The following is a 115343-nucleotide window of genomic DNA, read 5'->3' as shown; positions in this document are numbered from 1 at the left end:
TATATCGCACCGAATGATCCTGCAACTGATATTTTCGATGTGATTTCTCCTGTATGTATGGAGGGAAGCCTCATGTTCCTTTTCTCTGAAAAGGAAGTAAACGAAAATGAATTAGAGAGTATTATAAAACATATAAAATTTGATCGGACAAGAGTATATTTCAATAAAGAAACAATTGAACTGGCGGGGGGAATGGGTTATATAGTAGGGCATTTTGAAGATGAGTATTATATAGTATCTTTACGTTCGGAAAAGCAAGTATTTGTTTGCTATGCAGAAGAATGTATCATAGGCTAGAATACAAGCAATAAAACATGAAATAAAAAAAGCACAGTCTTATCTTTTTAAATAAGACCGTGCTTTTTTTAGTTTCCCCGCTCAAATATAAGAGAAAATGTATCGTTTAATTCACTATCATTTATTTTAATATTTGCCTTTTTTAATTCGTCTTGTAATAGTTTTTGACTGAATGTAGGGTCAGCGATACGTTCTTCTTCTAAGTTTTTACGAATGGAGTCTTTCACTTCATCGTAAGGCTTTAAATCCTTTTTATCAGTTAATTTAATAATGTGATAGCCGTTCGTTGATTTGACGGGATTGCTAATTTCGCCAACTTTTAGTTTGTAGGCAGCTGTTTCAAATTCAGGCGCCATTGTACCTGAATTAAAGTATCCGAGGTCTCCGCCTTTTTCTTTTGATAGTAGATCTTGTGATTCTTGTTTTGCTAATTCTTCAAATGAAGCACCAGCGTCTAGTTTTTTCTTTATTTCTTTCGCTGCATTTTCATCGCTTACTAAAATGTGACTCGCTTTAATTTCTGGTTTATAGTGGTCTTTCACGTCTTTTTCTGTAACGCTTTTCTTAACCGCTTCATGCAGAGCGAGTTTGAACTTCATTTGATTTTTGAAATCAGCCTCATCTTTTAAACGATTATTTTCTAAAAATCCTTTGAATTGGTCTCCAAATTGATTTTTTACTTTTTGGACCTCGTTATCTACATCATCGTCAGATACTTTATATTTTTTCGTAATAACGTCGTATGCCATCATTTCGTATAGCATGTCTTTTCCGTAACGATCTTTCAATTGTTTTTCGAAGTCGCTCTTCGTAATGGTTGAGTCTGTTGCTGTAGCGACTGTAGCTGAGCCATTCTTTTGTCCGCAAGCAGAAAGCATTAATATACTTATTAGTGCAGTAATAATGAAAATATGTTTCCCTCTCATGCTAACACCTCATCCGAATATGTTATCGCTATTGTAGAATATAGAAGTGAACATGAAGTGAATTTTTAATGTTTTTTCCTGTGAAATGTAAAAAAAGTACATCAACAATTATGTTGATGTACGATGGGATCAAAGGTGATCAGTCTTCTTGGAATATGCGCGCTTGCCCTGTTGAATATTTTTTTGCTCTTGCTCATTTTTTTGCGTGCGTTTTGCATTATTATCGCGAGCTTTTTTGTCGTTATCACTCGTATGTGGCATATGTATCAACTCCATTTCTAAACGTTGTACGTTTATCATTTCCTTTTTCGTAAAGACTATGTATAGCGGTGCATTTATGAAGGGTAAAGGTGGATTAGAGATGGATTTGAAGTTGAATTATACCGAACTTATTAAGAAATTAATCGTTGTAATTATCGCAGGCTTATTAAATGCGATTGGAATGAATTTGTTTTTAACACCAGCGAAAGTGTACGCGAGTGGCTTTGCTGGATTGTCTCAATTATTATCACAAATATTAGGTGATTTTTTATCTATTCATATATCTACAGGAGTATTGTTTAGTTTATTTAATATTCCTGTCGTTATTTTAGCGTGGAAAAAGGTTGGGAAGGCTTTTACGTTTTTTAGTTTTCTATGCGTTATATTTATGACCTTGTTTTTAGAAATTATCCCAGTTCGAGCGGTTTCGAACGATATTATACTAAATGCAATTTTTGGCGGCATTATTTCAGCGATTGGGGTAGGGATTGCGTTAAAATGGGGTGCTTCTACAGGTGGTTTAGATATCATAGCGATGATTTTATCTAAGATAAAAGATAAACCTGTCGGTACATACTTTTTCTTTTTTAATGCAATTATTATTATCGCTGCGGGTTATGTATATGGGTGGGAGAAAGCGTTATATACGTTAGTAACTTTATATGTATCAACGAGAATTATTGATGCCATCCATACTCGCCATGTGAAAATCACAGCGTTAATCGTTACGAAAAATGGTGCAGACGTACGAAAGGCGATTCACTCACGATTAGTGAGAGGGATTACAACTATACCTGCAACAGGTGCTTACACAAATGAAAATAAGGAAATGTTAATGATGGTTATTACTCGTTACGAGTTGTACGAATTAGAAAGGGTTATTAAACAAGTAGACCCAGGTGCGTTCACAAATATACTGCAAACGGTCGGGGTATTCGGATTGTTTCGAAAAGATTAAAGAGGACCAAAGCTGGTCCTCTTTTTTAATGCAAATTCGTAATGTTGTGCAACTGCTCCTGCATCTCGCGTAGCTGAACTTTCTCAGCAGTTGAAGAGTTTGCATAAGCGGATTGCAAAGCGTTTTTTGCTGTATATACGAGATCTTGTTGTTCAGCGCCGCTTGAACAAGATACGGCATTTGCAACAGCATCTCTAGCTTGTTGGAATAGTAAGTTCCCCATTTAAACCCCTCCAAAAGAAGAGTTACTTCTCGCTTTTTCTGCCTCAGCTAATGTACCTCTGTACGGGAATCTTGCATCATGCTTCATAACAGCATCGGCTCCTTGTTGGATAAAACGTTTTGATTTGTTCTTTTTACCCATTCGAAAAACCCCCTTTATTTAGCTGAAAACAATCGACGCGTTAACTCGGCGTCTAATTATAGTATGAGCGTTTGGCGAGAAACTATAAGCAGGGAATTTTTAGATTACAATCCAAGAACCTCTTCTAAATATAGAGCGATGCCATCTTCTTCATTTGTTAATGTCGTATGATTGGCGAGTGATTTTAATTCAGGTATTGCATTACCCATTGCGATACCGTGACCAGCAAATTCAATCATTTCAAAATCATTATCTTCATCACCGAAAGCGATAATGCGCTCTTTTGGAATGTTGTAATGACTAGAAATTTTTTGCAATCCGACCGCTTTATTTAATCCACTTTTTACAATTTCAATAATTGGCCAAGGTGCGCCCCATTTTCTATGATCAATCACTTCAGCGTGCATATCAGTTAAATGTTGACGAATTGCAACGGAATGATCATCGTGTGCGTCAATTAATAAACAAGTCGGATGGTCGTTTAAAATATTTAATAAATCTCCTGTGAAAATCTTTGGAGAACCAAATTCGAAAATGTGTTTTTTATCTTCATCAATTTCACGAACGTACACATCATCCATCACTTCAGCGTATATATTTTTTACGCCGAAATCAAAGCAAGCTCGGACAATTTCTTGGGCTGTTGCTAGCTCAAGTGGAGAGTGATGTGTGCCCCAATTTGAATCAAGAGGGTGATGCACGTAAGCACCATTAAAGTTTACGATCGGTGTATTAAGATTAAGTTCTTTATAATAATCAAAACTAGCACGGAATGGACGTCCTGTTGAAATGACGACGATATGCCCTTGTTCCTTTGCTTTTGTAATTGTCTGTTTCGTTCGAGTGGAAATTATTTTGTTGTCTGTTAATAAAGTGCCGTCTAAGTCTAATGCGATTAAATGTTGTTTACTCATAATTTCACCTCTTATAATAATTTTTTTGTATCTATCTGTATTTCCGTTTTTAATATGCAGAAATAAGAGGTTAGACTGGGTGAGACCACCATAGATGGAAAGTTCACTATATATTCATCTTACGTCGCAAAGTACTGTGGTGTCTACTATTTCTCGTTGGAAATCAAGAAAAGTCAATAACTTTTTAGAAAGTTCAAACAATGTTTCTTTCATTATGTACAAATTGTGAAAAGGGTTACATTGCCCGTATGAGGAGGCTTATAATAAACATGTAATCTTCTCGTATATGTTTGACTCTCCTTTGAAGCTAGCCTACAGGTAGGTTGGTTTCTTTTTTTTCTACAAGTAAGGAAGTAATCCCTGCTTAAGCTTGTGTAATTATATATATTGTAAATCGGTGAACTGTAGTACTTGTTTCCTAAACATGACAGAAAAGCTTTCTTTTAAAATGGATATACTAATGAGGCAAGACGTCATGGAAGGAGAATGAAGATGGGACAAAATCGCAGGTTTCGTTCTGGACAAAAAGCGCCAAATGATGGCGTTTACGTAGAAATTGGTGAAACGGGAAGTATGGTAAAAAATCCGCAAATGGTACAATTAACTGCCGGTGAAAAGTTTCCAGATAACACGAATCATAACCGTCAGTGGACATATAAAAGAAAACCGTAACAGAAGCCGCAATCTTTACTGCGGCTTTTTTTTGTTACATAATATAATTTCATTTACTGTACTTTTTTAAGTAGCATAATGAATGCTCCCTTTTTCTTTTTCCAATAATAAGTTTGAAAATACATAGGCAAATTTATTGTATAAAAAAGTAAGTTGGCGTATAATCAAATCAAAGGTCAAAGAAAGTCAAACTTTTGGAGGGCTGTAAAGATGGACTTAAATCAAATGACAACGAAAACACAAGAGGCGATTATGAGTGCCCAATCTTTAGCGGTATCTCATCATCACCAAGAGGTGGATACTGTTCATCTATTACTTGCATTATTAGAGGAGCAAGATGGATTAGCAGTACGTATATTTCAAAAAATGAATGTTGATATAGAAGCATTGAAGCAAGATGTAGAAAATGTAATTAAAAAGAAACCTTCTGTAACGGGAAGCGGAGCAGAAGCTGGGAAATTGTATGTAACAAGCAATCTGCAGCAACTGCTTGTAAGAGCAAGGAAAGAAGCAGAAAAACTGCAGGATGATTACATTTCAGTAGAACATGTATTGCTTGCTTTTTCTGAAGAAAAAGGCGATATCAATCATTTATTTACAAGATTGCATATTACGAAAGATAACTTATTACAGTCTTTAATGACAGTTCGGGGGAATCAAAGAGTGACTAGTCAAAATCCAGAAGCAACTTATGAAGCATTAGAAAAATATGGCCGTGATTTAGTGGCGGAAGTGAGAGCAGGGAAAATTGATCCTGTTATCGGACGAGATAGTGAAATTCGCCGCGTTATTCGCATTCTTTCACGTAAAACGAAAAACAACCCTGTTTTAATTGGTGAGCCAGGTGTTGGTAAAACAGCAATTGTTGAAGGATTAGCACAGCGTATCGTGAAAAAAGATGTACCAGAAGGGTTAAAAGATAGAACAATCTTTGCATTAGATATGAGTGCACTTGTAGCCGGAGCAAAATTCCGTGGTGAATTTGAAGAGCGCCTGCAAGCTGTATTAAATGAAATTAAAAAGAGTGAAGGCCGTATTTTATTATTCATTGATGAACTTCATACAATCGTCGGCGCTGGTAAAACAGAAGGTGCGATGGACGCAGGAAATATGTTAAAACCGATGCTTGCTCGTGGTGAACTGCATTGTATCGGGGCAACGACATTAGATGAATATCGTAAATATATTGAGAAAGACCCAGCGTTAGAAAGACGTTTCCAACAAGTATTAGCAGAGGAACCGACTGTTGAAGATACAATCTCCATTTTACGTGGTTTAAAAGAGCGTTTTGAAATTTATCACGGTGTAAATATTCATGACCGCGCGATTGTAGCAGCATCTGTTTTATCAGATCGATATATTTCAGATCGCTTCTTACCGGATAAAGCAATTGACCTTGTTGACGAAGCATGCGCAACAATTCGTACAGAAATTGATTCTATGCCAACAGAATTAGATGAAGTAACGCGCCGTATTATGCAGCTGGAAATTGAAGAAGCCGCTCTTGGAAAAGAGAAGGACTTTGGTAGCCAAGAACGTCTAAAAACATTGCAACGTGAATTATCGGATTTAAAAGAAGTTGCAAGTAGCATGAGAGCGAAATGGGAGAAAGAAAAAGAAGATATTCACAAAGTTCGTGACTTACGTGAACATTTAGAGCGTCTACGCCGTGAATTAGAAGAAGCAGAAGGTAATTACGATTTAAATAAAGCAGCTGAACTTCGTCACGGAAAAATTCCTGCAATTGAAAAAGAATTAAAAGAAGCGGAAGAAATGAGCGCACATAATAAACAAGAAAATCGTTTATTACGCGAGGAAGTCAGTGAAGAAGAAATTGCTGATATCGTTTCACGCTGGACTGGTATTCCTGTCGCAAAACTAGTTGAAGGTGAACGTGAGAAATTACTACGCTTAGAGCAAATTTTATCAGAGCGTGTTATCGGACAAGAGGAAGCAGTAAGCTTAGTATCAGATGCAGTTCTTCGTGCTCGCGCTGGTATTAAAGATCCGAACCGTCCAATTGGTTCCTTCATTTTCTTAGGCCCTACAGGTGTTGGTAAAACTGAGCTTGCAAAAACGTTAGCGCAAACGTTATTTGATAGTGAAGAGCAAATGATTCGTATCGATATGTCTGAGTACATGGAGAAACATGCGGTGTCACGCTTAATTGGTGCTCCTCCTGGATATGTAGGATATGAAGAGGGTGGTCAATTAACAGAAGCGGTAAGACGTAAACCGTATTCCGTTATTTTGTTAGATGAAATCGAAAAAGCACATCCAGAAGTATTCAACATTTTATTACAAATGTTAGATGATGGGCGCATTACAGATTCACAAGGCCGTACAGTAGATTTTAAAAACACAGTTATTATTATGACTTCAAATATTGGATCTGCTCACTTGTTAGATGGATTAGAAGAAGATGGTTCCATTAAAGAAGAATCAAGACAACTTGTAATGGGACAATTAAGAGGACATTTCCGACCAGAGTTTTTAAACCGTGTCGATGAAATTATTTTATTCAAACCTCTTACAACGAATGAAATTAAAGGTATTGTTGATAAAATTGTAAAAGAGTTACAAGGTCGTTTAGCTGACCGTCACATTACAGTGGAATTAACGGATTCTGCAAAAGAATTTGTTGTAGAAGCTGGCTTTGATCCGATGTACGGAGCTCGTCCATTAAAACGATACGTACAGCGTCAAGTGGAAACAAAATTAGCGAGAGAATTAATTGCAGGCACAATTACGGATAATAGTCACGTAGTTGTTGATGTAGAAAATAACGAATTAGTTGTTCATGTGAAATGAAAATAAAAAAGAGTTCGGATAAAATCCGGACTCTTTTTAGTGTTGTTCTACTGGCTCGTTTGGAATTGCAGCTGAAATCGCTAATACTAATACCGCAAGAACAACTGAGAAAATAGACGCTTGGTTAAAATCGTATGTACCGCCAGTCATAGAGCCGATTACGTAGCTCATCATATGTACAAGCGCGAACGACCAAATTAATGCCCAAATGAAACGCATATTTTACACCTCTATTCGTTCAATCTGTCCTTATTGTAACACAATTGAAAAAAGAATATAGAAAAATATTTGTAGATTTTTCAACGCAAATTTGCATTCCGTTCATACATTATAAAAGAGTGGTTTTATACGTTTAGAAAATAAGGCGGGGGAAAAATGAGTATTACGGAACGTTTTTTTTACTTAGAAAAAGAACCATGTGTCATTTATTTACCGGAGAAGCCAAATGGGTTTTCAGTTATGCTCCTCGGTGATTACAACTACTTTATTGAGAATGGTACAAGTTTATGGACACAGCATGCGGGAAGATCTTATTTTTTACATGGCCTTATTGAGGAAGGCTACACGGTCTTTTCTTCTAATTTATATGGAAGACACTGGGGGAATGACCAATCTGTTCGTCTAGCGAAACGTTTATATGATGTTGTTTTGAGAAAAGAGACATTAAATACGAAAATGCACATTATGGCAGATGGTATGGGTGCGCTTGTAGCGCTTGAAATGATGAACAAATACCCTGAAAGTATACGTTCTGTCATTATGTTAAATCCGTGTTTAGATTTGCCAGAATATGTGGAGTTCGAAAAAGAGCATAAGTTTTTTTACAAAAGATTAGTGAAGGAATTAAGTTTGGCGTACGATTCCAAAGAAGAAGAATTAGAATCAAAAATAAATAAGAAATCATTTACGCTTCTTCCGTCTTGTGTACCTGTTAAAATTTTCGTATCAACACAAGAAAAAAGAGGAAGAAAACAGTTGTTACGTAAATACGAGAAAATGAGGCAATTCAATCAATGTGATACTTCTGTCTTATTCCATCTCCAAGATGTGAAATATAAAATGGTTAGACAAACAACGGATTTCTTTAAAAAATATGAAGAAGAATTGTGAGGCTCCCATATACATAAATGAGGAGCTATTTGTTTCAAGGGGAAAGGGTTGGTGGTATGGAACGCGTGCTGATTATAGGTGCACTTACGTTTGTAGGTTATCACCTTGTGAATAAAATGATTGCAGAAGAAGTGGAAGTGTATGGTCTTGATTTTGATGAATATGATAGTATGACAAAAATTAATGAAGAGAAGTTATTGTTAATTGGGCGAAACGCTTTATTTACGTACTATCCAATAAGAGATGAAGATGGATGGAGATCAGTAGAGGAAGAGAATTTCGATGCAGTTTACTTTTGTTTGTGTGAACCAAACCAGCAAAGTGGCTTTCGGAATGAAAGAGTCATATTACAATATTTAAAGCGGATTATAAAAATGTGTGAAGAAAATAAAGTAAAGCTAAATCTAATTTCTTCTATTGAGGTAGGATGCACAGGGGAATCCGAAAATAAACGCCTATTTTCGAAAGTAGAAGAAGGGTTAAAAAAAGGGGAATTACAATATAGTGTATTTCGAGTTCCTACATTATATGGTCCGTGGCAACCATCCTTTATGATGTATCATCAGCTCATTTTATCAGAACTGGATGAGAAAGAGTGCCATTGTACGAGTGAGGAAAAAGGAAGCGATTTACTTTACATTGAAGATGTATGCGAATACTTATGGGGAAATGGAACGAACGGAGAGCATCTTGGTATATACAATTTACTTAGTGGTAAACGGTCGTTATGGGAAAAAGGGATGAATCTTTTACGTGCAGATGATAAAGTGAATAAAAATAATAAGGAAGAAAGAGATGAAGCGGCCGAGGATATTCCGATAAAAAGAAATACCCCGTTAGAATACGGTTTAAATAAACAATTGGCACATATGAAAAAATATAAAGAGTTATACGAAGGATAGTGCACGTGTTACACTATTGTATGGATTATGAATTGAAAGTTTTAATGGAGAGGAAGAGTATAATATGAACGAAAAAAGCATGCAATTTTTACAAATCGCAATGAAGCATTTACCAGAAGCAAAGGCAATTTTAGATTCGAATGGAATTGAGCTTGATATGGAGAAGGCACAACCAGTGTTAGAGTTATTAATGAAAGTTATGAATGAAGCATATGAGCTTGGGAAAGCAGACAAAGAATAAAACCCTTCTTTTTGAGGGGAGAGAGGCTCGAACCGTGAGTAGAAGCGGTTCGGGTCTTTTTATATTTCGAGCGAAGTAAGGGGAAGAATAGGGGAAGGTATGTTTTCGTTGTTTTTACTGAAAAATAAAGAGAATAAAACGCTAGCTTTCTGTTTTAGCTGAAATATATTCTAGACAAAAGTAAATTTATGTTTTAAAATTAGTACCAAGTCATAATAATTGATATAAAACGGAGGGCTGCGATGTGAACGTGGGCATTTTAGGGATCGGAAGATATGTGCCAGAAAAAGTAGTCACAAATCAAGATTTAGAGAAAGTAATGGATACATCCGATGAATGGATTCGTACGAGAACGGGAATTGCAGAAAGACGCATTGCCGATGAGACAATAGATACTTCATATATGGCCGTAGAGGCTTCTAAAAAAGCACTTGAAGATGCAGGGATTAGCGGAGAGGATATCGATCTTATTTTAGTGGCAACAGTAACGCCAGATCGTGCTTTTCCAGCAGTAGCTTGTGTGATTCAAGAGGCAATTGGAGCGAAACACGCAGCGGCAATGGATTTAAGTGCAGCGTGTGCTGGTTTTATGTACGGAATGATTACAGCACAGCAATTTATTCAAACTGGAACTTATAAAAATGTATTAGTAGTTGGTAGTGATAAACTATCTAAAATTGTAGACTGGAATGATCGAAACACAGCAGTACTATTTGGAGACGGAGCTGGCGCTATCGTAATGGGAGCTGTTTCAGAAGGAAGAGGCGTTTTATCTTTCGAATTAGGAGCAGACGGAAGTGGCGGCAAGCATCTTTATCAAGACGAGTATGTTATGATGAATGGCAGAGAAGTCTTTAAATTTGCTGTTCGTCAACTTGGAGATTCTTGTCTTCGTGTGTTAGATAAAGCTGGTCTTACGAAAGAGGATGTGGATTTCTTAGTACCACATCAAGCGAATATTCGTATTATGGAATCTGCGAGAGAGAGATTAAATTTACCACAAGAAAAAATGAGTATGACAATTGAAAAGTTCGGTAATACATCAGCTTCTTCCATTCCAATTGCAATGGTAGAGGAATTGCAAAATGGACGTATTCAAAACGGTGATTTAATTATACTTGTTGGTTTCGGCGGTGGATTAACATGGGGAGCGGTAGCTCTTCGTTGGGGTAAATAAGGATTGAGAGAAAAAAGGAGTGTATTTTGTATGGAAAAAAAGAGGGTCGTAATTACAGGACTAGGAGCTGTTACACCGATCGGAACAGATGTTGAAACAGCTTGGGAAAACATAAAAAAGGGTGTATCTGGAATCGGGCGACTTACAAGAATTGATCCGGAACTATTTCCAGCAAAAGTAGCAGCAGAAATTAACGACTTTGAAGTCGAGAAATATATTGATAAAAAAGAAGCGCGCCGTATGGATCGCTTTACACAATATGCAGTAGCAGCAGCGAAAATGGCAGTTGCGGATGCAAAGCTTGAAATTACAGAAGAAAACGGACCTCGAATTGGTGTATGGATTGGTTCTGGTATTGGTGGTATGGAAACATACGAAGAACAATTTAAGATTTTTACTGAGAAAGGTCCACGCCGCGTGAGTCCATTCTTCGTACCGATGATGATTCCAGACATGGCAGCAGGTCAAGTATCTATTGCGACTGGAGCGAAAGGAATTAACACTTGTTCTGTAACGGCTTGTGCATCTGGTGCAAACTCAATTGGTGATGCATTTAAAGCAATTCAGCGCGGTGATGCGGATGCAATGATTACAGGTGGAGCAGAAGCACCGTTAACAAGTATGGCATTCGCAGGATTTAGTTCAGCGAAAGCATTAACATTTAATGAAGATCCAGCAACTGCTTGCCGCCCATTTGATAAAAATCGTAGCGGTTTTGTAATGGGTGAAGGTTCAGGGATTCTAATTCTTGAAGAATTAGAGCATGCATTAGCACGTGGTGCTCACATTTATGCGGAAATCGCTGGTTATGGCGCAACTGGAGATGCATTCCATATTACAATGCCTGCTCCTGGCGGTGAAGGCGGAGTGCGTGCAATGCGTCAAGCTTTAGCGGATGCAGGTCTAGAGCCAGAAGATATCGATTACATTAATGCACATGGTACAAGTACAGATGCAAATGAAAAATACGAAACGATGGCAATTAAAGAAACTTTCGGTGAGCATGCATATAAAGTAGCCATTAGCTCAACGAAATCTATGACAGGTCACTTACTAGGTGCAGCTGGTGCTGTTGAAGCGATTTTCTCTATTAAATCAATTACGGACGGAGTAATTCCTCCAACAATTAACTATGAAACACCAGATCCAGAATGTGACTTAGATTACGTACCGAATAAAGCGAGACAGCAAGAAGTAAAAGCTGTATTAAGTAACTCACTAGGGTTCGGTGGTCATAACGCAGTATTAGTATTTAAATCGTATAAATAATAGATGAAATAAGGTGTTTTTTCGTAATAAACTACGAAAAAACACCTTATTTATTTTTACGCCTTTTTCTTCTTTTGCATATACATAAGAAAAAGGGGGGATAAAGATGGGGGTTGTTGAAACAGCCGAGTGGTTACATCTATATTATGGACGGCCAGAAAAGCTTTGTGAGAAATTTACGAAGTATATTCCACTACCAAAAGAAAGGTTGTATCGTTTTTTAATTTCTAAAGGTATGTATCGCCCAGTAATGCGAGGAGAACGTGAAATTAAAGAATTAGAGAAAAAAGAAATTTGGAAAGAGTTACGTATGGAGTATGATAAATTGAAAAATTGGTTAAAAGGTCCGGATGTCCCTATCTTTATTTTATTATCAGATTCGTATAATCGAACTGTACAAGAAGAGTATAACGGAAAAGCTGGATTATCTATGCGTCACGTTATTTTCTTATTCGTATGTGGACGGAATTCGGTGGAAGAATTAAAAGTGTTATTGGCACATGAATATCACCACATATGCAGGTTACATCAAATTGAGACGAAAGAAACAGAGTATACGTTACTTGATACGATGATTATGGAAGGGTTAGCTGAGCAAGCAGTAACGGAAAGATATACAGAAAAAAATAATGCACCGTGGACGAAATATCTTTCAAAAGAAGAGGCGATTTATTATTGGCAAAACGTTGTTCAAGAAAGAATAAGTATAAAACGAGGAACGAGGGAGCATGACGTATTATTAAACGGACTTCATTCTTATCCGAAAATGCTTGGTTATGCGCTTGGATTTCACATTGTAAAAGATTGTGTAGCGTTTGAAGGGGAAGATACACTGTCTTTATTACCTATAGATGCGAAAGAAATATTGAGTAAAGCAAATACATTTCGTATTCCATGAAAAACAGGAGGTCTATCTCCTGTTTTTTTAGATATTATAGAAGGAAAAATAATAATTAGAATATATTTCCTTAAGTGGAATAAAGTTAAGCGAAAATGAACATAATGATTGGTACAAACAGTAGTGAAGTGAGGGATAGAGAATGTTATATCTACATGATGTATGGGTAAATTGGTTTGAAGGTGAAGAAAATGGGTATAACGTTTGTCATTTTTACGAATGGCGGAAAGATGATACGATTGAACTATTAGATCAAGTGCCATTATTAAAAGTAGATGCCACATTATATCATTACATCGAGAACGAATTGTTAGAGCTTCCGCAAAAGTTGTTGGAAGACGTACATCATAAGGCTTATATTCGTAAAAATCATGAACGTTTGCAGCAAGAGTATTGCTTTGTTGTTACAGATGGAAAAGGAATTATTGCGATTGATACAATTGGTTACAATGTACCAATTAGAAAAAGTAGACTTATACCTCGCCAAGAGCAGATGGTATATGAGATGGTGGAAAACGTACAAGCAGAAAAGTATGAGTTCCAAGTAGAGGAAACAGAAAAGGAACATCATATTTTATCACCATCGCCTTTCATTATGAATGGCTTAACTCGTAAAGAGAGACAGCTAAAACAATTATTATTTATGGCGTTAGATCAATTACATACAACGAAAAACACAGCGGAAATTCGCTATTGGTACACAGAATGGGATCCGTCAGCATATGGAACGGTCCAACATATGGAATTTGAAGATATTTGGGCAAGACTATATGATGAAGCGAAATCAGGCTGGTCTGAGAAGCACGAACAATTATGCGAGCGCCTTGTAAAAGGACAGCCGTTTTTTGAAAAGTTATGGGAAATGGAAAATGAGCAAAAGGTAAATTAAAAAACCGCCAATTGGCGGTTTTTTAATTTGATGGAATCTAGCTTCAGCGGCAAGAATGTTCGGTGGCTTCGCGCCTTCCTGCGAGGCAAAAAGCGCCTCTACGTCAGGAGCTCCATCCCCCTCACATTCTAAACGAGCCACCTCCGCTTTATATAGAAATCCAGCTCCGGCTCCTAGCCCTTCGCTTTATATATTATCTACGCTTTCTGCTTAGTCCCATTGCGTTTTCTACTTTGCGTAGTTGTTTGAATGCAACGCGGTTTGCTTTTTCGGCACCTTTGTCTAGAATTTCGTCTAGTTCTGGGGAGCTGATTAGTTCGTTATATTTGTCTTGGATTGGGCGAATTGCTTCTACGACTACTTGTGCTAGGTCGCCTTTGAAGTCGCCATATCCTTTTCCTTCGTACATTGCTTCTATTTCTTCAACTGTTTTTCCTGAGAATGAAGAGTAAATTGTTAATAGGTTAGAGATTCCAGGTTTATTTTCTTTATCGAATTTCACGATACCTTCTGAATCTGTTACAGCACTTTTAATTTTCTTTTCAATTGTTTTTGGTTCATCAAGCATACTGATCATTGATTTTGGATTCGGATCAGATTTACTCATTTTTTTCGTAGGTTCTGTTAATGACATAACGCGAGCTCCTACTTTTGGAATACGAATTTCAGGAACTATGAACACTTCACGGAAGCGTTTGTTGAAACGCTCTGCTAGATCACGTGTTAATTCCATATGTTGTTTTTGGTCATCACCAACAGGTACGATTTCTGTGTTATAAAGTAAAATATCAGCAGCCATTAATGGTGGATACGTAAGTAATCCAGCTGGAACTGAATCTCTACCTGAAGCTTTATCTTTATATTGTGTCATACGCTCTAATTCTCCAACGTAAGCAACAGATTGCATGATCCATCCTAGTTGAGCGTGTGCAGGTACTTCTGATTGTACAAATAAAGTAGCTTTTTCAGGATCGATGCCGCATGCTACATAAAGTGCAGCAAGACTACGAATGTTTTTGCGAAGTTGTATAGGATCTTGAGGTACTGTAATGGCATGTTGGTTTACAATACAGAAATAGCAATCGTGTTCGTTTTGAAGCTCTGTAAATTGCTTCATAGCCCCTAAATAGTTTCCAAGTGTAATCGTTCCGCTTGGCTGAATACCAGAAAAGATAACTGACATAATTATTTCCTCCTAAATTTGAATGCGTGATAGGGAAGAGAAGGCAAACAAAAAAGCCCATTCATCCCAAAAAACTATAGGGACGAATGGACCGCGGTACCACCCTAATTATTTCACTACTGTGAAATCTCTCTAATCCATAGTAACGTCTGGATATAACGCCAAGGCCTACTACTTTCGGTTCGGTTTGGTGCTCAAAAGCCCATTCCACATTGTACAATTACTTGTTCACACCAGCCACAAGCTCTCTGAAATTGTTTCAATATGTACTCTTCTTTATCATCGCATACATATAAATTTATTTATTGTTAACTGAGCTCTTTTAATATGAAAGAACTAAAGTTTTATAACAAAATGTTTTGCTGATAATTATATCATATGGGATAGTGTTTGCAAACTACATCAAAATAGTAAAGCTAATGAGAGTCGAGAACGCTCCGAGTATGATACCTGTAATACAAATAGGATATGTCCATTTGAATGAATATGTTTTATAAATACGTTCTTTCTTATTCACCGGTTCCTCGGATTCTTCAATTAACGAGTCTATTTTTTTGTTCGTGCCAAATACTCTCTGGAAAGCGTAAAGAGTTACATTGAAAAATCCATTTTGAAATATGAATAAAAAACCACCTATCAGAATAAAAAATAGCGCGATATAAAACGAGATGTTGACAAAGTTCAACAAAAATTGAGATGAAATGAGGAATGCACCAATACTAGAAGCAATCATCGCTATAAAAATTAGTATACAAGTATGAAAAAAAACTTTATTCAAAATATTCCCCTCCGTCAAAATATTACTAGAATTATTATACTATAAAAGCTATAATAAGTACTAGAAATAATTTTTTGAAAATTATACGCAATTAAAGGTCTGATTTTAAGATGATGGTAGCAATGTTAACGTATCCCTTTACGAAAAATTAAAAATATAAACATTTTATTAAAAATTTTAACAAAAAAACAAAAAACTATATTCACAATCGTCGTATTATATGTATAATGAAAATTGTAGAAACTTGGAGATTATTCTTTCAATTCTACTTTTTAACAAGTGAGGGTACAGGAAGTGCAATTAGGGGAGGCAACACAACATGAAGAAAAAGATACCGTTATTACTTGCATCAACTTTAACTGCAAGTATGTTGCTTGGCGCGTGTAGCTACCAAAAAGATGACGCAAAAGCAAAAGGGAAAGAGAACGCTACGAGTAGTAGTAACGGAAAACAGATTCTTAATTTAACAGAGTTATCTGAAATTCCGTCAATGGATGCATCATTAGCATCTGACTCTTCATCTTCTACAGCATTAAATAATACGATGGAAGGTTTATATCGTATTGGCAAAGATCAAAAGAGAATGCCTGGCGTTGCAGAAGATGTCGAAAAGCTAGATGATGGGAAGAAATACATATTTAAATTAAGAAAAGATGCGAAATGGTCAAATGGGGAACCTGTAACAGCTAAAGACTTTGTGTATTCATGGAAAAGAGCCGTAAATCCAGATACAAAAGCAACGTATTCGTACATTATGTTCGATATTAAAAATGCAGAGAAAATTCATAAAAAAGAATTACCTGCTGACCAATTAGGTGTAAAAGCGATTGATGATTATACATTAGAAGTGGAATTAGACAATCCCGTTCCTTACTTTATCGATTTAACAGTTTATCCAGTATTTTACCCGCTAAATGAAAACTTTGTAAAAGCACAAGGTGATAAGTTTGGTTTAGAGGCAAATACAACATTATATAACGGTCCATTCGTTATGAGTGATTGGAAACATGAACAAAGTTTCCAATTCAAGAAGAATCCTTCATATTGGGATAATAAAACGGTTAAAATCGAAGAAATCAACTTTAATATTGTAAAAAATACAGCAACTGATGTAAATTTATATGAGACAAACGCGATTGATCGTGCGGCTTTAACGTCTGAATTTGTTGATAAGTTTAGACAAAGCCCAGAGTTCCAAACAAGAAAAGAAGCAGGGGTTGCTTACTTAAGATTTAATCAAAGTAATCAGTACTTAAGTAATAAAAACTTAAGAAAAGCAATTTCAATGTCCTTTGACCGTGATAACATTGCGAAAGTTATTTTAAATAACGGTGCAATTGGAGCTTACGGATTTGTTGGAAAAGATTTCGCTGAAGGTCCGAATAAAAAAGATTTCCGAGCTGAAAATGGAAAGCTAGTTGAAACAAATCCAAAAGAAGCGAAAAAGCTTTGGGAAACAGCGAAGAAAGAGCTTGGAACTGATAAAATCGAACTAGAATTCTTAAACTTTGATAATGAAGATGCTAAAAAAGTTGGTGAATTCTTAAAAGGTGAGATAGAAAAGAACTTACCAGGTTTATCAATTAAAATTAAACAGCAACCATTCGCACAAAAAAATAAATTAGAAGATTCTCAGCAATATGATATTGCGTTTGGTATTTGGGGACCAGATTTCCCAGATCCAATCTCATATTTAGATATGTTTGTTACGAATGGTTCTCAAAATAAAACAGGGTATTCTAATCAAAAATATGATGAGTTAATCCTAAAAGCTAAAACAGATACAAAAGATTTACAAGCTCGCTGGAACAACCTTCTAGAAGTAGAGAAGATGTTAATTAAAGAGGATGCAGTTATCACTCCAATCTTCCAAAAAGGTTCAGCGTATGTAGTAAAAGGTGCCGTAAAAGATATTATCCCAATTAACTATGGTGGTAAATTAACTTACAAATGGGCATCTGTTGAACAAAAATAATCTTTTTTTCCATCGTTTACAAGGGTATATGCCTATGATGGGCATATGCTCTTATTTTAAAAAAATAAAAGTAAGAATATTTTAAACTATCTTATTGCTTTTGAGAAAAACGGGGAGGTGCTTGACTATGGGACGTTATGTATTAAAACGTTTCGTGTACATGGCTTTGACATTATTTTTAATTACTACACTGACTTTCTTTTTGATGAAATTACTTCCGGGTTCTCCGCTTAAAAACCAGGAGAAGCTATCACCGGCACAAAAAGAAATCATTCTTGAAAAATACGGATTAAATGATCCGGTACCAGTTCAATACGCACGTTACTTAGGTAACTTAGCAAAAGGTGATTTAGGGGTATCATTCCAATATGATAACCGCCCAGTAACAGACATGATTGTGGATCGTATTGGACCATCCGCACAACTTGGTTTACAAGCGATTATATTAGGGACATTTATCGGTTTAATTTTAGGTATTGTTGCCGCACTTCGTAATAATACGTGGGTGGATTATAGTGCAACAGTTATTTCGGTACTCGGAATGTCGGTACCATCATTCGTATTCGCCGCATTACTACAATATTTCGTAGGGGTAAAACTTGGTTGGTTCCCGGTAGCATTCTGGAAAGGACCAGAGTTTACTGTAATGCCTACAATTGCATTATCGATGGGAGTTATCGCAACAATCGCACGTTTCTCTCGTGCAGAATTAATTGAAGTTATGCAGTCAGACTATATTTTAACAGCAAAAGCAAAAGGAATTAGTCAAGGCGTTATCATTGTAAAACACGCACTTCGTAACGCGTTAATTCCAGTTGTAACAATTTTAGGACCAATGGTTGCGGCATTAATTACAGGAACACTTGTTATCGAGCAAATTTATGCTGTACCAGGACTTGGGGAACAATTCGTTAAATCGATTACTTTAAATGACTATACAGTTATTATGGGAACTACGATTTTCTATAGTGCAATCTTCATTTTAGTTATTTTCATTGTCGATATTTTATACGGAATTATTGATCCTCGTATTCGTTTAGCGGGAGGGAAAAAATGATGAAAGATGTACAAAAATTATCTCCAGATTTATTTCAACAAGCCAATCAAAATAATGTTGATAATGAAGTCATTGCCCGTCCAAGCTTAACGTTTTGGCAAGATGTAAGAAGACGTTTGTTCCAACATAAAGGTGCAATGCTTGGCCTTGTATTATTAGTAATCATTGCGCTATTAGCGATTTTTGGACCGATGGTAAGTAAACACTCGTATAAAGAGCAAGATTTAGGTCGTGCGAAATTACCACCAAAAATTCCAGTTATTGAAAATGTTCATTGGTTACCATTTGACGGTACAGATCAATATGGTGTTGACCAATATGAAAAACGTGATATTAAAGAGTACTTCTGGTTTGGTACAGATGATCTTGGCCGTGACTTATGGACAAGAACATGGGAAGGTACACGCGTATCATTATATATCGCTCTTTTAGCAGCAGCAATTGACTTAGTAATTGGGGTTGCATACGGAGGTATTTCAGCATTCTACGGCGGTAGAGTAGATAATATTATGCAACGTATTATGGAGATTATTAACGGTATTCCATACTTAATCATCGTTATTTTAATGGTAATCATTATGGGATCTGGTATTTGGTCAATCACACTCGCGATGGCGATTACGGGTTGGATAGGGATGTCGCGGATTGTTCGTGGACAAATCCTAAAGTTAAAAAACCAAGAATATGTATTAGCATCTCGTACATTAGGTGCAACAAATACACAATTAATTGTGAAACATTTAATTCCAAACGTAATGGGACCTATTATCGTAATGACAATGTTCACAATTCCATCAGCGGTGTTTGGTGAAGCGTTCTTAAGTTTCATTGGTTTAGGAATTCAGCCACCATTCGCGTCACTTGGTTCTCTTGTAAATGATGGTTATAAATCTATTCAAACGTATCCACACATGATGTTCATCCCTGCGGTTGTCATCAGTATGTTAATTCTAGCATTCAACTTAATGGCAGATGGATTACGCGATGCGTTAGATCCAAAAATGCGTAAGTAAACGAGGAGGGAGAAGTAAAAATGAAAACATTGTTAGAGGTAAAAGATTTACAAGTCTCCTTTGATACACATGCAGGTGAAGTACAAGCAGTGCGCGGAGTTACTTTTGATTTGAAAAAAGGGGAAACATTAGCGATTGTAGGAGAGTCTGGTTCTGGGAAATCAGTTACTTCTAAAGCGCTAATGGGGTTAATCCCAAATCCTCCAGGCCGTATTAAAAATGGAGAGATTGTATTTGACGGTCGTGATTTAACGAAATTAACGGAAAAAGAAATGCAGCAAGTTCGTGGTAAAGATATCGCAATGATTTTCCAAGATCCAATGACATCATTAAATCCAACGATGACAATTGGGAATCAAATTATGGAAGGTCTTATTAAACACCAAGGGATGAGTAGAGGAGACGCACGTAAAGTTGCGTTAGAATTAATCGACCTTGTAGGTATTCCAAATCCAGAAGCACGTTTAAAACAATATCCTCACCAATTCTCAGGTGGTATGAGACAGCGTGTAGTTATTGCGATGGCGTTAGCTTGTAACCCGAAATTATTAATTGCCGATGAGCCGACAACAGCGCTAGACGTTACGATTCAGGCGCAAATTTTAGAGCTTATGAAAGACATTCAGCAAAAGACAGAAGCAGCAATCATTTTCATTACGCATGACTTAGGTGTAGTAGCAAACGTTGCTGACCGAGTTGCGGTTATGTATGCTGGTAAAGTTGTTGAAATTGGAACTGTAGATGAAATTTTCTACAACCCAAAACATCCGTACACATGGGGCTTAATCGCATCTATGCCAAGCTTAGATGGATCAGAGGAAGAGCTATATGCGATTCCAGGAACGCCTCCTGACTTATTAAAACCGCCAAAGGGTGATGCTTTTGCACCACGTAACCCACAGGCGCTGAAAATTGATTTTGAAATGGAACCACCTTTATTTAAAGTAAGTGATACACACTATGCGGCAACTTGGTTACTTCACGAGCAAGCACCAGAAGTAAAACCGCCGGCAGTTGTTGAAAAACGTATTCTTCAAATGAAAGCAGGTGAACAACATGACTAAACAACGTGAGAAATTAATTGAAGTAAAAAATGTAAAACAACACTTCGACGTGAGTGGTGGTGTTGTCAAAGCGGTTAATGATATTTCATTTGATATTTTCCGCGGAGAAACATTCGGGCTTGTAGGAGAATCTGGTTGTGGTAAATCAACAACTGGAAGAACGATTATTCGTTTATATGATGCAACTGCTGGTGAAGTGTTGTTCGATGGTGAAAACGTACATGGTAAGAAATCACGCGCAGAACTGAAGAAGTTCAACCGTAAAATGCAAATGATTTTCCAAGATCCATATGCATCATTAAACCCTCGTATGACAGTAGGGGATATTATTGCAGAAGGTATTGATATTCACGGATTAGCAAAAAGCAAAAAAGAACGTATGGACCGTGTTCATGAACTGTTAAACACAGTTGGTTTAAATAAAGAACACGCAAACCGTTTCCCGCACGAATTCTCGGGTGGACAACGTCAACGTATCGGTATCGCTCGTGCGCTTGCTGTAGAACCTGAATTTATCATTGCCGATGAGCCAATCTCAGCACTTGACGTATCGATCCAGGCGCAAGTTGTAAACTTACTGAAACAGTTACAAAAAGAAAAAGGTTTAACATACTTATTCATTGCCCATGATTTATCAATGGTAAAATACATTAGTGACCGCATCGGCGTAATGTATCGTGGTCAAATCGTTGAGTTAACAACAAGTGATGAGTTATATGCGAATCCAATTCATCCATATACAAAATCACTATTATCAGCGATTCCGCTTCCAGATCCAGATTATGAGCGCAATCGTAAACGTATCGTATACGATCCATCGCAGCATGATTATGGTAATGAAGCACCAACAATGCGTGAAATTCGCCCAGGACATTTCGTATTATGTTCTGAAGCAGAGTATAAGAAATATAAAGAGATTTATCAATAAAAAAAGGTCATTCTTCCGTTACGGAAGAATGACCTTTTTTACTATATTTGTCGATAAGTCGATATATTTAAAGAATCACCGATATAAGGTACATTTATCAATAAATGCACCTTAATCAAAGAAGTGTTACTGCGCCTGAACAGAAACATTCTCTTCTTGCTCATTCGGCTTAACAAGTGCGTAACTTTCCCATGCTCTACTTCTCCAGCGGAAGAACATAATAATTGCCCGCGTCCATTCATCGATAGCAATCGCTAGCCAAATACCAACGAGTCCCATATCTAAATGGAAGGCGAATAAGTAACCGAGTGGCAAACTCATTAACACCATAGAGAACGCACCAATTAAAACTGGATATTTTGCATCACCGGCTGCACGAAGGGAATTAATGATGACGATGTTCATCGTACGTCCTGTTTCGAGTAGTACACTTAGTAAAAGAACGCTTGCCCCTAGAGCGATAATATGAGGATTATCAGTAAATACCCCCATTAATTGTGTGCGGAATGTAATAACAAGAGCGACCATAAATAAAGTCACGCCAATTGCCCATTGTACACTTTTCCATACACGTGTGTATGCTTCATCTTTTTCATTTCCGCCAACTAGGCGTCCCACGATAATAGCTGTTCCCATACCGATAGCAATCGCAAATAAATAAGTAAACATGGAAATGTTAGTAGCATATTGTCTAGCAGCTAACGATTCTGTTCCTAAGTAAGTTGCGTAGTACAGGAAGACAATTTGGCAAGCTTGATACATGACTTGTTCAAAAGCAGATGGAATGCCAATTTTTAAAATTTTCCCCACGTATTCTTTTGATAAGGTGAAGTAATATTGTAATTTTACACGGTATTCCATAACGCGGTATAGTAACCAGAAGAACACAATCAGTGCCAGTAGTCGACTGACAGCAGAAGAAATCGCGGCCCCTTGTACACCAAGTTCAGGGAAACCGAACTTCCCGAAAATAAGTACGTAGTTTCCGACGATATGAATAATATTCATTCCAAGCGAAACAAACATTGCTTGCTTTGTAAAGCCGTGAACGCGGATAATTGCGGCTAACGAGTTAATAATAGCTTGAAGGAAAATGGCTCCTCCGACGATGGATAAATAGCTTTGTGCATACGTTAGTACATCGCCTTGTAAATTCATTGCCATCATCATATGTTTTGAAAATAAAAGAAAACCAGCACTTATAACGAGTCCGACCACTAAATTTAATGTGACGGCTAATGCTGATATTTTAGATGCTTCCATAAAACGTTTGGAACCGAGGTATTGAGATACGACGATCGCAGCGCCATTCCCGATTACTTCTAGTACCAAAATAGCGATATGAAGATATTGATTCGCTGCACCAACCCCAGATACAGCATCGTCTGATAATGCACTTAACATGAAAGTATCAGCGATCCCCATCAACATAAAAAGAAAAACTTCTAGAAAAATAGGCCATGTTAATAAGAATAAACTTAATTTTTCTGTCGGCCCGTTTTTTGAGTGAATTGCTGTCATGTCCGTCCCCTCTTTACCGATATCTATTTTTAGCAAAGTGTATCGTAACATACTTTCTTATCCTTTGCACTCATTTTAACCTACATATTTTTAATATGAAGAGACCTTCATTTTATGCTGAAAAGAGAAGGATAATTATACAAAAAATATTATAAAATATAAAATTTGTTTTTCTCTGATAATTTAGAAAAGTTTAAAATTTGTTATTTCCGACACTTCAGTCGGGTAAACTGGTAATATGAAACGTTTTCAAAGATTTATTTTTTCACAGAAAATTTTAATAAGATAGAAATATAAATATACAAAAAATATATTTGTGTGTATAATATGAATTATTAGAACATATATATATTTCTTTTTGTTTGAAAATGAAAGGGCTAACATTTTTATGGAGGGTGGAAATATGAAAAAAAAGATGCCGGTTTTTGTATTATCAACGGTAGCAATGAGCATGATTTTAGGGGCATGTAGTTATCAAAAAGATGAACAATCGCAAGCGAACGCAAAAGGGGATAGCGGGAAGAGCGGTGCGAAGCAAGTTATTAACTTAATTGAAACGCAAGAAATTCCAACGATGGATCCAGCATTATCAGCTGATGCAGTTTCTTCAAGAGTAATGACTAATACGATGGAAGGCTTATACAGTTTAGGAAAAGATGATAAGCTAGTTCCAGGTGTAGCGAAGGAATTCAAAAAGTCAGAAGACGGTAAAAAATATACATTTAAATTACGTGAAGACGCAAAATGGTCAAATGGTGAGCCTGTGACGGCGAAAGATTTCGTGTACGCATGGCAAAGAGCGATTAACCCAGACACAGCTGCGAAATCAGCGTACATTATGTATGATATAAAAAATGCAGAGAAAATTAATAAAAAAGAGATGAGTCCAGACCAATTAGGCGTAAAAGCAATTGATGACTATACATTAGAAGTGGAATTAGACAATTCAATTCCATATCTTGTAGATTTAATGGTATATCCAATCTTCTACCCTGTGAATGAAAAGTTTGTAAAAGAGCAGGGGGCGAAGTTTGGTTTAGAAGCAAATACAACACTATATAATGGACCGTTTACACTAAGTGATTGGCAACATGAACGTAGCTTTAAAATGACAAAGAGCCCATCTTATTGGGAAAATAAAGAAGTGAAGATTGAGGAAGTAAACTTTAATATTGTAAAAGATACGTCTACGCCAATCAATTTATATGAAACAAACGCAGTCGATCGAGCGACGTTATTAGCAGAGTTCATCGATAAATATAAAGGAAAACCAGATTTCCAAACAGTAGAAGATACATCTGTATTCTTCCTTCGTTTAAATCAAAAAGATCCAGCGTTAGCAAATAAAAATATTCGTAAAGCAATTTCTCTTGCTTTTGAACGTAAGCCGTTTGTTGACACGCTATTAAATAACGGTTCTAAGCCAGCGACAGGATTAATTCCTGATAACTTCATTAAAGGACCGGATAAAAAGGACTTCCGTGCTGTAAATGGAGATATTGTAAAACCAAACGTGAAAGAAGCGAAGAAATATTGGGAAGCTGGTAAAAAAGAGCTTGGTAAAAATGAAATCGAATTAGAGCTATTAAATGAAGACGTTGAATTATCGAAGAAAACTGGTGAATATTTAAAAGGTGAGTTAGAAAAGAATTTACCAGGTTTAACAGTGAAAATTAAACAACAACCATTTGCACAAAAACTAAAATTAGAAGATGCGGGCGATTATGTCATGTCATTCTCTGGATGGAGTGCAGACTTCCCAGATCCAGTTACATACCTTGATATGTTTGTAACGGACGGATCACAAAATAAAATGAAATATTCTAATCCGAAATATGATGAGATTATCATGAAAGCGAAGAAAGATGGAAGCGATGTAAATGCGCGTTGGAAAAACTTACTAGAAGCAGAGAAAATGTTACTTGATGATGCTGCGATTGTTCCGGTATATCAACGTGGTAGAGCATACTTACAAAGAGATTCAATTAAAAATATGTACAACCATAAATATGGTGGCGATTTAAGCTTTAAATGGGCGTCAGTAGAGAAATAAGAAAAAAGCAGGTGGTTACCTGCTTTTTTTTAATACGTACGTTTCTTATAAATACCTTTCCCACCAACTTGGTTCCATCCGGATTGTACATCCAAACTTTTGTTAACAAACTTCATTTTTTCTTTTCCGCCAAAGAGTTTTTCACCGATGCTATTTGAAATGACACCAATCAATGCTGTTATTCCGATGATGAGGGCAGCAACAGTAACAAAATCAATAAAAAAAGCAATCATTTGCAAATTCCCCCTTTGCCTGTCTGTATTTTTATTGTATGAGATAAAAGATAAAAAAGAAAGAAATGTCAGAAAAATATTTGGTTTACTTTAGAAATCGTGTAGACAGGAGGGAGAATGTTTGTTAAAATAAGAACAAACGTTCCTTTCGATTCTCATTTATATAGTCTTACATTTCTTAATTGATTTATCAAGAAAAAGTAAGAAAACGTTCTCTTTTTTTAGGGGAAATTATAGATAAATAACTATATATTATATGAAAAATCAATGGGAAGTGAGTATTAAAAGGTTTGAAGGTCATTGTTAAAGTACAGCTAAAGTGAGCGTAATCATGTTACATAGCAGTGGAATACGCGGGAGAGTTTTCTCAACTAGTAGGAAATTTACTGTATATTTCTTGCAAAATCTATTGTATAATGATTATAGAAGTTACTTATTAAAAGTAATTGTTGTTTATTATAAGTTGTTGCTTACATGAAATGCGATTTTTGTACTTTGTTATAAGACAAGTTATCGCGAAAAATTGCTGAAGTTAGAATTTTAAACTGTAATTAGTACAGAATTTGTACTCTTTAAGGAGAGTGAGCTTTGTATGGTAACATTATATAGTTCTCCAAGCTGTACGTCTTGTAGAAAGGCGAAATTATGGCTAGAGGAAAATCATATTCCTTATACAGAACGTAATATTTTCTCAGATCCATTAACGATTGAGGAAATTAAAGAGATTTTACGTATGACAGAAAGCGGAACAGATGAGATTATTTCTACTCGTTCGAAAGTTTTCCAAGAATTAAATGTAAACTTAGAGTCTTTACCACTTCAAGATTTATATAAGATGATTCGTGACTATCCAGGGATTTTACGTCGTCCAATTATGATTGACGAGAAGCGTCTTCAAGTAGGTTACAATGAAGATGAAATCCGTCGTTTCTTACCACGTACAGTAAGAACGTTCCAATTACGTGAAGCACAACGTCTTGTAAATTAATTATAATAATATGAAAACCTTCTACCTATTATATAGTAGAAGGTTTTTTTTATTGTTTCACATTTCGTATGCGAACTTGTTGAACGATAATACCGATGCATAGAACAGTGAAAATGAACAAGAAAGGAATGCTTGTGGTGAAACTTGGGTTGTTATGAAAAAAGGTTGCAAGTCTGTCTTCGTGTGTAATCATCTTTCCAGCAGTATAGGAGAGAATCGCTGCTCCGCAATAAATGAGAAGTGGAAAGCGCTCCATAAGGATTAAAATAAGTTTGCTGCCCCAAATAATAATCGGAATAGAAATGAGTAACCCGATTATGACGAGTAATAATCTTCCGTGAGCTGCACCTGCAATAGCGATGACATTGTCAAACCCCATAACGAGATCCGCGAATACAATTGTACGCACAGCTTGGAATAAAGTTGTTTTCCCTTGAATAGAAGAAAGATCGTTGCTATTATCAGTTAATAAATTTACTGCAATGAATGTAAGTAAAGCGCCGCCGATAAGCTGTAAAAATGGAATGTCGAGTAAATAGACAGCTATTATTGTAAGAAGAATTCGTAGCACAATTGCTAAAAGAGTACCGATCAAAATGGCTTTATTTCGTTTTGCTTCAGGTAAATTCCGGCTAGCTAATGCAATGACAATTGCATTGTCACCACCTAATACAACATCAATACCGACAATCATTAGTACAGATGTTAAAAACTCTAAGTCCATTCGTCTGCCTCCATTTATGATGTTTTAATAAGCGAAATATATGTATGTGATGAAGAAAGTGGGAACTAAATAATCTCCTCTAATAGAAGTTTCACTTTATTACAGTGTACGGGGGAATATAGAAATGTATGTCCAAATTTTTCGTGTGTAAAGAATTGTCATAATGATATATTTATGTAGACAATCGAATAAAGATAGGCATATAACTATTTTTGTAAAATAAATCGATTTTATTTCCCTTCTGGAGAATCTTATCATAAAATGAGAGTACAAGAATCTATTGATTTGTCATATGAGTGGGGGATCCCTTCATAACAATTCTAAACAGGAAGGGAGAGTTGTATTTTGGAAATTGAAAGAATTAACGACCATACTATGAAGTTTTTTATTACGTACATTGATATAGAGGACAGAGGGTTTAATCGTGAAGAAATTTGGTATGACCGCGAACGTAGTGAAGAGCTCTTTTGGGAGATGATGGACGAAGCTCGTGATCATGATGACTTCTTTATTGATGGACCGTTATGGATTCAAGTGCAAGCAGTCGATAAAGGGATTGAAGTACTTGTCACGAAAGCCGAGCTCTCAAAGGATGGACAAAAGCTAGAGCTACCGATAGGTGTAGACAAAATTATAGACATTCCTTTAGATGAGGGTATCGAGTCATTATTCCAGCAAGAATTAGTGGAAGAGGTAGAAGAACAAACAGGAACAAACTTTAATGAAGATGGTACGTTTGGCTTTTTAATTAAGTTTAATGATTTTGAAGATGTTATTTCATTAAGTCATCGTCTTATCTTTGAAGATATAAAAGATGAGCTGTATTCATTTGATGACCGCTATTATGTATATGTGGAATTCGATGAAGTGCTACATGATGAAGAAGAAATTGATCGTATTTTAAGTATTATTTTAGAATATGGAGAAGAATCAACTTTAACAATTCATCGTGTGAGTGAGTATGGGAAACAAATTGTGAAAGAGCGTGCGCTTGAAACAATTCGCAATAATTTTCCTGCTAAAACGTAGGCCGATTTCTGTAGTATGAAATCGGCTTTTTATATGAAGAATAGGAAAGCTTTCTTAGTAAGGAGGTAAGAGATGAAAAATACGTTAAAGTTGATTTTCTTTGTTCTACTATTGTTCGCATTATTTGTTTCGTTACGTATGTTTATTGATGTAGCATTTTATTCGGATGTAATTGGGATAAAAGATGTTTCGATTTTAGGTATTATTAGTATTTTATTTACGGTATCTGCATTTTTAATTGGCTGCGTTATTTTCTTAGAAAACCGTCACCCGTCTAAAACACTTACATGGCTCATTGTGTTAGGTATTTTTCCAGTATTTGGATTCTTCGCTTATTTATTATTTGGACAAAACTTTCGGAGAAAGAGAATGTTCCAAAAGAAGGCGTTACTGGATGAACAGGCGTTTTTACAATATAAGGGGCATGAAGATTATGAAGAACGGATGTTACGTAATCATAAGCATCAAGAGCTGTTATTTCGTTTAGCGGACCGCTTAGGTGCTTTAAATATTTCATTTCAAACGGAAACGAGAACATTAACAAATGGGGATGAAACGTTTCAGGCCATTTTAGATGGATTAAAACGAGCGAAACACCACATTCATATGGAATATTACATTGTGCGTGATGATAAGCTTGGAACAGAAATTAAAGATATTTTAATACAAAAATCAAAAGAAGGCGTAGTCGTTCGGTTTTTATATGATGCGGTTGGAAGTTTTAGGTTATCGAATTCGTATATTGAAGAATTAAATGACGCAGGTGTCGAAATGATTCCGTTCTTTCCTGTGCGCTTTCCAATTTTAAACGATAAGATTAATTATCGAAACCACCGGAAAATCGTTGTTATTGATGGAAATGAAGGGTTTGTAGGTGGGTTAAATATTGGAGATGAATATTTAGGGAAGGATAAATATTTCGGTTTTTGGCGAGACACACATTTATATTTGCGTGGTGAGGCTGTTCAAAGTTTACAGCTTATTTTCCTTCAAGATTGGTTTTATATGACTGGTGAGGCAGTGCTGGCTCCAGAATATTTACAGGCAAAAGCAGTTGAAGGTGATCATTGGGGCGGAGTTCAGCTAATTGCAGGTGGACCAGATAATAAATGGGAAACGATTAAACATTTATATTTTGCAATGATCTCTTCTGCTCGGAAATCTATTTGGATTGCAACACCGTATTTCATTCCGGATGATGATATTTTATCTGCATTAAAGGTAGCGGCACTTGCTGGTATTGATGTTCGTTTATTAATGCCGAGTAAGCCTGATAAGCGCACTGTCTTTTATGCATCAAGATCATATTTCCCTGAGCTTTTAGATGCAGGAGTAAAGATATATGAATACGAAAAAGGTTTTCTTCATAGTAAAGTTGTCATCGTTGATTCTGATTTAGCTTCAATTGGGACAGCAAATATGGATATGAGAAGTTTTCATTTGAACTTTGAAGTGAATGCCTTTTTATATGATACAGATAGCATTCGAAAACTCGTTCAAGACTTTAAAGATGATTTAGAAGAATCAAGTGAAATTCATGTCGATCGTTTTCATAAAAGACGTCTTCATAGACGAATTGTTGAATCGACATATCGATTATTATCACCTTTATTATAAAAAGAGATGTCCGAAATTGGGACATCTCTTTTTTAAAAGGGATTTGTAATAAATTGTAGAATATAAGGAGCTGAAAGGGTGTGATTATAATGTTTATCGCTAAAAGAGAAAACGGAGAGAAAATTCATCTACTCTATAATCGAAATGAAGAGCTTTTACAACGTATGCGTAAAAGGGAGCGTTTCTTTTGTATAGCTTGTGGAAAGGAAGTGCAAATGAAATTAGGGAAACAAAAAAGTTGGCATTTTGCTCATAAGAAAGTGGAGTCATGCCTTGCTTTTTATGAAGCAGAATCTATATATCATATGCACGGTAAAGAATTGCTATATAGATGGTTGAAACGTCAAAATTTCCATGTGGATATAGAGCGTTACCTTCCAAAAATCCAGCAAAGACCAGATATTTTCGTAGAGAGAGCAGGTAGGGAAATTGCGATTGAATATCAATGCGCCAATCTCTCCATAGAACAACTTTCTAAACGAACATACTCGTATTGGCAAGCGGGCATTCAGGTCATCTGGATCATTGGTGGAAATCAATTAAAAAAGCAAGCTGCATATTGGATGAAATTTTCCTCACTTCTGGCTTTCTCCTTACAATCTTATCCTCAGCCATTTCTCATTTTCTTCTGTCCGAAACAAAAATCATTTATGAAATGTGCCTTTATCACTCCGTTTTCTACAAACGTCTCTTTCTCACATATTATGTATTTACCAAACGATACAACTACTTTTGAATTACTCTTTTCCCCTGTTCCTTTCCGGAAAGAAATATTAGGACAGGAATGGAAGAAGCGAAAGGACTACTTTCGGCAAAATGCCCTGTCTATTTGGAATTATAATCATAAGTCACTATTACGCCTCTTATATCAATTTAAATGTACTCCAGCGAGCTTTCCTTCTGAAATTGGTGTGCCACTCCCGTCTTCATTTGCTTTTCAAACAAATCCATTTACATGGCAAGCTTTTCTATACATGAAGTGTATAGAAAAGCTTGCGGTAGGGAATTGTATTTCCCTTCAATATGTGTGTAGTTATGTAAAAAAATATACGAAGAGGCGCTTACTTCCGTACTTTTCACAACATATATGGAAAGTAGCGGTTACTGAATATATGACTTTTTTATGTTTTGTAGGCGTGTTGCGTAAAGTAGGAACTTATACGTACCGAAAAATGAGGAATATAGTTATGTTACAGACGGAGGAGGAAGTTAGGAAATATGATGAGATTTGCCTAACTTATGCGCTATCTCTATTTGAGACAAAGTTCAACATGGGAGAAGAAAAAGGGGATATAATAAAGAATGAACGTGAAGGAATTACATAAGAAAAACAGAATTGTACTTAAGTAGAGATATTTAAAGGAGGGCTTACAGAATGTCTGAACAAAATAAAACAAAAACATTACCAGATCGCAATGAGATTGAAGAAGCAAGTACGTGGCGATTAGAAGATATTTTCCAAACAGATGCAGAATGGGAAAAAGAATTTCAAGCGATTAAAGAGTTACTACCGCAGTTAACTGAATTTAAAGGGAAGCTTGGTGACTCTGCGAACAACTTACTTGAGGCACTGCAATATGAAGATGAAATTTCAATGCGACTAGGTAAGCTATATACATATGCTCATATGCGTTACGATCAAGATACAACAAACTCTGTGTATCAAGCATTAAATGATCGTGCGACGAATTTATATTCACAAGTATCTAGTAGCACAGCGTATATCGTACCTGAAATTTTATCTATTTCAGAAGATACACTGCAAGCATTTTTAAAAGAAAATAGAGACTTAAGTGTATATGAACATGCATTAGAAGAAATTACACGTCAACGTCCACACGTATTATCTGAGGCTGAGGAAGCTTTATTAGCGGAAGCATCTGAAGTAATGAGTTCATCAAGTAATACATTTGGTATGTTGAATAATGCAGATTTGAAATTCCCGTCTATTAAAGGCGAGGACGGAGAAGAAATAGAAATTACGCATGGTCGTTACATTCAGTTTTTAGAAAGTGATGATCGTCGTGTTCGCGAAGATGCATTCAAAGCTGTATTTGAAACGTATGGGAAATTTAAGAACACATTTGCAAGTACGTTAAGCGGAGCAGTGAAACGTAATAATTTCAATGCACGTATTCGTAAATATGACTCTGCTCGCCAAGCTGCATTGAGCAATAATAATATTCCTGAAGCAGTTTACGATCAACTTGTTGAAACGGTAAATGATCACTTACATTTATTGCACCGTTACATCGATATTCGAAAGCGTGCGCTAGGACTTGATGAACTTCATATGTACGATTTATATACACCACTTGTACAAGAAGTGAAAATGAATGTGAAATATGAAGAAGCACAAGACATGTTATTAAAATCTTTAAACGTACTTGGTGATGAGTATGTTGAAATTTTGAAAGAAGCATATGAAAATCGCTGGGTAGATGTGTATGAGAATAAAGGAAAACGAAGCGGAGCATATTCATCTGGTGCATACGGAACAAATCCTTATATTTTAATGAACTGGCATGATAATGTAAATAATTTATTTACACTTGCTCATGAGTTTGGTCATTCTGTGCATAGTTATTACACAAGAAAGACACAGCCGCACGTATACGGTGATTATTCAATCTTCGTTGCAGAGGTAGCGTCAACTTGTAATGAAGCGCTTCTAAATGATTATTTATTAAAAACGACAGAAGATAAAAAAGAGCGCCTATATTTATTAAATCATTATTTAGAAGGATTCCGTGGTACTGTATTCCGTCAAACGATGTTCGCAGAGTTTGAGCATATTATTCATAAGAAAGTACAAGAAGGACATGCTGTTACGCCAGATATGTTAACGGAGATCTACTACGATTTAAATAAGAAATATTTCGGTGACGCTTTAGTAATCGACGAAGAAATTGGGTTAGAATGGTCTCGCATTCCGCACTTCTACTACAACTATTACGTATATCAATATGCAACAGGATTTAGTGCAGCAACGGCTCTATCTAAACAGATTTTAGAAGAAGGGCAACCAGCGGTAGAACGTTACATTAATGAATTCTTAAAAGCAGGAAGCTCTGATTATCCAATTGAAGTGCTGAAAAAAGCAGGAGTTGATATGGCATCTCCTGAACCAGTGAAAGAGGCACTACAAGTATTTGAAGAGAAATTAAATGAATTAGAAGCGTTATTATTTGAAGAAAAGTAATGAGAAAAGACGAGGGATTTTATCCTCGTCTTTTTTGTTTAAAAATACAATTTGTCGATATTTGTCGAAATAAAAATCGATTTTCCTTACTATTTCTAAATTTGAAGACAGTTTTATAGTTAATTTTTGAATTCAAAATCTTTTAAATCGTTTTCTATGGTTGAAATAAGAGAGAGCGATGACGATGACTCCGAATAAAAGAGGAAAGGCGATAATTTTAGGAAAAGCTTGTAATAGAGAGAGAATGTACAAGAAAAAAGAAACAAGGACACATGAAAAAATTAGTAAAATATAGGATTTCTTTATGAAAAACACCTCCTAAAGGGCTTTTATATAGCTTATTCAAAAATGAAAACGTTTAGAATGTGACAAAAGTGTGAAATTCGACAAAAGGGGTTGTCATCTGACGTCGAATCTTGTAATATAATAAGCGTGAACGAATTCACATACAAACATATACCCCTTTGTTTGAACGTGAAAATTTCTCCCATCCCCTTTAATATTTTTATAAGCCGTAAAGAAAAAGACCTGGTGTTTACACCAGGTCTTTTTCTATTGCTATCCATTTCCAATAACGCTCACATTTTACGTCAATCATTTGTACTTTGCGTTTCAGTTGTAATTTTTTTAGTTCGCGCTCGATCTCTTGTTGCGAGCAGTCATATATAAATGCTACTTCTTTTGAAGATATAAATTGCGTTGCTTCTAGTAACATTTCTAAAGGCGGTAATGGTTCTGGCTCGATTTCACATTTTACGAGCTCTTTTAATAATTGTACGTATACATCATAGGAATAAGTTCCAGCGATTTTAATACCTTCTTCATCTGAGTTCGCATGAAAAAAGACGAGGGAAGGTATTTCTGTAATATGCATTTCATTTGTGAATTTTAAGTCACATTGGAAAGCTTTTTTTGCGCTGGCGGAATGTAGATCTTTTTTAAATTCTTCTACATCAATATTGCTATCTTTTGCACATGCAAGCAATAATTCGCAGTCAGGGTTTGATACATTTTCAAGGAAAATGTATTCTTGGAGTTTTCGCAAAAACTTCGAACCTGCTTTTCGGCCTTGTAACTCCGCTGCCTTAATTGCCATCGAAACTAAATATGGTGTTGATGATGCCTCTTGCATATGTACTTTTCCATCACATGAAAAACCTTGTAAACTTGTCGTCTTTTCCCACACAAATCGAATATTAGCAGGTTTATTCCATTTGTGTGAGGAAGCGTTCGTTCCGTCCACTTTTCCAGTTACAATATGACGAATAGAGAAGTATTTCCCGTATTCAAGCCATAGTTTAATAATAAAGGGTTCAATTTCCCAGCAATCTTTACAAAGTGGATCAATAAATAAATATGCTTCTACAGACTTATGCTCACATGCGGAAGGAGATGGCATATTGATATGCTTTGCTTCCTGTTTATCCATTATATTTCACCTGTTTCGTTTGGAGTATTAACCATATGCTGAGCAGTTAATGCTAAACGTTCAAAAACGAACTCTCTTATATGACCGTGCACTCCTGTGTCATCCATTGCTTGCTCCATACATGATAGCCAAGCCTCTGCTCGTTTTGGCGTAATCTCAAACGGAAGATGGCGTGCTCTTAACATAGGATGACCATGTTCTTCAGTGTACAAATTAGGACCACCTAAATATTGTGTTAAAAATTGTTTTTGCTTCCTAGCTGTTTCTGTTAAATCATCCGGGAAGATGGGAGATAAGTCAGGGTGTTTACTGACATAGGAATAAAATGTGTCTACTAATATTGCAATGCATTGTTCACCGCCAATTGCTTCAAATGGTGTCATCGGTTGCTTGCTCATCCTTTATAAACTCCTTTTTCCATGAAATGTATATCTATTGTAGCAATGGAATGTTCGAGAGGGCAAATAAACAGCCTTCCTAACGTTCTTTGCTTCTTCTACAGGTGTAAATGAACCTTTTACTTTTTAAGAAGTGAGATGTATCCACTAGTAGAACGGATTCACTAGTGGAATTTTCACTTTAGCGTGCTTTGTTTTGTTTGGCAAGGAAAAAGCGTTTTACTTTGTTATTTGTATGGCGAACTGGTACGTTATGCTGTGTTAACAAATGAATAAATGCAGCTTTTCCTGTTTCTTCGTCTTGCACTTCATATTCAATTTCATAATCATCGTGATTGTAATAGAAACTATGATCAAAGACAAGCGTTCCGCCTTCAAATAATGTTTCAGCTCTTTCAGTTGTTAAACTGCCCATATAAGTTAAAGCGGAAACAGGAATTTGTAATTTGTGTAGTTGGTCTACTACAGCACCTTGAATGATTGTGTTTGTTTCCATCATCATTTTTGCTTCGGCCTCGGTTACAACTTGATGCGTTTCTAACAAGCCGATTTCTGCAGGTTGTTTTAACGTTAATGTATAAGTTTCCCCTTTATGACGAATACGAAGTGCAGAACCAGCTTCTTTTAATGAAAAGTCGGGCGTTTCAAAGTAGTGATTCACTTGTTTCGTGAAAGCTTCAATAGAAAAAGATTTGCATAATGATTGGAATTCTCCTTCTGTAACGATATTTTTAAATTCAATTTCAATTTCTTGTGTCATTGTATGCGCTCCTTTTGAAAAATAATTCTTTACACATTATCGCTTTTTCACAAATTTGGTTCAATGTTTTATTTGTTTGCGTCCATGTTATGATACAATAATACTGTTAAGTAAGACAGGAAGTTGAGATGGAGGAGTTCGAGCATGCAAAATAAAATTCAAGTAAAGAGCGTAGAAATGAGAGAGAATGCGCTTATTTTTTGTGCGGAAAATACTGAAATAGAGGTAAAGGAGTTAAGTGCGCGTAATCACGTACTTGTAGACTCAGACAATTTATCATTTTTATATATCTTAGAAAACGAATCATCTTTCATATATGTAAGTATTCCGCATACATGCTGGGAAGCAATGCGTGAAGCAATGAATAAAGATACAGCGATGTTTATTCAAGTGAATGATGTTGAAATGGAATTAGAAGGTTTAAAAGAAGAAGTAGAATATTTAGTTGAAAATATTGAAGGTAATGCAAATTACGGAGAAGAACTAGTAACTGCTGTAGAAAAAGTATTTCTATAAGCAAATGGATTGATTTTGGTGGTGGTTGAAATGAATCGAAATTGGGAAGAATTTTTAGCACCTTACCATCAAGCGGTGGCAGAGCTGAAAGTGAAACTAAAAGGAATGCGTACTCAATTTGCAATGTTAACAGAGCATTCTCCAATTGAGTTTGTAACAGGAAGGGTAAAGTCGGTTGCAAGTATCATTGATAAAGCAGAGAAGAGAAATGTACCGCTAGACCGGCTCAGAGAAGATATGCAGGATATCGCGGGCCTTCGAATGATGTGTCAATTTGTTGATGAGATTAAGCCTGTTGTAGAATATCTCCGAAAACGAAATGACTTTGAAATCGTGGAAGAGCGTGATTATGTTACGCAAAAGAAAGATAGCGGTTACCGCTCTTATCACGTTGTTATTAGTTATCCTGTTCAAACGATTCAAGGGGAACAAAAAGTATTGGTAGAAATCCAAATACGCACGCTAGCAATGAACTTTTGGGCAACGATTGAGCATTCTTTGAATTATAAATATAGTGGGCGTTTTCCTGAAGATATTAAAATACGCTTGCAACGTGCAGCGGAAGCGGCGTTTTTATTGGATGAAGAAATGTCTTCTATTCGTCTTGAAATTCAAGAAGCACAAAAGGCTTTTTCAAGAAAGCAAGAAACGAAAGATTCCGAATCATAAACTAAAGGGTGTTGGCGATGAAATTTACAATTATGTCAAAGGGAGATCAATCATCAGATACACTAGCAAGCACGATGAAAGAGTACTTGCTAGATTTTGGATTCATTATGGATGAAAAGGAACCCGATATTGTAATTTCTGTTGGGGGAGATGGAACGCTTTTATATGCGTTTCATCGTTATTATAATCGATTGGATGAAACAGCATTTGTTGGTGTACATACAGGGCATTTAGGTTTCTATGCAGATTGGTTACCGACAGAAGTAGAGAAATTAGTAATTGCGATTGCTAAAACGCCATTCCAAGTGGTGGAATATCCGCTTTTAGAAGTGATTATTCGCTATGTGAATGGAAGTAAAGAGTCACAGTATTTAGCGATGAATGAAGCGACTGTAAAAAGTGCAGAGGGCACATTAGTAACAGAAGTGGAAATACGGGGAGAGTACTTTGAAACATTCCGCGGGGATGGTCTATGTATCTCAACTCCTTCAGGAAGTACTGCCTATAATAAAGCACTTGGCGGTGCAATTATTCACCCTTCTATTGAAGCAATTCAAATTGCAGAAATGGCATCCATTAACAACCGTGTGTTTCGTACTGTAGGCTCGCCGCTTGTATTGCCGAAGCATCATACATGTGTGTTGAAGCCGGCTCCAGGGATGAACTTACAAATTACGGTGGACCATTTAACGATGGTTCATCAAGATGTGAAATCAATCCAGTATCGCGTTGCAAACGAGAAAGTGCGATTTGTTCGTTTCCGCCCGTTCCCATTCTGGAAACGTGTCCGTGACTCGTTTGTTGCAGATAAATAGAAGGGGTTTATATATTGAACAGATTTACATTGAAATGGGATATAGAGTCAGCTGAAGAGGGAACTTTAGTTAGAGAATTTTTGAAAACAAAAGGGATTTCTAAAGCTGCTTTAACGGATATAAAATTTCATGGCGGAGCCATTGAAGTAAATGGTCAATATGCAAGCGTTCGTCATCAACTACAAGCGGGCGAACAGTTACGTGTTTTTTTTCCAGTGGAAGAAAGAAGTGAAGGGATGATTGCGGAAGATATCCCACTATGCATTGTATATGAAGATGATGCAGTTCTTGTCATCAATAAAGAAGCGAACATGTCAACGATTCCGTCTAGAGAACATCCAGAGGGAAGTGTTGCTAACGCGCTTTTGTCTTATTATGATAAGCAGCATCTTGCCAGTACGGTGCACATTGTAACAAGGTTGGATCGTGATACGTCAGGACTCATGCTTATTGCAAAAAATCGTTTCGTACATCATCTTTTATCGAAACAACATCAACAAAAAGCTGTGAAACGAACGTATGAAGCAATTGTTCATGGAGAGATGATAAAACGTGAAGGAACGATTGATGCACCGATTGGTAGAAAATCAGATAGCATCATTGAACGAACAGTTTGTGAGGATGGACAGAGGGCAGTTACTCATTTTAGAGTGATTCATAGCTCCTCGCAAAAGACGCATGTATCTCTTGAACTTGAGACAGGAAGAACGCATCAAATCCGCGTGCATATGGCTCATATAGGACATCCGTTACTTGGTGATGACTTATATGGAGGAAGAAGGGATGAAATGAAACGACAAGCACTTCACAGTACATCTTTGGCGTTTTATCATCCTATTTTAGAAAAGGAAATGTCTTTTGCTACGACGATTCCAAGCGATATGCAGCAGTTATTAATGCACGCTTAAAAAGGGACCAAAATTCTTATGTAATGAAGAATTTTGGTCCCTTTTTTCTTAGCGGAATAATATTAAAATTTGATTATCATCCGTACGCTTAATAACGAAAAATCCACTTTCAGCTTTTGTAGCAATGCCGTCATCATTTGGACGACAATATCCATGCGGTTCGCAAGTGCCATCATCACGTACTAACATTTGTCCAATTAATCCGACAGGAAGCCAACCAGAACGGTCTTTTCTTGCTATATATTTGCAAGCTGGATCCCATTCTGTATTTAAAAGTGGTTGTATTTCTTGTGTTTCTGTACGTACATATTGACGCTTTCCAAAGTTATCTGTTTTATAGCGCTTTTGCCAACTTAAAGCACCACTATTTCCTATAATAGCGGGGGTTGCACTAGATATTCCTAAAATGAAAGAATCGTTTGAAGTAGCTATCCGAATTTTTTCTTCGCTACTAAATGTAACGAAATAACCGACATCAATAGCTTTATGGTCCGCTGTTTCAAACATTTGTGCAAAATCCGTTCCGCTTGCATTGTAAGAAGCACCCTCAATGTACATTTCTCCATTATGAGCAAGCCATTTAGCACCGATATTATGATCGGTATCGTTTGTTCCATTTGCAATAAACCAAGAATAGGCTTCTTCGGCCGTGCCGAATCGTCCCATAATATGGCTTCCTGCAAAATGAGCTGTTGATGTATGATTACCTTCCGCATGAGAAGAGAATCCATTAGCGATAGTTGCGGTTCCTTCTGCGTGTGCTGCTTCGCCTAAAGCAATCGTATGTTTACCTTCCGCGTGAGAATAAGAGCCGCCTGCTGTCGTTTCACTTCCTTCACTATGCGAACTATGTCCAGTTGCTTTTGTTTTCGATCCTTCTGCATGGGAGCAAGTTGCTTTTGCGTGTGTAAGAAGTCCTTCTGCATGTGAAACTGTACCCTCTGCATGAGAGTGAAGCCCCTCTGCATGTGAATATCGGCCTTCTTTTTTTACTTTCGTATTTTCAGGTGCAGGAGTCTGAATTATGATCGTTTTTTCTGTTTGTATATTATTTGATGGAGTTAATGCTTCTTTTATTTTTTTTACTTGGTTTATAATATCGGTTGGAATTTCTGGTTGTATTTTTTTATTTATTGCTACAGGAATGTTCTCTTCCGTATTTTCCTGTTTTTCTTCAGAATGCAGTATTTGTTCATCGTGATGAGAGAGATGTTTATTTTTTTGTTGCATCTTTACTTTTCTACGATTGATTATGCGACTCATTACAGCATTTTCTAAAGAGACATATTTTGTTTTAGCTTTGCTCTTTTTTGATGACTCTTGTTCTTCTAGTTCTTCTATAGCTGCAGCTCGAATGCCGCACCAGTTGTTAATTCCATACATGGGTTGATATAAAGGGTGGAATTTTCTTTTTTGTTTAGAAGATTTTTTCTTCATTCTGTCACCTCCTGCGACATTATATGTCGTGCAATTAAAAAAAGATGCACTTTATTGCATCTTTTTTTAATTGCTTTACCTAGATTTATATAGGATACGTCTAGAAAATATTATAATCTCTCGTTATTCGTGAATTGTACGAAGTAGAGAGGATTATGAAATTGGGCGGAATTTCTCAGGGACAAAAGGAAGGGAAGAAGGGACAGAAACGGTCTCCATTTCAGGATAACGTAATCCAGTTAGTTTACCTCCAAATACAGCGCCAGTATCGATATTGACTGTATGATTTACAAAACGAGGTTCTTTTACTGGTGTATGTCCATATATAATCCAAGCGTCGCCCTTATATTCTTTCGCCCAGTCGCGACGGACAGGAGAGCCATCATCATGTTTTTCACCTGTAATATCGCCATATAATACAAACGTTTGTACTTTTTTATCTTGCCTTCCGATGTAATCTTTCCGAATGCCAGCGTGACATACAATTAACCTTTTCTCATCGAGCACGTGATATAAAGGGGAATTTTCATAAAGGGTGATGAACTTTTCTTTTATGATTTGCTGTTTTTGAAAAGGTAGTGCTTCGTATTCAGCAGCAGTTGTTTCAAGTCCGTGAGCGATTGTCACATTACGTCCGAGGAAAAATCGGTACAGCTTATTACAGTGATTTCCAGGAGCGTAATAAGCCTCTTTTTTATGTATGACAAGTTCCCATACAATTTCAATCATATGTAATGAATGAGGGCCACGGTCTGTAATATCACCAACGAATGCCAGCTTTCGCTCGTCGGGATGAACTGGCAAGCCACTATTCCATTTATATCCTAGTTTCGTTGTTAAGTTTTGAAACTCTTGGAAGCAGCCATGAATGTCACCTATAATGTCATATTTCATATGTAAACCTCCAGCCTATTTTTCATTAGTATAACTAAAAAAGGATAGAGATAAAAATATCGTTTTTTGCACGATTTATTTAAACATAAAAACTTTCGTTCGTGAGCGAATGTTTAAAATAAATCCAATTGCAATCATGTATGTAAGCAACGAACTTCCTCCGTAGCTCATAAGGGGTAATGTGATCCCTGTAATAGGGAGTAATCCGATTGTCATCCCGATATTTTGGAATACTTGAAAGGTGAACATACCGATTGTACCGGCGCAAATGTAACTACCGAAAGGATCATTACTTTCTAAAGCGATATGAATCATGCGGAAAATGAGTAAGAAAAAAAGTGAAATAATGACACTTGCACCTAAAAAGCCGAATTGTTCAGCGACGTTCGTGAAAATAAAATCTGTATGTGGTTCTGGAAAATATACTTGTCCATTTTCCCATCCTTTTCCTTGCATTTCTCCTGACCCAGTAGCTAAGAAAGCTTGTCTTAATTGATAGCCTTGCGCGTTATATTCGTAAGGGGCCAACCAACCATAGAAGCGGTTTAATTGGTATTCTTTTAAGATATGCTCCTTAAAGAATTCTGTATGAGCAATATAAATATACGTTAAGGTAACACCTGCTGTGAAAATAACGGAGACTAATCCGAAAATAAAGCGCCAACGTATACCGGAAACTAGTATCATTGCTGCCAGCATCGCTGAAATTACCATTGTGTTTCCTAAATCAGGTTCTTTTGCAATAAGTAGTAGTGGTGGCAAACTCGTTGCGAATATTTTTCCGAGTAAGATAAAATCTTCACGAGGTGTTCGAAAAAAATATTTTTCGTTATGATTAGCTATAATTCGTCCAATGACGATAATTAAAAATAATTTCATAATTTCTGAAGGTTGAAAATTTCCGATGCCTGGGAGCCTGTACCAAGCGGTAGCCCCTTTAATTGTAACGGCACCTGGAACCTGAAGTTCTAGCCCGATAAGTAAGATCATTGCAAAGCTATATAAATACCAAGCAATTTTTTGATACCGATCGAAATCGATAATCATAATAACACTAATAGCGACAAATCCAATGAAGTACCATTGTATTTGCTTGAGTGCAAAATTTACATTTTGTAAAAATGGTGGTAAAGAGGTTTGCGCACTTGCAATAGCAAAGCAACTAACAGTCCCAATGGCAAATAAAATGAATAGTAATACGTAGTCTATTTGATATTGAGAATTCGTATCTTTCACTGTATGTAATCCTTTCTATCGCCTAGTAAATATGTTGATGACGTCATTCTAAAAGTAATATAAACAGACTGTCCATACATTTATTCCACTATTTATGTAAAGTCATACATAATAGGGAGGAATAGCGCCTCCCTTATGCAAAGCTATCGTGGATTTAGCTCTTTTATAATTATATTTAAACAACGAGAAAGACGTATATGTGCATCTGGAATGAGATTGGGGTATTGTTTATAAAACTCGAATGCACCCATACACCACTCATAGGCTTTGAGCAGACTAGTTCTATAATCATTGAAATTTTGTAAGAAACCATACTTTTTTGAGGTTAAAACGAGATGTGAAAAATCTTCAGATCCTTCAAGTAATTTATGGTGTACTTGCTGTCCATCATGAAAGCGAAAGGAACTTAAAGGTTCAGTGATATAAAATGCATCATCTTTTGAAAGTAAACCCATCCAAGAGGCCATATCAACACTACAACAATAGTTCCTTTCATTTAGAGTACCAAAAGGTTCTGTTAATAGTCGCCTTCGAAAGAGTACAGTCGTAGGTTCACCAATAATATTCTGTCCAGATAAAAGCATATGGTTTCCAAAATCTATCCCACTTAGCAGGGTATCTTCGCTATACAATCTATTTACAGCGGGATGGTTTTCAATTATATCTCCATTTTCATCAATCCAAGTGCGATATGATGTAATAAGTGCGAGTTTTTGATTTAAGTCTTGTTGGAAATAGAACATCATTTTCTCGATTTTATTACTATGGAATAAGTCATCGTCCATTAAGAAGTTTATGTATTCGCCACTAGACTGTTCTAAGAGCATGAGGTCATTATGGAATTGTCCTAAAGTAGTACTATTCCGGATATATGTTATATGGGAATGGTTTGGTAAGTATTTTTCATGCATTAATTTTTCAGTTTCATCATTCGTACTATCGTCTCCTACAATAACTTCAATGTTTGGATAAGTTTGTGCCAAAGCACTTTCTAGAGCGATTTTGAAATAATGTGGTCTATTATAGGTGGGAATAAGGATGGAAACAAGAGGTAGATTTTTTTCATTTGTCATACGTAACTTCCTTTCAGAAGCTTTTTTTTGTAAGAACAATATCTTGATAACTCGTATATTCATGTCGGCCGCACCATAAACCATAGTGTGGTTTATTCATTACCTCTAAGCCATATTTATTCAATAAAGCGCAAATATCTGTTTCAGGATAAGCAACTGCGAAATTAGGAATATCTTTATTTACGACATAACAATTTTCAATTTGATGATAAAATCCTAACGTACTTAGTCCTGCATTTAAATAATAGGATGACTCAGGGTTTATTAAAAAGAACGTAATAAAACATCTCCCGTCTTGTTTTAATACACGTGCAATCTCAGATACGTAATGTTCTAATTCTGTTGGGAGAAGGTGCGTAAATACAGAAGTTAAAAAGATGAAATCGAATGTCGCGTCTTCATATGGAAACTTATAGTGAGAGGCATCTTCTTTTCCTTCTGGATTGTAAAATTGATTGTATATGTCAACGTGTTCAAAATGAAAATTATTACGGGTAGTTGTAATATTATTTTTACACCAAGTGATACCTTCTTTAAATAAATCAAATCCATAATACGCTCCATCATCAGTTAAGTAATTCATTAATGGAACAGCCATTCGGCCGACGCCGCAGCCTACATCTAATACTTTTTCGTTTGACTTTAAAGCCCCAATTTGAATGAAATGCTTTAGGAATTCTTTACCGACCTTTTCAAAATCGCCACCTACATATTGGACGAGTTCAGGAGGGGGGAGTAATTTTATTTCTTTTTCAAGTTCGCTCATAAATACACTCCTTCCTTGTAGTAAAAAGGCAAACCAATACAATACAGTATCCATATTATCTCGATATTTACAGACAAATCTCACCTCAAAACGAAGAGTATGGGGAAATTAAAGTTTTATTTGATAGCGAAGGAGGATAAGATGTGACCGCTTATTACATACAAGGAGATTCCTAAAACGGTTCATGTATTCAAGTATTAGATTAATAGGAATGGAACCTCCTTATAATCAAAATTTCTCTTATTCTTTTCGCCAATATACACCAAAGATATCAATTTTAGTAATAGGAGCTTTTAAGTTTCTTTGATTTCTAAAGTCCGTCACAGCTTCTGCACAAGCTGGTAGTCCATAGTCATCAATAATAATATAGCCACCTGTTGAAACTTTATCGTATAAGTTCACGAGACCATCCATCGTAGATTCATACATATCCCCATCAAGTCGTGCAATTGCAATCTTTTCTATTGGTGCTGTTGGTAAAGTATCTTTAAACCAGCCTTTTAAAAATTTTACTTGATCATTTAATAAATCATATTTTCTAAAGTTTTCTTGTACTTGTTCTAAAGAAACACGTAAATAATCGAATGTGTGTAAATAATCACCGTAGTCTTTCGGATATTGTTCTAAATTTGGTGCTGGCAAACCTTCAAATGAATCTGCAACCCAAATATTACGATTCGTAATGTTATTGGCTTGTAAAAAGCCATTCATAAAAATGCAAGAGCCTCCGCGCCATACACCTGTTTCGATAAAATCTCCTTCTATATTTTCACGAACAACGGTTTCCATTGCCTCATGTAACTGATTCATACGTTCTCGGCCAATCATACTATGTGCTGCTCTTGGCCAATCCAGTCCATCATGACGTTCACTTTTTGAAACATCTGGCTTTACAATTTTTAAGTTATGATTTTCGGCATATTGCTTAATGAATAAAGGGAGTGGTACGGTAACTGGCTCGAATTGAAGTTCTTTTGATATATGTAGAGATGCAGGTAAGTACTCCTCATATTCTAACCATATTTCAAATAAAATTGTTTTCTTTAGCAATTCGAGATAAAGCTGAACAGCGGATTTATTTTCCATATTTATGCCTCCTGCAAAATGTCATACAACAATATGATTATGTAGATAGTAAAGATTTCATGATTGAATTCGAAATAGAAAAAGCAGTAAAACCAATATCAGTTTTACTGCTAAGTAAAAGATTAAGCGATTTTCTCAATAATAATAGATGCACTTGTACCAAGAGCTAGAGATAACCCAAGTCCTGTAACAACAGCTTCAACCATTGATGGAGTTATTGTAATTTGTGTAATTGCCTGGATAACGAGAGGCGCTCCAACTGAGATTAAGCTTGTGCCTGCACCTGGTACAGTAACGCCATTAACTTGAATTGCAAGGCTACCTAATACACTTACTAATGCAGTATATGCGATAACAGTAATTTTATAGAATCCAGTTTCACTTATGATGAAAGTATCAGCGTCCAATTGAGAAATTGCAGTACCAAACTGAGATCCAACCGTGTTAAACGGTACAGGATCATTAATTCCAAGAGCTAAAGAAACTGTAGCAGAGTTAAATGCATACAATCCTGCTGGAAGTCCTAATCCAGATGGCCCAGTAGGTCCAGTCGGCCCAGTAGGTCCAGTCGGCCCAGTAGGTCCAGTAGGTCCAGTCGCACCAGTGGATCCAGTTGCGCCAGTGGATCCAGTAGGCCCAGTAGGTCCAGTTGCGCCAGTACCTCCAGTAGGCCCAGTAGGTCCAGTTGCACCAGTACCTCCAGTCGGCCCAGTAGGTCCAGTCGCGCCAGTTGTACCTGTGCCTCCAGTCGGCCCAGTAGGTCCAGTCGGCCCAGTCGGTCCAGTCGGTCCAGTCGGTCCAGTCGGTCCAGTCGGTCCAGATGGCCCAGTAGGTACGGTCGGTCCAGTCGGTCCAGTCGGCCCAGTCGGTCCAGTAGGCCCGGTTGGAAGTGTAAACGGTGGTATTGGTGGTAAAGTTGGACCTACAAGATTAGGATCAAATGCACTAGCTGATAATGATTCATCAGGATTTAAGCCATCTGAATAATTATTATTTGACATAAATTCACCTCCATAAAGCTTTCATTATATAGTAGATGCAAAATCGCAAGAAAATGACACGGACATTTGAATTATTGAAAAGAAATCTAAAATAACTTGAACAATATAAAAATGTGGAAAGTTTCGCGTTTGTATAACATATGATTGAGTTGGAAGAAGGTGATTATATTGAACAAGCAAGGCATTACAATTAGTTTATGTATGATAGTCCGAGATGAGGAAAAGACAATAGCTCGATGTTTGGATGGGGTTGAAGAAATTGTTGATGAAATTGTAGTAGTTGATACAGGTTCTGTTGATCGAACGAAAGAAATTGTAGAGAAATATACTCCTAATATATATGATTTTCAGTGGATTGATGATTTTTCGGCGGCTAGAAATTTTGCTTTTTCAAAAGCGACGCAACAGTATATATTATGGCTAGATGCAGATGACGTATTATTAGAAGATGCTCAAGAAGCATTGAAACAATTAAAGGGCCAATTAGATTCTAATGTGGATGCTGTTTCGATGCCTTATCACCTCGTAATGGACTCTAACGGGAAGCCTTTATATTGCACAAGAAGGTATCGGCTTGTAAAGCGTGAAAAACAGTTTCAATGGTTTGGTAAAGTACATGAGTATTTAGCGGTTTCCGGTGAAATTTTTAATAGCAACATTGCTATTACACATAAAAAGGAAAAAGAAGTAACGGATCGTAATTTGAAAATTTTTCAAAATGCTGTAGCAGCTGGAGAAGAATTGAGTCCGAGAGATTTGTTTTATTATGCAAATGAATCTATGGATAATCAAAAATACAATGATGCGGTTCTTTTATATGAAACATTTCTGAATCAAGATGAAGGATGGTATGAAGAGAAAATCTATGCATGTGGTAAGTTAGGGGATTGTTATGCGAAGCTCGGACTGTGGGAGAAAGCAGTTGAGGCTTGTGCAAAATCGTTTCGGTACGATATTCCTAGAGGAGAGAATTGTACAAGAATAGGATATATATATATGGATCAACAAAAGTATAATGAAGCGATATTTTGGTTTAAATTAGCAACGGAAGTGCCGCTAGCAAAGGATAGTCCGTTTCACAGTCCAGCTAGCTACACATGGCTTCCTTATTTACAAATGTGTATTTGCTACAGCAAGTTAGGGGAGCAAGACAAAGCTTATTATTACAATGAATTAGCAGCTTCTTATGTTCCGAATAATGCTGCAATCGAGTATAACCGTAAATATTTTCGAGGTGTTTTTGATAAACAATATAAGGTGTAATGCATGCTATTTTTAGGAAATAACTTGTCACGATTCTAATAATGATAGATTGGCTATATATTAGAGTATCGGCAGGGATGGTATTGGTTATAAAGTGTATTTTGTTCATATGAGATGTATATTTCAAATTCAATTTACATAAGGAGCGTGTGAAATGAATCGGGAAAAAGGTTCTTTATATGAAGAAAAATCTGATTTTTATTATAATGCAGCGAATCCAAATTTATTGAAGCATATAAAAAAGGAATGGAAAGAAGTTCTTGATATTGGTTGCTCGAGCGGTGCATTAGGAGCGGCTATAAAAGAAAATGGTACACGTGTATCAGGAATTGAGGCATTTTCAGAAGCAGCGGAAAAAGCAAAAGAAAAGCTAGATCATGTTGTTTTAGGCGATATAGAGACAATGGATATGCCGTATGAGAAGGGCCAATTTGATTGCGTCATATTTGGTGACGTATTAGAGCATTTGTTTGATCCATGGGCTGTGGTAGAAAAAGTGAAACCATATATCAAACAAAATGGTGTGATTTTAGCTAGTATACCGAACGTTGCTCACATCTCGGTGTTAGCCCCCTTACTCGCTGGAAACTGGACGTATACAGAGTATGGTCTGTTAGATAAAACGCATATTCGTTTCTTTACTTTTAATGAAATGTTAAGACTGTTTTTAAAAGCTGGATATTCAATTAGTAAAGTAGATCGTGTATATGTTGATCATAAAATATATGAGCCACTTATTGAAGAGTTATATGGAATTTGTAAAAAGTATCGTCTTGGAAGTGGCTTCATGGCTGAGACGGTTGTATTTCAATATATTATTGAAGCAGAAAAATCACAATTATGAGTGCGGCAGACAAAACAATATTATTTGTTACATGTATAAATGATCGGAAATTATATGCACAATGTGCGCGACATATATTGAAATTGGCAGTACCTCCTGGGTATACTATACAATTCATGCCGATTCGAAATGCAAAAAGCATGACGAGCGGATACAATCAAGCCATTTCACATCCAGCGAAGTATAAAGTGTATTTACACCAAGATGTATTTATTATAAACGCAGCCTTTTTATACGGATTAATTCAATTATTTGAGGAACATGAACATCTTGGAATGATTGGGATGGTTGGATCGCAATATGTTCCTCCAACTGGTATATGGAACGAAGGGCGTGGGATTGTCGGGAAAGTCATTGGTTATATGAACGATTTGTTTTATATGGCAAGTTTAGAGCAACCATTTCATGAATCAAAGACGTTTATTCCGGTTGAATGTATTGACGGTTTGTTAATGGCAACACAATATGATATCCCGTGGCGAGAAGACTTATTTGACGGATTTGACTTTTATGATGTATCTCAATCATTTGAATTTAAAAAAGCAGGATATACAGTCGGTGTACCTGTACAGCGCGATGCTTGGTGTATTCATTATCATTTCGATGTGAATATGACAAACTATGAAAAATATAGAAAAGTATTTGTAGAGAACTATATGTCAGATGTGAATAAGGAAGAATAGAGGGGCTACAAAATGAAAGATCACACAATATTAGTCGTTGTTTGTGTAAATAATGAAAAGCTTTTCGAGCAATGCGAGAGGCAAATAAGAAACATTTTTGTTCCCCCTGGCTATGCTGTGCAAATTTTCCCGATACGAGATGCAAAAAGTATGGCAAGTGCATATAACCGAGCTCTTTCATTTCCAGCAAAGTATAAAGTATATATACACCAAGACACGTACCTTATTAATCGTGATATGTTTTATAATCTTATTTCTCTTTTTAAAGAAAATGAAAAACTTGGTTTAATTGGAGTCGCTGGTGCTCAGTTTTTACCGAGTAACGGGATATGGTGGGAAGGGAAAAATTTAGTGGGGAAAGTGATTGAGTATAGAAGACGGAATTATCAATTATTAAATTTAGATCAAGGGTTTTATGGAAATCAATCTTTTATGTCAGTGCAGGCAATCGATGGTTTACTCATGGCAACACAGTATGATATTCCATGGCGAGAAGATTTATTTCAAGGATTCCACTTTTATGACGTTTCACAGTCTTTAGAGTTTCAAAAGGCTGGCTATCTAATTGGTATCCCTAATCAAGCAAATTTATGGTGTATTCATTATAACGGAGATGAGTTTGATGCCGATACATACGAGAAGTATCGGAAAGTGTTTGTAGAACAGTATAAAGATATACTATCTCCATCATAAGGGAGAGATGTAGGATGAAAGGGATTATTTTAGCGGGCGGAACTGGATCGAGACTATATCCAATTACGAAAGTCACGAATAAACATTTGCTTCCTGTTGGACGGTATCCAATGATTTATCATGCAGTATATAAGCTAAAACAATGCGGGATTACAGATATTATGATAATTACAGGTAAAGAGCATATGGGAGATGTTGTTAGCTTTTTAGGAAGTGGCCACGAATTTGGCGTGTCTTTTACGTATCGGGTGCAAGATAAAGCGGGCGGGATTGCACAAGCTTTAGGTCTTTGTGAAGATTTCGTCGGAAATGATCGTATGGTAGTTATATTAGGAGATAATATTTTTTCAGATGATATTCATTCGTATGTTGAAGAGTTTACAAAGCAAAAAGAAGGTGCGAAAGTGCTATTGCAATCTGTAGAAGATCCTGAAAGGTTTGGTGTAGCGCATATTCAAAACCGAAAAATAATTGAAATTGAAGAAAAGCCGAAAGAGCCGAAAAGCTCTTATGCTGTTACGGGAATTTATTTGTATGATTCGAAAGTCTTTTCCTATATAAAAGAATTAAAACCTTCCGCAAGGGGAGAACTTGAAATTACAGATATAAATAATTGGTATTTAAAACGAGGAGTACTTACTTATAATGAAATGAGCGGTTGGTGGACGGATGCGGGAACTCATGCTTCTCTTCAAAGGGCGAATACGTTAGCACAGGATATGAACTTTGGGAAACAGTTTAACGGAGAATAGGTGAGAATATGAAAGTTATAGAAACAAACTTTACCGATGCAAAATTGTTAGAACCGAGGTTATTTGGAGATGAGCGTGGTTTTTTTACAGAGAGTTATAATAAGAAGGTACTAGAAACATTAGGAATTACGTATTCATTTGTACAAGATAACGTATCTTATTCAGCACAGGCAGGAACAATTCGAGGATTGCACTTTCAAAAAAAACCGAAAGCACAAACAAAACTCATTCAAGTTATGCAAGGGGCAATTTACGACGTTATCGTTGATTTGCGAAAAGGTTCTCCAACATTTAGACAGTGGAGAGGATATATTTTAAGTGCGGATAATCATCGGCAATTATTGGTACCAAAAGGATTTGCTCACGGTTTTTGTACGCTTGTCCCGCATACCCTTGTTATGTATAAAGTAGATGAGTATTATAGCGCAGAGCATGACTCTGGATTACTTTGGGAAGATAAAGAATTAGCAATTCCATGGCCGGTAGCAAATCCTATCTTGTCAGATAAGGATCGAATATTACCATTGCTTCAGGAATATGACGATAGCTTTTAAGTAGGAGAGTGGTTTATGAATATATTAGTAACAGGTGGAGCTGGATTTATTGGAAGTAACTTTGTCCATTACATGTTACAAAGCTATGAAACATATAAAATTATAAATTTCGATGCATTAACATATAGCGGAAATTTAAATAACGTAAAGTCTATTCAAGATCATCCGAATTACTTTTTTGTAAAAGGGGAAATTCAAAATGGAGAGCTGCTGGAACATGTTATTAAGGAACGTGACGTGCAAGTAGTTGTAAATTTCGCAGCTGAATCACATGTAGATCGTAGCATTGAAAATCCGATCCCTTTTTATGATACAAACGTAATCGGGACAGTCACTTTATTAGAATTAGTGAAAAAGTATCCGCATATTAAGCTCGTACAAGTATCAACAGATGAAGTATACGGTTCTTTAGGGAAAACAGGAAAGTTTACTGAGGAAACCCCATTAGCTCCAAATAGTCCATATTCTTCAAGTAAGGCGAGCGCGGACATGATAGCTTTATCTTATTATAAAACATATAAATTACCGGTTGTAGTGACGCGTTGTTCCAATAACTATGGGCCGTATCAATATCCCGAAAAATTAATTCCATTAATGGTTACGAATGCGCTAGAAGGAAAAAAACTACCGTTATATGGTGATGGATTAAATGTAAGAGATTGGTTACATGTAAAGGATCATTGCAGTGCAATTGACATCGTTTTGCATAAGGGGCGTTTAGGAGAAGTATATAATATAGGCGGAAATAATGAAAAAACAAATGTAGATGTTGTGGAACAAATTATTACTCTCTTAGGTAAAACAGAAAAAGATATTGAATTTGTTACAGATCGTTTAGGTCATGATCGTCGTTATGCAATTGATGCACACAAAATGAAGAATGAGTTTGATTGGGAACCGCAGTATACGTTTGAACAAGGGCTAAAAGAAACAGTGGAATGGTATGAAAATCATATAGAATGGTGGAAACCACTAAAAGAAAAGTAAGGGGCATGAAAATGAAAGAGCGGGTTATCATAACAGGAGCAAATGGTCAGTTAGGAAAGCAACTGCAAGAAGAGTTAAGTCCTGAAGAATATGACATATATCCTTTTGATAAAAAGTTACTAGATGTAACAAACATATCCCGAGTTCAGCAAGTGGTACAAGGGATAAGACCGCATATAATCATTCATTGTGCAGCTTATACGAAGGTTGATCTTGCTGAGAAAGAACAAGATCTTGCTTATTTAATAAATGCAATAGGAGCTCGAAATGTAGCGGTTGCTTCACAATTAGTAGGGGCTAAGTTAGTTTACATTAGTACCGATTATGTATTTCAGGGCGCAAGACCGGATGGGTATGGGGAATTTCATAATCCAGCGCCGATAAATATATACGGGGCCTCTAAGTATGCGGGGGAGCAGTTCGTCAAAGAGTTACATAATAAATATTTTATCGTTCGTACATCGTGGCTGTATGGTAAATATGGAAGTAATTTTGTGAAAACGATGATGCGATTAGGTAAAGAAAAAGATGAAATAACCGTTGTAGCGGATCAAATTGGCTCTCCTACGTACGTGGCAGATTTAAATATGATGGTTAATAAGCTCATTCACACTTCTTTATACGGTACATATCACGTATCCAATAGAGGATCATGTTCTTGGTTTGAATTTGCACAAAAAATATTTTCTTATGCAAATATGAATGTGAATGTATTACCTGTTTCAACGGAAGAATTCGGATCGGAGGCTGCGAGGCCTAAATATTCTATCTTTCAACATAACATGCTAAGATTAAATGGTTTTTTACAAATGCCTTCTTGGGAAGAAGGATTAGAACGTTTTTTTATAGAAACAAAAAGTCATTAACAAATTTATGTTAATGACTTTTTTGTTTGCCTTTAAGCGGTTTTATGGTACTATAATTATAGTATCAGGTACTAATAACAAGTATAAGTATTTCTGGGAGGATATATCATGGAACTATTACAAGGGAAAACATTTGTTGTTATGGGCGTTGCGAACCAAAGAAGTATTGCATGGGGAATTGCTCGCTCTTTGCATAATGCAGGTGCAAAATTAATATTCACATATGCAGGAGAACGTTTAGAAAGAAATGTTCGTGAATTAGCGGACACATTAGAAGGACAAGAATCACTTGTATTACCTTGTGATGTAACGAATGATGAAGAACTTACAGCTTGCTTTGAAACGATTAAGCAAGAAGTTGGTACAATTCACGGTGTAGCACATTGTATTGCTTTTGCAAATCGTGATGATTTAAAAGGTGAATTTGTAGATACTTCTCGCGATGGATTTTTACTTGCACAAAATATTAGTGCATTCTCTTTAACAGCTGTAGCAAGAGAAGCAAAGAAAGTAATGACAGAAGGCGGAAATATTTTAACGTTAACATACCTTGGTGGTGAGCGCGTTGTGAAGAATTATAACGTTATGGGTGTTGCGAAAGCTTCATTAGAAGCGAGCGTAAAATATTTAGCAAACGATTTAGGCCAACATGGCATTCGTGTGAACGCTATTTCTGCAGGACCAATTCGTACGTTATCTGCGAAAGGTGTAGGCGATTTTAACTCAATCTTAAGAGAAATCGAGGAGCGTGCACCACTTCGTCGTACTACAACGCCAGAAGAGGTTGGAGATACAGCAGTATTCCTATTCAGTGATTTAGCACGCGGTGTAACAGGAGAAAATATTCACGTTGATTCAGGATATCATATTTTAGGATAAATATTGATTATAGTTTTTAAAGGACAGTCTCTAAAAGTTGAGGCTGTCCTTTTTTATTGTTCTCAGAAAGAACGATTTTTAACGAAAGTTCTTGCCACGTTATGAATATAACTATAATAGTACACGATTTATTCAGCGACGTATGGAAGTGGGAGGGACGAGTGTGAAGAATAAAAATAAAAGTTCAACAGTTGGAAAACCGTTGTTATATATTGCGCAAGTAAATTTAGAACTTGCTGCACCGAAAATAAAACGAATTATATTAACGAATTTTGAAGATGAGGACCGAGAAGAGAAAAGTAATAGAAACGAAAATGTTGTAAGTAGTGCTGTGGAAGAGGTGATAGAACAAGAAGAGCAGCAAATAGAAGAAAAAATAGAAGAAGAGGAACAAGAAGAGCAAGAAGAACAACAGCAAGTGAGAGCCGTCCCGTACAATAAATCATTTAAAGATATGAATAATGAAGAAAAAATTCATTTTTTATTAAATCGTCCTCATTACATTCCGAAAGTAAGATGTAGGATAAGAACGACTACCGTCTCATATATAGGATCGATTATATCGTATCGTAATGGCATTGTATCCATTATGCCACCAAATAGTATGAGAGATGTTCGGTTATCTATAGAAGACATCAAATCGATTGATATGGCCGGCTTTTAAATATGTAAAGGTGGTAGAAAGCTTCTACCACCCCAATAGTTTTTTAGTTTACTTAACTTATTAGATAGTAACGTCGCGTAGGCATTGAATCGCACAGAAGCAGCTTAAATCAACAGTAATGCAAGTAGATGTCGAGATTAATCTTGCATTTGGTACAGCTAAAAACGTACAAATTGGATCGTCACCAGGCGGTACAGGAGAACCGTCACCTAATACTACAGTTAACACACGCAGTACAGCACAGCTATCATCATCTACGCTTTCCACACGGAAAATTGGAGATCGGCAGCTAGTAAGGCTTGAAGATGGTGCAAATGCTTCAAAAGGTTCACCAGTTTTTGTGTATAAAATAAAAGGGCGTGTATTTGCTACTGATGCAGTATTGTGTGCTCCTAAAAATGGGATTTCACAACCAGATCCACACGTAGTAGTAGAGCAATCTTGTAATTCATTGATGAATTTTACAACGTCAACTACACAATGAGAAGAGCTATGGTGTTTATTTTCGTTACAACTCATTAATGTCACTCCTTATCTTCTTGTTTGTATTTACATTAATAAGATATTGGAGTCGGAGAGATTTGGTCACAATCTCAAGACCTTTTTTTTTAAATAGGCGAAAGAAGATAAGGGAAGGTGGATTCATGCTATTTACAAGCTGGCTTTTATTTTTTATTTTCGCGTTAGCTGCTTTTAGGCTCACTCGTTTAATTGTTTATGATAAAATTACAGCCTTTTTGCGAAGACCGTTTATTGATGAATTAGAGATTACGGAACCGGATGGAAGCGTATCGACTTTTACAAAAGTAAAAGGTAAAGGATTAAGAAAATGGATTGGCGAATTATTAAGTTGTTATTGGTGTACAGGTGTATGGGTCAGTGCTTTTTTATTAGTTTTATATAATTGGATCCCAATCGTTGCAGAGCCATTACTTGCATTATTAGCTATCGCAGGTGCAGCTGCAATTATTGAAACAATTACAGGATATTTTATAGGAGAATAATATAGTTTCAAAATGTGAGAAAAAGCGGAGTTTAAAAGAATGAGGGAACGGATATAAGAAGTTGTTCATATAGTGAATAGATAGAATTGACAGTAGAGGAGATGTTTGCTGTGAGCAATAATCCAAGGCAAAATTTATATGACCTGCAGCAGTGGTATAATATACAGCAACAACACCAAGCACAACAACAGGCATATCAAGAACAATTGCAACAACAAGGATTTGTGAAGAAAAAGGGATGTAATTGCGGGAAAAAGAAGAACAAAATAAAACAATATGAAGAATGAAACACTCATGTTACTGTGAGTGTTTTTTATTATAAATATAAAAAAGCGGTATTCCTGTTTTAGAAATACCGCTTTTTACTAGCTAATTTGTGCAACTGTTAATGCTGCCGCACGGACGTCTACAGTTCCAATCAATTCAACTGGTACGATTTGAATTAAGTCACCAGGGTTTAAGTTAATAAGAATAACACCACTGGATACGTCTACTTCACCAGTACCAATAACGTTAGAACGAACCGCTGTACCTGATCCAGGAATAATGTTAGCCGGCGTACCTAATGATAAGAAGAAACGACCAGCTTCTGGTGCCGTAGGAACGTTATCAAGACTAATTGTTAATGTATAACTAATTTGATAAATACCAGCTCGTAGAATTCGAATACCATCTCCGACACTTACTGTATCATTTATTACAGGAACAGTAATATTTGGGTTTGGACTTACGCTAGGTAATAGTAATGGTGTAAATAGTGAAGCGAACTGAGGTGCAGAAGCGTTGAAAGCAAAACCGAAGGCAGGTAGTGTACTAGCTGGTTTCGCTTCGCAATCAATCTTAGTAAATTCGCAATCAGAAGAGAACATGTTTTTCACTCCTTTATCTGTTTCTACTTTCAGTTAATGAAAAGGACAGGTTCTATGTTCTAGACAAGTTCCCAATTTTATAAAAAATACATAATAATACCTTTTAAGCATGGATTGGGTGGCAGAATTTTCTGCCACCCAATCCATGCTTAAATCGTTATTTAGTTTTAAATCGTAACATCACGTAAGCATTGAATAGCACAGAAGCAACTTAAATCAACCGTAAGACAAGCAGGGGTTGATACTAACCTTGCATTTGGTACATTTAAAAACGTACAAATTGGGTCGTCACCAGGTGGTACAGAGGAGCCATCACCTAATACTACAGCTAATGCACGTAACACAGCACAATCATCATCATCGATGCTTTCAACGCGGAAAATTGGAGTTCTACAGCTAACAAGGCTCCCTGATGGTGCAAATGCTTCAAAAGGTTCTCCAGCCTTTGTGTATAAAATAAAAGGACGTGTATTCGCTACTGATGCAGTGTTATGTGCTCCTAAAAATGGAACTTCGCAACCAGATCCACATGTAGTGGTTGCGCATTCTTGTAATTCATGTATAAAACGAACGACATTAGATACACAGTTGAAATCAAAATCATGGTGATGATTATCTTCGTTGCAATTGCAGCTCATTATGTTCACTCCTTATCGTGAGTTCTGACATACACTATTACAATATGAACGGGATATGGTTGATATTACGTTAATTCTTATGATAAAAGCAGGTAATTTGAATAGGAGGGGGGAGTACGAGAAAAGACATCCTTATTTAGTGGATGTCTTTTCAGGTAAGTCTTTTCTTGTAGTATATAAAAAACGAGATATGTCTAATTTCTTTCCTCTGAAAAATTGCGGAGAAGAAATGTAAAGTTCTTCTTTCGCACGTGTAATTGCGACATAGAGTAATCGTCGTTCTTCCTCTAGTGCTTCAGAAGTTTCCGTTACACGGTCATTTGCGTCTTTTAAAGAAGAAGTATGCGGCAAAATACCATCGCTTGCTCCAAGTAAAAAGACGCATGGAAACTCAAGGCCTTTTGCGTTATGAATGGACATAAGCGAAACGGCATCTTTTTGCGGCATAGTTTTTAATGCTTCCATTTCTTTTTGACCTTGAATCGCCTCGTCAATAAATTGTAAGTAAGCTGGAATATCGGTGAAACGAGTTGCAGACTCCATTAATTCTTCTAACATTTCTTCTTGGATGTCTTTATGCATCGTAAAGGAAGAACGATCGTTACTTTGTAAGTACTCTAAATATTTTCCTTTACCATGAATAATTTCTTTTAATGCTTTTTTCGGTTCTAGTTCTTTTATAAATTTAATAAAATCAATGCGCTCATTTACCTTTTTTACTTGAAAAGGTTTCAAGCTCGGATTTAATAATAAGAAATGAAGGAGAGAAGGGAAACGACCTTCGCCATATTTCCATTGCTCACGTTCAATAAAAGAAATGCACTCATCTCGGCCGATATACATAGTTGGCAATATGTTAGAAAGAGATTCTAGGCGAAACGGTTCAATCACGAGTCGTAAATGATCTAATACAGGTCTAATTAAAGAGTGCTCGTAAAAGGATTGACTCGCACCGTGTTTAATAAACGGGATTTTATGAATTGTAAGCTGATCAAGTAACGAACGGCTTACAGAATGTGTGCGATACAGTAAACAAAAATCTTTATAGTTTCGTTCGCCACTATCTACTTTCTCTTGAATGAGCTGTAAAATTTGATTTGCTTCATCAAGAGTTGTAGCTGGTCGTGCGTAAAATGGTTGTACACCTTCTTCACGAACAGAATATAGCTCTTTATCAAAACGCTCTTGATTTAGTTTGATAACTTCATTTCCAAGTCCAACGATAAATGGATTGGATCGATAATTCGTATTAAGCGCGATAATCGTTGTATTATCAAATTCCTTTGGGAAAGATAAAATAATTTGGTGACTTGCTCCTCGCCAGCCATAGATCGCTTGATCATCATCACCTGCGATAAATAAATTATTTCTTGGCGTGGCTAACAATTTTACAATTTCATATTGTGCATACGATGTATCTTGGAACTCATCTACTTCAATATAGTGAAAACGTTGTTGTAATTGAGTAAGTAAGGGAGCGTTATTTTCTAACATATAATATGTTTCTAATAAGATGTCATCGAAATCGATATAATTATATCGTTGTTTTACCTCTTCAAAACGTTCGTATACTTCTTTAAATTCTTGTTCAACTGGTGTTTTCGCTTTTACATCTTTCGGACGATTTAAGTTGTTTTTTTCAAGGGAAATCATAGCGAGCATCGTTTCCGCATCATAACCGTCTTTTAAACGTAATTCTTTTAAAATTTTCTTTATCATAATTTGTTTATGTTTTTCATTCGCTAAAATTTGCTGATTATATCCTTGGCTACGAAGCAATTTTAAAAAGACAGAGTGGAATGTACCAGCAACAACATAGCTACTTGCGGCACGATTCATACCTGGTAAGTTTGCTACACGACTTCGGATTTCTTCAGCCGCTTTTTGTGTAAATGTAAGCAATAAAATATTCCGTGGATGAACTTGTTTTACATTTACTAAATAACCAACGCGGGTTGTTAAAACAGATGTTTTTCCGCTTCCGGCACCAGCCAATGTAAGAACAGGACCTTCTGTCGTTCGCACAGCTTCTAATTGTTTTTCGTTTAGAAAAACATTTTGCTGTTCGAGAGCGCGGAAATACGCCGCATCTGCATCTTCTCCCATAATTAAATGGGTAGATGTTTTCGGAATATGATATGTCGCACGCGGAATATCAGCGTGTGTTAACGATTTTTGTGAAAATTTTTCTTGTGTCATATATTCACCTTCAAAACTATAGCATCAACATTTAACTTTAGCGGAAGAAAAAGAAAATAGCAATGTAAAAAACAGGAGGGGCTACCTCCTGTTTTCAAATTACAATTCTTTTATCATAACGATGTGAGGAATATTTGCTTCCATAAATACATCAGAACTCGTTACGTATCCAAGTTTTTTATAGAAATCTTCAGCATGTGTTTGGGCATGAAGTTTCAATTTTGGTAGCGAGTTTTTTTTTGCATATGCTTCAAGTGCATCCATTACAATTTTTCCAATGCCTTTTTTACGATGGGAAGCTAGTACGCAAATGCGTTCCATTTTTCCTATTCCATCAATGGTGCGAAAACGACCAGCACCAACTGGAACATCATTATCATATATAACAACGTGTGCTGATGTTTCTTCAAACTCATCATACTCTTCTTCAGCAGAAACGCGTTGTTCATTCACGAATACTTGCTTACGTACAGAGAATGCATCTCTTAGTTGTTCGTCTGTTTGTACGATCTGTGCGTGCAAATTAGTTGTTCCCCTTTCCAAGGTGGAATGTTTCGTGTACAGTCCATGTTCCGTTTTCTAATTGATATAGAAGATGGAAGCGATCAATTGGTTGTTCATAATAGAAATCTTTCATACGTAATCGACCTAATACATCAGCATGCTCTGCATCTGATAAACCTTGTCCGATTGTTAAATGAGGTACGAAAGCGTATTCGCGTTCTTGCGTGAATAATCCGCTATGCATTTCTTCATTTAAGAAAGTAAGTTCAGGTGTTTTTTCTACTTTAAAATAAAGAACATTATTAACAGGTGCGAATGAACCAACTTTTCCGACATGAAGGGTGAAAGGGTTCGTTTTATTTGCGATTGTATGTAGCTCGTTTACAATCGATTCTAATTGTTCATCTTGCGTCTCAAAGGGTGTTTTCAATGTAATATGTGGCGGAACTAATGCGTAGTGCGGATCATAACGCTTACGCAATCCGTTCGCTTTATCTTGAATCATTTTAGATGGAAAAATTACAATGCCTAATTTCATGTTCCAATTCCTCCCTTTGTAAGTCTAGTTAGATTTTGAGAAAAATAAATCTCTTTATCTATTATATCAAATTATTCTGAACACTGCTCTCTATTATTTCATTGATAGAATATGAGAGAAGGCTTTCGGTAAGTCAGCCTGCCAATACTTCCACGTGTGATTACCTTCAAACTCTTCGTAATGCGTGATGAAATTTCTATCTGTAAGAAGAGTATTGAGCTCACGGTTCGGTTCTACGAAATCAGATACTTGTCCATCAGTGCGCTTTACAGCTGTTTCTTCTGTACCAATGACGTGATAAAGTTCTAAAGCCTGTGGATCTTTGAATTCTTTTGCTAAGTTCATTACTGTTTCGTCAACAAATGGTGATTGCATAACGACTTTACCGAATGTATGCGGATACATAAGTGCAGTCATAAAGGAAACTGTACCGCCAAGAGAATCTCCAATTAAAACGCGACCTTTACCCATTTGATACGTTGGATAATTTTCATCGATATATGGAGCAAGCTCGTGAGCAAGGAAACGAATGTAAGCAGCATTCTTTACATCGCTTGGGAAATATTTTTCCTTACGATCGTGTACGTTTTTATATGGAATACCGACAATAATTGTGCGGTCAATTTCTTCAGTTTCACGAAGGCTTTCAATTACACGGTGTGCTTTACCGAGCTGAAAATAATCTCTACCATCTTGTGCAATTACAACTGTATGTTTGTGCAGTGGCGTGTAATTTACTGGTAAGTAAACTAAAAGCGTAACATCTTCTTGAAGTGATGCGCTATAAAATGAAATTTCCTCAATTCTCCCTATTGTTTGATTCATGTAGATCCCCCTAAATAAAAATTTACTGTAATGATTGTAAGGTCGACGCTTATAGTGAAAATGAAAGAACGATTCACTAATAGGTGCCTTAATTTCTATTTTACCATAATGGTACGAAGAATCTAAAAAATTAGTATTTAAGTTAGGAAAGAAAACGGATATAATGAAGTGGGATTTTTGACAGGTGAGAGGGGAGACAGAATTTGAAACAGGAAAGATCAATTGCACTACCGTTAGCCATTTCCATTATAGCTATTTCATTCGCAGCAGTTTTTGTAAAGATGTCCTCAGCACCATCTTCCATCTTAAGTATGTATCGTTTATGGATTATTGTACTTATTATGCTGCCTATCGTTTGGAAGAAGCGGGAAGAGTTCCAGAAGATTCAAATAAAAGATTGGGGATTTTTAATTGGATCTGGATTCTTTTTAGCGCTACATTTTCTTTTATGGTTTGAGTCTTTAAAGCATACAACAGTTGCTAGCTCGACAATTATTTTAGCACTTCAACCGATCGTGTCTTTAGTTGGAGGTTTTTTTCTATTTAAAGAAAGAACAACCTACTCAGCCATTGCAACGATGGGTATCGCTATATTAGGTGTAATGTGTATTGGTTGGGGAGATTTAGGTTTAAGTAAACAAGCAATTTATGGAGATATATTATCCTTTTTAAGTGTAATAGCGGTTGTCGGTTATTTATTTATCGGGCAAACGACAGTAAAGAAAGTATCACACTGGATTTATAGCTTTACAGTTTTTGCATTCGCAGGTATTTTTATGGGGATTTATAATAGCGTGCTGCAAGTGCCTTTTACAGGTTATACGAAGTGGGACTGGACCGTTTTTCTTTTACTTGCGATTGTACCGACAGTGTCACATGTCATTAATAATTGGTTATTAAACTACGTAAATGCAACAACAATTTCGATGAGTATTTTAGGAGAACCAGTTGGGGCGTCTGTACTAGCGTTCTTCTTACTTGGAGAAAAATTAAACGCAATGCAGATTATCGGCAGCATGCTCGTATTGTTTGGTGTATCTGTTTTCTTACTACAGCAACAAAAACGAACAGCAAAAAATGTAGTAAATGAGCCGGTGTATACACAGGAATTATAATGTTAGCGGAGAAAAGAGAAGTTAAGATACTTCTCTTTTTGTTTTGTAGAAATTTAGGTGAAGAAGGGGGGAGTGTAGTGGAATTTCCATCAAAAAAAGACGCATGGTTATATTCAATCTTTTTCATTATTTTAGGCGCCTGTTTTGCTCTAATATTTGCAGGGAGAGAATATTTTCTTTTGTTTTTTACAATTCCATTGGCAATAGTATTTATTTGGAGTTGGTTTTCAACAAAATATATTGTCGGTGAAGAAACAATTACTATTAGATCAGGTCTCGTAAAAAAATGTATATTTATACGAGATATAAAACAAATTTCAAATACGAAAAACCCAATAGCAGCTCACGCATTATCATTCGATCGACTTGAAATTGTTTACGGCGTACATAAAACAGAGATTATTTCTCCTAAAGATAAAGAACAATTCATCAATCTCGTAAAAAGTAAAAATCCCCACATTGTAATAAAGTAAAAGAGTGGCTTCGTAGCCACTCTTTTACTTTGGGTTTGTCATATAAGGTTGTACATGAATGACGCATAGGTCACGAAATTTTCCTTCAGCAGTTGTAACAATTACGACTGCTCTTCCTGCACTTTTTCCAGTAATCGTTACCGTATCTCCTTTTGGATATATGGTAATGATGTCAGAATTCATATTTGTCCAAATAAGTTCTTTATTTGTTGCTTGCATTGGCAAAACGGAAGCTGATAAATCCGCACTTTGTCCAGTTTTTATTTTCAACTTATTTTTTTGCATATGAATACCGATAACGGAAATAACAGAAGGAGCAATTGAAATTTTGGGTGGATTAGGTTGAATGTTTAAACGAGAAGCAGAAGTATTTGTAATAGGTGAAAATTTTCTTATATGTTGTTGCTGGAAAGCTGCTAACATGTTGGAGTCCCCTTTCTGTATAAGTGCTAATACTAATACTATAAAGGAGTAGTGTTATGTTAAATTTAACGAAACATAAAGAATTTGTTAAATTTGAGAAGAAGATTGTCGAACTGTAAAAAAATCTCTGCTGTTACGATAACAGCAGAGATTTCTTTTTATAGACTATCACTATGTTGTTTTTCGAAATTCTCAAATTGCTCTTCAACTTCTTTTGAAGGTTGTGTTAGTAAACTAACGATTACGATTGCTAGTAAACTAATTGTGAAACCAGGAATCATTTCATATAAGAAGTTTGTTAAGAATTTAAATTGAGTCCATATTATAACAGTAGCGGCACCAGAAATCATACCAGCAAGTGCGCCCCATTTCGTCATGCGTTTCCAATATAGACTTAATAAAATAGCTGGTCCAAATGAAGAACCAAATCCAGCCCAAGCGTATCCAACAAGAGCTAAAATCGTATCATTTTGTTTAAACGCTAATGCGCACCCAACTAATGCGATACCAAGAACAGCCATACGACCGACAAATACAAGCTCTTTATCAGAAGCAGAGCGTTTAAAGAAGGTACGATATAAGTCTTCTGTTACAGCACTTGAAGTAACGAGAAGTTGAGATGAAATTGTACTCATAATTGCAGCTAAAATCGCAGCTAATAAAAATCCAGTAATAAGTGGATGGAATAAAATTTTTCCAAGCTCAAGGAAAATTGTCTCTGGGTTAGATAATGTCAACTCTTGTTGTGAATAGTAGGCAATACCGATAAGACCAGTAAACATAGCTCCGACAACAGAGAAAATCATCCAGCTCATACCAATTCTTCGTGCGCTTTTCAGTTCTTTTACAGAAGAAATTGCCATAAAGCGTACGATAATATGAGGTTGTCCAACATAACCAAGGCCCCATGCGAATAAAGAAATCATTCCTAAAGTGGAGGCACCTTTAAAAATATCTAAACGTGTTGGATCTACAGAGCGAATTGTATCAAATGCAGGTCCAAGTCCGTTTGCATTCATAATTGTTACGATAGGAACAAGAATAAGAGCAACTACCATAATGATTCCTTGCACGAAGTCTGTCCAACTTACTGCTAAGAAACCACCAAATAATGTGTAAGCTACAACGACGCTTGCTACAATGAATAATCCAATATGATAGTTCATACCAAATGAATTTTCAAATAATACAGCGCCTGAAACTAACCCTGAAGCTACATAGAAAGTAAAGAAAATCATAATAACAAGTCCAGATACTAAGCGTAGCATGTGAGATTTGTCGTGGAAACGGTGTTCCAAAAATTCTGGGATAGTAATAGAGTTGTTTGCAATTTCAGAGTAGGTACGTAAGCGAGGAGCGACATATAGCCAGTTTGCGTATGCGCCTAGTGTTAGGCCAATTGCAATCCAACTACTACTTAATCCAACGCTAAACATTGCACCGGGTAAGCCCATTAAAAGCCAACCACTCATATCGGATGCTCCAGCACTTAATGCTGTTACTGCGGGGCCTAGTGTACGCCCGCCAAGCATATAATCTGTTAAGTTGGATGTTCGTTTGTAGGCGAAATAGCCGATTACTAACATCCCGAGCATGTAAATAGAGATAGAAGTTAAAGTTAACATCTGCGTACTCATGTAGTTCCCCTTTCTTTTGTCATGTCTTTTGATGCATTTTGCATATTTATAATCTATCATGATTATTCTGAAAAATCCATATACAAATATGAATTTTCAGAAATGTAAGCGTTTTTTGACATCGTTTTACTTTTTTAATATATAAATTATAGTCGAAAAAACCTTAATTTTAATAGAGTATTTATTATATTTACATAAAAACACGTTGTTTTGTCAATATAATATTGAAAGAAGGGAAAAATATTTTTCCGAAAAAAGTATTGACTTGTGAAAAAAGTTAAGTCTATAATGAGTGCAACTTAAAAAAATGCAAGCGTTGATGAAGAAGAGTACACATGATGAACATGTCAGAGAGCTGATGGTTGGTGCGAATCAGTATGGGATTGATGTGGAATGGGCTTCGGAGCTTCCAAACCGAAACGAAAGAAGTAGGCTTTGGCGACATGATCTCATCGATACAAGAGACACGTATTGTTTTTGATACGGTAAAGTGCGTTACATTCGTAACGAATTAAGGTGGCACCACGGGAGTACCCGTCCTTTCTATAGGATGAGTACTCCCTTTTTGTGTACAAAAAATTAAATATGTTAAATCGTTTAAGTAAGAAGAGTACGTATATTTGGAGACGTTACAGAGAGCTGGGGACAGGTGGGAGCCCGGTACGGTGCCATATACAGAATGGGCTTACGAGAGGTATGCTGAACAATTTTATTCAGTAGGCAACCCGGGTTCCGCCGTTACAAGGATAAGGTATATATTTTGTACCTGAATAAAGCGGGATGCTTTTGCGTCCAACATGAGGTGGTACCACGGTAAATTTATCGTCCTCTACATATTTCGATATGTAGGGGACTTTTTTATTTTTCAGAGTGAGGTGAAAGGCATGATGACAAAAGAGGAATTTATGAAGCAAAAAGAACAAGGAAAAACATTTTTAGTAATCGCTGAAGTAGAGGGAGATAGCATTACGCCAATTTCTTTATATAGACGTATGAAAGGGAAGAAGAAGTTTTTATTAGAGAGCTCACAGCTTCATCAAGATAAAGGGCGCTATTCTTGCTTAGGTTGTAACCCATATGGAGAAGTGAAAAGCGTTGGTATGGAAGTCGAACGAACGTCATATGGGCAAACAGAAAAGTTGCAAGGTAACGTACTGCAAGTGTTAGAAGGGGTAATTGCATCATCGCAAGTAGAGAGCCCATTCCCATTTTGCGGAGGAGCAGTTGGTTATATAGGGTATGACGTCATTCGGCAGTATGAAAACATTGGAGAAGATTTACACGATCCATTAAATATTCCAGAAGTACACCTTTTACTATATCGTGAGTTTATCGTTTACGATCATTTACGCCAAAAGTTGTCGTTTGTATATGTATGCGGGCAAGATGATTCAGCAGATTATGAAGAAGTATACGAAAGGTTGCAAGTATACAAAGAAGAAGTGCTAAAGGGAGAAGAAGCGGAAGTAAAGGAAATACAATCAACATTATCATTCACTTCTTCTATAACGGAAAAAGAGTTTTGCATGATGGTAGAAACGGCGAAAGAGCATATACGAGCAGGGGACATATTCCAAGTCGTACTATCTCAGCGTTTGCAAAGCGAGTGTAAAGGTGATCCTTTCGCTTTATACCGAAAACTTCGCATTGCGAATCCATCACCATATATGTTTTATATCGATTTTCAAGATTATGTTGTACTCGGTTCTTCACCAGAAAGCCTGTTATCAGTTAGAGACGATAAAGTGATGACAAATCCAATTGCGGGCACGAGACCGAGAGGGAAAACAAAGCAGGAAGATGCGGAAATTGAAAAAGAACTGTTAGAAAACGAGAAAGAACGAGCAGAGCATATGATGCTTGTGGATCTTGGACGAAATGATATTGGCAGAGTGAGTGAAATTGGATCTGTGACGATAGATAAATATATGAAGGTAGAAAAATATTCTCACGTCATGCACATTGTATCTGAAGTTTACGGAACATTGCGAAAACAAATGAGCGGATTTGACGCATTAGCGTATTGTTTACCAGCGGGGACGGTTTCGGGAGCTCCGAAAATTAGAGCGATGGAAATTATCAATACGTTAGAGCATGAAAAAAGAAATGTATATGCCGGAGCTGTTGGATATATTTCATTCTCAGGAAATCTTGATATGGCGCTCGCCATTCGAACGATGGTTGTAAAAGATGAAAAAGCATATGTTCAGGCAGGAGCAGGTATCGTCTACGATTCAGATCCGGTAGCTGAATATGAAGAAACGTTAAATAAAGCGAGGGCGCTTTTGGAGGTAATGAAATGATTGTACTCATCGATAATTACGATTCGTTCACATATAACTTGTACCAACTGTTAGGCGAATACGAAGAAGAAATTGTAGTCGTAAGAAATGATCAAATAACGATAGAACAGTTAGAAGAGATGAATCCAAAAGGAATTGTGCTTTCACCAGGACCAGGAAAACCAGAAGATGCTGGTATTTGTATCGAAGTTATTCGTCATTTCTATAAGAACGTTCCTATATTAGGGATTTGTCTCGGCCATCAGGCAATTATATCGGCATTTGGAGGAGAAATTGTAAGAGCGGAGCGCATTAAACACGGAAAAACATCGCGTGTGAAACATAACGGAACGTCAATCTTTTCGTACGTGACGCAGCCACTAACAGCGATGCGCTACCATTCACTTGTCGCAGAGCAAGCGAGTTTACCACAATGTTTTGATGTGTTAGCAACTGCTATGGATGATGGAGAAATAATGGCGGTTCGTCATAACTATTATCCGCTTTTCGGGTTACAGTTTCATCCGGAATCAATCGCAACAGAAGAAGGTGGAAAGTTAATACGTGCTTTTTTAGGAGAAGTAAAAGAGGAGGAGAGAGTATGAATACCTATCTTCGTAAATTAGTGGAGGGACAACATTTAACAGAAGAAGAAATGTATGAAGCGGGACTTCTTTTATTAAGTGACAACATATTGGAAAGTGAAGTAGCAGCTTTCTTAGTATTACTGAAAGCGAAAGGTGAAATAGCAGAAGAAATATATGGCCTCGTTCGTGCTCTTCGTGAAAAAGCATTGCCGTTTTCAAACCATATAGAAGGCGCGATGGACAATTGCGGAACAGGTGGTGATGGTGCCCAAACGTTCAATGTAAGTACAACATCGGCATTCGTACTAGCAGGAGCAGGTGTAAAGGTGGCAAAGCATGGTAATCGTGCTGTTTCTAGTAAAACAGGAAGTGCGGATTTATTAGAAGAACTCGGTGTAAATATTAGCAGTACGCCAAGCGAAATTGATTATTTACTAGAGCATGTCGGTATCGCTTTCTTATTCGCACCAGCGATGCACCCAGCATTAAGGCGCATTATGAAAATAAGAAAAGAATTAAATGTGCCGACAATCTTTAACTTAATTGGGCCTTTAACGAATCCTGTTAACTTAGAAACACAATTTGTCGGTATTTATAAACGAGATATGTTATTACCAGTTGCGCAAGTATTACAGAAGTTAGGGCGGACACAAGCGCTTGTCGTAAATGGAAGTGGTTTTTTAGATGAAGCATCATTACAGGGAGAAAATCACGTAGCCCTTTTAAAAGATAATGAAATAGTAGAAATGAGTATCGATCCGGAAAAGTATGGTTTCTCAAAAGTGAAAAATGAAGAAATTAGAGGCGGGAATTCAATAGAAAATGCAAAGATTACGCTCGGCGTATTAAATGGAGAAAAGAGTGTTTACCGCGATACCGTGTTATTAAATGCAGGGCTCGCTCTTTTCGCAAACGGAAAAGCGGAAACGATTGAAGAGGGAATTAAACTAGCGACACATAGCATTGACTCTGGAAAAGCATTAGCCAAACTAAACTTATTAATTACAGCAAGCAACGAAAAATTAGAAAGGGTGAATTAAGGTGGGGACGATTTTAGACAAAATTGTAGAGCAGAAGAAAAAAGAAGTTGCGGAGTTATATGAAACATATACACCAGGGAATGAAAAAAGAAAAACATACTCACTCGTAAAAGCTTTAGAACAATTTACTGTTATTGCAGAAGTAAAGCGAGCATCACCATCAAAAGGAGATATTAATGTACACGTTGATGTACGAAAACAAGTGAAAACTTATGAAGAATGCGGTGCAGGAGCAGTTTCGGTTTTAACAGACGGTCAATTTTTTAAAGGATCGTTTCACGATTTACAAACTGCAAGAGCAGAAAGTAACATTCCGCTTTTATGCAAAGATTTTATAATCAATAAAATCCAAATTGATAGGGCGTATGAAGCTGGTGCAGATCTTATTTTATTAATCGTAGCGGCGTTAACGAAAGAAAAGTTAAAAGAGCTTTATAGCTACGTACTAGAAAAAGGATTAGAAGCGATCGTTGAAGTTCATGATGAACAGGAATTAGAAATTGCAATCCAATTAAATCCGCACGTTATCGGTATTAACAACCGTAATTTAAAAACATTCGAAGTCGATTTAAGCCAAACAGAAAAACTTGGAAAACGATTAAACGAGGAGAAATTACTTTGGATTAGTGAAAGCGGGATTCATTCAAAAGAAGATATTATTCGTGTCAAACGAGCTGGAGCGAAAGGTGTATTAGTTGGAGAAGCACTCATGACATCATCTTCTATTCGTACCTTTTTTGAAGATTGTAAGGTGAACATATGAAAGTGAAAATTTGCGGCATCACTGATGTTGAAACGGCAAAACGTGCTTGTGAATACGGAGTTGATGCACTCGGATTTGTTTTTGCAGAAAGTAAGCGGAAAATCACTCCAAGGCTAGCGAAAGAAATCATTCAGGAGATTCCAGCAAACGTATTAAAAATCGGTGTTTTCGTAAATGAATCAGTAGAAGAGATCCAGAAAATTGCAGATGAATGCGGGTTAACGCATGTGCAACTACATGGGGATGAAGATAATCATCAAATTAGAAGATTGAATATTCCGTCTATAAAAGCGCTAGGAGTAACTTCAGAGGCTGATATGAAAAACGCTCAAACATATGAAACGGATTATATATTGTTTGATAGCCCGAAAGAAAAGTTTCGCGGAGGAAATGGAAAGAAATTTTCATGGGCACTACTTGAGCATATGCCAAAAGAGTTGCGAGAGAAAACGATATTAGCTGGTGGATTAAACGCTCTTAATATAGAAGAAGCGATTCGAACTATTCAGCCGTATATGGTCGATGTAAGTAGCGGAGTGGAGACAGAAGGAAAGAAAGATTTAAAGAAAATAAAACAATTTATTAAAAAAGCGAAGGAGTGTTCCAAATGAACTACGCATATCCAGATGAAAAAGGCCACTACGGTATATACGGAGGACGATACGTTCCAGAGACGTTAATGCAATCTGTATTAGAACTAGAAGAAGCATATAAAGAAGCGATGCAAGATGAAGCGTTTCAAAAGGAATTAAATCATTATTTAACAACGTACGTCGGAAGAGAAACACCGCTTTATTTCGCTGAAAATATGACGAAGTATTGCGGCGGTGCAAAGATTTATTTAAAACGTGAAGATTTGAACCATACAGGAGCTCATAAAATTAACAATACAATCGGTCAGGCACTTCTTGCAGTACGAATGGGCAAGAAAAAAGTTGTCGCTGAAACAGGGGCTGGACAACACGGAGTGGCAACCGCTACTGTATGTGCCCTACTTGGATTAGAATGCGTCATCTTTATGGGGGAAGAAGATGTGAGACGTCAAAAATTAAATGTGTTTCGAATGGAATTACTCGGAGCGAAAGTAGAAAGTGTAGCGGCAGGTAGCGGAACATTAAAAGATGCGGTAAACGAGGCGCTTCGTTACTGGGTTTCACATGTGCATGATACGCACTACATTATGGGATCTGTTCTCGGGCCACATCCATTCCCACAAATTGTCCGTGATTTCCAAAGTGTAATTGGGAAAGAAACGAAAAAACAATATGAGGCGTTAGAAGGAAAGTTACCAGAAGCAGTCGTTGCTTGTATTGGCGGTGGTAGTAATGCGATGGGCATGTTTTATCCGTTCGTACACGATGAAGAAGTCGCTCTTTACGGCGTAGAAGCAGCAGGGAAAGGCGTTCATACAGAACAGCACGCAGCGACTTTAACGAAAGGAAGCGTTGGTGTTTTACACGGATCGATGATGTACCTTCTGCAAAATGAAGAAGGACAAATTCAAGAAGCACACTCTATTTCAGCAGGACTTGATTACCCAGGTGTTGGGCCAGAACATAGCTTGCTAAAAGATATTGGCCGCGTTTCTTATCATTCCATTACTGATGATGAAGCGTTAGAAGCATTTCAATTATTAACGAAAAAAGAAGGGATTATTCCGGCTTTAGAAAGCTCGCATGCTGTCGCATATGCATTAAAATTAGCGCCGCAAATGAAGAAGGACGAAGGGCTTGTCATTTGTTTATCTGGCCGCGGCGATAAAGATGTAGAGAGTATAAAACGTTATATGGAAGAGGTGTAAAAAATGGGAGTAGAAAAAATTAAAGCAGTATTTGAAAATGGTAAGAAAGCATTTATTCCGTACGTAATGGGCGGAGATGGTGGCCTTGAAAAATTAAAAGAAAGAATTCGTTTTTTAGACGAAGCAGGAGCAAGCATCGTTGAAATTGGTATTCCGTTTTCAGATCCAGTCGCAGATGGTCCAACGATCCAAAGAGCAGGGAAACGAGCGCTAGATAGCGGTGTAACAGTAAAAGGCATTTTTCAAGCGTTAGCAGAAGTAAGGAAAGAAGTGCAAATTCCATTTGTACTCATGACATATGTAAATCCAGTACTCGCATTCGGAAAAGAACAATTCATTGAGAGATGCTTAGAGGCAGGTGTGGACGGTATTATCGTTCCAGACTTACCGTATGAAGAACAAAATATTATTGCCCCGTTACTTCGAGAGGCAAACATTGCGCTAATTCCACTCGTTACCGTAACGAGTCCTATTGAAAGAATTGAAAAAATTACGAGTGAATCAGGAGGGTTCGTTTACGCAGTTACAGTAGCAGGTGTAACGGGAGTGCGTCAAAACTTTAAAGAGGAAATTCATAGTTACTTAGAAAAAGTAAAATCACATACGCATTTACCGGTAGTGGCAGGGTTCGGTATTTCAACAAAGGAACATGTAGAAGAAATGATTACAATATGTGACGGAGTTGTCGTTGGAAGTAAAGTTATTGAGCTGTTAGAAAATGAAAAACGAGAAGAAATATGTGAATTAATACAGGCAACAAAACAAAAAGAAGAGGCGTAAGTCTCTTCTTTTTGTTTTGCATAATAAATGTTAAAATATACAGAAAATACATATAATTTAGAGGGTGAGAAAGCATGCTAAGACGTAAACTACTATATCTTCTTTTAACTGTACCACTGTACGCTTGGCTTATTAGCATGACGAAAATAGAGTTGATGGCTCTATTTGTAGGGTATGTATTCATCTTTTCCAACTTAAATCGGATTCAAGAGCAATCTATTTTAGAAGTATGTATATTTTCAATTAGTATAGAACTATTTAGTATCGTTTCGATTGTATTATTAAATGAATTATTTCAATGGATTTATTCATTTTCATTAATGAAACTTGGGAATATTGTACTGCAAGCGATATGTGCCTACATTGTGTTTGTTGTGTTAGGAAAAATAATCGGACAGCAGACGGTTTTTGAGGATAATAGAAAATGGGAGTGAATCAAAAAGGAGCCAAACGGCTTCTTTTTGATTCTGTTGTAAAAACAATTGAAAAATATTACATCTGTTATATAATAGTTAAAAATTGTATTTTTAACGAAATGAGATGATAACATGGCCATATTGTTGGCACTTATCCCAATTATGATGATTTTCATTTGTTTATTTTTATTTAAACAAACGTCATTAAGGTCCTCATTAATTTCTTATGCGGTGTCTGTTGGAATCGTTTTACTCTCGCCAACGTTTCAATTAAGGATAAGTGAAACTGTGCATGCAACGATTAAAGGTTGGTTAATTTGTTTTATTGTCGGGTATGTTTTATTTTTCGGTATTTTTTTATTTCACCTCATGAACAAAATGGGGTACATCGATCAAGTAGCGCGTTTTTTAGAAGAAGTGACGCAAGATCGTTTATTACAAATGCTTCTTATGTGCTTTGGTATTTGCCCACTAATTGAATCGGTAAGTGGATTCGGAATTGGTTTCATGGTTGCAGCACCTATCTTTCTTTCATTAGGCTATAAACCGTTTCAAGCTGTACTACTTTCATTTATTGGTTTACTAGCTAGTTCATGGGGCGCAATGGCAACTGGTACGATTATCGGTTCGCAGCTTATAAATATGCCGCTCACAACTCTTGGTACAAATACAGCATTATTAAGCATACCGATTTTCGCATACTTTATCATCCTTTCTTTATACGTTGTCGGTGGCTTTCAGGCAGTTATAGAAAAGTGGAAGGAAGGGATAGGATTCTTTCTATTATTTTCTCTCGGAATCTATCTTTCTAACGCATACGTAAGTGTTGAACTAGCAGGTATATTAAGTTCTATCGTTACCATTACATTTGGCTTTCTTATCATTAAACTAAAAGGGAAAAATGAGCAAACCTTTATAACAGAACATGCTGCGGCAACGGAGAGAGAAGTATCCATTATAAAAATTATTAGCCCTTATATCTTCTTAACAGTTTGTATTTTACTTTCTCGCCTCGTTCCACCATTACATGATTTGTTCAGATCTTATGCAGTCCTTGATTTAAAGTCATATTCTTACAAATTAGAAATGTTATATTCACCAGGTTTTTGGCTCGGTATGACTTGTTTATTTACAATTATTTTCTTCCGTATTCCATCAAATATTATGAAACAATCACTCTCACAAACGGTAAAACAATGGATTCCTTTCGCTATTACAACGACAATGTTTATCGCCATTTCAGAGTTAATGGGTGCATCTGGCATGCATTCATTACTCGCAAAAACAGCTGGTGAAACATTTGGTACCTTTTTCGTTTTCGTTGCTCCGTTCATCGGTGGTATCGGTGGTTTTTTAACAGGTAGTAACGCAGGATCAAATGCGATGTTTATAAAACTACAAATGCAAACAGCACAAAACGTAGCACTCCCGTGGCAATACGTCACAACACTTCAAAACACCGCATCGTCAGTGGCGACAATCGCTTGTCCATCACGCATTACACTTGGTGCTTACTTATGTAATATCCCGTATCGTGAAAATGAACTATTAAAGAAGACGACGTTAATGATCTTTGGTGCGGTGTTACTTGTAGTGGTGGAGGTTATTTTTTTGTATATGTTGAGAAAATAAGAAATCCTCCTGAAAAAGGAGGATTTTCTTTTTATATGGATAATGCCTTAAGTATGAAAAGCTTCTACTAAATGAATAGGAGATGAAATGTATGCCCCTAAAAAACTACGGTGTGTTAAAAGGTACAGTTATACAATCAAAGATTGGAAAAGGGAAAACACCTCATTATCAAGTTCATTTACAAGGCGAAGCAGGAGTAGATTATCGTATTGCAATTAACGTGAAATCGCAAAGTTATCCGTCGGAAGTTTTATATTTTGCGAGTAACAATATTAGGTCAGAGGCGATTCATATTTTACCGACATTACCATTCGGTTTTACAGAAATAAAAAACAATGAACCGAAAGTAGCTTTAGATTATGTAAGAGGAAATCTATTTGACTCAAATCAAATGATCCCTTTACCACCTGAAAAAGCAGGAGCTGATAATGATTTAAATGAAAAAATTGAGCGGTATATAAAGCGAGCGATAGAAGAAAGTGCGATTATTTACGCGTTCGGTGAAAGATGGGGGCCAGAAGAAAATACACCCGATTCTTACTTTCATTTTGAACCAGGAAACGGTATACATGATATTCATATGAATCAAGGAAATGTAGAAAAATGGCAAGGTGATGATGGTATATGGCAAGACGGAGGAATACTCATTCATTTTGAAAAGGAAGAAGAATGGATCGGTATCTTTCTTGCATTCCAGTCGCAGTCATGGTGTACGGATGAAGAAGGGCATGCTCGTGTTCCGGTTGAGAATTGTAATTATAAGAAAAATAATTGATGAAAAGAGCTCGTTCGACATGAACGAGCTCTTTTCGTTTCGAAAAAGAAGTAAATGGAAAAATCACACGTTACTTCTACGATGGTGACAGTATTAATCCGTTATACGAGACAGATGGTAGTGGAAACGTACTTCGTCAATATGTATACTCAATGGCCGGCGTTCGTCTAGCAATGAAAGCACAAGGACAAACGTTATTCTATCACTACAACCCAAGTGGTGACGTAGTAGCGATGACAGACCCAAATGGACAAGTTGTCGTAAACTATGAATATGATGCATGGGGGAACGTATTAAAGAGTGACGCAAAAGGTATCGCAGCAGAGAATCCATTTGGATACGCGGGATACATGTATGATAAAGAAATTGTTATGTATGGTGATCGCTATTGAAGGCATAGAAACTGTTCATGAATTATTAATAGTGGTATTTTTCATAATGATTGAAAATGATAACTTATAAAAGGTTTTTGATAGGATCAGAATTCATGGTCACTACTTTTTACTCTTTATAAGTCCTTTCTAATCCTTTGTCACATGTATGATTTATTAAGTGATTTTTACACATTGTGTAGTATTTGTATATGGTTACTTTTAATATAAGGGATATAGGGGTAGTCTGTAAATGATTTACGAGGAATTGTAGGAATATTTTCGTAATTACAAATGAAAGTGTTTCTACATGTAAAATCTATCTTGTTTTTTTTATTCTTATCCTTTAATTTATGTAAGGGGATTGAACGGATGTTCTGTTTTTAATGGATAATAAAAAAGAATGGTAAGATAGTTTGGGAGTTTACTATATTATTCTAGACTTGTCTGTTTTCCACCCTGAAAGTCACAATTTTATGGATGCAGGAGGCTACATATATATGGGTACGAGGCAGAAAATTTTGATGCAAGCGATGATGCTTGTAGTCATGGTTATGATGAGTGTGGTGTTTAGTAAAGAAGTTGGTGCAGAATCAGAAAACAAGAGTGATTGGATCGATAGTGTTCATGTAACGCCAAGTGAGGTTTCTTTTGGTAATGAAATGAAAGTGAAAGTTACCGTCAAGGTTAATAATCCAAATGGCATAGGTTCTGATATAAGCATCAAGTATATCCTTCCTTATTTAGATGAAGAGGAAGAAGTTTATGAGTATGTCAATTTAAAATATAATTCGGAAACAGATTTGTATGAAGGTGTATTAAATACTTATTTTGATTTTGAGCAGGTTGGAACTTGGGAAATTGATATGATCCATTCAGGAGTTTTGGGCTTAATAGCATATAACTCTAACGTTCATGAGCCACGAGATAGCTCAGAGAGAGAAAGCATGGAAGAACTGAGCAGTGGTAACATTACGTTATTGGAGCCAGTAGTTGGTTGGAATTATTTCAAGGAATATGGAGAAACACAAGGACACTGGTATTATTTTGATGAGAAAAAATTGGAATTTGTGACAGGTTGGTTTAAGGAAAATGGAAAACAATACTACTTGAATGACAACGGAATGATGGTAACAGGTTGGGTACTAGTAGATGGCAAGTGGTATTACTTGAAAGAAAACGGATCTATGGTGACAGGTTGGACCTTAGTAAATGGTGAGTGGTATTACTTAAGTGCAGATGGAGCAATGAAAACAGGTTGGACGCTAGTAGATGGCAAGTGGTATTACCTGAAAGAAAGTGGCTCCATGATGAAAGGATGGGCGTTAGTAAACGGTCATTGGTATTACTTAAATGCAGAAGGCTCCATGGCGACAGATTGGATATTAGTAAATAATACATGGTACTATCTAAACGCTAGTGGTTCTATGGTGACCGGTTGGTTACAAAAAGATCAAAATTGGTATTACTTACACTCTAATGGTGCAATGGCAGTAGGAAAACATTTCATTGATGGTAAATGGTATGGTTTTAAAGAAAACGGTGAAATGATGTCTGACTGGAAGAATGGAAAAACAGGATGGAGAATAGAAAACGGTAAACTGTATTATTTAAACCAGAAAGGTGTAAAAGTAACTGGGTGGCTACAAGATAGTGGAAAATGGTACTACTTTAATACAAAAGGTGAAGCGGTAATAGGTTCGGTGTTCAATAATGGTAAGGGCTATTATTTGCAAAATGATGCTTCGATGGCAATAGGGTGGATTTCTCTTGAGGGTGAAAAGTATTATTTTGATGAAAATGGAGTAAGGGCAGCAGGTTGGAAAGAGATAGATGGTAAGTGGTATTCTTTCTTCCCACCTACTGGAAAAATGAGCAAAAATACGTGGGTTGATAGCAAATACTGGGTAGATGCAAACGGTGTATGGACAAAGACAAGATAACTGAATAGTAGATAAAAAATACAAACCTCATTAAAAAGGTTTGTATTTTTTATGAGAACTAACAGGAATGGGAAAAAATATATAATAAAGTAAAGAAGGGATTTTGTATGGGGCATGATCTGGGTGAAGAGGATGCCTCTGTAACGCAGAATGGGTATACGTATGGTGATAATAATCCAGTGATGCTGACAAATCCAGATGGACAGGCACCTTGGCTGATTCCTGTAGCGATAAGTGGCTATAGTGCTTATAAAGGATACAAAGGCAAATCACGTGTTAATTGATTAAGAAAGTCTTATAAGCAAATACGTCATACATTAAATAAAAAACGTTAGAAAAGGATGAAAAGCTACATGAATAGTATTAATATACAGTCTATATTAGATGATTTATGGGGCGCTACCATTTTAGAGACACATATAGATTTGTTAAATGATAATATTAAATTTACATTGCAAGTAATTGATAATGGAGTGATAAAAGATTATAAATTAGTATTGATAGAAGTGTCATCGTTTTATTATGTTAAAGATGATGAAAAGCGTAGATTTGCATTTTATGATAGAGAAAAAGTAGATTATTTAGAATTAACAACGATTTATTATGAAGATCCAAATCTGAGTGAAGTTAAATTGAGTTTACAAAATGAGAAAGAATGGAGTAGCAAATATTCCACAGGAGTAAATATTATAATAGAGATTTGGGATTCTATTTTGTTAGTTGAAGCAAAACAATTTTCTCTTAATGGTAAAGTGATTAATCTTAAAATGTAGTTGTTTTTTAGTATAGTTATTTCGTTCGGAGCTGGGTATCGTTTAGGGGCAAAAAATTACAAGCTTGCCAACACACCTTCGTCCAATAAAAAGCACTTAAAACAGGGAATGCAAAAAGCTGGAACAAAACTAGAATTAAAAACAATGTGATTTAACATTTTCTTTGAGCAATTAGAGTGTAGTATATAAATTTATAATGGAGAGTAAGCATCAAATTTATTAATAATAAGAGGGTTTTGCAGCACCCTCTTATTAAAAAAGAAGAAGATGTACAATAAAAACTAAGGAGCTGACTTCACAAATCAACTTTTTCCAATCCTTCTATGAACATGTTCCTTTATAAATTCCCCCTAAAAACTCAATATTAATAATTTGAATATTATACTATTAAATACCTACAATGTTATAGTTGTTTTTTTCCTCTTCCTTGTTACAATAGTAGTTAGATAACTATTAAACTAAAAAATTAATAAAAGGAGTACTAGGAAGAAATGTTTAAAAAAGCTGCAGCAATTGTCTTAACATCTAGTATAATTTCTATTCCTATAACAGGTTTAGCTGAAACTGTAACAACTTCTAATACAGCAATTGTAAATGTAAATGCTGTAAAACAATCTGGATGGGTTCAACAAAATGGGAAATGGTATTACTTCAATCCAGATGGCACTATAAAAAAAGGATGGCTTCTTGATAATAATAAATGGTATTACTTAAATTCAAGCGGCATTATGCAAACTGGCTGGCTGTTTGATCAAGGGGTTTGGTATTATTTAAACGCTAGTGGAGCAATGCAAACTGGCTGGCTATTAGATCAAGGAGTTTGGTATTATTTAAATTCTAATGGTTCTATGAAAACGGGTTGGCTATTAGATCAAGGAGTTTGGTATTATTTAAACGCTAGCGGAGCAATGCAAACGGGTTGGCTATTAAATCAAGGAGTTTGGTATTATTTAAATTCTAATGGTTCTATGAAAACTGGCTGGCTTCTTGATAATAATAAGTGGTATTACTTAAATTCAAGTGGCGGAATGAAAATTGGTTGGCTACAAGATGGAAACAACCGTTATTACCTCCAAAACGATGGAACAATGAAAATCGGATGGCTGCAAGTGAATAATACGTGGTATTATTTAAACGCTAGTGGAGCAATGCAAACGGGTTGGCTTTCAAATGGCGGCGCTTGGTACTATTTGAATGCTAACGGTACGATGAAAACGGGTTGGTCATTTATAGATGGAAGTTGGTACTATTTACAAAATAATGGTGCAATGAAGACGGACTGGCTACAAGATGGCGATACATGGTATTATTTGCAATCCAACGGTATGATGCAAACTGGAACTGCTTCAATCAATGGAACGACGTACCATTTCGACAAGAGCGGTGCTTGGATTCCTGAAAATAACATCACTGCTACCACATATTTAGATCTTGATTTAACGTACGCTTCAAATGTGACTGGTGCAGAAATTGATGCTAATATTAAAAAATATCATCCAGACAGCCCATTAATTGGACATGGGAATGACTTTGTTGAAGCTCAAGCTAAACATGGTGTCAATGCTCTTTATTTAGCTGCACACGCTATTTTAGAATCGGGATATGGTAAATCTGAAATTGCATATCGTAAACATAACCTATTCGGGTTACGTGCTTACGATGCTGATCCATTTAAGTATGCGAAATATTTACCAACTTTCGGTGATAGTATTTCTTATAACGCAAACTACGTAAGAGAAAAGTACTTAGAAAAAAACGGATCATACTTTAACGGACCAACATTAAAAGGCATGAATGTCATGTATTCAACAGATCAAGAGTGGTCTGCTAAAATCGTAAAAATAATGGAACGTATTAAACCTTTCCAGAAAAAAGATTATGTATATGCGAAAAAATTACCTAAAAATCCAAACTCTTTAAATGTCGACGCCCTATCAAGTGATATTCCATATAAAACATACTCACAAGGAACGACAAAAACTGTTAAACTAGCTACTTCCTATTACGTTGTACCATATCCATTTGATGGTACAATTAAAAGTCAGTCAGTTACGAAAAATAATCAAGGCACACTAGCAACGGGTACACCTGTATTTATTTATCGTGAAGATCCAAACGGATGGATTGAATTCTCACTCACAATGAATGGAAATAAATATTGGGTATTAAAAGCTGGATTAAATATGTAAATAAAATACCCCTTTTAGAAAAAGCTAAAAGGGGTATTTTATATGTTTTAAATTATTAATAGGTTTGATGAGGTTAAAGTTGCTGTGCGCAAATATATGCACTTGTATAACTATCAAAGATTTCAAAAAAATTAAGCAACCTGAGTCCATATAAATATAGAACTCAGGTTGCTTAGTTGCGCTTTTTTAATACGGGGGCATTTCACAACGAACGCCCTCCTCTTATTTTATAAAACCCAAAACTAACAAGTGTAGAAATACAAGAGAACAGCAGCGCCACACTAGAAAATGCAATGAGATACATATTATATTTCATTACTTCTCCAATGAGTTGATTACTGTCGTACTGAAAAAGTCCTGCTATTATATTAAATAAAAACAATACGATAAACATGACGATGACACCGTCAATGGATCCTTTAATGTCTGGTTTACTTAAAGCGATATGTGCTGAAATACAAATAGCGATAAATAAAAATAACCAAAAGGAAGGGTTCAATAAATTGTTTATTGTAAATAAGCTTTTCAATAATACGAACGTCGACAAGAGCATGTTTTGAACCATTTCTACAGTAATAGAAGTAGATGCAATCGTCTTTTCGAGAGTTGTATTAAATAAAAAATATGACTCTGGTACGAAATAGCGCATGAAAAGGATTAAAGCAGTAATACCAGAAATAATAGGGCCAATTCCAATGAAGAAATTACCAATTCGTTGATATACACTTTTTTGATTGTATTGATGTTGTACGTAACCTAACGCACCTTGGCTCGTATCTGTTGGGAAGAACTGCGTTGCTACAATTTTATGACGAAATAGTACGCACATAATGGCATGTCCAAGTTCATGAATAGGAACACCAATCCACGCAGTCAAAAGAAATCCTTTTCTTCCGAAAGCTCTCGACCAATACATTCGTGTAAGAGATTCTAAATAACCTAATAGAAATCCAATTACAATGATGACTCCAATTAAAGAAAATAACTGGATCACGCTTGTAAGGAGTATTTGAAAAATTGAGTTTACAAATTCCATTGCCTTTCATCCAATCTGTTTAAAGTTTCACTTTAGTTGCTCTGTTTCATAATAGCATTATTTTTCTAGATTACTAGTCTATATATTTTCTTTCAAAAGCAGGATTTCATAATCTGTTTCTTGTAGTCATGTTTTATGTCCAAAGTCATATATTGAACTTGTAACATCCTATAAGGTATATGCTTAAGGAGGGATGAGAGCGTGAAATGTCCAGCATGTCATACAGAAAATGCAGTAGAAGCAAAGTTTTGCGGGAATTGTGGACATTCGTTAACCGAAGAAGTAGTGGCGAGTGGTGTCCAAGAAGAAGGTCAGCAATCATCGCATACAGAGCAAGTGAAGGAAATTCGTCCAAATGAAACGGTAGAGCAAGCGAAGCGGTTTACGAGTGGCTATTTTCGGTTTTTTAAACAGGCATTTCAAGCACCGACAGCGATTATGCAAAGTGGCAATGTCGAAGTGCGAAATGGAATTGTCAGTCTTGTTCTTATTTGTTTTTTAGGAGCATGTATTTTTTATAGAATGATGAGTGCTGGTGCAGCTGTTACGAGAACGCTAGTGCCAGAAGTATATACTCCTACATTTTTTGGAGAATCTGTAACGTTCTTTTTCTTTTTATTAATTTTAACTTTGTTTGTTGGATTTATTATTTTTATAAGTGGTAAGATGATGAAATCCTCTTTTTCGTTTCTTGAAGTATTCGGTATATGGGGAACGATAGCAACGCCGGTTATTGCTATTTTAGTCCTTACTTTTCTTTTTAGTTTCTTATTAATCTTTTTCTCACCGATATTATTATCTTTAGCTACAACTTATATAGGGATTAGTATAATTGTAGCTATATTAAAATTAGATAACGGCGGATTAGATCTTGTTTATACACTTCTTATTGCAAATGTTTTCATTGGAATCGCAACATTTATTGTACTTTGGTCTTACATTAGCACTGTAATTCAAGCCTTTACACAGGGATTAACTGGCTTCTAATGCAAAGGTGGTTGAACGGATGAATGTATGTACAAAGTGTGGAACGCAGTTTGTAGATGGTGTGCAATTTTGTCAAAACTGCGGTACAAAGAGAGAAATTCCAGTGGTGAAGAAGAAAATGGGGAGCGGTACAAAAATTGGCATTACACTTTTAGCACTACTTGTTATAGCGATTGTTGGATTGTATTTGTATGGATCATCGTATTATGCGCAGGTGGCACAAGTAGACCGGATGATTACGATTTTACAAGAGAGAGACGGAGAAAAATTAGCTGAGATTATTACGACAGATGACCCATCGGTTATTGTAACGAGAGAGAGTTTCAAGCCTCTATTTTCATATATAAAAGAAAATCCGTCTTATGTGAATGAATTGAAACAATATTTAAAGCAAGGTGAAAAGCAAGGGGACGGAATTGAAAGAGCGGATTTTTCTTTAACGAAAGACGGGAAACATTACTTTATATTTGATCGGTATAAATTGAAGGCAAGGACGTATTATACGACTTTGCTTTCAAATGAAAAAGGTGCATCTTTAAAAATGAACGGAAAAGAAATCGATAAGACAGAAGACAAAAATTTTCAGAAGCAATATGGACCGTTTCTTCCAGGAGCTCAAGTGTTTCAAGTGGAATATAAAAATGACCATGTAAAACTATCACGCGAGGAAAAAGTTGTACTTATGAAACAAAGTCAAAATAATGTAACGATAGATTTAACGTTGCAAGGGCAATATATTACAGTTCAAACGAACGCGCCTGGTGCGACATTATATGTGAATCAAAAGCCAGTTACCGCATTGACCGGAGAAGAAATTACGTGGGGTCCCGTAGCAACTGATGGAAGTGCGACGATTTATTTAGAACGCAATGGAGAAAGCGGAAGGGAAACAACAAAAGTAGAAACGGTAACAGCACTTTCGGCTTATAACCTTCCATTCGAAAAGAAAAGCGTAGAAAAAACAGTCGTTTACAATGTTACTCCGCCACCTACGACTGGGTATGTATACAATGGTTTTATCTTCCCTGATAGTGATATTCGAAAATTAACGAATGCAGATTTAACGTATGTAACGAAAGAACAGTTGAAAATTGCTAGAAACGAAATATACGCAAGATATGGAAATATATTTCAAACGAAAGATATGCAAGCGTATTTTTCAAAACAATCTTGGTACAGAGAAAATCCGTATTTTACAGGGAAGTTAACGGATATTGAAGCTTATAATGTTGAATTGATCAAATCAAGAGAATAGCGTTCGTGAAAAAGGTACAGTGAGTATTACTGTACCTTTTCTATGTTTATTTAGCTGGACCAGGATCTCTAGAGAAAAAGATATGAAAGAGGAATGTGACTTTACTTGCTCCTCCTGATGTACTTGCTTGCACATCAGATAATGCACTAGATGTTAAAACGCCTTCAGAATGAGGGGGTACGACTATTTTGAGAGTATCCTCTGATTCTGATGATGCAGTAACGGTTATTGTATCATCAGATAAGTTCAAAATTTTCACAGTACCGATTGGTAAGATGGACTTGCCTGCGTGTGATGCTGAAGCGAAGCGAGAGCCTTTCCAAATCGTTTGTGGGAAAGTTTCATCATTAGATAACCAAGCACGCGCACTATAAATGGTTGCGTTAATAGAAAATTCTTGATCAAGCGACAAGGCGGCTTTCGGTTCTTTCGGTTCCTCTGGAAGCTGAGCGAGAAGGCCTGCGCACATGTATGTTTCACCTACTTTCAATTGTTACTGTTATAGCATATTAAACATGTTGTTTATAAGACACGACGGTTACCTATTCAGGCATAGGTTTGTGCACTAAATTTGTAGATGAAATATTATTTCTTTACAATGGGAATAGGTGTTATTTCTGTAAAATATGGAAAGCGTAAAGAGTATGTAAAAAAGAAGGAGTGGTAAAGTGAACTATGTCATTATTGGCGGAGATGCAGCTGGGATGAGTGCAGCCATGCAAATTGTAAGAAACGATGAAACTGCAAAAGTTGTGACGTTAGAAAAAGGTGAAATCTATTCATACGCTCAGTGCGGATTACCGTATGTCATTAGTGGTGCTATTGCTTCGACGGAAAAATTAATTGCGCGTAACGTGAAGACGTTTCGTGATAAGTACGGAATTGATGCGAAAGTGCGACATGAAGTAACGAAAGTAGATACGGAAAAGAAAATTGTGTACGCGGAGCATACGGAGACGAAAGATGTTTTTGAATTTACGTATGACCGTTTATTAATTGCGACGGGAGTGCGTCCTGTTATGCCAGAATGGGAAGGACGAGAGTTACAAGGCATTCATCTTTTAAAAACAATTCCAGATGCTGAGCGTATATTAAAAACGTTAGAAACGAACAAAGTTGAAGACGTAACAATTATTGGCGGCGGTGCGATTGGACTGGAGATGGCAGAAACATTTGTCGAGCTTGGTAAGAAAGTAAGAATGATTGAGCGAAATGATCATATCGGTACGATTTATGATGCAGATATGGCGGAATATATACATAAAGAAGCGGATAAACATCATATTGAAATTGTAACGAATGAAAATGTAAAAGCGTTTAGAGGAAAAGAGCGAGTAGAGGAGATTGAAACGGATAAAGGTACATATAAAGCAGATCTTGTTTTAGTATCTGTCGGAGTAAAGCCAAATACTGATTTTCTTGAAGGAACCAATATACGTACAAATCATAAAGGGGCAATTGAAGTAAATGCATATATGCAAACGAATGTGCAAGACGTATATGCTGCTGGTGATTGCGCGACACATTATCACGTTATAAAAGAAATTCATGATCATATTCCAATTGGAACGACTGCCAATAAACAAGGACGACTTGCTGGACTCAATATGGTTGATAAACGAAGATCATTTAAAGGTACGTTAGGTACAGGCATTATTAAATTTATGGATTTGACACTCGCGAGAACAGGCTTAAATGAAAAAGAAGCGAAAGGGCTCAATATCCCGTATAAAACAGTTAAAGTAGATTCAACAAATATGGCGGGCTATTATCCAAATGCGAAACCACTTTACTTAAAATTGCTATATCGCTCCGATACGAGGCAATTGTTGGGTGGACAAGTAATTGGGGAAGAAGGTGTAGATAAGCGTATTGATGTGATTGCAATGGCGCTTTTCAATAAAATGAGCATTCACGATTTAGAAGACGTCGACTTAAGTTACGCACCACCATATAACAGCGTTTGGGATCCAATTCAGCAAGCAGCAAGGAGAGCGGAGTAGCACTTTTAAAGTGCTACTTTTTTTTGTAAAGGGAAGTAATCTTTTTTATTGAATAATAAAGAGGGAGAAATAGTTACATATAGAAAAGGGGATTTTTAAAAATGGTTGTAGCACTTCAAAGAGTTCAAGAATCAGAAAAAGAAATATTACGTAATTTGTACGCATTATACCTTCATGACCTTTCTAAGTTCACTATGAATATAACTATCGGAGCGGATGTTTTTTTGAATACGAAGATTTGCACATGTTTTGGAAAAATGACGGAGTCACTCCGTATTTTATAAAGGTTGATCATAGTATTGTAGGATTTTTATTACTATTAGAACGTCCATTTTTGAAGAAAGAAAACGACTTTTGTGTGAATGACATTTTCATATTGAATCAATATAGGGGAAAAGGAATCGGTAAACAAGTTATTGAAAATTTACTAGAAGAGAAACGAGGACAGTATTTCGTTATCGAACTTCTAAAAAATGTACTGGCAGTTTCGTTTTGGAAGAAAGTATATAAAGAGCTAAACATTGAATTTGATGAACGAAAACAAATGATTGATGATGAAGAATGCCTCGTTCAAACGTTTAAAATATAATGAAATAAGTGTTCCTCGTATATTACATTGAAATTTAGATTTATCCCGCTATTTGTGGGAGTCGGATTGCTCGTAAACGCCCGATTGGTGAGGGCTGATAATCAGTGGGGGATGAACAGCCCCCACTGATTAAAGTTTCACTTTATTTTGAATATAAGGTTCACCCTTGAAAACAAAGTACGTATCGCTTATATTGTCATATAGTATTTGTTTTTTTAACAAAGCAATGAACGAACCAGGGGGCGCAGTATGGCAATTAACATGAAAACAATCGAGGAATGGATTGCGGAATCAAACGCAAGACAGGAAGAAGACTTTGGACACGTTGTTGAAGAGATGAAAGAAGTATGTGTCGGACTTGATAATGCGACATTAATTTATACGAAAAATGTATTTTGCTTCGGTAAGAAAGTAGAAGTATTGTTCTTCTTCCAAGACCATGTCGTTATCGGTGAAGAGAAAGAAGAATATATTGAAGTTGAAAAATTAAAGTATAGTGATATTACAAATAGTAACTTAAAAACAAATGATAGAAATACAACGTTAGAGTTACAGTTTTCTAATGGGAAATCTATCAATTTAGATAGTTTAAATGATAACTATGGTACGAAAAATTGGTTATTTGCAAGACAAATTAAGAGTATCTTTAAAGTAATCTAGTAAAAAGCACGCCGGTGGACGGCGTGCTTTTAATTATGCAAAGACCCTTTTAACCAATTCCGCGCTCGATACGCCCCAACAGGAATTTGAATAAGTGATGTTTCATTTCCACCATCAATCCCGTACAATTGATCACAAGAATTTGTATCAAAACTTAGTAACGGATGACCACCCATCCCCATAGCGGTCGCAGCGAAAACGAGTTTATGAACGAGTATACCAGCTTCCATTTGGTGAATGCGATATCCTCTATAGCCTAATGCACGTGTGTAGTAATCTTTCTTTCCAACTACATGTAAGCAAAGTGGTACTTGAAAAAGGTTTACGTTATCCATCGTCATACTAGACTGAAGGGGGTAACGAAGGTCTCCATACCGAATTGGCTGTATGGAATGTGTTTTACTGTTATAAGCATAAGCCCCGTTTTCAATAGTTTTTACGTTATAAAAACATCCATATAAGGAGACGCGTGCATTTTCATTTATATACTTGCCATCAAGGTCGTTGTAATAAGGGAAGGAGAGACTCGCTTCTTGTAGTAAAGTAGCGAGCTCAGCTGCACCCCATTTCGTTAAAGTAAAGTCATCGTTAGGGGAGTACCGTTCTTTACAAAGTTGTAAGAAATCATACGATAAACGCTCTACTTTCGGTAGCTGTACAGTGTGCGCATGATGTTGATAGTACTCTTCATGAGCTAGTGTTTGGAAGTGTTCTGTCGATTCAATCATAGATGCTTCATTTATTTTTGTTATCATTGGATATCCTTCCACATGTTTGGAACGAATGAAATGCTCATGTGCTAAAGGTGGAATTTGCTGCAATAAGTCATGAGAAGTAACGGTTTTATTTTTACGATAATCATCGTGGAACCAATCTATATTCGGTTCTGTACTTAAAGGAATAACAGCATACACACTTTCTTCTCCTTCGGTCAGTCCGAGTAAATGATTGATTGCACGGTCTAGAAATTGAAAGTATATGCCATTTGTGTAACCGAACTGTTTCGCACATTCGAGTAATTGACCGATGAGAACGCCGCTATCTAATCCTTGCAGACGATACGAAAAGTTATTGTATTTAAAAAAGTTTTTCCAAAACATAGTGGATACAAATGCAGCACCAAAGCAAGAATGTATGTTACAGCGATTGCCGAGTGTGTCTGTAAGATAAGAATCGAAATTTCCTTCGCGAAGTAAGATAAGTCGGTGATGCGCAGCGTCATAATGGTAAATGCCGTCTGGATAATGATTCAATTTTAAATATATATACAATTCATTCGGATATAAAGCACCACCTGAAGGGATAGACCTCCGGAATAAATTTCTTTCGCTATTGAGCTGACATAATTGGGTTATACCAAATGAATACAAAAGGTAAGCACCAATCTCATCCAAAGTAGGTGTAGTAGAAGAGTACGGCAATGATATTGGGATTTCTGAAGAGAGAGGGATGACAGGTACATTTCGATATAACTTATAAGGAAGCGGTGCGTCTTCCCAGTCCACCTCATGATTCGGCATAATTTCATCAATAGTGAAATGGAGATGATGTAAAAAAGTATCTAGCTGCATGAAATCCCCCCTTTACTATGGAAATGGATGCGGATGTGGATTTAATTGTTCGTTTGTTAAAGGCTCAGTCCTATATCCAAGTGTCATCGGTACAGTGTACACTCTATCCAGTCCGGTAACACGAGTGAGATGGTGACCGAACGTCATCGGTAGCATGCCTGGGATCATGACTTTTACACAATGTAATCCGTTCTGCTCTATAAGGGGGACGGTTTGATCTACAACGATTACTTCGAGCCCAGATTGATGCAAACGATTTAAAAGTTGATGAAGATCAGATGTCAAATCCATATCAAACGATTGTAATGCATTCATTTCTTGGAACGATTGCACCGGAGCATCGTCACGTAAAAGGAAATGAAGACGTTCTTCCGTTTCTTTTAATCCGTACAGCATACTATGGTCTTCCATTTTATTAACGAGATAAGGATCTTGTAAGCATTTTTCGTAGTACTCTCTTTTTTGCTCGAGCTCATCATCTGCTATTAGTAACATGCCTGCTATTTCGTGAATTGCACTTTTTATAGCTCGAATAGGATCTAAATGAGAGCCTCCTGCACAAACAACGTTCATTCCATTTGCACGCGTATTTTTCGCAATTACCCATAAACTCGGGATGCCGTGTTCCATCGTCGCGTTAAAAACGTGTAATTCATACCCGGTAATCGTGCGTAACCGCTGAATCATTAATTGTAATTCCGTATCGTTTGCTGAGCTAAGATCAAGGCGGGACAGAGGTAATTCAGCATACCAAGTGAGCAAGAAGGCATCACGCTCTACAATTTCTAAAATGCCGTGAAAAATTGCTTCTTCTAAACTACCACCAATTGCACAACCATTGGATGTTTCATATACGAAAGCATCCCGATGACCGAGGCTATAATAAGCGATTGATTCTGGAACTAAAAGTGGCTTGTTTTGTGATAAAGAATAGCCCCATACCCAGTTTTGTTCATAGTCGGGATCAAACGGCTTAAACGGAAAACTATCACGATTATAATGTTCATTTGCATGTACACCGAGTGTGAGGGGATTCAGTGCATGATCCTCTAAATCATGAAAACTACCATGCACATTTGTCTTTTTTCCTCGAGGTGACATACCACAATATCGTTCTAAACCTTCTAAAATAGCAGTTGCTTCACTCAGTGCAAATGAATGGGTTCGACCTGCAACACCTTCATTCCCAAACATTAACGGCATGTTTATAATGACGTCAGCGAATGGTAATAAAGAATGCTGCATTTTTCCATTCAACATACCAACCCGGTAATCTAAATAGTCTCTCGTTAAAAATGTATTTAGTTCATGAATAGAACGACAGCGATACGTTTCAGTACTTGTTTTTAAGCTCGGTTGTAAAGAAATCTGTGCCGCATCCGCAGTATCAGCAGGTAAATTACTACATATAGGACAGAGAGGATCTGGAAGAAAAGAATGCCGCGTACATTGCAGTGTTTGTAAGTTTAGTAAAATGAGTTCATTTTCTAAAGAAGAATGTCCGTGAGCTAATATTTTCTCCGTTTCAGCATGAATGAGCTGGCACATTTGCAGAATGCCATTTTGGGTGGCGCGTACATCACGCCTCGTTACGTGCTCTGATTTCAACGCATATTTCCGCTGTAATTCCCACATTTCTTGTTGATCAAATCCGGCGATAAAGCGTCGTCCATCGGCACAATGGGTGCATCCCGTTGCAAGAGGATGAATATAAGGTCCGATAACACCTTCACCAAATGAAGTAAACGCACGTAGCCACGGAATATGATTGGAACGAAAAACAAGCTCAGCATCATGATGAATAGTAGAAGGAGAGCCGTCATGTAATACGAGAGCGAGGTTGATATTTTCAGGGAGTTCGTCTGTAATTGTATGTTGGCGAATGATGGAATATTGTTTGCGTAATTGATCATGTACATAGTCTGCAAGTAGGCCATCTCCTATAAGCAATATATGTTGAGTCATAGACCGTCCTCCTTTGCAATTAATACCCCGTACACACCATCTAAATTTTCTTTCAAAAATGATTCAATCGCTAAATCAAACACGAATGGATAAAAATTATGTTCTCCTAAATGCTGCAAGGCAAGCTGTAAAGATTGCACATCTGGAATTTCTTCGTCCGCTTGTATTTCTATTCGAAAAGAATCAGTGTCATATAAAATAATAGATGATTCAGGCAAAACAGTAGCTCTGTATGGAGTTTCGTCATTTTGAATGTGAAGAAGAGATAGTTGTAGTGCGTTACGTAACGCTAACGTCATATTAATACTGGATGCGCCATACCATCTATCATTTACACCGACCCAAACGACTGGAAAACTAAGAATCTCTTCACTCATTGCTATTTTAGGTGCTTCATGAATTGTAGAGAGAGCATCGTAATAAAACTTACAATGTGTATCATGAATTTCAGCTAGGTCGATCGTTGTAATTTCTTCTAGCATATGTGATTGCCGCTCATATAGTTTATTGTTTAAATGTTGTTGTAGTGCCCGGTATACACCTTCTGTCATCGTTTCCCCAGCACCAATACCGATATCGTTATGTTCAGGAATAAGGCGATGAATGATTTCAGCTACATATGTTTCAATTCCTGTTAAACCAGCTTCACGGCGAGCTTCATTATGACTCAAACCAGCGCAAGTCATAAGAGGCAGGAGGGAAGCGGGACCATCGGATAGTGGTGTAGCTACTTGAATATTGCATTGTGATAACGGTAGTTGATATGAATTTTGTTCATCCCACACATGGAATATACCAGCTTCTTTAGAAGTTAATGAGTCGAAAAAACGGAACAATTCAGTTGAAGTATGTTGGTTGGACCGCTGCGCAAGTTTTTCGGTAAGATTTTCTATTGTATCAATTGTAAAACTTTCATCAGTTGCGAGAGGATGTTTTATAAAAGGATGCCATGTCCCTTCGAGTGTTTCACAGTTTAATAAAAAGAATTGTGGCTCTTTTTCTCGATATGAATCATCAGCGACGTGTTTAAATAATTCAAAAACAATTATATTTGCTAACATTGCGCCAGTAATTGGTGAAAAAGGAGCTGATGCATTTTCATTTTGCAAAGTAGTTTCATGTAGCCGATGCCAAGCTGATTCCCAGCATTCTTCACGATCAGCTGTTACGACAGGACCAGCCAAACCGAATGTTGATAAACAAATGGCGGGTATGAAGTTCTTTCCTACTTCCTTGCAAATCGTGTGAACTGTTCTTAAGCCTTCAATGTCTCCATTTTGAGAAACGTATAAAATCCAGTCAAAGGGTTCGAACACTTCATGCAGGGGGCGGTCAATTGTAGTATCTATTTCTTGAACAAGTACATTGTCATCAACTTCATATGCACGTTCTACTAGTTCATGAATTCGGTCGTAATTTGTTTCCATATAATCTGTGACAAGGTAATGAAATGTAGGTAATCCGGATTCTAGTAAAGAAGAAACTAAGGAAGTAAGCATATCCCCAGAACCAAGTATAAGGACATTTGCTGCGCGGTACGTCTGGAATTTTAAAGCACCTGAATGAGAATCAGCTTCTAGAAATTCAATTTGCGAAGCATACCTATTGAGTAATGCACTGTTTAATTCATGAGGTGCATCTTGACTTACATCACGAACAAAACCATTTTCATATAAAATCTCTCCAATTTCAAATACACGATGTTGATAGGGGAGAGGAAGACCATCGGTTATTTCTGCTAAAGAATGATCACCATTAAACATAGGCATTAATTTTTCAATCCAGTTATAAATTCCATCACCGTCCATGCGGAATGAACTGGCGTTATTTCGAAAATAGACACCCCCGTTTGAGTCGGGGAGGAAGAAAGTATCCTTATTTGCTTTAAGCTTTGCATGAGCTGGAAGGTTATTCATTTTAATCCTCCTTACGTTTTAAGCATACATTATTAGCTTATGTCATGAAATTTGTCCCGTATGAACGCAATAAAAAAAGGCTGTAGAATGATTTATTCTACAGCCTCTAATAGACTATTAGTCTATCAACCTTCTAATAATAATGATTTTGGATCTTCAAGCATATCTTTAATAGCAACAAGGAAGCTAACTGCTTCTTTACCATCAACAATACGGTGATCGTAAGATAGTGCAAGGTACATCATCGGACGGTTTTCCATACGTTCTGCATCAATTGCAACTGGTCTTACTTGGATTTTGTGCATTCCTAAAATACCTACTTGTGGGCTGTTTAGGATTGGTGTTGACATTAGAGAACCGAATACACCACCGTTTGTAATTGTAAATGTACCACCTTGTAGCTCTTTTAATGAAAGTTTATTATCACGTGCTTTCATACCTAAATTACGAATTTCGCTTTCGATTTCAGCGAAGTTTAATTGGTTAGCATCGCGTACAACTGGAACAACTAATCCATCTGGAGCTGCTACTGCAATACCGATATCATAGAATTTTTTAATGATAAGCTCGTCGCCTTGAATTTCAGCATTTAATAATGGGAATTGTTTTAATGCTGCAACAACTGCTTTTGTGAAGAAGGACATAAAGCCAAGACGTACATCATGTTTTTTCTCGAAAGCATCTTTACGCTCTTTACGTAATTCCATGATTGCACTCATATCAACTTCGTTAAATGTTGTTAACATTGCAGATGTTTGTTGTACTTCTACAAGACGTTTTGCAATTGTTTGACGGCGGCGGGACATTTTCACGCGCTCAACTGGTTTTTCAAATTCCGTTTTTGCAACTGGAGCAGGAGCTGGACTTTTTGGAGCAGCTGGTGCTTCTTTTGGTGCTGCAGCATGAGCTTGTACATCATGTGGTCTCACACGTCCAAGTGGATCTGTGCTACGTACGTCGTTTAAGTCGATTCCTAATTCACGAGCCATTTTTCTAGCAGCTGGTGATGCGATAGGACGGTTCGTATTTGGTAAACCTTGTAGAGCCGTAGCTTGTTCAGCAGTTGGAGCAGCAGCTTTCGGTGCTTCAGCTGTTTCTTGTTTTGGTTGCTCAGCCACTGGTGCAGGTGTACTTACTGCCACTGGTGCGCCATTTGCATCTAAAATTGCGATAGTTGCGCCAACTTCAACTGTATCCCCAGGCTCGCCTAGTAACTTCGATACAATACCTGAATCTTCTGCAATGATTTCTACATTGACTTTATCAGTTTCAAGCTCAACAACGCTGCCACCTTTCTCAACTTTGTCACCTACGTTGATAAGCCATTGTGAAATAGTTCCTTCTGTAATAGATTCTGCAAGCTCAGGTACTTTAATTTCGATCATTTTAAATGTCCTCCCCTTATTTGCCTAACGGTGTGTTTTGTCTTCTTTAATCTTCGGTAATCTCCATTTGTTAGCTCGACTTGGGCAGAATATCTGCCCAAATTGAGCCGGGAAAAATTCATTGTTACTTTTAGTTGCTATAAACTTCAATTTCTTGTTTATCTTGACGGAAGTTATACTTCACATCTAAAGCGTGCGCCACAATTAGTTCTTGCTCAGCTTTGTGAGCGAACGGATCGCCACCAGATGGGCTAGAACGATCTGGGCGTCCAATGTAACCTGTTTTCACTGTATCTCCAGCTAGTTCGAACAGAATTGGAGCCATGTAATGCCATGCACCCATATTACGAGGTTCTTCTTGAACCCAAATAATTTCTTCTAAGTTTTTAAAGCGTTTCATAATAGATTGAACTTTTTCAGCAGGGAATGGATACAACTGTTCAATGCGAACGACATGAACTTCATCTAAGTTGTATTCATGTTTACCAGACTCGATTTCCGTTGCTAAGTCAATCGCCATTTTACCTGTACTTAAAACAAGACGTTTAACTTTATTTGGTTTCATGCCAAGGTTTTCTTGTTCTAAAGCAGGTTGGAAACGTCCTTCGCTTAACTGACTAGCAGTTGAAAGCGTAAGTGGGTGACGTAATAAACTCTTTGGCGTCATAAGTACTAAAGGTCGAACAGCTTCTGTTCCTAAAATAGATGCTTGACGACGCAAGATATGGAAGTACTGTGCTGCGCTCGTTAAGTTTGCAACTGTCCAGTTGTTTTCAGCAGCTAACTGTAAGAAACGCTCTGGACGTGCACTAGAATGCTCTGGTCCTTGACCTTCATAACCGTGTGGTAATAGAAGAACTAAACCAGATTTTTGACCCCATTTTGCTCTTCCAGCTGAAACGTATTGATCAAATAATGCTTGCGCAGTATTTGAGAAGTCACCATATTGCGCTTCCCACATAACAAGAGTTTCTGGAGCAAATACGTTATAACCATACTCGTAACCAACAACAGCAGCTTCTGATAACGGACTGTTATGAACAGAGAATGAAGCGTTAATGTTTGGTAAGCGATGTAATGGTGAATATGTTTCGTTTGTATCAGTATCGTGTAATACGATGTGACGATGCGCGAATGTACCACGCTGTGAATCTTGACCAGTTAAACGAATTGGCGTACCTTCTTGTAAAATAGAAGCGAATGCTAATGACTCAGCAAGTGCCCATTCAATTTTACCGTTCTCTTCAAGAGCATCTTTACGGCGCTCAAGAATTTTCTTCACCTTCGGATATACGTTAAAGCCTTCTGGCCAAGATAATAGACCTTCATTCATTGCACGAAGTGAGTCAAGTTCAACACCAGTATCAATTGGCTGAATGCCTTTTGCAACAACATCTGGTACTTTAACGTGAATTGTTGCATCGCTCGTATCAGCTGGTGGTACTTGTGCATAATCAGATTTTAATTGTTCTTGTATAAATTGAGTAATTGTTTCAACCTCATCTGCATTTAGAACACCAGCAGCTTGTAATTGATCTGCATAAATTGCTCTTACAGTTGGGTGATTTTTAATTTTTTTGTACACTTGTGGTTGCGTAACTGCTGGGTCATCCATTTCGTTATGACCGTAGCGACGGTAACCAATTAAATCGATTAAGAAGTCTTTTTTGAACAACGTACGATATTGAATCGCCAGGTTAGCAGCAGCAAGACAAGCTTCTGGATCATCAGCGTTCACGTGAACAATCGGAATATCAAAACCTTTTGCAAGGTCGCTTGAATATTTCGTAGAACGAGAATCATAGCTATCAGTCGTAAAACCAACTGCATTGTTTGCGATAACATGAATTGTTCCGCCCGTTTGATACGCGTTCAATCTGCTTAAGTTTAGTGTCTCAGATACAATACCTTGACCAGGGAATGCAGCGTCACCATGAACTAAAACTACGAATGATTTAGAAGTATCTTGTTCTGGAAGACCAGACTTTTTACGATTCTCTTGAGCTGCACGTGCGAAACCTTCCACAACAGGGTTAACGAACTCAAGGTGACTCGGGTTATTCGCTAATGTAACGCGAGTGCTAACTTCTTCATTCCCAACGACTTGTTCTCTACCTAAATGGTATTTCACGTCGCCAGTCCAGCCAGCATTTGCCACTGCGCCTTCTATTTTTGCATGTTTGAATTCAGCAAACATGTGAGTATATGGTTTTTCTAATACGTGAGCAAGTACGCTTAGACGACCGCGGTGAGCCATACCAATCATGACATCTTCAACGCCGCCCTTAGCACCTTCTAGCACAATTTCATCTAGAACTGGTACAAGCATATCAACGCCCTCGATAGAGAAACGCTTTTGCCCAACGAATGTTTTATGCAAGAATTGCTCGAAACCTTCAACAGCTGTTAAACGTTTTAAAAGAGCAGTTCGTTTTTTATTTGATAATGGTTGACGCAATGAATTTGATTCCACCATTTGATGCAACCACGCGCGTTCTTCACTATCTTGTATATGTGAGAATTCATAAGCTAAAGATTTTGTATAAACGTCTTTTAATCTATGAATTACATCAAGTGCAGTGTGAATACCCTCTGGTGCATCTTGCCATACTGTTTTAGCTGGAATCGCTTTCAAGTCAGTATCGCTCAATTCGTTCATTGCTTTCTCAAGAAGAGATTGTCCGTTTGCAGCATCTTCCATCGGGTTGATGTGAGCCAACGTATGCCCGAAAGAACGAATCTGCTCAACGAGTTGAACGACTTTAAGAATTTTTTCAATGTTACCTGTGTTTTGAGGAGAAAAATGTGTTGCTGTGTTGTCCCCTGTTACGACATCATCTTGAAACGAAGGAGCTCCAAAAATTTCAAAAAGCTCTTGTAATTCCGGATCAACAGAACCTGCTCCAGTTACGTAAAGATCATACTGTTCAATAACATAACCAAGGTTCGGACCATGGAACTTGGCCCAAGGGTTTGTCGTTGTATTCTTCCTCGTCATTTGTTTAAACCTCCCAATGCATATAATCCTTTTCCTATACAAAAGGTGCATTTTGCTCTTTTTCAATAATTGATGAACTAATAATTAATGTAAATGTTGTCTTTACTCTTATGTTATTACAATAATTTACATAATACCAAACACTATTACTTATCTGTTTTGTAAAAAAACATTCACAATAACTTATCACCCAAGTTAATCTTTCATGTTATAAAGTAATTTTACAGAAAAATGGAGTGGATATATTTGGTATACCTACACTAACAACTATAATTGTTGCATTTACATATAGGTATAATAGTTAGAATGTTTCGATAAAATAAAGTTCGAATTATGTATATTGAAATAATAAGCGCTTTCATTGATATTATACAACAATATAACGGAATATAGTATAAAAAATAAAAAATTATGAATTTAGAGTAAACTTTATTTCGGTAGTGTTAAATATTGAAAGGAAAACGAAGGATTTCTACAAAAAAAGTGGCTAAACATAAAAAATGCTTCATAAACCGTTAGTTTCTATTAATATGCCGAAAAATACCGTAAAACAAATAACGCATTTCATCCAATAAAGCGGCAAATGAAATATTTTAAAAGGATAAAACAAATATGGAGATATTAAATTTTTATAAAAATGGAGAAGGGATATAGTAACGGATATATACATTGTTCCATGTTGCATTACAAAATAGACGTGCTGAAATTGAAAAAGTTTCTTCTATAATAAAGTGAAACTTTAATCAGTGTGGGGTTTGTCCATCCACCACTGATTATTAGCCTTCACCAATCGGGCAGTTATTTCCCACCTAAATTCCTCGCATTCACTGAATTTTGAGGTGGGAGTCTTACTGCCTGTTAATGCGGGATAAATAGCGTGAAACAAACTGAAATATATGTAAAGGAAACTTGACGTAAAGTTTCATTTACATATATACTCGATATAAGGGAGGAGGGAGAAATTTCCTTGGAAAATAAAATGGTCGAATATCGAAAAAAATTTGGACTATCTCAAGAAAAATTGGCTGAGAAACTTGGAGTTTCCAGACAAACCATCATTTCAATTGAAAAAGGGAAATATGATCCATCACTTCCGTTAGCATTTGAAATAGCGAAAACATTTCAAACAACGATAGAATATGTGTTTATTTACGAAGGAAAAGAAGAGGGGGAGTAAGAATGAATGATTCACAAAAGTACTTTGTTTTTATGGGAATTATCTTTTTAATTATGAGTGTATTTATGATACTAGCAGGTATAATGACACATTCAGCACCACCAAGTCCTACTTATACGTTACTAGCAATGATGATTATGTGTTTCTGCTTAAGTTACTTACACCCGCAATTTAAAGAAAAAGATGAGCGAATGAAACTCATTCGTTATAAAGGGATGTTCTTCAGTTTTTTTGCATTAACAGCGTATTATCTCCTTTTCTCTATCGGCTTAAATTTAAAAGTAATGACACTATCTGCGGTTGAACTATTAAATATACTTATGGCACTTACAATGAGTACTGTCTTTATCTCATTTGTTGTTTTGGCAAAAAGATATTAAGATGGAAGAGAGAAAGGAAGATTAACATATGCAAATGATGTATGCTTTTGGTATGGGGATCGTTTTATTTTTAGCGGTGTTCCTATTCATTCGTAAAGACGTTCAAGGCGGGACGTTAACGAAACGAGGATTTTATAAAATGATCGGCTGTTTAGTTGTTATGTTTATAGCGATCATCGTAATGATTGTATTAATTACTCAATCATTATAAATTTTAAAAATGAAACCTTACTTTTTGTAAGGTTTTTCTTTTTGTATAAAAAAACCTAAAAATTACCACAAAAACCATTTACTACATGGAAACTATATTGTATAATCCAATAAAATAATAGAAAAGGAGAATAGTATATGAATAAAAAAGCTATCTTCTTTTTATTAACAAGTCTACTACTTGTAGCTAGTATTACTTATATAATATGTAACAAAAGAGAACAAGTACCACCTATATTAGTATGGGAGGACCAAGAATACTACGTTACGGATGAACCTGCTCAAGCAGAAGAAGTCGGGCAAAGGCTCGGAGAAGTGACAAAGAAAATTGAAGCAAGTAAAGCACCTACTAAAAATAGTGAATCTAATACATTACAAGAAAAAACAGAAGTATTCACAATGATTGAAGAAAAAAAAGATGATCAATTGCCTTTAATCATAAAGGAACCTTATGGTGATGAATATAGAATAGTAAGGCCGATGTTAAAGCAAGTACTATAATAGAAAAGGAGACTCATATGCAGACAACAGCTTCATATCCGTGGTCGTTAAGAAAAATATTTGTCTTTTTCCTTTGCTTTATTCTGCCTCCTATCGGTGCCATTTACATTTTCATGAATAGAGAGGCGCTACAAAAGAGAGATTTCATTTTATATGTATTATTTGCTGCTATTAATATATCGCTTTGGTTATCATTGATGATTTTTGATAGGAGTATGTGGATGATAGCGGGGCATGATGTGCTTAGCGTAATTGTTATTATTGTTTCGAATATGAATAAGGGATAACCCAGCAATTTTAAAGTTGCTGGGTTTTATTTTGATATTTATAATGAAGTAATAAATCTTTAATAGAGAGTAGTGGCGTTATGAAATGGAGAGCAGGAACGTTTGAAAAAATAGAAACAAACCATACATCTATTGAACAAATTATAAACACATATAAGAAACAAAACTTAAATGGTGGAGCGGTTATAAGCTGTTTTAAAGTACATAACGAAAACTTTTTCAAAGAAATACCACATGGAGAAGATGGACACGAGCACTTTTTCAGAAGAATCTGCAACTCTTTAGATATAATCAATAACTTAGAAGAATTAAAAATACATACATCAGATAAATATAAGTTTCGTTTTAAAGAGCATCAGGCAGTCATGCTTGATGGTAGCATTGCCGCTCAAATTTTGTGGGGCGGAGCGTATGAAGCATTTCAAGAACGACCGGTTGTTGCGAAGCAATGAGCGATTAATGTATGCCAATATATGTTTCAAGATCGATACGAAGATATTAAAGTGTTTGAAAGTGACCACCCTTGGACAGATTGGTTTTACGATGTTGCATGGGATGCTACTTGGATGGTGTTAGATAGTAAGGAGCATAAAATGTGGCTGATTTGTGCTACGGATACGGATTAAAAGATAAAGAGCCTTGTAGAAATGCTACAAGGCTCTTTATCTTTTGGGAAAGAATAGAAAATAAATCGTATAAATATTATACTAAAAAATGTTTGTAATGTAAGTTTTATACTGTTGTATAGTGATGGCTTACTAGAAAAGAAAAGGTAAGGTAAGAGGAGAATGAACGTGAAAAAGGTAAAGAAATTATTGCTACTGATGATGGTAATAGGGTTAACAGTTGGTGTTCTAGCAGGATGTGCAAACCCGAAAGATACTGCTGAAGAATTTTTAACAGCAATACAAAAAGGGGATGTAGAGAAGGCTCGTACATTCGTTGAAAGTGACAAGGAATTTAATAAACTAAATGAAAAAACAGATGATGCTGAAGCAAAAGAAATGCTAAGCGCAATTACGAAAAACTTTAAATTTGAAAAACTAGAAGAAGTATCAAAAACAGATGACAAAGCAGAAGTGAAAGTGAAAATTACATCTGCTGATCTATCTGTTGCCGTAACGAAAGCAATGGGAGAAGTTATGCCAATGGCCTTCGCTAGTGTCTTTAGCGAAGATAAAGAGCAATCTGAAAAAGCAATCGAAAAAACAATGACGTCAGCTATCGTCAAACATTTATCAGATAAAGATGCAATAATGGCAACACGCGAAGTTACACTAAACTTAAAGAAAAATAAAGATGGTGACTACAAAATCGTTGCTGACGATAACTTGAAAGAAGTATTGTTTGCGAATGCTAAGGCTTTGGAGAAGATGTTTGGTGGGAAGTGATTGACTTACATAAAAAATGAGACATCATATCACGTAGTAGGGTGATATGGTGTCTCTTTTTATGAACCTGGAGAGGTTTGAACTCACGATATCCATTCTAAAAAATTTTATAAATATATAACATAAAGCTAGTTGTAACAGGGGAGGTACTGTATTCTATGTTTTCTTAGGCAGATCCTGTAATGTAGAAAAGTAAAATTTTTAGACCAGATTTTAATTAGTTTTCTTTCAGTTTTAATGAGGAGGTGTACGAAGATGTTGTGACTATGCCTGCTGAATACTATTAATTGTGAAGTTAAATAAGACAACAATTTATTAGAGGAAGATTAGCTAGTTTAATTATAAGATTTAGGTGTTTAACGGGGTTACTAATTAATTTCAGTTCTCCCATGAAAAATTAAAGAAAAAGTATTGATGAACAAATTCGTGTTTTCAGTGAATGTGAGGACTTCTCTAAATAAAGGTGGTCAACACTATGTAAATAATTAGGAGTGCTAAAATATGCAAAATTGCATATTAATTATTTTAAATCTTATGCTAACCTTATAATGTGAAATATAACATTTGTTGGTAATGATTCATTTTTGAAGCATAAAAAATGAGATATTACAGTGAATTGTGTGCCATCGTCCTATATTATAAACGATAATAACGAAAGCTATTTGAAGCCCTTTGAGGGAAATAAGTTATTAAAGAAGATACCATATAGAAGATTTGTCGGAATTTCAGATGTTACAAATGTCATCTTATTTTTAATGTCTGATAAAAGTGATGCCATTAGAGGGCAAAATATTGTGGTTGACTATGGATATACAATTTTATAAATAAATCATCTTGGGAATTAAGGTTGTGGATAATGAGTTTACTAATTAAAGATTTAACAAAGAAATTTGACGAGCATGTTGCAGTGAATAATTTGAATATCGAGATACCGAAAGGTGAAATATTTGGATTCTTGGGCGGGAATGGAGCAGGTAAAACGACTACATTTCGAATGATACTTGGACTTTTATCGAAATCAAGCGGAACCATTTCATGGAATGGTAAACCTATAAATTATGATGTTACAGATAAGATTGGGTATTTACCAGAAGAACGTGGTCTTTATGCGAAAATGACTGTCAAAGAACAAGTTAACTTTTTTGCAAAATTAAAGAATATGAAAAGTAAAGATGCAGAAAAAGAACTGCACTATTGGCTGGAGCGTTTTAATATAACTGAGTATCTGAACAAAAAGGTAGGAGAACTTTCAAAAGGGAATCAACAAAAAATTCAGCTGATAACAGCGATTATACATAAGCCTGAACTTTTAATTTTAGATGAACCATTTAGTGGTTTAGATCCAGTAAATGTTGAAATGTTAAAAGAAGCTGTTCTTGATATGCAAAAACAAGGGTCGTCGATTCTTTTTAGTTCACATCGTATGGAACATGTGGAAGAATTATGCCAACACATTTGTATCATGCACAAAGGAGTACCTGTTGTTCAAGGAGACATTGCCAAAATTAAAAGTGACTTTGGTAAAAAGAATGTTGTAATCGTTGGCGATCATGACTTTGATCATTTGAAAGAAATAAAAGGTGTAGAAAGTATGAAGAAACGTAAGAATGCAGTTACTCTTAAAATTTCATATGAAGAAGTTTCGCATGTTTTATTTAAAGAGATAACGAAATTAGGGTATGTTAAAAAGTTCGCAGTGGAAGAGCCTACACTAAATGACATCTTTATTGAGAAAGTAGGTGCACAGCATGAGTAGTTTCTGGACGATTTTTATACAAAACTATAAATATAAGGTGATAGCTAAATCATATATTGCTATTACAATCATAATTTCTATGTTAATTATAGGACTGATGAACTTTGACAAAATTTATAACTATTTTGTAGGTAACGAGGAAGAGCAAGTTGTCATTGTTACAGAGAAAGAAGAATTATATACAACTATTCATCAAGTGTTTAAAAATGTCGATAGTAAGATGCATGTTAAACATAGTACGGATAAACAAAAAGCAGAATCGGGCGTTAAAAATGGTGATTATTCATATGCTATCGTTGTAGAGGAATTGGAAAATAAACAACTAAAGGCTACGTATATAACTGAGACAGATGTAAATCAGCAAGATGTTAGCAAGGTTCAAACGATTTTATCTCAAATACAATCTTCTAATTTCGCTCAGCAATTGAATCTATCGCAAGATGAATTAAAGGTGTTAACGACGCCAGTAGAAATTCATACCAAAACTGTTTCAGATAAGGTTAAAGATGGAGAACATACAGAGGGTGTAGGAATTTTAATTAATACCTTTATCATGCTAAATTATTTTATGATATTATTGTATGCTGCGCAATTAGCTACAGATGTTGCAACAGAGAAATCTTCTCGTGTAATGGAGTTAGTTGTTTCAAGCATATCACCTACAAAACATTTATATGCAAAGCTCTTTTCAACATTATTGGCGGGTATTACGCAAATCATAACTTGGGGCTTGATCGCAACTATTGGGTATAAAATAGCAATTAATGAATCAAAAAATGATATTTTAAATAGTATTGATTTAAATTCTGTTGCTCCTACTCTAGTGGCTTATGGGATTCTATTCTTTACATTAGGATTCTTATTATATGGCTCATTATCTTGTCTACTCGGCTCTATTATTAGTCGTATAGAGGAATCTTCTCAAGCTGTTATGCCACTGATGTTTATGTTAATTGCTGCTTTGTATATCGCACTTTATGGAATGTCAAATCCAAGCAGCACGGTTGTTACCGTTACTAGTTATATACCTTTCTTTACTCCTATTGTTATGCTCGTACGAATTGGATTCCTCAATATTCCAGTATGGGAGATTGCGCTTACATTAGCGATTCTATTAGCAACAATATGTATGATGATTGGTTTAACGAGCCGTGTTTACCGCGGCGGCGTATTATTATATGGTAAAGGTGCATTTAGTAATATAAAGAAAGCAATCAAGTTAGGGAAGAAATAAGATTAGCTCATTCATTTTTGAGACTTATATTTACAAAGAACTACATGGTTAATCTATGTAGTTCTTTATTTTTTGTAAAATGTATATAAATAAATATAAAATAATGTGTTGTCAATTTAGAAAGCGTTGATAATTTAAAAAACCTTATGTTGTAAACGATAGAAAAAGAAGAAGTAGGATCATAAACACATATGCACCATTAGGTAAATACGTGGAATTTATAAAATAGGTAGGGACTGTTTCGTTCCCTACCTATCTATCTATTTCAGAATATCGATATTCAATTTTATATATAAAAAAATAAGCTCCGAAAAGCTTATTTTTTCATGATTATTCTCCTCTTCCTGTAACTGTCATTCCTGCTGTGTAAATTGTATCTACAGAACCATCAGCACTTACAATTTCAACTTTGTAACGGTATGTTCCATTATCTCCAATATCTTCGCCATATCCTGTGAAAGTAGAAATTTCATCATTACTTCCAGCTGGAACCCATTGATTTTTCCAATTGAAGAAAGTATCATATTCTCCCCAGCTATCTCCATATTTCTTTTCGATGCTGACATTGTAATGAATATCCTCAGTTCGGTCATTTGTAATTCTTGCAATTACGTTTTGCCCAAATCGGTATTCCGTAGCGTGTACTTGAACTGTAACACCATTCATCGTTTCGCTAGGACCACAGATATAACGACAGAACTCGCTTGCTCCGTCAGCATGTGCTTTAGGTGTATCAATGTTCATAACCGTGAAACCGCCCAAAGCTAAAGCTCCTGTTAATAATACTTTACCAAATGTTTTCACTTGAAATTCCCCCTAAGTATATTCTCAATTCGTTCAATAGATATCACATTAAGTAGTTTTATAACATTAATCTAATCGAACGCTTTTTTTCCTCGAGTGTATTCGCTATTAATCTTTTATTGTGTAGTAATCTAATACCTACATAAAATTCCATAGTGTTGATTCCATATAGGTATCATGATTTACATAGAATAAATCTGTTAATACGTTTTGGTTATTTACTTATCCCACCTTCATTTTACCTTTTATTGGTAAAATGTTATTTTTATTATATACTACTATTATTTATTTACAAGAGAAAATAATCCTGTATGCAAAAGTGCATGATAAAGTCTCATTAACATTTTCTTTAATTTTTTGATGATACGATTTTTTAACATCTTTAATTATAGAATTGTACCTTCATTCCATATCCTTTAACCATCCTTCACGTAGAAATATACTCGTGTTGATTTGTCCCGTTTTCAATAGCGCATTCATACGAGCCCTTGAAATCCCCAATATTTCAGTCACTTTCGAAGTCAATAAAATTTCTGTTTTGGCAAATTCCCTTTTATCGAATGGTTGCATTATATATACGTCGGTCATAGCAATTGCTCCTTATAAAAAAATGGGCCTATGTTAAACATAGACCGTTGTATACCATTGTGCTTAGTAAGCGCTTGGGTTACCTCGTAAGATAGTTTCAATTCGCTCAGCGGATTGAAAATCAAACAATTTTATTACAAGCAGTAAATCACAGCATCTCGTTTCCTTGAGAATTTCCGCTACCAAACTTGCATCTTCTAACAGCCCCATTTCTACATAGCGCTCCATTGTTCTGATTCCTATTTCTGTATCTTGATGCACGTAAATATGGCCATCAAAGCATACACATTCATTTTTTAATCAATAAACCCAGTCATAAATAAAATTTGTTGTAATATCGGTCATATAGAATATTTGAGCATTTTCTGTTCCATGAAATGCTTTTATACTATTAAACATAAGAAGGAATTGATTCAATGATTTTGGGGCGTGAATTCTGTTTTACTTTACTATCAATAAATCTTTCGAATACGCGTTCAACAGAATATTCTTTTGAAATTTTGCTAGTTTTCCGTTTGTGGGGTTGTCGTTTTTTTACGATTTCTTTTTCTGTGAAGTATGTTAAAGACATAAAAAAAACTCCTTCATTCTCATTTAGAGTTAAAGGAGGAGTTTCGATCAAAACTTGAGCGGTACTCACCGTTAGTTTTGCTCAAAATATGAAATTATCAACAGTTGATACAAAAGGATATGACCCCGGAGAGGCTCGAACTCACGACCTCCACCCTGTCAAGGTTTGGAAGTTGGGGGTTTATGTATATCAAGTATTTTTATTACGTTTTTAACGAAAAAACCACTTCACATGAATTATTTACTAATTTTATTATAAAAGGGTCATTTATTGTTGTAAAGTGGCTAAACCTTCAAGGAATGTCTTTTTTCATAATTCTATTCGCCATATACACATTCTTTGGTGATAAAGAACCTTAATTTTAAAAAACTTTTTGAAAGATTGCTTTTCTACCTGTAATGCCCTATGGTTTCAAAGATATTATAATAGAGGAAGCTTTAAATAGTTTCCTACGGATAATGATAGTTGAATTGATCTCCTATTAACTAAGGTGTGTCGTATGACATGCCTTTTTTTATTTATATGAAGTTCCCAAAAAAAGAAGGTGAATAACTTGGAATACAAACAGGACTTTGACCATCGTTTTATTAAACCTGTCAGGCAGTTGAGAAATCAGACTCAATCAGATTTTGAACAGGTCATGGGCGTTGATAGAAGTACCATCGGAAAACTAGAACGAGGTGAAATAGAGTTCACACCGCTGTATCACAGCAAATTTAAGGACGCTATTAAACGATTACGAGTTTCTAACGTTGAGTTAGCCAGTGTTCGCAGAATCTTAGAAATGAAGGCTTCAAGAGGCTACAAATAATATCTACTATTGGAGGAATGGGAAATGGAAGTAAAAGATTTATTCGTTGAAACAAAACAAGTTATAGCTGAGTACAAGGCAAAAGCTGAGGTACTGGACAAGGAAGAACAGGAACTACAAATGGAACTAGCAGTCATGCAAGAGGAAATGACAGCGATTCTACTGGATCAGGAAAATGCGAACTTGTCAGAACGTATTTATTTAAAAGCACAAGCAAAGGGAATCAATTCAAAATTAGAAATCATTCATTCTATGATGGAAGAACTGGACGGAAAAAGATCAGCGTTGAAACGTGCTTATGTTCCAGTATTTCAAGATGTATTGAGAAAAGACCGAACTACTTCTTATGAGTATGACGTGACAGAACTTGCTATCCGTCACCGCTATGAATTGTTAACTGAGGTAGCTGAAATGGGGAAACAGTTCAAAAAACAATACCATGAAATTGCACCTGATATTTATGAAGTGTTTGAAGATACAAAAGTTAAAGAAGAGTTTCCACGTTTGGAACACTCATTCAATCAAGAACAATACCAGCCATTCTTTACATGGTTTGAGACATCTGTTGTTTCTAAGAATGAAATGTTTTCCGCTACTCGTGGGAATTTACCAGAACACTTAAAACAACCAAAGGACGTGGAATAAATGAACTTAACTAGCATTGTAAAACAAGACGTACTAGCGGAACTGAGGAAGGGTAACACAGAAGTATTAAAAGGCTTACCACCAGTATTGGCAATGCAGTATGGATTGGCATTGCAAAATGAAGCTGGTCACTACATTGAAAAATCACCTGTCAATGATAGCGAATTATCAAAGGCCATGATTAACCAATTACAAGACAGTGGTGTCAAAGAACGCCTTATCAAAGAAATTGAAGCGGAAGAAAAGGCACACGCTGACAAGATAGCATTAGCAAAAGAGATTACAAAAGAGGTCACTGGTGAATAGCTGGTGATCTTTTCTGTTTTAAAGGAGATATGGAGAAATGGAAGCAAAGGATTGTTGCAACTTAGTTAAAGAATTTAACGGGGAAAGTAATTGGTGTGTATTAAAAGACGCCCACTGTCCGTTATTAGTTAAACATGAACGCTACAACTTTGATAAAGAAGAGATTAAGTGCGACTACTTAAATTTATTAAATGGCATTGATTCTAAACATGGCGTAGTCAAAGAGGTTTTAGTTTCCTCAAAAGAATGCAATGGCTGTAAAAGGATATTCAAAACTAGTAATTTGCGATTGAGATATTGTTCTGACATATGTAGAGAGTCAGCTAGACGAAAAACAGAAAGGAACAGTAGAATACGCAACAGTTTAGCAAAATGAGGGCTTGGTATAAAGGCATTCTCAGGCCAAAAAATGAGGGTCGGGTATATTCCTATTCAGACCTCAAAAATACTACTTAAACTGTTGCTTAATCAACTATGAAAAGAGGAACTATTATGGATAAATTAGAATATGAAGCAAGATTAAATAAGGATTATGGTGGTACTATAACGCCTGTAACACGCTACACTAACCAACATGCTACAATGCTATTCCACTGTGATAAGTGCGGTGCTGATTTTTATAACAAGGCTAGATATATGATAGGGAAAGACCATCAAAAACATATTTGTACTATGCCTTATGGAGATAGTTTTGGTACTAGGTTACAGCATGCTAGTAGTAGTAAAATGGTCTCTCACAAACGTAGAAAGAAGGAATCCCCTAATAAAATAGCAAAAAGACTATATCAAATGATTATAGAGGACTACACACCTAAACAAATAGCACAAGAATTACAAGTTAACCCAAATATAATTAAAGATCACTTTAAAGCTGAGGGACTAATTTAATTGTCCCTTTTGCTTTTGCCATTCCTTTGCTATGCTTCGATTCTCCTTTATTTCTTCTAATCCCTTATGCACGTCAGCAAAGCCCTGTTCGAATGTCGCTTGTATCCCTTTATGTACATTCTTCAAATCGCCCAACTTACTTTCTACTGAGGTGGAGGTTTCCTTACCACTTAACTCATCTAAATCTTCGCCTATGCTATTCACTTTCTTTTCCATTTCACATACCTTCGCATATATCTGTTCCAGTAACTTCTTCTCATTTTCTGTCATGGCAGCACGACCCCCTAAAATATTTTGAAAACCACCCCAAAATTATATTTTTAAGAAGCGGTCATTCGATTATAGCAAATATCTTAACCACCCCCTTCCATCCATACAGCTTAATGACTTGCAGTTGACCACTTTCTACAATATTTACCTCGTCACTATTACTATCCTTCCCCGCACAATAAAAAGAGAGTATTGAGTGATCTCAATACTCTTTTCATGGTTATTGTTCTAATCCATTAGAATACAAAGTAATATGAACATTTAAGGGATTAAGATAGGAGATTTCTACTCCCTCAACCAAGTTTTCATTTTCAAGTTCCTTGATAATTTCTTTTGCAGCCTTTTTAACATCTATTACATAATTAAAAATTTGGGCAACCCCCATTCCCATTCCTCCACCATCACAATGGCCGTTCCCAGTCCAAAATAAACATCCATCAATTATATCTTGCATGGAATGTCTTTTTTTTAGTGTTTCTTCGATTTTATCTTTTTTATAGTTATATTCCACTAAAAGATCAATTAGGTCATGTTCTTCTATATATCGAAACCCTTCTTTAATCTTTTGATTAACTAATTCATCTATTGATTCATTCGCTTTTCCAGGTAACTCCAACTGCATTTCTCTGGTTTCGCCTATATCGCCAACAGAACCAGAATGAACTTTTAATGTCATTCCATCTTTCCAAATGTACCAATATAAAAATCCATTACCAACCTTCTTAATCAATTTAGTTAATAGATCTCTTTTCAATGTTATCCCTCCAATTGAATTTATTAGGACGTCCTAATACTAATATCCCCCCGCCAGCGTCTTTAATACTTATTTTTATATAATTAAAAGTTAGTAGATTACACGAGATAATACGAGATTACACGAGGTTTCACTGGATTACACTGACATGCACAGGTTAACACTGATAAACATAAAAATTATTGTATAAAACTTGCTTTGATTTTTTTTTTCTAAAAAAGTAATTTAAAAATTTTAGTAGAACCCTAATCTTCCGCACTAAAAGTTTAACTTGTTGTAGGTATGGGAAGATGAATTCCATTTAATACCATATAGATTCCGCAAACCATAGCATATATTTTCCAGACGGCAGACCGACCATATATACACCCCCTGCCCCCTATGGTGGGGGTATATATATAGAAATAATCAGTGCGTCACAACGTCACCGCATATTGTCCTCGCCTCGTGTCGTGCTTGCATTGTTCTTGCTGGTTCTCCTACTGTATGTAGTACGCCCAGTACTGGTATTATACAGTCCTTACATATTCATGTTCTAGCAATACGTTTTTGATTGGCACTACTGATTAAGGTTTATGATTTGTCACTGCGTACTGTCAGTGAGTTAATCACTTGTGTTAGTTAACGCTTCTCCTTAATTGATTACAATAGGTGTTTTTTCTACACCTAACACCTTGTATTTTTAGTGATTTATCTATCCTATGATATGGCTGGTTTGTGGTAATATGGAAATAACTACTTTTATAAGGGCGGTATATCAATTGATACATAAACAAATTTTTAATCGAAAACTGTTAAATGAACGATTGGAAAATTTTAAATTAGATCAGATTCCAAACTTCGATGAAAAACTAAAAATATTGACTAATTGGAAACACAGTTTAGAAGACACTGAATTTAAGAAAACTAAAGAAGAATCCTTACAAGGGAGTTTTCTAATTGACTTTTTTAGAAATGTATTAGGATATCAAGATCAAATTGGAAATGATGAGTGGAATTTAATACAGGAAAGTAAATCTTCAACAGATAGTAGCAAAGCTGACGGAGTTTTAGGCTACTTTTCACGTAATAAGCATGATGTACAAGTAATCATTGAATTAAAGGATGCAAAAACACATCTTGACAGTAAACAACGTGGGAGGAAAAATCAGCAAACGCCGGTTGAACAAGCTTTTTCTTATGCTTCTAAACAAGGTAAGAATTGTAAGTGGGTTATTGTTTCTAACTTTAAAGAAATTAGGTTTTATAGAAGTTCGACACAATCCGAGTATGAACGATTCGACATAATTGAATTAACAGACGCAGAAGAGTTCAAACGCTTTTACTATTTACTATGTAAAGAACATCTTATCGATTCAGAAAAAGATTCTAAAACAGATAAGTTTTATGATACAAATGACGCTGAAAAGGAAGAAATTAGCGACAAGTTTTATAAAGAATATAAACAGACTCGTTTAAATGTATTTGAACACTTAAAGACTCATAATCCTCTTGTAGATGAATTAGTCTTATTTGAAAAGACCCAAAAATTGATGGATAGATTTATCTTTGTATGCTTTTGTGAAGACACAGGACTTCTCCCTGAAAATACGTTTAGACGTGTAATTGAAGCTGCAAAATTATCTTATGTAGTAACTGATACACCAATTTGGGAACAATTAAAAAATCTCTTTTTGTCGATAGACAAAGGAAATGAACGAAACAACATCAATAAATTCAATGGCGGTCTATTTAAATATGACGGAGTTCTTGACTCTCTTAACATTCAAGATTCAATCTTTATAGAGTTCACACGAATTTCAAACAATAATTTTAACAGTGATTTAGATGTAAACATTTTAGGTCACATTTTTGAACAGTCTATAACTGATATAGAAGAAATGAAACAAGAGATACGTGGTGAAAAGATTGGCAGGAATGGAAAACGTAAAAAAGATGGTATCTTTTACACTCCTGAGTATATAACTAGATTTATAGTAGAAGATGCTATCGGAGGTTGGCTATCAGCTAAAAGAAAAGAGTTAGGTGAAGCAAATTTACCTGAACTTATTGATATTGATGAATGGTATAACACAAAATTGAAAGAAAGGGAAGCTGAACATGATAGAAAGCTAGATGCTATCGAAAAAAGAAAATTAAAAAGTTCAGCAAAGTCTGTTCGTACCGCTGCTGAAAATAAATGGTTAAATTTTTGGTTGGCGTATAGAGATGTACTCTCAAATATTAAAGTTTTAGACCCAGCTTGTGGTTCTGGTGCTTTTTTGAACCAAGCTTTTGATTATTTGTACAAGGAAGGCATGATTGTAAACGAGGCAATTACGGGATTAGGACAATTAACTCTGTTTGATCTAAATAAGCACATCTTAAAAAATAATTTGTTTGGAGTAGATCTAAACAAGGAATCGGTAGAAATCACAAAGCTTTCTCTTTGGCTGAAAACTGCAAATGCAACAGATGAATTGACTACACTCGATAAAAACATTCAATGTGGTAACAGTTTAATAGACAATGCAAGTCCCGCATTAAAACCTTTTGATTGGTCAGAATCTTTTAAAGACATTATGGACAATGGAGGTTTTGATGTCATTATTGGAAACCCGCCTTATGTACGTAATGAATTTATTGGTCAATACAAACCTTTTTTAGAAAAGAATTATACAGTTTTTAGTGGTAGTGCTGATTTATATACTTACTTTCTAGAAAAAAGTCTAAACTTACTTAAAGAAAAAGAAGGACGGTTGTCACTTATTTTTCCTAATAAGTTTATGAAAGCTAGATATGGAAAGCCTTTAAGAGGCTTCTTGCTTAATTATCAAATACTTAAACTTATTGACTTTGGAGATTTGCCTATATTCCAAGATGCTGTCACCTATCCTTTAATCTTATCTATGAAAAAAGCCTCTCCAAAAAAAGCATATGATATTAAAGCATGTGATGTAAAAGAAAAAAATGTTACAAATTTGGACGAATACTTAGAAGAAAACTCTTTTCCTATTAAGTCGAATAAATTAGATGACGGTTTTTGGTATATAGGCAATGCAGAGAGTACTTCCATCTTCGAAAAAATAAAAAAGCAAGGGACTTCTCTATCTAAATGGTTAGGTAAGGACATCTACGGTGGAATCAAGACTGGTTATAACACCGCTTATATTATTGATGAAGAAAAGAAAATGGAACTCATCAGTGATGATTCTAAGGCTGCGGATATTATACACCCTTTCACTATGGGTACAGATATTCGACAATATCTAGTTGCAGACAAAGATCGCTTTATTATTTTAGTTGAAAAAGGAATAGATATAAGTAATTATCCTAGTATCTTAAATCATCTTAATCAATATAAAGAACCTCTATCTAATAGAAGTGATATTAAGGGTAAAGGTGAATGGTACGAGTTAAGGGCTTGTTCTTATTATGAAGAATATAAGAAAGTAAAAATCATCTTTCCTGATATTGCACCTATACCACGCTTTTCTCTTGATACAGTAGGTAGGTATGTAGATATGACTGGCTTTTTTATTCCTTCTGACTCAAAATATTTATTAGGATTATTGAACTCAGAACTCCTTTTTTACTATATGTTTGCAACAGGTGCTGCAATCAGAGGTGGATACTTACGATTTAAGCGTCAGTATCTTAATGACTTTCCTGTAAAAACTCCTAAAAGTGCTGAGAAGCTTAGAATCGAAAATTTAGCTAATCAACTACTTGAGTTGCATACATCTTTGTATAACGAACAACAATCCTTCTTAGATTATTTGAAAGAGATGAAAGGACTAGAAAAACCTTCGAAAAAGCTAGATAAATTCTTTGATCTCTCTTATAAAGAATTTATAGGTGAATTAAATAAAAAACAGGTGAAGTTAACCGAAGTAGAAGCCTTTGATTTTAAGCCTGTCTTTGAAAAGAAAAAAGAAAAAATAATTTTAACACAACAACAAATTACAGCTGTACAATGCGAAATAGACAAGGAAGTTTACACTTTATACAATTTGAATGATAATGAGATTGCTATTATTAAAAAACAAATCGCTAACTAACTTTTACTTTCATTTAATATATACCTCTAAAAAGGCAGTTACCTCTTCAACAGGTAATTGCCTTTTGTTATACATCGGTGCCATAACTTAAAAGAATTAACACACATAAGCTTCCTCTGTAATATCGAGGTATCTAAGGGTATCGTAACTTAATGGCATAAATCCATATAGAAAAAATACGGATATGCTAAAGTGTCTATAATAGGTCAAGGTTTAGATGTACACTTGTAAGCACTACAAAATAAAAACTGTGGAAAAATCTACTCTAAAAATTTTACTGGAACTACATCTGATAGATCCCAATTCAATATAGTTTTAAGTCATCTTTCTAAAGGTGACGTCACCTTATTGCGGAACGAACACAATAAGGGAAACTATCGCTAAATAAAATGAAAGTTTTAAAGAGGGGCGTCTGAATAAATTTACAAACAAACACGCCTTACAATTACTTCTAATTGATAGCTGTAAAGAATTTGAAAATTTGAGGGGATTGGTAAAAGGACTTTAATTCGTTGAAAGGAAAAACACCCCCAAGATAGTGTTATTATAAAACTAAATGTAAAAAGGGGGATTCTTAATGCACGCAACTATTGTTCAAAATGCTTACAAGCAAAATGAAGTATTAGATATTGTTAATTCATTAGAAGATTTATGTTCACCTAATGATTCTTATGGTTGGGCTTCAGCAGGCATATATTCATTTTGGGATTATAATACCAAAGAGGTTCTTTATATTGGTCTAGCTGTCGATCTAGCAGAAAGATTCAAGCAACACAATGGTATAATACCTATGCGAGAAAACGGATGTAAATTCATTAAAATCCAAGAATACTTTACTACTAATGAGAAACTAGGATACAGTGTGTTTCTTCAATCACCATTAAGCCAACCTGTCACTAGAAAAAACATTGATACATGGTTTAAACACGACTTATCTCAAGTTTCTACTAGAGATTTCGTTTACGAACAATCAAAAAATGACCTTCGTCAAATTGAAGGGATTTTAATTGAAGCATTCAGGATGCGACATAATAGATTACCTTCATGGAATAGTGTAGGTGGTAGCATTAGTGGACAAAGAAATACTACTGAAGGAAATTATGATATTGTGTATGATTTCTCTCATCAACGTAATTCTCCTTTAGTTTCAAGATCAACTTTAAAAGAACTATCCGAAAATCCTACGTATGAGTTATACGAAAATTTTTTACACGGCATCAGACAATACATGTTATATTCCAGAATATCTTTTGACGAGGCTTTGCCTCATATTCTAAAAATAGACCACTTAAAAATTTTTGAACGTATTATAGAAGAAGATTATCTAAAGAAAAAGTTGTTATACTAAAAGATAGACTTAAATAAATTAGGGGTAAATCCTTACCCCTTTTTATTCTCATCACTTTTTAAACTTGTTTCATTCCACGTTCTTCCCCAACAAAGTGCCCCCAGTCATAAGCCAACTTCAAGATTACAATTTCATCAATTGTAAGTTTACGTTCTAAATAACCCTCAATGTAAGCCTTTGTAGGTGCACTTACACCAACTGGTCTTTTTGAGTCGGAATGGTTATGAAATAGATAATCTAACAATCTAAACCTCTCACTGTTCTCCATGTGTTTCATGTATTTAATCATTTCTTCACAAGTTTTTTGGTCATTGTTATCTTCTTCCTCGTCTCCAAACACCGCTATAGAGTTTAGGTGTCGAATTTCTTCAACTGACTTAGTACCTTCGAAATGCTTTTCTGATAATACCTTTAACAATTCAAGTTTCTCAGTATCGTCCATTTTATACATATTTACTAAAATCTCATCGGCTGTCATTTTCTTAGTCATTACAGCTGTACCTCCTAAAATAATTTAAAATCCCATTGCAAAATAATTTTTTAAGAAACGGTTATTGAATTATAGCAAAAACTTGAACCACCCTCTTCTCCATAATGCTGTACAGTGCATTTAGTAAGGGGATTGTCCATAAAGAAAAAGTTAATCGTCTCAAAATTGTTTATGAATATTCCATTTTATACCATATGGTATTTTCAGACCGTCCTGTATATTCTTCATTTACTAGACCAGCCCATATAGAGAGGTCGCCCCCATAGGGTAGGGGCATTGTAATACAAAAAATAGCGAATCCATATGTACCGCCCAGCGTCCTCGCAAATGTCCTCGTTGATCTCGTTTATTACTTATCTGTTGTTTGTTCTTCTTTCGTTCTTCTTTCATTCGTTCTTTTCTTGCCTGTTGCCCTCACCTCGCCTCGTGTCTTTTGCCATGTCTGTTACTTCTCTTTTCGTTTATCTTACTGGTATCCTTGTCGCTGATAGTAGGGTATATAGTACGCCCAGCTTAGTCCTTAACCTATTATCTTACCAACGTAGTACCGACCAGTATTGGTATTATACAGTCCTTCCTTATCTATGTTCCAGCAATACGTTTTTGATTGACACTTTTGATTGAAAGTAATTGTAGTGTGGCTTTCAGCAAGTGTTTTCACCTGTTCCGTATCATAAACCTTACAATTGTTGACACTCGTAAAGAATGGCTGTATTATAGGAT

At 36.0% G+C, this 115343-nt stretch carries 117 protein-coding genes, 4 pseudogenes and 3 other annotated features; of the genes and pseudogenes, 77 read left to right on the top strand and 44 right to left on the bottom strand.

Annotated features, from left to right (window positions below; genetic code table 11):
* Positions 1–15 precede the first annotated feature (15 nt).
* Positions 16–297, top strand: a pseudogene (locus tag JDS95_RS13775) (hypothetical protein); the annotation flags it as partial.
* A 68-nt stretch (positions 298–365) separates the two neighbouring features.
* Here JDS95_RS13775 and prsA read toward each other — a convergent pair.
* Together prsA and JDS95_RS13765 are read right to left on the bottom strand one after the other, a co-directional pair.
* Entirely contained in the window at positions 366–1223 is an 858-nt protein-coding gene (gene prsA / locus JDS95_RS13770; protein ID WP_001214219.1) for a peptidylprolyl isomerase PrsA, read from the bottom strand.
* A 129-nt stretch (positions 1224–1352) separates the two neighbouring features.
* On the bottom strand, positions 1353–1484 hold the full coding sequence (locus JDS95_RS13765) for a DUF3941 domain-containing protein (RefSeq protein WP_001120851.1): 132 nt from the start codon (positions 1482–1484) through the stop codon (positions 1353–1355).
* Positions 1485–1584: 100 nt separating this feature from the next.
* Here JDS95_RS13765 and JDS95_RS13760 point away from each other — a divergent pair, with 100 nt between their 5' ends.
* Positions 1585–2442 carry a YitT family protein gene (locus JDS95_RS13760; protein WP_000364433.1) on the top strand — a complete coding sequence of 286 codons (858 nt, stop codon included), beginning with the start codon at positions 1585–1587 and terminating at the stop codon, positions 2440–2442.
* A 25-nt stretch (positions 2443–2467) separates the two neighbouring features.
* Here JDS95_RS13760 and JDS95_RS13755 read toward each other — a convergent pair whose 3' ends face one another.
* The 3 genes from JDS95_RS13755 to JDS95_RS13745 form a co-directional block, all read right to left on the bottom strand.
* On the bottom strand, positions 2468–2665 hold the full coding sequence (locus tag JDS95_RS13755; RefSeq protein WP_000527395.1) for a DUF3813 domain-containing protein: 198 nt from the start codon (positions 2663–2665) through the stop codon (positions 2468–2470).
* Positions 2666–2806: a hypothetical protein gene (locus JDS95_RS13750; RefSeq protein ID WP_000516816.1), complete on the bottom strand. Its 141-nt coding sequence runs from the start codon at positions 2804–2806 to the stop codon at positions 2666–2668. It lies immediately after the preceding gene.
* 104 nt (positions 2807–2910) lie between these two features.
* A complete protein-coding gene (locus JDS95_RS13745) occupies positions 2911–3720 on the bottom strand; it encodes a Cof-type HAD-IIB family hydrolase (protein WP_000043171.1) in 810 nt (269 codons plus the stop codon).
* Positions 3721–4212: 492 nt separating this feature from the next.
* Between JDS95_RS13745 and JDS95_RS13740 the strand changes: the two genes are divergently transcribed.
* Positions 4213–4392 (top strand): YjzC family protein, encoded by a 180-nt coding sequence (locus tag JDS95_RS13740; RefSeq protein WP_016082481.1) that lies wholly within the window; start codon positions 4213–4215, stop codon positions 4390–4392.
* A 210-nt stretch (positions 4393–4602) separates the two neighbouring features.
* Positions 4603–7203 carry an ATP-dependent chaperone ClpB gene (gene clpB / locus JDS95_RS13735; RefSeq protein WP_000365395.1) on the top strand — a complete coding sequence of 867 codons (2601 nt, stop codon included), beginning with the start codon at positions 4603–4605 and terminating at the stop codon, positions 7201–7203.
* Between the two features lie 36 nt (positions 7204–7239).
* Here clpB and JDS95_RS13730 read toward each other — a convergent pair whose 3' ends face one another.
* Positions 7240–7422, bottom strand: a complete 183-nt coding sequence (locus JDS95_RS13730) for a YjzD family protein (protein WP_001211112.1) — start codon at positions 7420–7422, stop codon at positions 7240–7242.
* Positions 7423–7578: 156 nt separating this feature from the next.
* Here JDS95_RS13730 and JDS95_RS13725 point away from each other — a divergent pair, with 156 nt between their 5' ends.
* The 7 genes from JDS95_RS13725 to JDS95_RS13695 all read left to right on the top strand — a co-directional run bounded on the left by JDS95_RS13725 (position 7579) and on the right by JDS95_RS13695 (position 13689).
* Positions 7579–8313, top strand: coding sequence for a lipase family protein (locus JDS95_RS13725; RefSeq protein ID WP_000028709.1), 735 nt, complete (start codon positions 7579–7581; stop codon positions 8311–8313).
* Positions 8314–8342: 29 nt separating this feature from the next.
* On the top strand, positions 8343–9215 hold the full coding sequence (locus JDS95_RS13720) for an NAD-dependent epimerase/dehydratase family protein (protein ID WP_000486173.1): 873 nt from the start codon (positions 8343–8345) through the stop codon (positions 9213–9215).
* A gap of 64 nt (positions 9216–9279) precedes the next feature.
* Positions 9280–9456: a ComZ family protein gene (locus JDS95_RS13715; RefSeq protein ID WP_001003338.1), complete on the top strand. Its 177-nt coding sequence runs from the start codon at positions 9280–9282 to the stop codon at positions 9454–9456.
* Between the two features lie 244 nt (positions 9457–9700).
* Positions 9701–10633, top strand: a complete 933-nt coding sequence (gene fabH, locus JDS95_RS13710) for a beta-ketoacyl-ACP synthase III (RefSeq protein ID WP_001100555.1) — start codon at positions 9701–9703, stop codon at positions 10631–10633.
* Positions 10634–10663: 30 nt separating this feature from the next.
* The gene (gene fabF / locus JDS95_RS13705; protein ID WP_000412641.1) at positions 10664–11902 is read left to right on the top strand and encodes a beta-ketoacyl-ACP synthase II; all 1239 of its coding nucleotides are present in this window, start codon (positions 10664–10666) and stop codon (positions 11900–11902) included.
* A gap of 106 nt (positions 11903–12008) precedes the next feature.
* Entirely contained in the window at positions 12009–12800 is a 792-nt protein-coding gene (locus JDS95_RS13700) for a DUF2268 domain-containing putative Zn-dependent protease (RefSeq protein WP_000539318.1), read from the top strand.
* Positions 12801–12942: 142 nt separating this feature from the next.
* Entirely contained in the window at positions 12943–13689 is a 747-nt protein-coding gene (locus tag JDS95_RS13695; RefSeq protein WP_000966122.1) for a YjbA family protein, read from the top strand.
* A gap of 193 nt (positions 13690–13882) precedes the next feature.
* Here JDS95_RS13695 and trpS read toward each other — a convergent pair whose 3' ends face one another.
* Complete coding sequence (gene trpS / locus JDS95_RS13690; protein ID WP_000110979.1) at positions 13883–14872, bottom strand: tryptophan--tRNA ligase; 990 nt, start codon at positions 14870–14872, stop codon at positions 13883–13885.
* 75 nt (positions 14873–14947) lie between these two features.
* Positions 14948–15164: a binding site (T-box leader), on the bottom strand.
* Positions 15165–15269: 105 nt separating this feature from the next.
* Positions 15270–15650 carry a DUF3899 domain-containing protein gene (locus tag JDS95_RS13685; RefSeq protein WP_001045000.1) on the bottom strand — a complete coding sequence of 127 codons (381 nt, stop codon included), beginning with the start codon at positions 15648–15650 and terminating at the stop codon, positions 15270–15272.
* A 319-nt stretch (positions 15651–15969) separates the two neighbouring features.
* On the opposite strand from JDS95_RS13685, the gene JDS95_RS13680 reads away from it, so the two are divergent.
* From JDS95_RS13680 to JDS95_RS13660, 5 genes are all read left to right on the top strand, one after another.
* On the top strand, positions 15970–17625 hold the full coding sequence (locus tag JDS95_RS13680; RefSeq protein WP_000727209.1) for a peptide ABC transporter substrate-binding protein: 1656 nt from the start codon (positions 15970–15972) through the stop codon (positions 17623–17625).
* 127 nt (positions 17626–17752) lie between these two features.
* A complete protein-coding gene (gene opp3b / locus JDS95_RS13675) occupies positions 17753–18682 on the top strand; it encodes an oligopeptide ABC transporter permease (protein ID WP_000534168.1) in 930 nt (309 codons plus the stop codon).
* Entirely contained in the window at positions 18679–19695 is a 1017-nt protein-coding gene (opp3C, locus tag JDS95_RS13670) for an oligopeptide ABC transporter permease (protein WP_000974107.1), read from the top strand. The genes opp3b and opp3C overlap by 4 nt, the downstream gene beginning before the upstream one ends.
* Before the next feature lie 20 nt (positions 19696–19715).
* Positions 19716–20759, top strand: coding sequence for an ABC transporter ATP-binding protein (locus JDS95_RS13665; protein ID WP_000854341.1), 1044 nt, complete (start codon positions 19716–19718; stop codon positions 20757–20759).
* Positions 20752–21687 (top strand): ABC transporter ATP-binding protein, encoded by a 936-nt coding sequence (locus tag JDS95_RS13660; protein WP_000166337.1) that lies wholly within the window; start codon positions 20752–20754, stop codon positions 21685–21687. Before JDS95_RS13665 ends, JDS95_RS13660 begins: the two co-directional genes overlap by 8 nt.
* A 126-nt stretch (positions 21688–21813) precedes the next feature.
* Here the strand turns inward: JDS95_RS13660 and JDS95_RS13655 are convergent, their stop codons facing one another.
* Entirely contained in the window at positions 21814–23259 is a 1446-nt protein-coding gene (locus JDS95_RS13655; protein ID WP_139823468.1) for an MATE family efflux transporter, read from the bottom strand.
* 352 nt (positions 23260–23611) lie between these two features.
* On the opposite strand from JDS95_RS13655, the gene JDS95_RS13650 reads away from it, so the two are divergent.
* Positions 23612–25261 carry a peptide ABC transporter substrate-binding protein gene (locus JDS95_RS13650; RefSeq protein ID WP_000728604.1) on the top strand — a complete coding sequence of 550 codons (1650 nt, stop codon included), beginning with the start codon at positions 23612–23614 and terminating at the stop codon, positions 25259–25261.
* Positions 25262–25290: 29 nt separating this feature from the next.
* Here JDS95_RS13650 and JDS95_RS13645 read toward each other — a convergent pair whose 3' ends face one another.
* Positions 25291–25494, bottom strand: a complete 204-nt coding sequence (locus tag JDS95_RS13645; protein ID WP_000559975.1) for a hypothetical protein — start codon at positions 25492–25494, stop codon at positions 25291–25293.
* Positions 25495–26086: 592 nt separating this feature from the next.
* Between JDS95_RS13645 and spx the strand changes: the two genes are divergently transcribed.
* Positions 26087–26482, top strand: coding sequence for a transcriptional regulator Spx (spx, locus tag JDS95_RS13640; RefSeq protein WP_000258267.1), 396 nt, complete (start codon positions 26087–26089; stop codon positions 26480–26482).
* A gap of 49 nt (positions 26483–26531) precedes the next feature.
* Here spx and JDS95_RS13635 read toward each other — a convergent pair whose 3' ends face one another.
* Complete coding sequence (locus JDS95_RS13635; RefSeq protein WP_199690552.1) at positions 26532–27206, bottom strand: TerC family protein; 675 nt, start codon at positions 27204–27206, stop codon at positions 26532–26534.
* A gap of 345 nt (positions 27207–27551) precedes the next feature.
* On the opposite strand from JDS95_RS13635, the gene mecA reads away from it, so the two are divergent.
* The 4 genes from mecA (at position 27552) to pepF (ending at position 33054) form a co-directional block, all read left to right on the top strand.
* Positions 27552–28235: an adaptor protein MecA gene (mecA, locus tag JDS95_RS13630; protein ID WP_000402125.1), complete on the top strand. Its 684-nt coding sequence runs from the start codon at positions 27552–27554 to the stop codon at positions 28233–28235.
* Between the two features lie 72 nt (positions 28236–28307).
* Positions 28308–29852, top strand: a complete 1545-nt coding sequence (locus tag JDS95_RS13625) for a cardiolipin synthase (RefSeq protein ID WP_000799211.1) — start codon at positions 28308–28310, stop codon at positions 29850–29852.
* 80 nt (positions 29853–29932) lie between these two features.
* A complete protein-coding gene (locus JDS95_RS13620) occupies positions 29933–31177 on the top strand; it encodes a competence protein CoiA (protein WP_002093814.1) in 1245 nt (414 codons plus the stop codon).
* Between the two features lie 50 nt (positions 31178–31227).
* Positions 31228–33054 carry an oligoendopeptidase F gene (pepF, locus tag JDS95_RS13615; RefSeq protein WP_000003365.1) on the top strand — a complete coding sequence of 609 codons (1827 nt, stop codon included), beginning with the start codon at positions 31228–31230 and terminating at the stop codon, positions 33052–33054.
* Positions 33055–33589: 535 nt separating this feature from the next.
* Here the strand turns inward: pepF and JDS95_RS13610 are convergent.
* The 3 genes from JDS95_RS13610 to JDS95_RS13600 form a co-directional block, all read right to left on the bottom strand.
* Positions 33590–34483 carry a ClpXP adapter SpxH family protein gene (locus JDS95_RS13610; protein WP_000360648.1) on the bottom strand — a complete coding sequence of 298 codons (894 nt, stop codon included), beginning with the start codon at positions 34481–34483 and terminating at the stop codon, positions 33590–33592.
* Complete coding sequence (locus JDS95_RS13605; protein ID WP_000043381.1) at positions 34483–34881, bottom strand: globin domain-containing protein; 399 nt, start codon at positions 34879–34881, stop codon at positions 34483–34485. The genes JDS95_RS13610 and JDS95_RS13605 overlap by 1 nt, the downstream gene beginning before the upstream one ends.
* Before the next feature lie 181 nt (positions 34882–35062).
* Entirely contained in the window at positions 35063–35641 is a 579-nt protein-coding gene (locus JDS95_RS13600) for a CYTH domain-containing protein (RefSeq protein WP_085450055.1), read from the bottom strand.
* Between the two features lie 144 nt (positions 35642–35785).
* On the opposite strand from JDS95_RS13600, the gene JDS95_RS13595 reads away from it, so the two are divergent.
* From JDS95_RS13595 to JDS95_RS13580, 4 genes are read left to right on the top strand one after another with little or no spacing between them, the layout of a single operon-like run.
* On the top strand, positions 35786–36157 hold the full coding sequence (locus tag JDS95_RS13595; protein WP_001180013.1) for a UPF0738 family protein: 372 nt from the start codon (positions 35786–35788) through the stop codon (positions 36155–36157).
* 30 nt (positions 36158–36187) lie between these two features.
* Positions 36188–36826, top strand: a complete 639-nt coding sequence (gene yjbM, locus JDS95_RS13590) for a GTP diphosphokinase (RefSeq protein WP_001081482.1) — start codon at positions 36188–36190, stop codon at positions 36824–36826.
* Between the two features lie 17 nt (positions 36827–36843).
* Positions 36844–37641 carry an NAD kinase gene (locus JDS95_RS13585; protein ID WP_000673191.1) on the top strand — a complete coding sequence of 266 codons (798 nt, stop codon included), beginning with the start codon at positions 36844–36846 and terminating at the stop codon, positions 37639–37641.
* Between the two features lie 14 nt (positions 37642–37655).
* Positions 37656–38549, top strand: a complete 894-nt coding sequence (locus JDS95_RS13580) for an RluA family pseudouridine synthase (protein ID WP_001079113.1) — start codon at positions 37656–37658, stop codon at positions 38547–38549.
* 48 nt (positions 38550–38597) lie between these two features.
* On the opposite strand, the gene JDS95_RS13575 is transcribed toward JDS95_RS13580, so the two are convergent.
* The 7 genes from JDS95_RS13575 to JDS95_RS13545 all read right to left on the bottom strand — a co-directional run bounded on the left by JDS95_RS13575 (position 38598) and on the right by JDS95_RS13545 (position 46042).
* Positions 38598–39986 (bottom strand): peptidase G2 autoproteolytic cleavage domain-containing protein, encoded by a 1389-nt coding sequence (locus tag JDS95_RS13575; protein WP_000730505.1) that lies wholly within the window; start codon positions 39984–39986, stop codon positions 38598–38600.
* A 153-nt stretch (positions 39987–40139) separates the two neighbouring features.
* Entirely contained in the window at positions 40140–40880 is a 741-nt protein-coding gene (gene prpE, locus JDS95_RS13570; protein WP_000872705.1) for a bis(5'-nucleosyl)-tetraphosphatase PrpE, read from the bottom strand.
* A gap of 75 nt (positions 40881–40955) precedes the next feature.
* Positions 40956–42116 (bottom strand): FtsW/RodA/SpoVE family cell cycle protein, encoded by a 1161-nt coding sequence (locus JDS95_RS13565; protein ID WP_000655679.1) that lies wholly within the window; start codon positions 42114–42116, stop codon positions 40956–40958.
* Positions 42117–42259: 143 nt separating this feature from the next.
* Positions 42260–43189: a glycosyltransferase family 2 protein gene (locus tag JDS95_RS13560; protein WP_199690551.1), complete on the bottom strand. Its 930-nt coding sequence runs from the start codon at positions 43187–43189 to the stop codon at positions 42260–42262.
* 13 nt (positions 43190–43202) lie between these two features.
* Positions 43203–43955, bottom strand: a complete 753-nt coding sequence (locus JDS95_RS13555) for a class I SAM-dependent methyltransferase (protein ID WP_001292085.1) — start codon at positions 43953–43955, stop codon at positions 43203–43205.
* 240 nt (positions 43956–44195) lie between these two features.
* A complete protein-coding gene (locus JDS95_RS13550; RefSeq protein ID WP_000428842.1) occupies positions 44196–45041 on the bottom strand; it encodes a TylF/MycF family methyltransferase in 846 nt (281 codons plus the stop codon).
* Positions 45042–45163: 122 nt separating this feature from the next.
* Entirely contained in the window at positions 45164–46042 is an 879-nt protein-coding gene (locus JDS95_RS13545) for a BclA C-terminal domain-containing protein (protein WP_199690550.1), read from the bottom strand.
* Positions 46043–46207: 165 nt separating this feature from the next.
* Here JDS95_RS13545 and JDS95_RS13540 point away from each other — a divergent pair, with 165 nt between their 5' ends.
* The 10 genes from JDS95_RS13540 (at position 46208) to JDS95_RS13495 (ending at position 54227) form a co-directional block, all read left to right on the top strand.
* A complete protein-coding gene (locus JDS95_RS13540) occupies positions 46208–47305 on the top strand; it encodes a glycosyltransferase (protein WP_033661244.1) in 1098 nt (365 codons plus the stop codon).
* A 154-nt stretch (positions 47306–47459) separates the two neighbouring features.
* Positions 47460–48149 carry a class I SAM-dependent methyltransferase gene (locus JDS95_RS13535; protein WP_001078366.1) on the top strand — a complete coding sequence of 230 codons (690 nt, stop codon included), beginning with the start codon at positions 47460–47462 and terminating at the stop codon, positions 48147–48149.
* Complete coding sequence (locus JDS95_RS13530; protein WP_001271193.1) at positions 48146–48832, top strand: glycosyltransferase family protein; 687 nt, start codon at positions 48146–48148, stop codon at positions 48830–48832. Before JDS95_RS13535 ends, JDS95_RS13530 begins: the two co-directional genes overlap by 4 nt.
* A gap of 12 nt (positions 48833–48844) precedes the next feature.
* Positions 48845–49525, top strand: a complete 681-nt coding sequence (locus JDS95_RS13525; protein WP_000651532.1) for a glycosyltransferase family protein — start codon at positions 48845–48847, stop codon at positions 49523–49525.
* A 14-nt stretch (positions 49526–49539) separates the two neighbouring features.
* Complete coding sequence (locus tag JDS95_RS13520) at positions 49540–50277, top strand: sugar phosphate nucleotidyltransferase (protein WP_000676184.1); 738 nt, start codon at positions 49540–49542, stop codon at positions 50275–50277.
* An 8-nt stretch (positions 50278–50285) separates the two neighbouring features.
* Positions 50286–50831, top strand: coding sequence for a dTDP-4-dehydrorhamnose 3,5-epimerase (rfbC, locus tag JDS95_RS13515; RefSeq protein ID WP_000864168.1), 546 nt, complete (start codon positions 50286–50288; stop codon positions 50829–50831).
* Positions 50832–50846: 15 nt separating this feature from the next.
* Complete coding sequence (gene rfbB / locus JDS95_RS13510) at positions 50847–51818, top strand: dTDP-glucose 4,6-dehydratase (RefSeq protein ID WP_001024136.1); 972 nt, start codon at positions 50847–50849, stop codon at positions 51816–51818.
* A gap of 11 nt (positions 51819–51829) precedes the next feature.
* Positions 51830–52684 carry a dTDP-4-dehydrorhamnose reductase gene (rfbD, locus tag JDS95_RS13505; RefSeq protein ID WP_000664679.1) on the top strand — a complete coding sequence of 285 codons (855 nt, stop codon included), beginning with the start codon at positions 51830–51832 and terminating at the stop codon, positions 52682–52684.
* A gap of 108 nt (positions 52685–52792) precedes the next feature.
* Positions 52793–53563, top strand: coding sequence for an enoyl-ACP reductase FabI (gene fabI / locus JDS95_RS13500; protein WP_000421885.1), 771 nt, complete (start codon positions 52793–52795; stop codon positions 53561–53563).
* Between the two features lie 142 nt (positions 53564–53705).
* Positions 53706–54227 (top strand): spore coat CotO family protein, encoded by a 522-nt coding sequence (locus JDS95_RS13495; protein ID WP_002038172.1) that lies wholly within the window; start codon positions 53706–53708, stop codon positions 54225–54227.
* A gap of 60 nt (positions 54228–54287) precedes the next feature.
* Here JDS95_RS13495 and exsY read toward each other — a convergent pair whose 3' ends face one another.
* Entirely contained in the window at positions 54288–54746 is a 459-nt protein-coding gene (gene exsY, locus JDS95_RS13490; protein ID WP_001277750.1) for an exosporium assembly protein ExsY, read from the bottom strand.
* A gap of 125 nt (positions 54747–54871) precedes the next feature.
* Here exsY and JDS95_RS13485 point away from each other — a divergent pair, with 125 nt between their 5' ends.
* Together JDS95_RS13485 and JDS95_RS13480 are read left to right on the top strand one after the other, a co-directional pair.
* Positions 54872–55231: a DUF1360 domain-containing protein gene (locus tag JDS95_RS13485; RefSeq protein WP_000899661.1), complete on the top strand. Its 360-nt coding sequence runs from the start codon at positions 54872–54874 to the stop codon at positions 55229–55231.
* Positions 55232–55332: 101 nt separating this feature from the next.
* Positions 55333–55518: a hypothetical protein gene (locus tag JDS95_RS13480; protein WP_033660380.1), complete on the top strand. Its 186-nt coding sequence runs from the start codon at positions 55333–55335 to the stop codon at positions 55516–55518.
* A gap of 78 nt (positions 55519–55596) precedes the next feature.
* Here JDS95_RS13480 and exsF read toward each other — a convergent pair whose 3' ends face one another.
* The 6 genes from exsF to JDS95_RS13450 form a co-directional block, all read right to left on the bottom strand.
* The gene (exsF, locus tag JDS95_RS13475) at positions 55597–56100 is read right to left on the bottom strand and encodes an exosporium protein ExsF (RefSeq protein ID WP_000492940.1); all 504 of its coding nucleotides are present in this window, start codon (positions 56098–56100) and stop codon (positions 55597–55599) included.
* Positions 56101–56267: 167 nt separating this feature from the next.
* Positions 56268–56738 carry a spore coat protein CotY gene (gene cotY, locus JDS95_RS13470; RefSeq protein ID WP_001277720.1) on the bottom strand — a complete coding sequence of 157 codons (471 nt, stop codon included), beginning with the start codon at positions 56736–56738 and terminating at the stop codon, positions 56268–56270.
* Between the two features lie 132 nt (positions 56739–56870).
* Positions 56871–58937, bottom strand: a complete 2067-nt coding sequence (locus JDS95_RS13465; protein WP_000191208.1) for an ATP-dependent helicase — start codon at positions 58935–58937, stop codon at positions 56871–56873.
* Positions 58938–59036: 99 nt separating this feature from the next.
* Positions 59037–59459 (bottom strand): GNAT family N-acetyltransferase, encoded by a 423-nt coding sequence (locus tag JDS95_RS13460; protein WP_000543290.1) that lies wholly within the window; start codon positions 59457–59459, stop codon positions 59037–59039.
* A gap of 1 nt (position 59460) precedes the next feature.
* The gene (locus JDS95_RS13455; protein ID WP_000765873.1) at positions 59461–59979 is read right to left on the bottom strand and encodes a YjcG family protein; all 519 of its coding nucleotides are present in this window, start codon (positions 59977–59979) and stop codon (positions 59461–59463) included.
* A 93-nt stretch (positions 59980–60072) separates the two neighbouring features.
* Complete coding sequence (locus JDS95_RS13450) at positions 60073–60804, bottom strand: alpha/beta hydrolase (RefSeq protein ID WP_001076855.1); 732 nt, start codon at positions 60802–60804, stop codon at positions 60073–60075.
* Between the two features lie 203 nt (positions 60805–61007).
* Between JDS95_RS13450 and JDS95_RS13445 the strand changes: the two genes are divergently transcribed.
* Both JDS95_RS13445 and JDS95_RS13440 read left to right on the top strand, forming a co-directional pair.
* Positions 61008–61919, top strand: coding sequence for a DMT family transporter (locus JDS95_RS13445; protein WP_144466960.1), 912 nt, complete (start codon positions 61008–61010; stop codon positions 61917–61919).
* A 77-nt stretch (positions 61920–61996) separates the two neighbouring features.
* On the top strand, positions 61997–62392 hold the full coding sequence (locus JDS95_RS13440) for a PH domain-containing protein (protein WP_199690549.1): 396 nt from the start codon (positions 61997–61999) through the stop codon (positions 62390–62392).
* Between the two features lie 24 nt (positions 62393–62416).
* Here JDS95_RS13440 and JDS95_RS13435 read toward each other — a convergent pair whose 3' ends face one another.
* A complete protein-coding gene (locus JDS95_RS13435) occupies positions 62417–62815 on the bottom strand; it encodes an Ig-like domain-containing protein (RefSeq protein WP_000878715.1) in 399 nt (132 codons plus the stop codon).
* A gap of 158 nt (positions 62816–62973) precedes the next feature.
* A complete protein-coding gene (putP, locus tag JDS95_RS13430) occupies positions 62974–64452 on the bottom strand; it encodes a sodium/proline symporter PutP (protein ID WP_000107200.1) in 1479 nt (492 codons plus the stop codon).
* 307 nt (positions 64453–64759) lie between these two features.
* Positions 64760–64997: a binding site (T-box leader), on the top strand.
* Positions 64998–65039: 42 nt separating this feature from the next.
* Positions 65040–65285: a binding site (T-box leader), on the top strand.
* 51 nt (positions 65286–65336) lie between these two features.
* Between putP and trpE the strand changes: the two genes are divergently transcribed.
* The 15 genes and pseudogenes from trpE to JDS95_RS13355 all read left to right on the top strand — a co-directional run bounded on the left by trpE (position 65337) and on the right by JDS95_RS13355 (position 79804).
* Positions 65337–66755: an anthranilate synthase component I gene (gene trpE, locus JDS95_RS13425; RefSeq protein ID WP_139823467.1), complete on the top strand. Its 1419-nt coding sequence runs from the start codon at positions 65337–65339 to the stop codon at positions 66753–66755.
* Complete coding sequence (locus JDS95_RS13420) at positions 66752–67339, top strand: aminodeoxychorismate/anthranilate synthase component II (protein ID WP_085450050.1); 588 nt, start codon at positions 66752–66754, stop codon at positions 67337–67339. The genes trpE and JDS95_RS13420 overlap by 4 nt, the downstream gene beginning before the upstream one ends.
* Entirely contained in the window at positions 67336–68361 is a 1026-nt protein-coding gene (trpD, locus tag JDS95_RS13415; protein ID WP_001099643.1) for an anthranilate phosphoribosyltransferase, read from the top strand. Before JDS95_RS13420 ends, trpD begins: the two co-directional genes overlap by 4 nt.
* A 1-nt stretch (position 68362) precedes the next feature.
* Positions 68363–69124: an indole-3-glycerol phosphate synthase TrpC gene (gene trpC / locus JDS95_RS13410; protein ID WP_000536708.1), complete on the top strand. Its 762-nt coding sequence runs from the start codon at positions 68363–68365 to the stop codon at positions 69122–69124.
* On the top strand, positions 69121–69735 hold the full coding sequence (locus tag JDS95_RS13405) for a phosphoribosylanthranilate isomerase (RefSeq protein WP_000865140.1): 615 nt from the start codon (positions 69121–69123) through the stop codon (positions 69733–69735). The genes trpC and JDS95_RS13405 overlap by 4 nt, the downstream gene beginning before the upstream one ends.
* Positions 69732–70925 (top strand): tryptophan synthase subunit beta, encoded by a 1194-nt coding sequence (trpB, locus tag JDS95_RS13400; protein ID WP_001105043.1) that lies wholly within the window; start codon positions 69732–69734, stop codon positions 70923–70925. The genes JDS95_RS13405 and trpB overlap by 4 nt, the downstream gene beginning before the upstream one ends.
* Before the next feature lie 3 nt (positions 70926–70928).
* Entirely contained in the window at positions 70929–71705 is a 777-nt protein-coding gene (gene trpA / locus JDS95_RS13395) for a tryptophan synthase subunit alpha (protein ID WP_085450049.1), read from the top strand.
* A 74-nt stretch (positions 71706–71779) separates the two neighbouring features.
* A complete protein-coding gene (locus JDS95_RS13390) occupies positions 71780–72139 on the top strand; it encodes a DUF4029 domain-containing protein (RefSeq protein WP_000946157.1) in 360 nt (119 codons plus the stop codon).
* Positions 72140–72253: 114 nt separating this feature from the next.
* Positions 72254–73753, top strand: a complete 1500-nt coding sequence (locus tag JDS95_RS13385; RefSeq protein WP_199690548.1) for an L-lactate permease — start codon at positions 72254–72256, stop codon at positions 73751–73753.
* Positions 73754–73844: 91 nt separating this feature from the next.
* Positions 73845–74528 (top strand): DUF2278 family protein, encoded by a 684-nt coding sequence (locus tag JDS95_RS13380; RefSeq protein WP_001128598.1) that lies wholly within the window; start codon positions 73845–73847, stop codon positions 74526–74528.
* Between the two features lie 35 nt (positions 74529–74563).
* Positions 74564–74905 (top strand): annotated as a pseudogene (locus JDS95_RS13375) (RHS repeat-associated core domain-containing protein); the annotation flags it as partial.
* Positions 74906–75399: 494 nt separating this feature from the next.
* On the top strand, positions 75400–76842 hold the full coding sequence (locus JDS95_RS13370) for a hypothetical protein (RefSeq protein ID WP_000537252.1): 1443 nt from the start codon (positions 75400–75402) through the stop codon (positions 76840–76842).
* 107 nt (positions 76843–76949) lie between these two features.
* On the top strand, positions 76950–77126 hold the full coding sequence (locus tag JDS95_RS13365) for a hypothetical protein (protein ID WP_000509719.1): 177 nt from the start codon (positions 76950–76952) through the stop codon (positions 77124–77126).
* A gap of 69 nt (positions 77127–77195) precedes the next feature.
* Complete coding sequence (locus JDS95_RS13360) at positions 77196–77615, top strand: YxiG family protein (RefSeq protein WP_001084723.1); 420 nt, start codon at positions 77196–77198, stop codon at positions 77613–77615.
* A 491-nt stretch (positions 77616–78106) separates the two neighbouring features.
* On the top strand, positions 78107–79804 hold the full coding sequence (locus JDS95_RS13355) for a glucosaminidase domain-containing protein (RefSeq protein ID WP_085450047.1): 1698 nt from the start codon (positions 78107–78109) through the stop codon (positions 79802–79804).
* 202 nt (positions 79805–80006) lie between these two features.
* Here JDS95_RS13355 and JDS95_RS13350 read toward each other — a convergent pair whose 3' ends face one another.
* Complete coding sequence (locus tag JDS95_RS13350) at positions 80007–80840, bottom strand: hypothetical protein (protein WP_085450046.1); 834 nt, start codon at positions 80838–80840, stop codon at positions 80007–80009.
* Positions 80841–81041: 201 nt separating this feature from the next.
* Between JDS95_RS13350 and JDS95_RS13345 the strand changes: the two genes are divergently transcribed.
* Positions 81042–81827: a zinc ribbon domain-containing protein gene (locus JDS95_RS13345; RefSeq protein WP_000650063.1), complete on the top strand. Its 786-nt coding sequence runs from the start codon at positions 81042–81044 to the stop codon at positions 81825–81827.
* A 19-nt stretch (positions 81828–81846) separates the two neighbouring features.
* Entirely contained in the window at positions 81847–83082 is a 1236-nt protein-coding gene (locus JDS95_RS13340; RefSeq protein WP_199690547.1) for a TcaA 3rd/4th domain-containing protein, read from the top strand.
* Positions 83083–83128: 46 nt separating this feature from the next.
* Here JDS95_RS13340 and JDS95_RS13335 read toward each other — a convergent pair whose 3' ends face one another.
* Entirely contained in the window at positions 83129–83551 is a 423-nt protein-coding gene (locus tag JDS95_RS13335) for a hypothetical protein (protein WP_000332411.1), read from the bottom strand.
* Between the two features lie 199 nt (positions 83552–83750).
* Between JDS95_RS13335 and JDS95_RS13330 the strand changes: the two genes are divergently transcribed.
* The 3 genes and pseudogenes from JDS95_RS13330 (at position 83751) to JDS95_RS13320 (ending at position 86334) form a co-directional block, all read left to right on the top strand.
* Complete coding sequence (locus JDS95_RS13330) at positions 83751–85085, top strand: FAD-dependent oxidoreductase (protein WP_085450044.1); 1335 nt, start codon at positions 83751–83753, stop codon at positions 85083–85085.
* Positions 85086–85186: 101 nt separating this feature from the next.
* Positions 85187–85674, top strand: a pseudogene (locus JDS95_RS13325) (GNAT family N-acetyltransferase).
* A gap of 249 nt (positions 85675–85923) precedes the next feature.
* The gene (locus JDS95_RS13320; protein ID WP_000996794.1) at positions 85924–86334 is read left to right on the top strand and encodes a DUF3908 family protein; all 411 of its coding nucleotides are present in this window, start codon (positions 85924–85926) and stop codon (positions 86332–86334) included.
* A gap of 29 nt (positions 86335–86363) precedes the next feature.
* On the opposite strand, the gene JDS95_RS13315 is transcribed toward JDS95_RS13320, so the two are convergent.
* The 5 genes from JDS95_RS13315 to odhA all read right to left on the bottom strand — a co-directional run bounded on the left by JDS95_RS13315 (position 86364) and on the right by odhA (position 96169).
* Entirely contained in the window at positions 86364–87905 is a 1542-nt protein-coding gene (locus JDS95_RS13315) for a SagB family peptide dehydrogenase (protein ID WP_085450041.1), read from the bottom strand.
* A gap of 15 nt (positions 87906–87920) precedes the next feature.
* Entirely contained in the window at positions 87921–89870 is a 1950-nt protein-coding gene (locus JDS95_RS13310) for a TOMM precursor leader peptide-binding protein (protein ID WP_085450040.1), read from the bottom strand.
* The gene (locus JDS95_RS13305) at positions 89867–91786 is read right to left on the bottom strand and encodes a putative thiazole-containing bacteriocin maturation protein (protein ID WP_085450039.1); all 1920 of its coding nucleotides are present in this window, start codon (positions 91784–91786) and stop codon (positions 89867–89869) included. Before JDS95_RS13305 ends, JDS95_RS13310 begins: the two co-directional genes overlap by 4 nt.
* A gap of 125 nt (positions 91787–91911) precedes the next feature.
* Positions 91912–93171, bottom strand: coding sequence for a 2-oxoglutarate dehydrogenase complex dihydrolipoyllysine-residue succinyltransferase (odhB, locus tag JDS95_RS13300; protein WP_199690546.1), 1260 nt, complete (start codon positions 93169–93171; stop codon positions 91912–91914).
* A 130-nt stretch (positions 93172–93301) separates the two neighbouring features.
* The gene (gene odhA / locus JDS95_RS13295) at positions 93302–96169 is read right to left on the bottom strand and encodes a 2-oxoglutarate dehydrogenase E1 component (protein ID WP_000197154.1); all 2868 of its coding nucleotides are present in this window, start codon (positions 96167–96169) and stop codon (positions 93302–93304) included.
* 967 nt (positions 96170–97136) lie between these two features.
* On the opposite strand from odhA, the gene JDS95_RS13290 reads away from it, so the two are divergent.
* The 10 genes and pseudogenes from JDS95_RS13290 to JDS95_RS13245 all read left to right on the top strand — a co-directional run bounded on the left by JDS95_RS13290 (position 97137) and on the right by JDS95_RS13245 (position 103105).
* Positions 97137–97346: a helix-turn-helix transcriptional regulator gene (locus JDS95_RS13290; protein WP_000428515.1), complete on the top strand. Its 210-nt coding sequence runs from the start codon at positions 97137–97139 to the stop codon at positions 97344–97346.
* Positions 97347–97348: 2 nt separating this feature from the next.
* A complete protein-coding gene (locus JDS95_RS13285; protein WP_001000063.1) occupies positions 97349–97726 on the top strand; it encodes a hypothetical protein in 378 nt (125 codons plus the stop codon).
* Positions 97727–97754: 28 nt separating this feature from the next.
* Positions 97755–97937 carry a DUF3976 domain-containing protein gene (locus JDS95_RS13280; protein ID WP_001178305.1) on the top strand — a complete coding sequence of 61 codons (183 nt, stop codon included), beginning with the start codon at positions 97755–97757 and terminating at the stop codon, positions 97935–97937.
* 137 nt (positions 97938–98074) lie between these two features.
* Complete coding sequence (locus tag JDS95_RS13275) at positions 98075–98437, top strand: hypothetical protein (RefSeq protein WP_085450037.1); 363 nt, start codon at positions 98075–98077, stop codon at positions 98435–98437.
* A 17-nt stretch (positions 98438–98454) separates the two neighbouring features.
* Positions 98455–98724 carry a hypothetical protein gene (locus JDS95_RS13270; protein ID WP_001195086.1) on the top strand — a complete coding sequence of 90 codons (270 nt, stop codon included), beginning with the start codon at positions 98455–98457 and terminating at the stop codon, positions 98722–98724.
* Positions 98725–98804: 80 nt separating this feature from the next.
* Positions 98805–99350: pseudogene (locus JDS95_RS13265) on the top strand (hypothetical protein).
* Positions 99351–99518: 168 nt separating this feature from the next.
* Positions 99519–100115: a DUF4878 domain-containing protein gene (locus tag JDS95_RS13260; protein ID WP_199690545.1), complete on the top strand. Its 597-nt coding sequence runs from the start codon at positions 99519–99521 to the stop codon at positions 100113–100115.
* A 611-nt stretch (positions 100116–100726) separates the two neighbouring features.
* Positions 100727–100939, top strand: a complete 213-nt coding sequence (locus JDS95_RS13255) for an SDR family oxidoreductase (protein ID WP_226534247.1) — start codon at positions 100727–100729, stop codon at positions 100937–100939.
* 32 nt (positions 100940–100971) lie between these two features.
* On the top strand, positions 100972–101871 hold the full coding sequence (locus JDS95_RS13250; protein ID WP_000054717.1) for an ABC transporter ATP-binding protein: 900 nt from the start codon (positions 100972–100974) through the stop codon (positions 101869–101871).
* The gene (locus tag JDS95_RS13245; protein ID WP_000094233.1) at positions 101864–103105 is read left to right on the top strand and encodes an ABC transporter permease; all 1242 of its coding nucleotides are present in this window, start codon (positions 101864–101866) and stop codon (positions 103103–103105) included. Before JDS95_RS13250 ends, JDS95_RS13245 begins: the two co-directional genes overlap by 8 nt.
* 330 nt (positions 103106–103435) lie before the next feature.
* Here JDS95_RS13245 and JDS95_RS13240 read toward each other — a convergent pair whose 3' ends face one another.
* From JDS95_RS13240 to JDS95_RS13225, 4 genes are all read right to left on the bottom strand, one after another.
* A complete protein-coding gene (locus tag JDS95_RS13240; protein WP_199690544.1) occupies positions 103436–103909 on the bottom strand; it encodes a hypothetical protein in 474 nt (157 codons plus the stop codon).
* A gap of 402 nt (positions 103910–104311) precedes the next feature.
* Complete coding sequence (locus JDS95_RS13235) at positions 104312–104497, bottom strand: hypothetical protein (protein WP_016108042.1); 186 nt, start codon at positions 104495–104497, stop codon at positions 104312–104314.
* 63 nt (positions 104498–104560) lie between these two features.
* Complete coding sequence (locus JDS95_RS13230) at positions 104561–104725, bottom strand: hypothetical protein (protein WP_016108043.1); 165 nt, start codon at positions 104723–104725, stop codon at positions 104561–104563.
* Positions 104726–104888: 163 nt separating this feature from the next.
* Positions 104889–105068 (bottom strand): hypothetical protein, encoded by a 180-nt coding sequence (locus tag JDS95_RS13225; RefSeq protein ID WP_016108044.1) that lies wholly within the window; start codon positions 105066–105068, stop codon positions 104889–104891.
* 544 nt (positions 105069–105612) lie between these two features.
* Here JDS95_RS13225 and JDS95_RS13220 point away from each other — a divergent pair.
* The 5 genes from JDS95_RS13220 to JDS95_RS13200 all read left to right on the top strand — a co-directional run bounded on the left by JDS95_RS13220 (position 105613) and on the right by JDS95_RS13200 (position 107718).
* Positions 105613–105879, top strand: a complete 267-nt coding sequence (locus tag JDS95_RS13220; protein WP_098212788.1) for a helix-turn-helix domain-containing protein — start codon at positions 105613–105615, stop codon at positions 105877–105879.
* A gap of 24 nt (positions 105880–105903) precedes the next feature.
* Positions 105904–106524 (top strand): hypothetical protein, encoded by a 621-nt coding sequence (locus JDS95_RS13215; RefSeq protein ID WP_149889697.1) that lies wholly within the window; start codon positions 105904–105906, stop codon positions 106522–106524.
* Positions 106525–106830, top strand: coding sequence for a hypothetical protein (locus JDS95_RS13210; RefSeq protein ID WP_149889698.1), 306 nt, complete (start codon positions 106525–106527; stop codon positions 106828–106830). It begins immediately after the preceding gene.
* Positions 106831–106867: 37 nt separating this feature from the next.
* On the top strand, positions 106868–107206 hold the full coding sequence (locus JDS95_RS13205; RefSeq protein ID WP_149889699.1) for a hypothetical protein: 339 nt from the start codon (positions 106868–106870) through the stop codon (positions 107204–107206).
* Positions 107207–107322: 116 nt separating this feature from the next.
* The gene (locus JDS95_RS13200; protein ID WP_149889700.1) at positions 107323–107718 is read left to right on the top strand and encodes an adenylate kinase; all 396 of its coding nucleotides are present in this window, start codon (positions 107323–107325) and stop codon (positions 107716–107718) included.
* On the opposite strand, the gene JDS95_RS13195 is transcribed toward JDS95_RS13200, so the two are convergent.
* Positions 107710–107988 carry a chromosome segregation protein SMC gene (locus JDS95_RS13195; RefSeq protein WP_199690543.1) on the bottom strand — a complete coding sequence of 93 codons (279 nt, stop codon included), beginning with the start codon at positions 107986–107988 and terminating at the stop codon, positions 107710–107712. The two genes, JDS95_RS13200 and JDS95_RS13195, sit on opposite strands and share 9 nt — an antisense overlap.
* Positions 107989–108208: 220 nt before the next feature.
* Positions 108209–108742, bottom strand: coding sequence for a hypothetical protein (locus JDS95_RS13190; protein ID WP_149889702.1), 534 nt, complete (start codon positions 108740–108742; stop codon positions 108209–108211).
* A gap of 761 nt (positions 108743–109503) precedes the next feature.
* Here JDS95_RS13190 and JDS95_RS13185 point away from each other — a divergent pair.
* Both JDS95_RS13185 and JDS95_RS13180 read left to right on the top strand, forming a co-directional pair.
* A complete protein-coding gene (locus JDS95_RS13185) occupies positions 109504–112782 on the top strand; it encodes an Eco57I restriction-modification methylase domain-containing protein (RefSeq protein ID WP_172624219.1) in 3279 nt (1092 codons plus the stop codon).
* A gap of 577 nt (positions 112783–113359) precedes the next feature.
* Positions 113360–114130 (top strand): GIY-YIG nuclease family protein, encoded by a 771-nt coding sequence (locus JDS95_RS13180; RefSeq protein WP_149889704.1) that lies wholly within the window; start codon positions 113360–113362, stop codon positions 114128–114130.
* 58 nt (positions 114131–114188) lie between these two features.
* Here the strand turns inward: JDS95_RS13180 and JDS95_RS13175 are convergent, their stop codons facing one another.
* Positions 114189–114620 carry a hypothetical protein gene (locus JDS95_RS13175; RefSeq protein ID WP_149889705.1) on the bottom strand — a complete coding sequence of 144 codons (432 nt, stop codon included), beginning with the start codon at positions 114618–114620 and terminating at the stop codon, positions 114189–114191.
* Positions 114621–115343: the final 723 nt, after the last annotated feature.

This window comes from Bacillus cereus group sp. N24 (assembly GCF_016483345.1).
Classification (GTDB): Bacteria; Bacillota; Bacilli; order Bacillales; family Bacillaceae_G; genus Bacillus_A; species Bacillus_A toyonensis.
Note: the sequence above shows the minus strand (reverse complement) of the source record. Positions and strands in the feature narration are given on the sequence as shown.

Excerpts from the sequence above, each read along its gene's own strand:
- JDS95_RS13455 (WP_000765873.1), bottom strand. The coding sequence starts at position 59,979 with ATGAAATTAGGCATTGTAATTTTTCCATCTAAAATGATTCAAGATAAA.
- JDS95_RS13215 (WP_149889697.1), top strand. The coding sequence starts at position 105,904 with ATGGAAGTAAAAGATTTATTCGTTGAAACAAAACAAGTTATAGCTGAG.
- JDS95_RS13700 (WP_000539318.1), top strand. The coding sequence starts at position 12,009 with ATGGGGGTTGTTGAAACAGCCGAGTGGTTACATCTATATTATGGACGG.
- odhB (WP_199690546.1), bottom strand. The coding sequence starts at position 93,171 with ATGATCGAAATTAAAGTACCTGAGCTTGCAGAATCTATTACAGAAGGA.
- JDS95_RS13600 (WP_085450055.1), bottom strand. The coding sequence starts at position 35,641 with ATGACACAAGAAATTGAAATTGAATTTAAAAATATCGTTACAGAAGGA.
- JDS95_RS13380 (WP_001128598.1), top strand. The coding sequence starts at position 73,845 with ATGCCCCTAAAAAACTACGGTGTGTTAAAAGGTACAGTTATACAATCA.
- JDS95_RS13715 (WP_001003338.1), top strand. The coding sequence starts at position 9,280 with ATGAACGAAAAAAGCATGCAATTTTTACAAATCGCAATGAAGCATTTA.
- spx (WP_000258267.1), top strand. The coding sequence starts at position 26,087 with ATGGTAACATTATATAGTTCTCCAAGCTGTACGTCTTGTAGAAAGGCG.
- JDS95_RS13575 (WP_000730505.1), bottom strand. The coding sequence starts at position 39,986 with ATGAAGAAAAAATCTTCTAAACAAAAAAGAAAATTCCACCCTTTATAT.
- JDS95_RS13365 (WP_000509719.1), top strand. The coding sequence starts at position 76,950 with ATGGGGCATGATCTGGGTGAAGAGGATGCCTCTGTAACGCAGAATGGG.
- opp3b (WP_000534168.1), top strand. The coding sequence starts at position 17,753 with ATGGGACGTTATGTATTAAAACGTTTCGTGTACATGGCTTTGACATTA.
- exsF (WP_000492940.1), bottom strand. The coding sequence starts at position 56,100 with ATGTTCTCTTCTGATTGCGAATTTACTAAGATTGATTGCGAAGCGAAA.
- JDS95_RS13635 (WP_199690552.1), bottom strand. The coding sequence starts at position 27,206 with ATGGACTTAGAGTTTTTAACATCTGTACTAATGATTGTCGGTATTGAT.
- JDS95_RS13730 (WP_001211112.1), bottom strand. The coding sequence starts at position 7,422 with ATGCGTTTCATTTGGGCATTAATTTGGTCGTTCGCGCTTGTACATATG.
- clpB (WP_000365395.1), top strand. The coding sequence starts at position 4,603 with ATGGACTTAAATCAAATGACAACGAAAACACAAGAGGCGATTATGAGT.
- rfbB (WP_001024136.1), top strand. The coding sequence starts at position 50,847 with ATGAATATATTAGTAACAGGTGGAGCTGGATTTATTGGAAGTAACTTT.
- JDS95_RS13625 (WP_000799211.1), top strand. The coding sequence starts at position 28,308 with ATGAAAAATACGTTAAAGTTGATTTTCTTTGTTCTACTATTGTTCGCA.
- JDS95_RS13360 (WP_001084723.1), top strand. The coding sequence starts at position 77,196 with ATGAATAGTATTAATATACAGTCTATATTAGATGATTTATGGGGCGCT.
- JDS95_RS13305 (WP_085450039.1), bottom strand. The coding sequence starts at position 91,786 with ATGAATAACCTTCCAGCTCATGCAAAGCTTAAAGCAAATAAGGATACT.
- JDS95_RS13765 (WP_001120851.1), bottom strand. The coding sequence starts at position 1,484 with ATGCCACATACGAGTGATAACGACAAAAAAGCTCGCGATAATAATGCA.
- trpB (WP_001105043.1), top strand. The coding sequence starts at position 69,732 with ATGAACTACGCATATCCAGATGAAAAAGGCCACTACGGTATATACGGA.
- JDS95_RS13175 (WP_149889705.1), bottom strand. The coding sequence starts at position 114,620 with ATGACTAAGAAAATGACAGCCGATGAGATTTTAGTAAATATGTATAAA.
- trpS (WP_000110979.1), bottom strand. The coding sequence starts at position 14,872 with ATGTCAGTTATCTTTTCTGGTATTCAGCCAAGCGGAACGATTACACTT.
- exsY (WP_001277750.1), bottom strand. The coding sequence starts at position 54,746 with ATGAGTTGTAACGAAAATAAACACCATAGCTCTTCTCATTGTGTAGTT.
- JDS95_RS13435 (WP_000878715.1), bottom strand. The coding sequence starts at position 62,815 with ATGTTAGCAGCTTTCCAGCAACAACATATAAGAAAATTTTCACCTATT.
- trpE (WP_139823467.1), top strand. The coding sequence starts at position 65,337 with ATGATGACAAAAGAGGAATTTATGAAGCAAAAAGAACAAGGAAAAACA.
- JDS95_RS13645 (WP_000559975.1), bottom strand. The coding sequence starts at position 25,494 with ATGATTGCTTTTTTTATTGATTTTGTTACTGTTGCTGCCCTCATCATC.
- JDS95_RS13655 (WP_139823468.1), bottom strand. The coding sequence starts at position 23,259 with ATGTTACGATACACTTTGCTAAAAATAGATATCGGTAAAGAGGGGACG.
- JDS95_RS13660 (WP_000166337.1), top strand. The coding sequence starts at position 20,752 with ATGACTAAACAACGTGAGAAATTAATTGAAGTAAAAAATGTAAAACAA.
- JDS95_RS13745 (WP_000043171.1), bottom strand. The coding sequence starts at position 3,720 with ATGAGTAAACAACATTTAATCGCATTAGACTTAGACGGCACTTTATTA.
- JDS95_RS13750 (WP_000516816.1), bottom strand. The coding sequence starts at position 2,806 with ATGGGTAAAAAGAACAAATCAAAACGTTTTATCCAACAAGGAGCCGAT.
- JDS95_RS13200 (WP_149889700.1), top strand. The coding sequence starts at position 107,323 with ATGGATAAATTAGAATATGAAGCAAGATTAAATAAGGATTATGGTGGT.
- pepF (WP_000003365.1), top strand. The coding sequence starts at position 31,228 with ATGTCTGAACAAAATAAAACAAAAACATTACCAGATCGCAATGAGATT.
- opp3C (WP_000974107.1), top strand. The coding sequence starts at position 18,679 with ATGATGAAAGATGTACAAAAATTATCTCCAGATTTATTTCAACAAGCC.
- fabI (WP_000421885.1), top strand. The coding sequence starts at position 52,793 with ATGGAACTATTACAAGGGAAAACATTTGTTGTTATGGGCGTTGCGAAC.
- cotY (WP_001277720.1), bottom strand. The coding sequence starts at position 56,738 with ATGAGCTGCAATTGCAACGAAGATAATCATCACCATGATTTTGATTTC.
- JDS95_RS13535 (WP_001078366.1), top strand. The coding sequence starts at position 47,460 with ATGAATCGGGAAAAAGGTTCTTTATATGAAGAAAAATCTGATTTTTAT.
- JDS95_RS13725 (WP_000028709.1), top strand. The coding sequence starts at position 7,579 with ATGAGTATTACGGAACGTTTTTTTTACTTAGAAAAAGAACCATGTGTC.
- JDS95_RS13550 (WP_000428842.1), bottom strand. The coding sequence starts at position 45,041 with ATGGAAAATAAATCCGCTGTTCAGCTTTATCTCGAATTGCTAAAGAAA.
- JDS95_RS13390 (WP_000946157.1), top strand. The coding sequence starts at position 71,780 with ATGCTAAGACGTAAACTACTATATCTTCTTTTAACTGTACCACTGTAC.
- JDS95_RS13680 (WP_000727209.1), top strand. The coding sequence starts at position 15,970 with ATGAAGAAAAAGATACCGTTATTACTTGCATCAACTTTAACTGCAAGT.
- JDS95_RS13350 (WP_085450046.1), bottom strand. The coding sequence starts at position 80,840 with ATGGAATTTGTAAACTCAATTTTTCAAATACTCCTTACAAGCGTGATC.
- JDS95_RS13385 (WP_199690548.1), top strand. The coding sequence starts at position 72,254 with ATGGCCATATTGTTGGCACTTATCCCAATTATGATGATTTTCATTTGT.
- JDS95_RS13205 (WP_149889699.1), top strand. The coding sequence starts at position 106,868 with ATGGAAGCAAAGGATTGTTGCAACTTAGTTAAAGAATTTAACGGGGAA.
- JDS95_RS13225 (WP_016108044.1), bottom strand. The coding sequence starts at position 105,068 with ATGTCTTTAACATACTTCACAGAAAAAGAAATCGTAAAAAAACGACAA.
- JDS95_RS13560 (WP_199690551.1), bottom strand. The coding sequence starts at position 43,189 with ATGACAAATGAAAAAAATCTACCTCTTGTTTCCATCCTTATTCCCACC.
- yjbM (WP_001081482.1), top strand. The coding sequence starts at position 36,188 with ATGAATCGAAATTGGGAAGAATTTTTAGCACCTTACCATCAAGCGGTG.
- JDS95_RS13180 (WP_149889704.1), top strand. The coding sequence starts at position 113,360 with ATGCACGCAACTATTGTTCAAAATGCTTACAAGCAAAATGAAGTATTA.
- JDS95_RS13420 (WP_085450050.1), top strand. The coding sequence starts at position 66,752 with ATGATTGTACTCATCGATAATTACGATTCGTTCACATATAACTTGTAC.
- JDS95_RS13760 (WP_000364433.1), top strand. The coding sequence starts at position 1,585 with ATGGATTTGAAGTTGAATTATACCGAACTTATTAAGAAATTAATCGTT.
- JDS95_RS13340 (WP_199690547.1), top strand. The coding sequence starts at position 81,847 with ATGAATGTATGTACAAAGTGTGGAACGCAGTTTGTAGATGGTGTGCAA.
- JDS95_RS13210 (WP_149889698.1), top strand. The coding sequence starts at position 106,525 with ATGAACTTAACTAGCATTGTAAAACAAGACGTACTAGCGGAACTGAGG.
- JDS95_RS13755 (WP_000527395.1), bottom strand. The coding sequence starts at position 2,665 with ATGGGGAACTTACTATTCCAACAAGCTAGAGATGCTGTTGCAAATGCC.
- JDS95_RS13545 (WP_199690550.1), bottom strand. The coding sequence starts at position 46,042 with ATGTCAAATAATAATTATTCAGATGGCTTAAATCCTGATGAATCATTA.
- rfbC (WP_000864168.1), top strand. The coding sequence starts at position 50,286 with ATGAAAGTTATAGAAACAAACTTTACCGATGCAAAATTGTTAGAACCG.
- JDS95_RS13485 (WP_000899661.1), top strand. The coding sequence starts at position 54,872 with ATGCTATTTACAAGCTGGCTTTTATTTTTTATTTTCGCGTTAGCTGCT.
- JDS95_RS13555 (WP_001292085.1), bottom strand. The coding sequence starts at position 43,955 with ATGAGCGAACTTGAAAAAGAAATAAAATTACTCCCCCCTCCTGAACTC.
- JDS95_RS13695 (WP_000966122.1), top strand. The coding sequence starts at position 12,943 with ATGTTATATCTACATGATGTATGGGTAAATTGGTTTGAAGGTGAAGAA.
- JDS95_RS13605 (WP_000043381.1), bottom strand. The coding sequence starts at position 34,881 with ATGAGCAAGCAACCGATGACACCATTTGAAGCAATTGGCGGTGAACAA.
- JDS95_RS13275 (WP_085450037.1), top strand. The coding sequence starts at position 98,075 with ATGAATAAAAAAGCTATCTTCTTTTTATTAACAAGTCTACTACTTGTA.
- JDS95_RS13280 (WP_001178305.1), top strand. The coding sequence starts at position 97,755 with ATGCAAATGATGTATGCTTTTGGTATGGGGATCGTTTTATTTTTAGCG.
- JDS95_RS13355 (WP_085450047.1), top strand. The coding sequence starts at position 78,107 with ATGTTTAAAAAAGCTGCAGCAATTGTCTTAACATCTAGTATAATTTCT.
- JDS95_RS13230 (WP_016108043.1), bottom strand. The coding sequence starts at position 104,725 with ATGGAGCGCTATGTAGAAATGGGGCTGTTAGAAGATGCAAGTTTGGTA.
- trpA (WP_085450049.1), top strand. The coding sequence starts at position 70,929 with ATGGGAGTAGAAAAAATTAAAGCAGTATTTGAAAATGGTAAGAAAGCA.
- JDS95_RS13595 (WP_001180013.1), top strand. The coding sequence starts at position 35,786 with ATGCAAAATAAAATTCAAGTAAAGAGCGTAGAAATGAGAGAGAATGCG.
- odhA (WP_000197154.1), bottom strand. The coding sequence starts at position 96,169 with ATGACGAGGAAGAATACAACGACAAACCCTTGGGCCAAGTTCCATGGT.
- JDS95_RS13740 (WP_016082481.1), top strand. The coding sequence starts at position 4,213 with ATGGGACAAAATCGCAGGTTTCGTTCTGGACAAAAAGCGCCAAATGAT.
- JDS95_RS13370 (WP_000537252.1), top strand. The coding sequence starts at position 75,400 with ATGGGTACGAGGCAGAAAATTTTGATGCAAGCGATGATGCTTGTAGTC.
- prsA (WP_001214219.1), bottom strand. The coding sequence starts at position 1,223 with ATGAGAGGGAAACATATTTTCATTATTACTGCACTAATAAGTATATTA.
- JDS95_RS13285 (WP_001000063.1), top strand. The coding sequence starts at position 97,349 with ATGAATGATTCACAAAAGTACTTTGTTTTTATGGGAATTATCTTTTTA.
- JDS95_RS13405 (WP_000865140.1), top strand. The coding sequence starts at position 69,121 with ATGAAAGTGAAAATTTGCGGCATCACTGATGTTGAAACGGCAAAACGT.
- fabF (WP_000412641.1), top strand. The coding sequence starts at position 10,664 with ATGGAAAAAAAGAGGGTCGTAATTACAGGACTAGGAGCTGTTACACCG.
- putP (WP_000107200.1), bottom strand. The coding sequence starts at position 64,452 with ATGAGTACGCAGATGTTAACTTTAACTTCTATCTCTATTTACATGCTC.
- JDS95_RS13315 (WP_085450041.1), bottom strand. The coding sequence starts at position 87,905 with ATGCAGCTAGATACTTTTTTACATCATCTCCATTTCACTATTGATGAA.
- JDS95_RS13320 (WP_000996794.1), top strand. The coding sequence starts at position 85,924 with ATGGCAATTAACATGAAAACAATCGAGGAATGGATTGCGGAATCAAAC.
- JDS95_RS13195 (WP_199690543.1), bottom strand. The coding sequence starts at position 107,988 with ATGACAGAAAATGAGAAGAAGTTACTGGAACAGATATATGCGAAGGTA.
- JDS95_RS13525 (WP_000651532.1), top strand. The coding sequence starts at position 48,845 with ATGAAAGATCACACAATATTAGTCGTTGTTTGTGTAAATAATGAAAAG.
- JDS95_RS13665 (WP_000854341.1), top strand. The coding sequence starts at position 19,716 with ATGAAAACATTGTTAGAGGTAAAAGATTTACAAGTCTCCTTTGATACA.
- prpE (WP_000872705.1), bottom strand. The coding sequence starts at position 40,880 with ATGAAATATGACATTATAGGTGACATTCATGGCTGCTTCCAAGAGTTT.
- JDS95_RS13520 (WP_000676184.1), top strand. The coding sequence starts at position 49,540 with ATGAAAGGGATTATTTTAGCGGGCGGAACTGGATCGAGACTATATCCA.
- trpD (WP_001099643.1), top strand. The coding sequence starts at position 67,336 with ATGAATACCTATCTTCGTAAATTAGTGGAGGGACAACATTTAACAGAA.
- JDS95_RS13495 (WP_002038172.1), top strand. The coding sequence starts at position 53,706 with ATGGAAGTGGGAGGGACGAGTGTGAAGAATAAAAATAAAAGTTCAACA.
- JDS95_RS13650 (WP_000728604.1), top strand. The coding sequence starts at position 23,612 with ATGAAAAAAAAGATGCCGGTTTTTGTATTATCAACGGTAGCAATGAGC.
- JDS95_RS13610 (WP_000360648.1), bottom strand. The coding sequence starts at position 34,483 with ATGGATAAACAGGAAGCAAAGCATATCAATATGCCATCTCCTTCCGCA.
- JDS95_RS13480 (WP_033660380.1), top strand. The coding sequence starts at position 55,333 with ATGTTTGCTGTGAGCAATAATCCAAGGCAAAATTTATATGACCTGCAG.
- JDS95_RS13235 (WP_016108042.1), bottom strand. The coding sequence starts at position 104,497 with ATGACCGACGTATATATAATGCAACCATTCGATAAAAGGGAATTTGCC.
- JDS95_RS13450 (WP_001076855.1), bottom strand. The coding sequence starts at position 60,804 with ATGAATCAAACAATAGGGAGAATTGAGGAAATTTCATTTTATAGCGCA.
- rfbD (WP_000664679.1), top strand. The coding sequence starts at position 51,830 with ATGAAAGAGCGGGTTATCATAACAGGAGCAAATGGTCAGTTAGGAAAG.
- JDS95_RS13245 (WP_000094233.1), top strand. The coding sequence starts at position 101,864 with ATGAGTAGTTTCTGGACGATTTTTATACAAAACTATAAATATAAGGTG.
- JDS95_RS13250 (WP_000054717.1), top strand. The coding sequence starts at position 100,972 with ATGAGTTTACTAATTAAAGATTTAACAAAGAAATTTGACGAGCATGTT.
- JDS95_RS13270 (WP_001195086.1), top strand. The coding sequence starts at position 98,455 with ATGCAGACAACAGCTTCATATCCGTGGTCGTTAAGAAAAATATTTGTC.
- JDS95_RS13465 (WP_000191208.1), bottom strand. The coding sequence starts at position 58,937 with ATGACACAAGAAAAATTTTCACAAAAATCGTTAACACACGCTGATATT.
- JDS95_RS13335 (WP_000332411.1), bottom strand. The coding sequence starts at position 83,551 with ATGTGCGCAGGCCTTCTCGCTCAGCTTCCAGAGGAACCGAAAGAACCG.
- JDS95_RS13310 (WP_085450040.1), bottom strand. The coding sequence starts at position 89,870 with ATGACTCAACATATATTGCTTATAGGAGATGGCCTACTTGCAGACTAT.
- JDS95_RS13530 (WP_001271193.1), top strand. The coding sequence starts at position 48,146 with ATGAGTGCGGCAGACAAAACAATATTATTTGTTACATGTATAAATGAT.
- JDS95_RS13585 (WP_000673191.1), top strand. The coding sequence starts at position 36,844 with ATGAAATTTACAATTATGTCAAAGGGAGATCAATCATCAGATACACTA.